At 71.5% G+C, this 112,426-nt stretch carries 102 protein-coding genes and 1 pseudogene (2 of these 103 cut by a window edge); 57 read left to right on the top strand and 46 right to left on the bottom strand.

What is annotated here, in order from left to right; translation table 11 throughout:
- Window positions 1-499, top strand: partial view of a fibro-slime domain-containing protein gene (locus NAEX_RS26015; protein ID WP_245913801.1) — the final stretch only. 587 nt of this gene lie to the left of the window's left edge; the window shows 499 of its 1,086 coding nt (coding positions 588-1,086); its start codon lies beyond the left edge, outside the window; it ends in the stop codon at window positions 497-499.
- Window positions 500-574: 75 nt separating this feature from the next.
- Here NAEX_RS26015 and NAEX_RS26010 read toward each other — a convergent pair whose 3' ends face one another.
- Window positions 575-1,810, bottom strand: a complete 1,236-nt coding sequence (locus tag NAEX_RS26010; RefSeq protein ID WP_143140295.1) for an MYXO-CTERM sorting domain-containing protein — start codon at window positions 1,808-1,810, stop codon at window positions 575-577.
- 381 nt (window positions 1,811-2,191) lie between these two features.
- Between NAEX_RS26010 and NAEX_RS26000 the strand changes: the two genes are divergently transcribed.
- Window positions 2,192-2,965, top strand: coding sequence for a DUF72 domain-containing protein (locus tag NAEX_RS26000; RefSeq protein ID WP_096330175.1), 774 nt, complete (start codon window positions 2,192-2,194; stop codon window positions 2,963-2,965).
- A 145-nt stretch (window positions 2,966-3,110) separates the two neighbouring features.
- Window positions 3,111-3,707 carry an alpha-ketoglutarate-dependent dioxygenase AlkB family protein gene (locus NAEX_RS25995; RefSeq protein WP_170136011.1) on the top strand — a complete coding sequence of 199 codons (597 nt, stop codon included), beginning with the start codon at window positions 3,111-3,113 and terminating at the stop codon, window positions 3,705-3,707.
- Between the two features lie 245 nt (window positions 3,708-3,952).
- On the opposite strand, the gene NAEX_RS25990 is transcribed toward NAEX_RS25995, so the two are convergent.
- The 4 genes from NAEX_RS25990 to NAEX_RS50695 all read right to left on the bottom strand — a co-directional run bounded on the left by NAEX_RS25990 (window position 3,953) and on the right by NAEX_RS50695 (window position 6,561).
- Window positions 3,953-5,014, bottom strand: coding sequence for a TIGR04500 family putative peptide maturation system protein (locus NAEX_RS25990; RefSeq protein WP_096330173.1), 1,062 nt, complete (start codon window positions 5,012-5,014; stop codon window positions 3,953-3,955).
- A 17-nt stretch (window positions 5,015-5,031) separates the two neighbouring features.
- Window positions 5,032-6,009, bottom strand: a complete 978-nt coding sequence (locus NAEX_RS25985; RefSeq protein ID WP_096330172.1) for an MvdC/MvdD family ATP grasp protein — start codon at window positions 6,007-6,009, stop codon at window positions 5,032-5,034.
- Window positions 6,010-6,194: 185 nt separating this feature from the next.
- Window positions 6,195-6,350 (bottom strand): hypothetical protein, encoded by a 156-nt coding sequence (locus NAEX_RS50700; RefSeq protein ID WP_170136010.1) that lies wholly within the window; start codon window positions 6,348-6,350, stop codon window positions 6,195-6,197.
- 64 nt (window positions 6,351-6,414) lie between these two features.
- Window positions 6,415-6,561: a hypothetical protein gene (locus NAEX_RS50695; protein ID WP_170136009.1), complete on the bottom strand. Its 147-nt coding sequence runs from the start codon at window positions 6,559-6,561 to the stop codon at window positions 6,415-6,417.
- 438 nt (window positions 6,562-6,999) lie between these two features.
- Here NAEX_RS50695 and NAEX_RS25980 point away from each other — a divergent pair, with 438 nt between their 5' ends.
- Window positions 7,000-8,385, top strand: a complete 1,386-nt coding sequence (locus tag NAEX_RS25980; RefSeq protein WP_096330171.1) for a Ca2+-dependent phosphoinositide-specific phospholipase C — start codon at window positions 7,000-7,002, stop codon at window positions 8,383-8,385.
- Window positions 8,386-8,409: 24 nt separating this feature from the next.
- Here NAEX_RS25980 and NAEX_RS25975 read toward each other — a convergent pair whose 3' ends face one another.
- Window positions 8,410-8,967 (bottom strand): DUF7822 domain-containing protein, encoded by a 558-nt coding sequence (locus tag NAEX_RS25975; protein ID WP_143140294.1) that lies wholly within the window; start codon window positions 8,965-8,967, stop codon window positions 8,410-8,412.
- Window positions 8,968-9,123: 156 nt separating this feature from the next.
- Between NAEX_RS25975 and NAEX_RS54630 the strand changes: the two are divergent.
- The 5 genes and pseudogenes from NAEX_RS54630 to NAEX_RS25940 all read left to right on the top strand — a co-directional run.
- Window positions 9,124-9,243, top strand: a pseudogene (locus NAEX_RS54630) (VOC family protein); the annotation flags it as partial.
- Entirely contained in the window at window positions 9,230-9,922 is a 693-nt protein-coding gene (locus NAEX_RS25960) for a YdeI/OmpD-associated family protein (protein WP_096330169.1), read from the top strand. The pseudogene NAEX_RS54630 and the gene NAEX_RS25960, both read left to right, overlap by 14 nt.
- A gap of 401 nt (window positions 9,923-10,323) precedes the next feature.
- A complete protein-coding gene (locus NAEX_RS25955) occupies window positions 10,324-10,671 on the top strand; it encodes an ArsR/SmtB family transcription factor (RefSeq protein ID WP_096330168.1) in 348 nt (115 codons plus the stop codon).
- Window positions 10,655-11,542, top strand: coding sequence for an SRPBCC domain-containing protein (locus NAEX_RS52235; protein WP_211302477.1), 888 nt, complete (start codon window positions 10,655-10,657; stop codon window positions 11,540-11,542). Before NAEX_RS25955 ends, NAEX_RS52235 begins: the two co-directional genes overlap by 17 nt.
- A gap of 281 nt (window positions 11,543-11,823) precedes the next feature.
- Window positions 11,824-12,210: a hypothetical protein gene (locus tag NAEX_RS25940; protein ID WP_096330166.1), complete on the top strand. Its 387-nt coding sequence runs from the start codon at window positions 11,824-11,826 to the stop codon at window positions 12,208-12,210.
- A gap of 105 nt (window positions 12,211-12,315) precedes the next feature.
- Here NAEX_RS25940 and NAEX_RS25935 read toward each other — a convergent pair whose 3' ends face one another.
- From NAEX_RS25935 to NAEX_RS25920, 4 genes are all read right to left on the bottom strand, one after another.
- Window positions 12,316-12,831 carry a hypothetical protein gene (locus tag NAEX_RS25935; RefSeq protein WP_143140293.1) on the bottom strand — a complete coding sequence of 172 codons (516 nt, stop codon included), beginning with the start codon at window positions 12,829-12,831 and terminating at the stop codon, window positions 12,316-12,318.
- A gap of 146 nt (window positions 12,832-12,977) precedes the next feature.
- Window positions 12,978-13,706: a dihydrolipoyllysine-residue succinyltransferase component of 2-oxoglutarate dehydrogenase complex gene (locus NAEX_RS25930; protein WP_143140292.1), complete on the bottom strand. Its 729-nt coding sequence runs from the start codon at window positions 13,704-13,706 to the stop codon at window positions 12,978-12,980.
- A gap of 16 nt (window positions 13,707-13,722) precedes the next feature.
- Window positions 13,723-16,293, bottom strand: a complete 2,571-nt coding sequence (locus NAEX_RS25925) for a tetratricopeptide repeat protein (RefSeq protein WP_143825620.1) — start codon at window positions 16,291-16,293, stop codon at window positions 13,723-13,725.
- Window positions 16,294-16,744: 451 nt separating this feature from the next.
- A complete protein-coding gene (locus NAEX_RS25920) occupies window positions 16,745-17,890 on the bottom strand; it encodes a PQQ-dependent sugar dehydrogenase (protein WP_211302476.1) in 1,146 nt (381 codons plus the stop codon).
- A 495-nt stretch (window positions 17,891-18,385) separates the two neighbouring features.
- Here NAEX_RS25920 and NAEX_RS25915 point away from each other — a divergent pair, with 495 nt between their 5' ends.
- Complete coding sequence (locus NAEX_RS25915; RefSeq protein ID WP_245913799.1) at window positions 18,386-19,543, top strand: DUF4215 domain-containing protein; 1,158 nt, start codon at window positions 18,386-18,388, stop codon at window positions 19,541-19,543.
- Between the two features lie 46 nt (window positions 19,544-19,589).
- Here NAEX_RS25915 and NAEX_RS25910 read toward each other — a convergent pair whose 3' ends face one another.
- Window positions 19,590-20,276: a hypothetical protein gene (locus NAEX_RS25910; protein WP_143140291.1), complete on the bottom strand. Its 687-nt coding sequence runs from the start codon at window positions 20,274-20,276 to the stop codon at window positions 19,590-19,592.
- A gap of 199 nt (window positions 20,277-20,475) precedes the next feature.
- Here NAEX_RS25910 and NAEX_RS25905 point away from each other — a divergent pair, with 199 nt between their 5' ends.
- The gene (locus NAEX_RS25905) at window positions 20,476-20,937 is read left to right on the top strand and encodes a DUF1877 family protein (RefSeq protein WP_170136008.1); all 462 of its coding nucleotides are present in this window, start codon (window positions 20,476-20,478) and stop codon (window positions 20,935-20,937) included.
- On the opposite strand, the gene NAEX_RS25900 is transcribed toward NAEX_RS25905, so the two are convergent.
- Window positions 20,850-21,317 (bottom strand): hypothetical protein, encoded by a 468-nt coding sequence (locus NAEX_RS25900; protein ID WP_096330159.1) that lies wholly within the window; start codon window positions 21,315-21,317, stop codon window positions 20,850-20,852. The two genes, NAEX_RS25905 and NAEX_RS25900, sit on opposite strands and share 88 nt — an antisense overlap.
- 585 nt (window positions 21,318-21,902) lie before the next feature.
- On the opposite strand from NAEX_RS25900, the gene NAEX_RS25895 reads away from it, so the two are divergent.
- On the top strand, window positions 21,903-23,564 hold the full coding sequence (locus tag NAEX_RS25895; protein WP_096330158.1) for a golvesin C-terminal-like domain-containing protein: 1,662 nt from the start codon (window positions 21,903-21,905) through the stop codon (window positions 23,562-23,564).
- Window positions 23,565-23,620: 56 nt separating this feature from the next.
- On the opposite strand, the gene NAEX_RS25890 is transcribed toward NAEX_RS25895, so the two are convergent.
- The 5 genes from NAEX_RS25890 to NAEX_RS25870 form a co-directional block, all read right to left on the bottom strand.
- Window positions 23,621-23,866, bottom strand: coding sequence for a hypothetical protein (locus NAEX_RS25890; RefSeq protein WP_096330157.1), 246 nt, complete (start codon window positions 23,864-23,866; stop codon window positions 23,621-23,623).
- A 335-nt stretch (window positions 23,867-24,201) separates the two neighbouring features.
- Window positions 24,202-25,032, bottom strand: coding sequence for a hypothetical protein (locus NAEX_RS25885; RefSeq protein ID WP_096330156.1), 831 nt, complete (start codon window positions 25,030-25,032; stop codon window positions 24,202-24,204).
- A gap of 130 nt (window positions 25,033-25,162) precedes the next feature.
- Complete coding sequence (locus NAEX_RS25880) at window positions 25,163-25,885, bottom strand: hypothetical protein (RefSeq protein WP_143140290.1); 723 nt, start codon at window positions 25,883-25,885, stop codon at window positions 25,163-25,165.
- A gap of 82 nt (window positions 25,886-25,967) precedes the next feature.
- A complete protein-coding gene (locus tag NAEX_RS25875; protein WP_096330154.1) occupies window positions 25,968-27,035 on the bottom strand; it encodes a coiled-coil domain-containing protein in 1,068 nt (355 codons plus the stop codon).
- 8 nt (window positions 27,036-27,043) lie between these two features.
- Window positions 27,044-28,030, bottom strand: a complete 987-nt coding sequence (locus NAEX_RS25870) for a coiled-coil domain-containing protein (protein WP_143140289.1) — start codon at window positions 28,028-28,030, stop codon at window positions 27,044-27,046.
- A 556-nt stretch (window positions 28,031-28,586) separates the two neighbouring features.
- Between NAEX_RS25870 and NAEX_RS25865 the strand changes: the two genes are divergently transcribed.
- From NAEX_RS25865 to NAEX_RS25830, 8 genes are all read left to right on the top strand, one after another.
- A complete protein-coding gene (locus NAEX_RS25865) occupies window positions 28,587-30,203 on the top strand; it encodes an NAD(P)H-dependent oxidoreductase subunit E (RefSeq protein WP_096330152.1) in 1,617 nt (538 codons plus the stop codon).
- Window positions 30,200-31,729: a molybdopterin molybdotransferase MoeA gene (locus NAEX_RS25860; RefSeq protein ID WP_245913798.1), complete on the top strand. Its 1,530-nt coding sequence runs from the start codon at window positions 30,200-30,202 to the stop codon at window positions 31,727-31,729. The genes NAEX_RS25865 and NAEX_RS25860 overlap by 4 nt, the downstream gene beginning before the upstream one ends.
- 162 nt (window positions 31,730-31,891) lie before the next feature.
- Complete coding sequence (locus NAEX_RS25855) at window positions 31,892-33,901, top strand: molybdopterin biosynthesis protein (RefSeq protein WP_096330150.1); 2,010 nt, start codon at window positions 31,892-31,894, stop codon at window positions 33,899-33,901.
- Window positions 33,902-33,932: 31 nt separating this feature from the next.
- On the top strand, window positions 33,933-34,820 hold the full coding sequence (locus NAEX_RS25850) for a DUF6910 family protein (RefSeq protein WP_143140288.1): 888 nt from the start codon (window positions 33,933-33,935) through the stop codon (window positions 34,818-34,820).
- A gap of 140 nt (window positions 34,821-34,960) precedes the next feature.
- Window positions 34,961-36,055, top strand: coding sequence for an NTP transferase domain-containing protein (gene mobA, locus NAEX_RS54250; RefSeq protein ID WP_143140287.1), 1,095 nt, complete (start codon window positions 34,961-34,963; stop codon window positions 36,053-36,055).
- A gap of 182 nt (window positions 36,056-36,237) precedes the next feature.
- Complete coding sequence (locus NAEX_RS25840; RefSeq protein ID WP_211302475.1) at window positions 36,238-36,864, top strand: YqaA family protein; 627 nt, start codon at window positions 36,238-36,240, stop codon at window positions 36,862-36,864.
- A 67-nt stretch (window positions 36,865-36,931) separates the two neighbouring features.
- On the top strand, window positions 36,932-37,597 hold the full coding sequence (locus NAEX_RS25835) for an NAD(P)H-binding protein (RefSeq protein ID WP_096330147.1): 666 nt from the start codon (window positions 36,932-36,934) through the stop codon (window positions 37,595-37,597).
- A 304-nt stretch (window positions 37,598-37,901) separates the two neighbouring features.
- The gene (locus NAEX_RS25830) at window positions 37,902-38,351 is read left to right on the top strand and encodes an RICIN domain-containing protein (RefSeq protein ID WP_096330146.1); all 450 of its coding nucleotides are present in this window, start codon (window positions 37,902-37,904) and stop codon (window positions 38,349-38,351) included.
- A gap of 68 nt (window positions 38,352-38,419) precedes the next feature.
- Here NAEX_RS25830 and NAEX_RS25825 read toward each other — a convergent pair whose 3' ends face one another.
- Together NAEX_RS25825 and NAEX_RS25820 are read right to left on the bottom strand one after the other, a co-directional pair.
- A complete protein-coding gene (locus NAEX_RS25825; protein ID WP_096330145.1) occupies window positions 38,420-39,553 on the bottom strand; it encodes an amidohydrolase family protein in 1,134 nt (377 codons plus the stop codon).
- Window positions 39,554-39,718: 165 nt separating this feature from the next.
- Complete coding sequence (locus NAEX_RS25820; protein ID WP_096330144.1) at window positions 39,719-40,441, bottom strand: enoyl-CoA hydratase/isomerase family protein; 723 nt, start codon at window positions 40,439-40,441, stop codon at window positions 39,719-39,721.
- Between the two features lie 209 nt (window positions 40,442-40,650).
- Between NAEX_RS25820 and NAEX_RS25815 the strand changes: the two genes are divergently transcribed.
- Complete coding sequence (locus NAEX_RS25815) at window positions 40,651-41,799, top strand: TolB family protein (RefSeq protein ID WP_096330143.1); 1,149 nt, start codon at window positions 40,651-40,653, stop codon at window positions 41,797-41,799.
- Window positions 41,800-42,135: 336 nt separating this feature from the next.
- Here NAEX_RS25815 and NAEX_RS25810 read toward each other — a convergent pair whose 3' ends face one another.
- Window positions 42,136-42,801: a glutathione S-transferase family protein gene (locus NAEX_RS25810; protein ID WP_170136007.1), complete on the bottom strand. Its 666-nt coding sequence runs from the start codon at window positions 42,799-42,801 to the stop codon at window positions 42,136-42,138.
- A 139-nt stretch (window positions 42,802-42,940) separates the two neighbouring features.
- Between NAEX_RS25810 and NAEX_RS25805 the strand changes: the two genes are divergently transcribed.
- On the top strand, window positions 42,941-44,296 hold the full coding sequence (locus NAEX_RS25805; RefSeq protein WP_096330141.1) for an NAD(P)/FAD-dependent oxidoreductase: 1,356 nt from the start codon (window positions 42,941-42,943) through the stop codon (window positions 44,294-44,296).
- Between the two features lie 154 nt (window positions 44,297-44,450).
- Complete coding sequence (locus NAEX_RS25800) at window positions 44,451-45,191, top strand: fatty acid desaturase CarF family protein (protein ID WP_096330140.1); 741 nt, start codon at window positions 44,451-44,453, stop codon at window positions 45,189-45,191.
- 78 nt (window positions 45,192-45,269) lie between these two features.
- Here the strand turns inward: NAEX_RS25800 and NAEX_RS48275 are convergent, their stop codons facing one another.
- Complete coding sequence (locus tag NAEX_RS48275) at window positions 45,270-45,470, bottom strand: hypothetical protein (protein WP_143140286.1); 201 nt, start codon at window positions 45,468-45,470, stop codon at window positions 45,270-45,272.
- 7 nt (window positions 45,471-45,477) lie between these two features.
- Window positions 45,478-45,990, bottom strand: coding sequence for a hypothetical protein (locus NAEX_RS25795; protein ID WP_096330139.1), 513 nt, complete (start codon window positions 45,988-45,990; stop codon window positions 45,478-45,480).
- Window positions 45,991-46,088: 98 nt separating this feature from the next.
- On the opposite strand from NAEX_RS25795, the gene NAEX_RS25790 reads away from it, so the two are divergent.
- The 5 genes from NAEX_RS25790 to NAEX_RS50685 all read left to right on the top strand — a co-directional run bounded on the left by NAEX_RS25790 (window position 46,089) and on the right by NAEX_RS50685 (window position 52,268).
- On the top strand, window positions 46,089-47,009 hold the full coding sequence (locus tag NAEX_RS25790) for a DUF4349 domain-containing protein (protein WP_096330138.1): 921 nt from the start codon (window positions 46,089-46,091) through the stop codon (window positions 47,007-47,009).
- 5 nt (window positions 47,010-47,014) lie between these two features.
- On the top strand, window positions 47,015-47,638 hold the full coding sequence (locus NAEX_RS25785) for a hypothetical protein (protein ID WP_096330137.1): 624 nt from the start codon (window positions 47,015-47,017) through the stop codon (window positions 47,636-47,638).
- Between the two features lie 355 nt (window positions 47,639-47,993).
- Window positions 47,994-49,829 carry a DUF2079 domain-containing protein gene (locus NAEX_RS25775; RefSeq protein WP_096330135.1) on the top strand — a complete coding sequence of 612 codons (1,836 nt, stop codon included), beginning with the start codon at window positions 47,994-47,996 and terminating at the stop codon, window positions 49,827-49,829.
- A gap of 230 nt (window positions 49,830-50,059) precedes the next feature.
- A complete protein-coding gene (locus tag NAEX_RS25770) occupies window positions 50,060-51,463 on the top strand; it encodes a thioredoxin domain-containing protein (RefSeq protein WP_096330134.1) in 1,404 nt (467 codons plus the stop codon).
- 115 nt (window positions 51,464-51,578) lie between these two features.
- Window positions 51,579-52,268 carry a hypothetical protein gene (locus NAEX_RS50685; protein WP_096330133.1) on the top strand — a complete coding sequence of 230 codons (690 nt, stop codon included), beginning with the start codon at window positions 51,579-51,581 and terminating at the stop codon, window positions 52,266-52,268.
- A gap of 328 nt (window positions 52,269-52,596) precedes the next feature.
- Here the strand turns inward: NAEX_RS50685 and NAEX_RS25760 are convergent, their stop codons facing one another.
- The 5 genes from NAEX_RS25760 to NAEX_RS25740 all read right to left on the bottom strand — a co-directional run bounded on the left by NAEX_RS25760 (window position 52,597) and on the right by NAEX_RS25740 (window position 58,606).
- Window positions 52,597-53,244, bottom strand: coding sequence for a peptide chain release factor-like protein (locus NAEX_RS25760; RefSeq protein WP_143140285.1), 648 nt, complete (start codon window positions 53,242-53,244; stop codon window positions 52,597-52,599).
- Complete coding sequence (locus tag NAEX_RS25755; RefSeq protein ID WP_245913797.1) at window positions 53,241-54,368, bottom strand: RNA ligase RtcB family protein; 1,128 nt, start codon at window positions 54,366-54,368, stop codon at window positions 53,241-53,243. Before NAEX_RS25755 ends, NAEX_RS25760 begins: the two co-directional genes overlap by 4 nt.
- A 56-nt stretch (window positions 54,369-54,424) precedes the next feature.
- Window positions 54,425-55,138, bottom strand: coding sequence for a hypothetical protein (locus NAEX_RS25750; RefSeq protein ID WP_143140284.1), 714 nt, complete (start codon window positions 55,136-55,138; stop codon window positions 54,425-54,427).
- Between the two features lie 604 nt (window positions 55,139-55,742).
- Window positions 55,743-57,218: a serine/threonine-protein kinase gene (locus NAEX_RS25745; protein ID WP_096330129.1), complete on the bottom strand. Its 1,476-nt coding sequence runs from the start codon at window positions 57,216-57,218 to the stop codon at window positions 55,743-55,745.
- 26 nt (window positions 57,219-57,244) lie between these two features.
- Window positions 57,245-58,606: an Ig domain-containing protein gene (locus NAEX_RS25740; RefSeq protein WP_143140283.1), complete on the bottom strand. Its 1,362-nt coding sequence runs from the start codon at window positions 58,604-58,606 to the stop codon at window positions 57,245-57,247.
- A gap of 190 nt (window positions 58,607-58,796) precedes the next feature.
- Between NAEX_RS25740 and NAEX_RS25735 the strand changes: the two genes are divergently transcribed.
- The gene (locus tag NAEX_RS25735; RefSeq protein ID WP_096330127.1) at window positions 58,797-59,315 is read left to right on the top strand and encodes a hypothetical protein; all 519 of its coding nucleotides are present in this window, start codon (window positions 58,797-58,799) and stop codon (window positions 59,313-59,315) included.
- 881 nt (window positions 59,316-60,196) lie between these two features.
- Here NAEX_RS25735 and NAEX_RS25730 read toward each other — a convergent pair.
- Window positions 60,197-60,640: an RNA-binding S4 domain-containing protein gene (locus NAEX_RS25730; RefSeq protein ID WP_096330126.1), complete on the bottom strand. Its 444-nt coding sequence runs from the start codon at window positions 60,638-60,640 to the stop codon at window positions 60,197-60,199.
- A 221-nt stretch (window positions 60,641-60,861) separates the two neighbouring features.
- Between NAEX_RS25730 and NAEX_RS25725 the strand changes: the two genes are divergently transcribed.
- The 7 genes from NAEX_RS25725 to NAEX_RS25690 all read left to right on the top strand — a co-directional run bounded on the left by NAEX_RS25725 (window position 60,862) and on the right by NAEX_RS25690 (window position 67,102).
- Window positions 60,862-62,112: a sigma factor gene (locus NAEX_RS25725; protein ID WP_096330125.1), complete on the top strand. Its 1,251-nt coding sequence runs from the start codon at window positions 60,862-60,864 to the stop codon at window positions 62,110-62,112.
- Between the two features lie 37 nt (window positions 62,113-62,149).
- A complete protein-coding gene (locus tag NAEX_RS25720) occupies window positions 62,150-62,461 on the top strand; it encodes a DUF493 family protein (RefSeq protein WP_096330124.1) in 312 nt (103 codons plus the stop codon).
- Between the two features lie 96 nt (window positions 62,462-62,557).
- On the top strand, window positions 62,558-63,181 hold the full coding sequence (locus tag NAEX_RS25715) for a penicillin-binding protein activator LpoB (protein WP_170136006.1): 624 nt from the start codon (window positions 62,558-62,560) through the stop codon (window positions 63,179-63,181).
- A 7-nt stretch (window positions 63,182-63,188) separates the two neighbouring features.
- On the top strand, window positions 63,189-64,580 hold the full coding sequence (locus tag NAEX_RS50680; RefSeq protein ID WP_096330122.1) for a COG3014 family protein: 1,392 nt from the start codon (window positions 63,189-63,191) through the stop codon (window positions 64,578-64,580).
- Window positions 64,581-64,649: 69 nt separating this feature from the next.
- Window positions 64,650-65,264: a hypothetical protein gene (locus tag NAEX_RS25705; RefSeq protein WP_143140282.1), complete on the top strand. Its 615-nt coding sequence runs from the start codon at window positions 64,650-64,652 to the stop codon at window positions 65,262-65,264.
- Window positions 65,265-65,696: 432 nt separating this feature from the next.
- Entirely contained in the window at window positions 65,697-66,431 is a 735-nt protein-coding gene (locus tag NAEX_RS25695; RefSeq protein WP_096330120.1) for a YoaK family protein, read from the top strand.
- Window positions 66,431-67,102 (top strand): carbonic anhydrase, encoded by a 672-nt coding sequence (locus tag NAEX_RS25690; RefSeq protein ID WP_096330119.1) that lies wholly within the window; start codon window positions 66,431-66,433, stop codon window positions 67,100-67,102. The genes NAEX_RS25695 and NAEX_RS25690 overlap by 1 nt, the downstream gene beginning before the upstream one ends.
- Window positions 67,103-67,951: 849 nt before the next feature.
- Here the strand turns inward: NAEX_RS25690 and NAEX_RS25685 are convergent.
- Entirely contained in the window at window positions 67,952-68,842 is an 891-nt protein-coding gene (locus NAEX_RS25685) for an SDR family NAD(P)-dependent oxidoreductase (RefSeq protein WP_096330118.1), read from the bottom strand.
- A gap of 57 nt (window positions 68,843-68,899) precedes the next feature.
- On the opposite strand from NAEX_RS25685, the gene NAEX_RS25680 reads away from it, so the two are divergent.
- The 3 genes from NAEX_RS25680 to NAEX_RS25670 all read left to right on the top strand — a co-directional run bounded on the left by NAEX_RS25680 (window position 68,900) and on the right by NAEX_RS25670 (window position 70,851).
- The gene (locus tag NAEX_RS25680; RefSeq protein WP_096330117.1) at window positions 68,900-69,574 is read left to right on the top strand and encodes a TetR/AcrR family transcriptional regulator; all 675 of its coding nucleotides are present in this window, start codon (window positions 68,900-68,902) and stop codon (window positions 69,572-69,574) included.
- Between the two features lie 147 nt (window positions 69,575-69,721).
- A complete protein-coding gene (locus tag NAEX_RS25675; RefSeq protein WP_096330116.1) occupies window positions 69,722-70,429 on the top strand; it encodes a TetR/AcrR family transcriptional regulator in 708 nt (235 codons plus the stop codon).
- The gene (locus NAEX_RS25670) at window positions 70,426-70,851 is read left to right on the top strand and encodes a VOC family protein (protein ID WP_096330115.1); all 426 of its coding nucleotides are present in this window, start codon (window positions 70,426-70,428) and stop codon (window positions 70,849-70,851) included. Before NAEX_RS25675 ends, NAEX_RS25670 begins: the two co-directional genes overlap by 4 nt.
- Window positions 70,852-70,923: 72 nt before the next feature.
- Here the strand turns inward: NAEX_RS25670 and NAEX_RS25665 are convergent, their stop codons facing one another.
- Window positions 70,924-71,880, bottom strand: coding sequence for an AraC family transcriptional regulator (locus tag NAEX_RS25665; protein ID WP_096330114.1), 957 nt, complete (start codon window positions 71,878-71,880; stop codon window positions 70,924-70,926).
- Between the two features lie 138 nt (window positions 71,881-72,018).
- Between NAEX_RS25665 and NAEX_RS25660 the strand changes: the two genes are divergently transcribed.
- Window positions 72,019-72,777 carry an oxidoreductase gene (locus NAEX_RS25660; protein ID WP_096330113.1) on the top strand — a complete coding sequence of 253 codons (759 nt, stop codon included), beginning with the start codon at window positions 72,019-72,021 and terminating at the stop codon, window positions 72,775-72,777.
- A gap of 120 nt (window positions 72,778-72,897) precedes the next feature.
- Here the strand turns inward: NAEX_RS25660 and NAEX_RS25655 are convergent, their stop codons facing one another.
- Window positions 72,898-73,152: a hypothetical protein gene (locus NAEX_RS25655; RefSeq protein ID WP_143140281.1), complete on the bottom strand. Its 255-nt coding sequence runs from the start codon at window positions 73,150-73,152 to the stop codon at window positions 72,898-72,900.
- Between the two features lie 336 nt (window positions 73,153-73,488).
- Between NAEX_RS25655 and NAEX_RS25650 the strand changes: the two genes are divergently transcribed.
- From NAEX_RS25650 to NAEX_RS25630, 5 genes are all read left to right on the top strand, one after another.
- On the top strand, window positions 73,489-76,647 hold the full coding sequence (locus NAEX_RS25650) for a serine/threonine-protein kinase (protein WP_096330111.1): 3,159 nt from the start codon (window positions 73,489-73,491) through the stop codon (window positions 76,645-76,647).
- A gap of 190 nt (window positions 76,648-76,837) precedes the next feature.
- Complete coding sequence (locus tag NAEX_RS53105; RefSeq protein WP_096330110.1) at window positions 76,838-77,533, top strand: cytochrome c; 696 nt, start codon at window positions 76,838-76,840, stop codon at window positions 77,531-77,533.
- Window positions 77,534-77,739: 206 nt separating this feature from the next.
- The gene (locus NAEX_RS54245; RefSeq protein ID WP_338042617.1) at window positions 77,740-78,276 is read left to right on the top strand and encodes a monooxygenase; all 537 of its coding nucleotides are present in this window, start codon (window positions 77,740-77,742) and stop codon (window positions 78,274-78,276) included.
- 125 nt (window positions 78,277-78,401) lie between these two features.
- Window positions 78,402-79,016 (top strand): TetR/AcrR family transcriptional regulator, encoded by a 615-nt coding sequence (locus NAEX_RS25635; RefSeq protein WP_096330108.1) that lies wholly within the window; start codon window positions 78,402-78,404, stop codon window positions 79,014-79,016.
- 209 nt (window positions 79,017-79,225) lie between these two features.
- Complete coding sequence (locus NAEX_RS25630) at window positions 79,226-80,950, top strand: DUF6119 family protein (RefSeq protein WP_096330107.1); 1,725 nt, start codon at window positions 79,226-79,228, stop codon at window positions 80,948-80,950.
- Between the two features lie 48 nt (window positions 80,951-80,998).
- Here NAEX_RS25630 and NAEX_RS25625 read toward each other — a convergent pair whose 3' ends face one another.
- Both NAEX_RS25625 and NAEX_RS25620 read right to left on the bottom strand, forming a co-directional pair.
- Window positions 80,999-83,182, bottom strand: a complete 2,184-nt coding sequence (locus NAEX_RS25625; protein WP_096333734.1) for a 3-hydroxyacyl-CoA dehydrogenase NAD-binding domain-containing protein — start codon at window positions 83,180-83,182, stop codon at window positions 80,999-81,001.
- Window positions 83,183-83,205: 23 nt separating this feature from the next.
- Entirely contained in the window at window positions 83,206-84,417 is a 1,212-nt protein-coding gene (locus tag NAEX_RS25620; RefSeq protein WP_096330106.1) for an acetyl-CoA C-acetyltransferase, read from the bottom strand.
- 132 nt (window positions 84,418-84,549) lie between these two features.
- Between NAEX_RS25620 and NAEX_RS25615 the strand changes: the two genes are divergently transcribed.
- The 3 genes from NAEX_RS25615 to NAEX_RS25605 all read left to right on the top strand — a co-directional run bounded on the left by NAEX_RS25615 (window position 84,550) and on the right by NAEX_RS25605 (window position 87,197).
- The gene (locus tag NAEX_RS25615) at window positions 84,550-85,755 is read left to right on the top strand and encodes an acyl-CoA dehydrogenase family protein (RefSeq protein ID WP_096330105.1); all 1,206 of its coding nucleotides are present in this window, start codon (window positions 84,550-84,552) and stop codon (window positions 85,753-85,755) included.
- Complete coding sequence (locus NAEX_RS25610; protein ID WP_096330104.1) at window positions 85,752-86,765, top strand: phosphotransferase family protein; 1,014 nt, start codon at window positions 85,752-85,754, stop codon at window positions 86,763-86,765. The genes NAEX_RS25615 and NAEX_RS25610 overlap by 4 nt, the downstream gene beginning before the upstream one ends.
- Window positions 86,766-86,846: 81 nt before the next feature.
- The gene (locus NAEX_RS25605) at window positions 86,847-87,197 is read left to right on the top strand and encodes a hypothetical protein (protein WP_096330103.1); all 351 of its coding nucleotides are present in this window, start codon (window positions 86,847-86,849) and stop codon (window positions 87,195-87,197) included.
- A gap of 3 nt (window positions 87,198-87,200) precedes the next feature.
- Here NAEX_RS25605 and NAEX_RS25600 read toward each other — a convergent pair whose 3' ends face one another.
- The 8 genes from NAEX_RS25600 to roxA form a co-directional block, all read right to left on the bottom strand.
- On the bottom strand, window positions 87,201-88,655 hold the full coding sequence (locus NAEX_RS25600) for a coniferyl aldehyde dehydrogenase (protein ID WP_096330102.1): 1,455 nt from the start codon (window positions 88,653-88,655) through the stop codon (window positions 87,201-87,203).
- A gap of 179 nt (window positions 88,656-88,834) precedes the next feature.
- On the bottom strand, window positions 88,835-90,391 hold the full coding sequence (locus NAEX_RS25595) for a long-chain-fatty-acid--CoA ligase (protein ID WP_096330101.1): 1,557 nt from the start codon (window positions 90,389-90,391) through the stop codon (window positions 88,835-88,837).
- A 12-nt stretch (window positions 90,392-90,403) separates the two neighbouring features.
- Window positions 90,404-90,874 carry a DUF4334 domain-containing protein gene (locus tag NAEX_RS25590; protein ID WP_096330100.1) on the bottom strand — a complete coding sequence of 157 codons (471 nt, stop codon included), beginning with the start codon at window positions 90,872-90,874 and terminating at the stop codon, window positions 90,404-90,406.
- On the bottom strand, window positions 90,871-91,965 hold the full coding sequence (locus tag NAEX_RS25585) for an NAD(P)-dependent alcohol dehydrogenase (RefSeq protein ID WP_096330099.1): 1,095 nt from the start codon (window positions 91,963-91,965) through the stop codon (window positions 90,871-90,873). Before NAEX_RS25585 ends, NAEX_RS25590 begins: the two co-directional genes overlap by 4 nt.
- Window positions 91,962-93,113, bottom strand: a complete 1,152-nt coding sequence (locus tag NAEX_RS25580) for an acyl-CoA dehydrogenase family protein (protein ID WP_096330098.1) — start codon at window positions 93,111-93,113, stop codon at window positions 91,962-91,964. Before NAEX_RS25580 ends, NAEX_RS25585 begins: the two co-directional genes overlap by 4 nt.
- Before the next feature lie 12 nt (window positions 93,114-93,125).
- Window positions 93,126-94,364: an acyl-CoA dehydrogenase family protein gene (locus NAEX_RS25575; RefSeq protein WP_096330097.1), complete on the bottom strand. Its 1,239-nt coding sequence runs from the start codon at window positions 94,362-94,364 to the stop codon at window positions 93,126-93,128.
- Window positions 94,361-95,524: an acyl-CoA dehydrogenase family protein gene (locus tag NAEX_RS25570; protein WP_096330096.1), complete on the bottom strand. Its 1,164-nt coding sequence runs from the start codon at window positions 95,522-95,524 to the stop codon at window positions 94,361-94,363. The genes NAEX_RS25575 and NAEX_RS25570 overlap by 4 nt, the downstream gene beginning before the upstream one ends.
- A 10-nt stretch (window positions 95,525-95,534) precedes the next feature.
- Window positions 95,535-97,559: a rubber dioxygenase RoxA gene (gene roxA, locus NAEX_RS25565; RefSeq protein WP_476703774.1), complete on the bottom strand. Its 2,025-nt coding sequence runs from the start codon at window positions 97,557-97,559 to the stop codon at window positions 95,535-95,537.
- Window positions 97,560-97,940: 381 nt separating this feature from the next.
- Here roxA and NAEX_RS25560 point away from each other — a divergent pair, with 381 nt between their 5' ends.
- Window positions 97,941-99,620 (top strand): DUF3556 domain-containing protein, encoded by a 1,680-nt coding sequence (locus tag NAEX_RS25560; protein WP_096330095.1) that lies wholly within the window; start codon window positions 97,941-97,943, stop codon window positions 99,618-99,620.
- Between the two features lie 22 nt (window positions 99,621-99,642).
- Window positions 99,643-99,996, top strand: a complete 354-nt coding sequence (locus tag NAEX_RS25555; RefSeq protein ID WP_096330094.1) for a hypothetical protein — start codon at window positions 99,643-99,645, stop codon at window positions 99,994-99,996.
- A 137-nt stretch (window positions 99,997-100,133) separates the two neighbouring features.
- Here NAEX_RS25555 and NAEX_RS25550 read toward each other — a convergent pair whose 3' ends face one another.
- Window positions 100,134-101,690, bottom strand: coding sequence for a c-type cytochrome (locus NAEX_RS25550; protein ID WP_096330093.1), 1,557 nt, complete (start codon window positions 101,688-101,690; stop codon window positions 100,134-100,136).
- A gap of 355 nt (window positions 101,691-102,045) precedes the next feature.
- Entirely contained in the window at window positions 102,046-102,624 is a 579-nt protein-coding gene (locus tag NAEX_RS25545) for a TetR/AcrR family transcriptional regulator (RefSeq protein WP_245913795.1), read from the bottom strand.
- Between the two features lie 639 nt (window positions 102,625-103,263).
- On the opposite strand from NAEX_RS25545, the gene NAEX_RS25540 reads away from it, so the two are divergent.
- The 3 genes from NAEX_RS25540 to NAEX_RS25530 are packed head-to-tail and all read left to right on the top strand — an operon-like array spanning window position 103,264 to window position 105,933.
- Window positions 103,264-103,836 carry a superoxide dismutase family protein gene (locus NAEX_RS25540; RefSeq protein WP_096330092.1) on the top strand — a complete coding sequence of 191 codons (573 nt, stop codon included), beginning with the start codon at window positions 103,264-103,266 and terminating at the stop codon, window positions 103,834-103,836.
- 32 nt (window positions 103,837-103,868) lie between these two features.
- The gene (locus NAEX_RS25535; protein ID WP_096330091.1) at window positions 103,869-104,339 is read left to right on the top strand and encodes a hemerythrin domain-containing protein; all 471 of its coding nucleotides are present in this window, start codon (window positions 103,869-103,871) and stop codon (window positions 104,337-104,339) included.
- A gap of 55 nt (window positions 104,340-104,394) precedes the next feature.
- Complete coding sequence (locus NAEX_RS25530) at window positions 104,395-105,933, top strand: FAD-dependent oxidoreductase (protein ID WP_096330090.1); 1,539 nt, start codon at window positions 104,395-104,397, stop codon at window positions 105,931-105,933.
- A 100-nt stretch (window positions 105,934-106,033) separates the two neighbouring features.
- Here the strand turns inward: NAEX_RS25530 and NAEX_RS25525 are convergent, their stop codons facing one another.
- A complete protein-coding gene (locus NAEX_RS25525) occupies window positions 106,034-108,073 on the bottom strand; it encodes an FUSC family protein (RefSeq protein WP_096330089.1) in 2,040 nt (679 codons plus the stop codon).
- A gap of 220 nt (window positions 108,074-108,293) precedes the next feature.
- Window positions 108,294-108,860 (bottom strand): prolyl hydroxylase family protein, encoded by a 567-nt coding sequence (locus NAEX_RS25520; protein ID WP_096330088.1) that lies wholly within the window; start codon window positions 108,858-108,860, stop codon window positions 108,294-108,296.
- A gap of 78 nt (window positions 108,861-108,938) precedes the next feature.
- On the opposite strand from NAEX_RS25520, the gene NAEX_RS25515 reads away from it, so the two are divergent.
- A complete protein-coding gene (locus NAEX_RS25515) occupies window positions 108,939-110,141 on the top strand; it encodes a hypothetical protein (protein WP_096330087.1) in 1,203 nt (400 codons plus the stop codon).
- The gene (locus NAEX_RS25510) at window positions 110,138-110,644 is read left to right on the top strand and encodes a hypothetical protein (RefSeq protein WP_143140279.1); all 507 of its coding nucleotides are present in this window, start codon (window positions 110,138-110,140) and stop codon (window positions 110,642-110,644) included. The genes NAEX_RS25515 and NAEX_RS25510 overlap by 4 nt, the downstream gene beginning before the upstream one ends.
- A gap of 15 nt (window positions 110,645-110,659) precedes the next feature.
- Here the strand turns inward: NAEX_RS25510 and NAEX_RS25505 are convergent, their stop codons facing one another.
- Window positions 110,660-111,460 carry a hypothetical protein gene (locus tag NAEX_RS25505; RefSeq protein ID WP_096330085.1) on the bottom strand — a complete coding sequence of 267 codons (801 nt, stop codon included), beginning with the start codon at window positions 111,458-111,460 and terminating at the stop codon, window positions 110,660-110,662.
- Window positions 111,461-111,712: 252 nt separating this feature from the next.
- On the opposite strand from NAEX_RS25505, the gene NAEX_RS25500 reads away from it, so the two are divergent.
- Both NAEX_RS25500 and NAEX_RS25495 read left to right on the top strand, forming a co-directional pair.
- Window positions 111,713-112,342 (top strand): cytochrome c3 family protein, encoded by a 630-nt coding sequence (locus tag NAEX_RS25500; RefSeq protein WP_096330084.1) that lies wholly within the window; start codon window positions 111,713-111,715, stop codon window positions 112,340-112,342.
- On the top strand, window positions 112,339-112,426 hold the 5' end (the start) of the coding sequence (locus tag NAEX_RS25495; protein ID WP_211302474.1) for a 4Fe-4S dicluster domain-containing protein. It continues 2,708 nt past the right edge of the window; 88 of the gene's 2,796 nt are visible here — the first part of the coding sequence; its start codon is at window positions 112,339-112,341; the stop codon falls past the right edge of the window. Before NAEX_RS25500 ends, NAEX_RS25495 begins: the two co-directional genes overlap by 4 nt.

Here is a 112,426-nt window from a genome sequence, read left to right as displayed (position 1 = left end):
GAAGCCGGTCTACGCCCACCCGGGCCCGACGCCGCAGACCAGCGGGCCGGACGCGTTCGCCCAGTGGTACAACGACGTGCCGGGCGTCAATCACACCTTCCAGATCGATCTGCCGCTGACCGAGGTCCAACCCGGCCTCTATCAGTTCGCCGACAACACCTTTTTCCCGGTCGACGGCCTCGGGTTCGGCAACGAGGGCCAGCCCAACAATTTCGCCTTCACCACCGAGATCCACACGACCTTCTTCTACAACGGCGGCGAGGTGTTCACCTTCATCGGCGACGACGACGTCTGGGTGTTCATCAACGGCAAGCTGGCCCTCGACCTCGGCGGCCTCCACCCGCAGCTGATGGACTCGGTCGACCTCGACGACAGCGCCAACGCCCTCGGCATCACCCCGGGTATGTCCTACTCGCTCGACGTCTTCCACGCCGAGCGCCACACCAACCAGTCGAACTTCCGCATCGACACCACGATCGCCTGCTTCGTGCCGATGTGACGGCCTGGCGACCCTGGAGGTGCTCGAACGGACATGTCTCTGAAAACATGTCCGTTCGAGCGCGCCCAGCTCGCGTCACCCGCGACGGCGCCGCCGGCCCAGCCACGGCAGCAGCAGCGCCAGCACGCCCCAGCCGCCCGCGCGCGAGTCCGCCGCGCAGGCGCAGCCGTCCTTGAGGATGTCCATCCCGGCGGTCGCCGAGTCGCTGGCGCCCTCGGAGTCGCCGGCGGTCTCGCTCGCGTCGGTGGTCGCCGGCTCGCCGGACGACTCGGAGTCGCTGCTCTCACCGGTCTCGGCGCCCGTGGTCGGCGCCGTGCCCTCGGGCCACGGCGTGCAGGCGGCAGGGTCCCACGCCCGCGGCACCAGGTCGCTGGTGACGAGGCAGGTGTACGGCTGCTCCGCGCAGCCGGCCAGCGCCGGCGCCGGGTCGACGGCCTGCTCGCCCAGCATGTCCGCCAGCTCCTCGCCGACGCACACCTCCGGCCCGAGCAGCTCCTCGCCGGTGGCCAGCTGGATCGCCTTCACCTGGCCGCACATCGTCGCGAAGGTCTGCACCGCCACGTGCGCCTCGCCGGGCGGGAACGCGAACACGCCGCCGCTCGACTCGTACACGTAGCCGACCTGGCCGGAGGCCATCCCCACCGCGACCGGGTCGAGCGACAGCGTGGCGTCGAGCCGTCCGACCCCTTCGCGCCAGGCGCAGGTCCCCTGCGCCCACTCGATGCCGATCCCGCAGTTGTCGATGAACGTCTCGGTCGGGAACGCGCCGTCGCAGCACACCAGCGTGTCGAAGTCGATCTGCGGGTTCACGGTCACGACCGCCTCGCCCGTCAGCTCCGGCACCGCCAGCGGCGCGGTCGTCTCGGCGCTGCTCCCCACCGTGAATTTCTGCTCGAGCGGCTTCGGCACGTCCGAGGTGCACGACAGCGCCCCGTTGTCGATCGTCACCGTGACCTCGAACAGCGCGTCGGCCGGCAGCGGCGCCGCCGGTCGCCACACGATCGCCCGCAGCGACTCGACGGCCACCACTGTCCCCGGCACCTCGGGCCCGCCCCCCATCGGCGTCACCACCACCGTCGTCGCCGCCTCGATTGACAGCGCCGAAAAGGAAGTCGACGGCGCGTCGGCGTACACCGGCCGCCACACCAGGGCGCCGTCGATCGGCATGGCCTCGACGGTCACCAGCTCGAGGTCGGCCAGGCACTCGTCGGCGCTGATGTCACACGCCTCGGCGGTCGTCGGGGTCAGCACCCCCGCGAGCGCGACCAGCCCGAGGCAACTTCCGCGGATGAACAATTTCGTAAGCGACATGCCGCCGAGCTTCGCACGAAGCGGCGCCCCCGCGCCGACCGAATCTCGCCCCTCTCGCTCGTTCGCGCGCCCGCTCACGGCTGGTACTGCGGCGCGAACGAGGCCGCGAATTCGGCGAACGCGTGCTCCCGGGTCACCATCGTCAGCGCCCGCCCGACCGCCGTACACAGGTCGGTCTCGCCGCGGTACTCGACGATCGCACCGCCGGCTCGCGCTCGCGCGAGACCAGCGCGAGCACGGCGAACGAGCGCGAGAGACCACGCGACATCACGATGGGTGCATCGCAAACCGCCCCCCTGCGACAACCGAGGCCGACCGCCGCGCTACGCGCAATCCATTCAGGGTTGCCCGCCGGCGAGGCCGTGATAAAGGCCCGGACGCGTGTTGTGGATCGGCACCTCCGGCTGGCAATACCGCGACTGGCGCGGCCGCTTCTACCCCGATGCGTTGCCGCAGCACCGCTGGCTGTCGCACTACGCGGCCGCCTTCCGCACCGTCGAGCTCAACAACAGCTTCTACCGCCTGCCCGACGGCGACACCTTCGCCGCCTGGCGCAGCGAGACCCCCGCCGACTTCGTGATCGCGACCAAGGCCAGCCGCTTCCTGTCGCACATGAAGCGGCTCAAAGATCCGGAGGAGCCGATCGCTCGCCTGCTCGCGCGCGCACGCCGGCTCGGCGACAAGCTGGGCCCGGTGCTGGTCCAGCTGCCGGCGCGGATGGCCCGCGACCCCGAGCGCCTCGAACATTTTTTGAACGTGTGGCCCCAGGCTCAGCGCCTGGCGATCGAGTTCCGGCACCCGTCGTGGTTCACCGCCGACACCTTCGCCGCGCTGCGCCGCCGCGAGGTCGCGCTGTGCCTCACCGATGTCGACGGCCGCCCACAGGGCCCGCTCGAGCGGACCGCCGACTGGGGCTACGTCCGCCTGCACCGCGGCACCGCCGCCCCGCGCCCGTGCTACGGCGTCACCGCGCTGGCCTCCTGGCTCGCGCGGATCTCCCGGCTCTACGCCGATCGCCGCGACGTCTTCGTCTATTTCAACAATGACCCGCGGGCGTGCGCGGTCGCCAACGCGGCCCGCTTCGGTCGCCTCGCCGACGCCGCCGGCCGCCAGCGCACCCGCACCCCGGATTGCCGCGACGTCGAGCTCGGTTGAAAGATCGGCCCGAGAAACGGCGCCTGCCGGCAGCGGCGCGGGCATGCGCGATCTTTGGTTCACGTCTCACGTCTCGCCCCTCGGTGTACGATGTCGGCCTCGCCGTCCGGCGCGCCTCTCCACCCTGTTCTCCAGGACATGTGACATGAGCCAGGTATCCATCATCGACGACGCCGACGGCGCGATCGTCGACTACGACCCCGAGTTCCTCGACGCGGGCGAGCGGACGGCGCTGCTCGCCGAGCTCGCGCAGGTCCGGGATCGCTTCGACCGCGACCGCGTGGTCATGTACGGCAAGACGATCGACTCGCCGCGGCTGGTGTGCGCCTTCGGCGACGACGGCCTGCACTACCGCTACGCCGGGGTCGACCGCACCACGCACCCGTGGCCCCCGCGGCTCCGGGCCGCCCGCGACCGGATCGCCGCCGTCTGCGGCCATTCTCTAAATTATGCCCTCGTCAACCTCTACCGCACCGGCGACGACTACATCGGCTGGCACGCCGACAAGGTCAGCGACCTCGTCCCCGGCTCTGCCATCGCCAGCCTCAGCCTCGGCGCCGCGCGACCGTTCCAGCTGCGGCACAAGGCCACCGGCGCCGACCACGAGGTCCTGCTCGCTTCGGGCAGCTTGCTCATCATGCGCGGCACCTGTCAGCAATTTTACAAGCACGCGCTGCCGCGCCGGCGCGGCGTGACCGAGCCCCGCTTCAACGTCACCTTCCGCCACGTGCGTGCGGTGTGAGGCATCATCGCATGACTCACGGGACATGTCGAAAGAACCTGCCCGGCGTGAGGCGCTCGCCCACCGCGGCGGCTCGCACCAGTGACATGTCCCGGAGGACATGTCGCGGTGCGCCGCGGCGCCGCGAGGGCGCCGACCCGGTCGAACACCGCCCGGTCGAGCGTCTTCACGGCCTTCTCCTTGCGCACCACCGGCACGGTGCGCTGGGCGTCGCGCATCCGCACCACCATCGTCGCGTTGTTGTCTCAGGGCTGCTGACCCCAGATCCACGCGATCTTCGAGGCGCCGCGCCGCTCCGCGAGCCACGCCTCGAACAGGCGATCGCGGACCGCCCGGCGCGTCGCGGCGTCGAAGGTCGCGGGCTCGATCGCCCGTACGACGAGGACCTCGTGGCCCGCCGGCGTATCCCACGGATCGAGCACGGTGCCGGGCGCGGCGCCGAAGATCGCCGCGGCACGCTCCTCCGGCAGCGCGCCGCGCCGGACGCGGGCGAGCAGCGGGGGCGGCTGCTGCCAGGGCAGATCGGTCCGCTGCGGGGCCCGCAGCGCCTTCGTGGCCGCCTCGAGCAGATCGACCTCGCCCGCGCGGAGGCTCGCGCACAGGGACAGCGCGCGCTCGCGGCTGGGCACGACGATCCGGGCGATCACGGCCTCGTCGAACTCGGCCCGGTGCTCGGCGAAGTACGCCTCCTCTCGCCCCGCGGTCACGCTGTCCCGCAGCTTGGTCGCGCGCGCGAAGCCGTCGACGAGCTGCTCCAGGCTCTGCACCGTGGTCCCGTGCTGCTCCAACCACCGCATCGTCGCCTCGGCCGTGAACAGCCCGCGCCGCTTGCGGAAGCCGTCCACCGCCGCCTGCAGCTCCTCGCGCGTCGGCTCGAACGCCGCCGGATCGCGCTCCAGCGCCTCGGCGACCAGCGCCGTCTCGACCAGCCGGTCGGTGAGGTACGGCGTGTCCCACAGGAAGTCGAGGAGCGCGACCACGTCGGGGATCGTCATGCGCTTCTCGTTGACGCGGAGCATCTCGCTCTCGCTCCAGCGGAACGCCCCCCGCAGCGCGAACGGGACGCCGCGGTCGGGGCAGTAGCCCACGGACACGGTGCCCTGACCGGGCACGCGGAGGAGCGCGTCGTAGTGGACCGCGCCGTTCATCGCCTCCTGCTCCCAGAGCACGTCCAGCTGGACGTCCCGGTGCTCGCGCGCGACCTGCCGCAGCCGCCGCTCGCCCGCTTGCGGCGAGAGCCGCTCGCCGGCGAGGCGGATCATCTCGTCCAGGATCTCGATCGTCGTCTTGCTGATCTCGCTGTCCACGTCGTCCTCCTGCGCGCTCAGGCCGCCTCGCGCTCCATGAGCAGGTCGCAAATCGCGTCGCTGATCGGCAGCCCGGTGATCATCTCGATCCACAGGTACTGGCCGTTGGGGTTGATCTCGAGGAACACGTACCTCCCGTCGGGCGTGAGCACCATGTCGATGGCGCCGTAACGGAGGCCGAGTCGCCGCACGAGCTCGAGGCAGCCGCGCCGGACGTCGTCCGGCAGCGTGTGCGGGTAATGCGGGGTGTGGGTCATGTCATAACGCCGCCAATCCACCCGCGTGCGGTTCGCCTTCTGCGAGTGGATCTCGGCGGCGAATACCTGCTCTCCGACCACGGTGATGCGCAGCTCCACGCGCTTCGGCACGTAGGCCTGGAAGATCATCGGCGCGTAACGGATCGTGTCCGCGTACCCGACGTCCCGCCGCGTGACCCGCTGCGTGAAGCGGGCGAGCTGCTGGTCCTTCAGCGCCTTCGTCATCGCCGTGCCGAGCAGCTTGCTCACCAGATCTCCGTCGTGCTCGCGGTAGAAGTCGAGGAACGCCTGCGGATCGCTGGTGATCAGCGTCGGCGGCAGCTCGAGCCCGAGCTCGCCCGCGAGCTTGAGCTGCAGCGGCTTGAGATCGGCGCGGCGGAGCACCGAGGTCGGCGCGGGCAGCCACCGGCACGGCAGCGAGTGCCACACGGCGCCCAGCATGGCCTCGCACTCGAGCTCCACGTACTTCCGCCACGCGGGGTCCTCGACCGCGGGAGGCGCCTCCGGAGGCGCCGGCCGGCGCCGCCAGATCGTCGAGACGCGCTCGAGATCGACGGTGCGATCCTGCGTGCGGAGAACGGTCGAGCTGCGGCCGTCCGGCGAGCAGCCGAACGACAGGCTCGCCCGGGCCGGATAATCGGCTTCGTCGAAGCGGAGGTACTCGGCGCCCCTCCGCGCGAGCCGCTCGATGACGGCGTCGGCGTGGGGATCGTTCGGCCCGGTGAGGATGATGATCATGACGAAAGACCTCGGAGGAAACGGAGAGGAGGAGCAGCCGCGAGCGCCGCTCCCCCTCTCCTCGCCCGGGCGTTCACGCGTGGCGCTCCCCGGGACGCATGGACCGCTTCACGTCGTCATCGACGGCGCAGGTGCTGGGGGGGATTCAGCGGTCATCCTGCCGTGCGCGGGCAGGCCGCTGCGCGTCAGTGGTCGTCCGTCTCGCCGCTCGCGGAGCTGTCGCGCGAGGTGTTGGGCGCGGTGTTGTAGATGCCGCCCGTGACGAGCTCGAGCTCGCTGTCGGCCAGCTCGCGCGCGTCCTCGGTCTCGGCGATGTCCTTGATCTCGATCGTCTTGCTCATCGGTGTTACCTCGTTCAGGGGTTGATTCACGGCCCGCGTGCGCGGGCGGCTCCGGCGGGCGCGCTCACGCGTAATCGTCGGTGTCGCCGTTGCCCTCATTGGTCTTGGTCGCGGGCGCCTGGCCGCCCACGACGAGCTCGAGCGCCTCGTCGCTCAGCTCGCGCTTGTCATCGTTGTCGCGGAGATCCTCGATCTTGATCGTCTTGTTCATGGTTAATGACCTCACTCCGGGCCGACCACGCCCGATTGCGCGGACATGGCCTCGGCCGGCTCTCGTCTGGGCGCCCCAAGCAAAAGAAGCACGATCACCCGCCCGGGCGCAGGGGTGGAAGACCGTCCGATAACAGTGACCTCGTGGGCGACGAACGCAACGAAGAGAGGTTGTTCGTCGGCGCCACTTGCTTTCGAAATCACGCCGCCGCGCGCGTTGCGAGGCTCACTCGCGCCTCGCCGCCGTTCACGACATTCGAGAAACCCGGCATGATCCGCGGCGGTCCGAACGGACGCTCACCTCCGGGCGAGGTGCCTCGGTCGCATCGCTGCCCCCGCCGTCGTCGCTCGGGGCGGCCGAGACCGCGCATGCAGCCATCGGCTGCGCCCGTACGGCCGCTCCTCTCGCCATTGACCCTCCGACCACTAAAGGTATTCCATGCGTACGAAGCTCGTCCCGCTCACCTTGATCAGCGCCTTCCTCGCCCTCACCGTCGGCCCCGGCAGCGCCCGCGCGGACGCGCCCAGCGCGTGGATCTACTGGTGGAGCGACCCCTACAACGACGTGTACTTCGCCCGTCCGCACAACACCTACGAGCGGACGGCCCAGTTCCCCAGCCTCGATTATGCGCTGTGGGACGGCTTTTACGCGATCGAGCTCGACGTCCACGAGTTCAAGTTGTTCGAGGACGTCCGACAATTCGCGGTGAAGCACGACTTCTGGGCCAGCGACACCGGGAACAACTGTCGCTGGGGTCAAGGCGGCTACTTGCGCGATTGCTTGCACGACATCCGCAACTGGAGCGACTACAACCCGGGCCACCTGCCGATCACGGTGCAGATCGATCTCAAGACGATCAACCCCTACGGCTGGGGCGACGGGCAGTACGACGAGCTGCACGCGCAGGTCGGCGAGGTGCTCGGCAGCAAGCTGTACCGACCCGACGACCTCCGCATGTTCACCGGCTACGACAGCATCCGCCAGGGCGTGGCCCAGTACGGCTGGCCGTCGCTCAGCGCGCTGCAGGGCAAGATCATCGTCCTCATCATGGGCGGGCCGATCGGCGACAAGAACGACATGATGGAGAACTACGTCCGCCGCCACGGCGCCGGCGCCAACTTCTTCGTCTGTCCCAACGCCGGCAGCGCCGAGGACTTCGACTCGTGGGGCAACGCCAACGACTTCGACGAGTATCACACCAACAAGTGGGTCATCTGCGGCAACGTCGGCTCGCCGAAGTACTGGCCGGAGATCACCCGCAACGCCGACGACAACAACCAGCTCGTGAACCTGTGGAGCGGCGACTACGAGCACGACGAGTTCTACCGCATGTACCTGGCGGTCGGCTGGGGCGCGACGATGATCAGCCGCGGCAACGGCGACACCTTCGGCGGCAAGATCCCGCTCGTCGGCCTGCGCAGCTCGGTGCCGGTGCAGTTCGAGATCGTCAACGACAACAGCGGCAAGTGCCTCGACGTGCGCAACGCCGACTACGACAACGGCACCGACATCATCCAGTGGACCTGCGACGGCGGCGCCAACCAGCGGTGGATCTACAGCGACGAGACGCAGCTCCGCGTGCTGGGCGACACGTCCTATTGCTACGACATCGACGGGGGCGACGGCGGACAGGGCGACCGGCACCACATCTGGGACTGCGACGGCGGCGACAGCGAGAAGTGGCGCCTGCAGCCGAACGGCTCGTTCGTCGGCATGAACGGCCGCTGCATGGACGTGCCGAACAGCAGCACCGCCGACGGCGTGCAGCTCTGGCACTACGACTGCAACGGGACGAACGCGCAGCGCTTCCACCTGACGTGGTGACGCCCCGCGCGGCAAACGGCGTGGCTACGTCGATTCGGCCGCGCCCTCGGGCGGCTCGAAGCTGTAATACAGCACCTCGCTCCACCAGCCGGGGCGCGCCGCCTTCTGCCCGTTGGCGCGGAGCTGGGCGAGCCAGGGCTCCTCGACCCCGGCGATCGCCCGCTCGACCCGCGGCGCGAGGTCGACGATCTCGCCGACGAGCTGACGCGCGCGCAGGGCCAGATCTCCGCCCATCGCGCTGAAGATCTCGCCCGCCTCGAGCAGCAGGTATTTGGTCGGCGGCGTCGCGTCGAGGAAGGCCCGCATCTTCGCCGCCTCGGCGTCGAAGCGGTCGCGCTCCGCCAGCTCGCCCTCGCCGAGCCGGGAGAAGAACGCGAGCGTGCGCTCGAACGCCCCCGGGCGCTCGGCGACGATACCGATGTCGCGGGCCCAGATCGCCGAGCGGACCACGCGCGGCGCGTTCGCCATCATCACCTTGTGGACGAGCGGGATCTCCCGGTTGCATTCGCTGAGGCCGCGGGCGTAAAAGCCGTCCTTCGGCGGGATGTCGTCGCAGGTGTAGAGATGGGAGCGGTTCGCCATCGGCGCGGACGATACCTGGGGGGCCGCGCGGGTGTCCCCCGTGCGGACCGGCATCTACAGCTTCTGCCGTAGCCCGGCCACGGTCGACAGCAGCAGCGGGGACCGCAGCCGCTCGGCGATGGCCAGCGAGAGCAGCAGGTCGAGCAGCTCCTCGCCGTCGAGCGCGGCCCCGGGTTCGTCACGGCGTCGGTCGTCGGCCCGTTCGGCAACGTGCTCGGCGTGATGTACAACCGCCACTACCTCGATGTGCTCGGGAGGCGCGATGCGCAGCGGTGACCGCCCCGCCGCGTCATCCAGGGGCGTCGGCGAAGCCGCGGTCGTCGCCTTCCGCAGCGCCGCCGAGTTCGCGACCTGGCTCGACGAGCACGCCGGGCTGCGCGCCGGCGTGTGGCTGAAGCTGGCCAAACAGGGGTCCGGCGTGCCGTCGATGACCAGCGACGAGGCCGTCGACGTGGGCCTCTGCTTCGGGTGGATCTGCGGCCCGCGGAAGCCCCTCGACGAGGTCCATTACCTGCAGAAGTACGTGCCTCGCCGGCGCCGCAGTCGGTGGTCGCAGATCAACGTGGCGAAGGTGGAGGCGCTGCTCGCCGCCGGGCGGATGCGACCGTCGGGTATGGCCGAGGTCGAGGCCGCGAGGGCCGACGGGCGCTGGGCCGCGGCCGATGCGTCGCAGCGCGACGCGACGGTGCCTCCCGACCTCGCGGCCGCCCTCGCGGCCAGCCCGAGGGCGGGGCAGACGTTCGCGGGGCTCGGCAAGACGCGACGGTACGCGGTGATCCACCGCCTCGTCACGGCTCGCACCGCGCAGGCCCGCCAGCTGCAGCTCCGCCGAGCGATGGCCGCGCTCGAGCAGTCGCCTGGCCCTGCGACGGTCGGCGCTCCGGAGCTTCGCGGACCTGTTTTGGGGGACATGCGGGGCGCTTGCGATCGCCGCGGCGCCCGGGCTCCGGCGTGAGCCCCCGAGGCGGGACGCGATTGGCCGTCGCGTTGAAACTGAAGAGAGGTCGCGCGCGGCGAACTGCAGGGCTCGCCCGTCACGCCCTCGGGCGCGTCCTGCACCTCCAGCGCGATCCCGGGGGCGCGTGAGCAGCACCGTCATCGTGCGGTTGTAGAGCCTGGTCGAGCGCGCTCGCGCGACCTGCGGGGGCCAGGATCAGGCTGACTGAAAGGACAGCTTCCCAGGAGCACGCCCGAGGCGCACGAGTCTCCGGCGAACTCGTCGTGCGGACCCTGGCCCCCTACGCTTTTCCCTTTCGCCGGCGGACGCGGCCGCTCGCCAGCGCCCCGTCGCCTTGACATACTCGAGTATCTCGCTTACAGAACCAACAAGTTCTGGAACCATTTGGTTCTCGACTTATGCCGCGAGATCCGCTCAGCACCATTTTCGCCGCCCTCGCCGACCCGACGCGGCGGGCGATCCTCGAGCGTTTGCGGGCCGGCGAGGCCTCGGTCGTCGAGCTCGCCGAGCCGTTTGCTCTGTCGGTGCGGGCCATTTCGAAACATATCGGCGTGCTCGAGGCCGCCGGGCTCGTCACCCGCGAGCGCGACGGCCAGCGACGGCCGAGCCGGATCCGCGCCGAGCCGCTGGCCCACGTCGACCGCTGGCTCGAGGGCTACAGGCAACTGTGGAACCGCCGCTTCGACCGCCTGGACGAGCGGCTCAAGCGGCAGCAGAAAGGCAAGCACCATGACCCGACCGGATGATTCACAGGACCGTGAGATCGAGATCGTGCGCGTGTTCGACGCCCCGCGCGAGCGGGTGTTCGACAGCTGGATCCGCGCCGAGCACGTACGCGAGTGGTTCGCGCCCGAGGGGTACATCACCACCGATTGCGAGGTCGACGCGCGCCCCGAAGGCAGCCTGCGCGTCGAGTACCGGTCCGAGCGCGGCGCCCGGTTCAGCGAGCGCGGCCGCTTCATCGAGGTCTCGCGCCCCGAGCGACTGTCGTTCACGCTCACCCAGGTCAGCGAGAGCAGCGCGGGCCCCGAGACGGTCGTGACCGTCACGTTCACCGCGGTCGGCGACGCCACCGAGGTGCGCTTTCACCAGACCGGCTTCGAGTCGACGCAGCGGCGCGACGGCAACGCCGAGGGCTGGAACGAGTGCTTCGCCAAGCTCGGGCGTCACCTCGCGACCAGCGGCGCCGCCGAGGCCGAGCTGCGCGCGCTGTACCGGGCGTGGTCGTTGGCCACCGCCACCCGCGACCTCGACGCCTCGATGGCGCCGGTCGCTCGCGACATCGTCTCGTACGAGCACGAGGCCCCGCTGCAGGTCGTCGGCGTCGAGGCGGTGCGCGAGGTCTGCCGACGCGGCTTCGAGGCGGCGCAGGGCGACATCGGCTGGGACGTCCCGGACCTGCGGGTGATGGTCTGCGGCGACCTGGCGGTCACTTGGGGCCTCAATCGCATGCAGGCGCAGCAGCCGGGGCAGCCGCCGGTCGAGAGGTGGTCGCGCGGCACCCGGGTGTTCCGCAAGGTCGGCGGCGCGTGGCAGATGGTCCATCAGCACGTCTCGTTCCCCTACGATCCGCAGACCTCGCAGGCCAGGCTCGACCTCCGGCCGGACGATCGCTGACGTCGCGCCGAATCGCCGCCGACGTCGACGGCACGCACGCCGCGTGGTTGGAGGCCGTGACGCTGCAGGTCACGCTGTGGAGCGAGCCCTACGTCGCCGCAGCGGTGATCCGAGCGGGCCTGCACGGGACCTCGCCTTTCACACTCGTCCGGGCTGCAGGTACGCCTACCATCGAGGACGCTCTGCAGCGCGAGGTCGCGCGCGCCATACGAACGTCGATTTCGACGAGCACGGGGTGATCATCGGGCGGCCGCGCCTGCACGTAAGGGCAGGAGCGAATCATGAAGACCGAACTCATCTGCCTGGCAATCTCCACCCTCGTGTTCACCGCCTGCGACGTCGACTCGACGCACTTCGAGCCGGAGGACGGCATCGTCGCGCAGGATCCTAACCCCGAGTTCGTCATCGAGGACGAGTTCTCGGAGGATCCCTCGCTCGCGCCTCCGAAGGGCCCCTTCGACTTCACCAACCCCGAGCCGGAGCCCACGTCCGTCGCGTGCACCGGCTGGCCCAACGGCGACTGGTGTCTGGCGCGCTGCAGCAACGGCGGCTGGTACGCCGTCGGCCACTGGACCTCGATCCCGTACGGCAACTGCACCGGCTCCGGCCAGTCGTTCTGCGGCTACTACGGGATGGGCCACACCGGCGCCTGCTGGGGCCACCCGTAACTCACGGTCGAGCCGAGGAAGGCGTGGAGCACGAGCGACGAGGCTGCTCGTACTCCCGCCCTCACCGACTCGCCGTGGCGCCGAGCCCGGCCCGGCCGCGGACGATCAGCGGCCTCGTGCCTTGAAGACGGCCCAACCGCCCGTCAAAGCGCGGTCGCGGGTGAACGTCGGCCACTGCCGCTTATCCAATCGGCACGTGGCGTGCTCCTCTGCGACCTCGCTCTGGACTATGCATTGCCCCAGCGGCTCGAACCCAGTGACGATTTGGTTGATCGGGTCCGCGAAGGGGTCGCCCTGAATCTCGTACCGATCGCCCTCCTTTACGCCGTCACCCGCCCCGATATCGAGGTGGAGGTCGACCAAGGCGCGCGACGAATCCCAGCCGCCACGGGGGAGCTCGTAAATGGCGAAACATTTGCCGACGCGCAGGCGCTTGTCCTCGACGTGCGGGACAGCCGGCAGCCCGCCGGCGGCGAGCGCATCTCGCTGGCGGGAGGGGATTCGGCACAGCTCGACGACTTCCAGGCTGGTTTCATGCATCTGAACCCCACGGACCGCCCCAACCTGGACGCGATCCGTAGTGCCTGGAATCACATCACGGCTGAGGATCAGATAGACCATACCTCGCTTCGTACCGAGCGGCACCTGCCCGATGTAGAGCTTCCCCTCCACCGCGATGAGCCGTGGTTCTGCCGGCTCGCTCGGAGGCGTCGCCCCTGTCGGACGACAACCGGCGAGGACACACGCCACGATCCGCACCGAGCAGCTTAGAGTTCGCCACGACAACGCTGCCACCGCATCTCTCCTGTCAATCGTGCCTCCGACAGGTCACACTCGACCGTCGAGGCGGGGTATAGGAGCTCCCCGTGGATGATGCACCGTTTCATCTCGGCTCCTGCCGCGGGGACGACGCAGAATTCCTCGCTGTGGTGAAACTGCCCGCTGTCGGCGCTCAGGCGACACGACCACCCGCGGCAATCGGCCCGGCCGGATGCCGGCTCGCGCGTCTCGTCGTGCTCGGGGCTCGCAGTCGGGACGGGCGCGGACTTGGGCTCGGGCGCCACCGCTTCTTTTCGCCGCGTCCGCGGGGAGCGAGCCGTCGAGACGGGAACCGCCGCGGGCCTGGGCTCGGGTCCGGCGACCGGGCTCGTCGGCGGTGGCTCGACATGCATGGGCGCGGCCGCCTCGACGCTCGTCTGGCTGTCCGATGGGGCCGCCGGCACCGCCCTGCCCGCCATGAACACCGCCCCCGCGCCCACGAGCACGAGGACCCCGACCAAGGCGGCTCGCAAGCCGGCCGCGGGGCGCTTCCGCGAGGCGATGAGGATCTCGAGATCCGGCACGTATCCGCGGCTTTTGGCGGCCCGCACGAGCGCGAAGGCGACATCCCTGAAGGATGCCCCCGGGCCGGGCAGGTCGGCGAGCAACTCCGGCAACTCTCGGTACACGGCCGCTCGCAGCTCGGCTTCCGAGAACCGCCGGAGGATCTGCGCCATCAATGGGGCCTCCGGGCTAATGCTGCGCATCCTGTCCGTCATCCGCCGCGGCGCGGTTCGTTCGAAGCTCGGGGCAAATAAACAACTGGTCGTGACGCCCCATCGCGGCGTACAAGTCGCGAGCCAGATGGTACTCGTGTCTGGCAAGAGGATGCGTGCGAGCGTCGCGATGCACGCAAGCGATGAGCATCTGCGCCTCTGCTCGCAACACGGCAAATTCGCTGCGCTTGGCCTGGTCTCGCAGCCCCTTGAGCTTGCGCAGCGTCCTGGCATGGTCGCGCGAGGCCGCGAAGGCGGCCCACTCGAACTGCAGCTCGGCGCGCAGATGTTCACGCGGCTGCCCCTTCCTCTTATAAAATGTCATGATGGATTGGAGATGGTCTCGCAGCCCACCGTCCGCCCGTCCTTTTTCAGTGGCGAACAAGCCCAACCTTGCGAGGCGCCTCCCTTCCTCGTCATTTAGCCACTCGTACTTGCGGTCGGCGGCCTCGTAATGCCTCCGTGACGCATCCAGGTTGCCGAGCTCGCGGTGGACGTCGCCGAGGAGGAGCTTGCCGGCCGCGATGCCGGCCTCATCATCGAGGCTGTCATACCCGTGAATCGCCCGCTGGGCCTGCTCTTTCGCCAGCTTGCTGTCGCCCTCCTGGAGCGCGAACCTCCCCCCCAATAGACACGCGTGCGCCTGCTCCGGCTCGCGTCGGAGGTCGGAGGCCCGCCGTGTATACTGATCAAGCGCCTTTTGGCCCTGTTGCATCTGCCCGGCGATCAGGGCCTGCTCGACCTGCAGCCCGAGGATCTGGAGCTCCTCCTCGGCGAATTGACTCTTGCGAGCGACGCTCAGGAGCTTCACGAGCTGCTTGCGCGCGCGCGCTATCTTGCCGGCGTGGAGGTCGAGCGAGGCTTCCCCGATCTGCAGGCCGAGCTCCGACCGTCGCCACGCCGGACCCTTCACGGTCCGCCGCTCCGCCACAAGGCGCTTGCGCGCCTGCTCGACGCCGTCGCGCGACCGCCACAACCCCACGAGCAGGGGCATGCACTCGGCCAGACCGGCGTCGTTTCGCGTCTCCTTGTAAAGCGCCACTGCCCTTTTCAGGTGCTCCAGGGCCCCGTCGAGGTCACCCGAGCGGCTGCCCTTCCTCGCCAGCCTGAGGCTCTGGTTCGCCCGGGCCTGTGGTTCGCCCGTCGCGATAACTTCCTCGTACTCGGCTGCGGTCTCCTTCTGGCCGTCGTCGAGCCTGCCGGGATGGTCGGCCAGCTCGGCCTCCCGCGCCGCCAGTCGCTTCAGGGCGTCCTGATCGCCGAGCTCCCCGGCGAGAACCCGGGCTTCCGAAAGCAAGTCGAGGGCCGTCGCCCGATTCTTTCTCCGCTGATTGATCTCGATCGCGCATTCGCTCGCTTCGAGCTGGGCCCTTTTGAGGTCGGGGCGCCGTCGGCCCTCCTCGCGTAAATCATCGAGCTCCCACAGATTCTCGTTCGAGCAGGCGATGCGGACCCTGGCGTGGTAGTACGAGGGCGGTTTGGCAGCGCGGTCGTACTTGCGCCCGAACTCCTGCAGCCAGATCAGGGCCCGGCCGAACTGGCCCAGTTGAACCTCGGCGTCGACGAGCTGCAAGAGCGCTTCACTCGAGAAGCCACCGTGCGGGCTGCCTGCCCACGCGCGCAGGCGGTAGCTCGCTTCCTCGTAGGCCTTGCCGGCGTACGCGATCTGCCCGAGCAACGCCGATTGGTCGTCGGCAGCGTCTCCGCCCATCGCCGAAGGCACCAGCAGCGGCTTGGGGACCAGGGGCTCCTTCGGGTCTTTCGGCACGTCGGCGTAATAGATCGACGGGCACGGCTCGGTCGCGCAAACGCCCCCGGTCCAGACGACCTGGCTCGCTTTCCTGGCCCGAGCGCCGTCCGCCAGGCGCTGGAGAAGGGTCTCCGGGTCGCCGCTCGGCGTCGACGGAAACTCGTCGACCTCCAGTTTGCCGTCAGGAGCCGCTTGCCGGGCGCGCAGCTTTCCTGCGAGCCCTTCCCGCTTGTCTCGCTTCGTGGCCTCGGGGCTCGGAGGTACGGCGCCCTCTCTCGGGACGGCCGCGACGGCGACCTTGATGGACGGCAGCGTCGTCCTCGTTCGAAGCACGAACTCGTGCCGCTCCGTGCCGAAATCCTCGACCTCCTCCTCGACGCTCGCCTCTGCGCTCATCTCATGGACCCGGATCACCCGGACGAGCCCGAGCGGATAGTCCGGCTCACTCTGCTTCCGAGCTTCATAATAATCACCCACGACGACGCCGTCGTACTTGCCGATATTCAGGGTGACGCGGTCCCCCTTCCGGGACTCCATGTGTGCGTAATAGTTCTCGAAGCGGAGGCGTTTGCTGCCGTCGTACAAGGTGGCGGCCCCCCCTTCGACGGTCTGGCCCTTGCGCTGGAAGATGACGTTGATCTTCGCCGCTGTCTCGAAGTTGTCGACTACCCACGCGACGGCGACGGTCTGCGCTCCGACCCACTGCTTCTCCTGGCTGATGACGACGCGGGAACCTCGGCGCCAACCGTGATTCGGCGGTAGTCCGAGGACGAAGATCGCGTCGTCGGTATGGCACACCGTGGGTTGCCGGGCTGTGGCGTACGCCCTGTTGAAGCAAGATACGCTGCCCGTCTTCCTCCGCGCCCCCTTGTCCTGCGGCTCCTCCGGGCCCCCGAACACCCCGACACAGGAGGTCAGCAGAACCCATGCAAACAGACTGTGAACGTCCCAGCCCCGCTTCACGCCGGCACGATGCCATGGGACCCCGTTCTCTCGAAATTTACGACGGATGCTGCCAGAGCACCGAACTGATTTGAACGTAGTTCACATCACCTAAAAAACATTCAATACTCGAACGATTTTCTCGCCTGCCCTTGCCGAGTCTGCTCGCCGGACCATCCATCCCGGCGTCAACCGCTCCATCTCACCGGCCCATAAGTCATGTCCTCACGGACAGCCGCTCCTGAAGTCCGCGTACCCGTGTTCGCCGACATGGCTCTCCGGTCAGGTTCGGAAGAGCCTTCTCGCCTCACTCGTCCGCCGGCGAGAGCCGCAGGATCTTCGCGTTCTCCTTGTCGGTGAGCACATAGACCAGCCCGTCGGGGCCTTGGGCGACGTCGCGGATGCGCTGGCCCAGGTCGCCGAGGAGGCGCTCCTCGCCGACCACGCGGCCGTCTTCGAGGTCGAGGCGGGCCAGGTGCTCCTCGACCAGCGCCCCGACGAACAGGTCGCCCTGCCAGGCCGGGAACGCGTCGCCGGTGTAGAACATCGCCCCGCTCGGCGCGATCGACGGCACCCAGTAATACAGCGGCTCGACGAAGCCCGGCCCGCTCGACTTGCCGTCGCCGACCGGCGTCCCGTCGTAGTCGACCCCGTAGCTGACGCGCGGCCACCCGTAGTTCTTGCCCGGCTCGGGCAGGTTGACCTCGTCGCCGCCCTTCGGCCCGTGCTCGACGACCCACAGCTGTCGCGTCTCCGGGTGGATCGCCGCCGACTGGATGTTGCGGTGGCCGATCGACCAGATCTCCGGCAACGCCCCCGGCTCGTCGATGAACGGGTTGTCGCCCGGGATCGCGCCGTCGCCGTGGATCCGCACCACCTTGCCGAGGTGGTTGTCGAGCGTCTGGGACTTCTCGCGGGTCTCGTCGGTGAAGCGCTCGCCGAGGCCGACGAACAGCGAGCCGTCGTCGGCCACCGCGATCCGCGAGCCGAAGTGCTTGCCGTTGTCGAACGTCGGCTGCTGGCGGAAGATCACCGTCACGTCCTCGAGCCGCGGCGTCCCGTCGAGGCGCAGCGTCGCCGCCGCCACGCTCGTGCCGGAGCCGCCCTCGCGCGGCTCCGCGTAGCTGAAGTAGATCCGGCTCGACGTGGCGAAGTCGTGCGCCAGGGCCACGTCGAGCAGCCCGCCCTGGTCCTCGGCCATCACCGCCGGCACGTTCTCCAGCGGCTCGGACACGGCCCCGTCGGTCCCGACGAGCCGCATGCGACCTGGCCTTTCGGTCAGCAGGATGCGCCCGTCCGGCAGGAACTCGAGCGCCCACGGCCGGTCGAGGCCGACCGCGAACTCCTCGACGCGGAACTCCGCGGTCTCCGCCGGCGACGGCGCGTCGGTGCGGTCGCTGCGCGAAGTGGTACAGGCGACGAGCAGCGTGAGGACGGCGATCGAACTCCGCATGAGGTGCATCGGCGTTGCGAGCATTGGTGATGCCGGCGCGCCGGCAAGCGCGACCGCGCCGCGCACTGCAGGCGGGCCGTCCGGGCGCCTTCTCGACGTACCAGCCTCGGCTGCGGGACATGCGCCAACGCCCGGGGGCGAACTCGTCCCCCGCGCTCGCAGCCTTCGAAGGATCGCCGGCATCCCGAGCCGCTGGCGCGTCATGTTTTGAGTCACGCGCCGGCGCCCAGGTCCGCCACCGCGAGCGCCGCCGCGAGCTCGAAGTCGTCGCGCCTCGCGACGTCCCCCTCGCAGCCGTGCAGACGAGCGGGGCGCCACCGCTGCGGCGGCCCCCGGTCTGCGTCGGACGAGCCCTCGCGCGTGCGCGAGCAACCTGTCTCTCGGGACATCCGCGGTCGGCTTCGCGCTCGCGCTCGACTTCAAGCAGCGCCGCGGCGTTGACCTCGCCCTCGCTCCCTCCTACCGTCGTTCGTCGTGATGCGAGCCATTCGCCCCGTGAACCTGGTTCTGTGCGTCTTCGGGGCGACCGCCTGCGCCGTCGGCGAGGACCCGGAGGCGACCGCCTTCACCGGTGCGCCGATGTCGTCGAACCCGATGTCGATGAGCTCGCCGATGACCGCGCCGACCGACGGCATGGGCTCGACCTCTGCGCCGGCGACCGACACCGACGGCGTCGACAGCACCACCGGCACGAGCACCACCGGCAGCGACACCGACGCGCCGGCGACCGACACCACCGCGGTCGCCACCACCGAGCCGGGGACCAGCGCCGCCACCGAGGGCTGCCCCGACGGCGGCCTGTTCTGCGCCTGCTACGGCAACGGGACCTGCAACGACGGCCTCCTCTGCGAGAACGACGTGTGCGTGCCCGAGTCGGAGCCGGTGTGCGGCGACGGCATGCTCGCGGGCATGGAGGAGTGCGACAACGGGGCGGCCAACGCCGACACCGCCACCTGCAAGAGCGACTGCACCCTGCAGAAGTGCGGCGACGGCTTCCTCGGCCCCGGCGAGGCGTGCGACGACGGCAACGCAATCGACAACGACGCCTGCTCCAACGCCTGCGTGGCCGCCAGCTGCGGCGACCTCGTGGTGCAGATGGGCGAGGCGTGCGACGACGGCAACGCCGTCAGCACCGACGCCTGCATCAATTGCCAGGCGGCCGTGTGCGGCGACACCTTCGTGCACGCCGGCGTCGAGCAATGCGACGACGGCAACGCCGCCGGCGGCGACGGCTGCAGCGCCTCGTGCCAGATCGAGGTGCCGCAGTGCGGCGGCAACTTCACCACCGGCTGGTGCCTGCAGAACGGCACCAACCAGCAGTACACCCGCTGCGAGAGCGTGTCCAACAACAACAAGACCTGCAACAACCCGTTCGTCAAGTACGGCTCGGTCGAGAACGGGGTGCCGGCGCAGCACGGCAACAACGACTTCAACGCCTGGTGCATCCAGCTCGGGTTCGCCGGCTGGAGCGGCCAGGTCGGCTACGGCAGCCGCCCGTGCGACGCGCCGCAGGGCAAGCTGTTCGGCTGCGCCGGCTACGACGAGAACGTGTGGCACTGGTGCGACTGGCAGGACGGCTTCTGGCTCAACCAGCAGCTGAATTTCTGGCAGTGCAACGACGGCGCCGAGATCACCTCGATCACCTGCCTGTAAGTGCACTGTCCATGGAACATGTTCTGATAGACATGTTTCATGGACCTCAGATCGGCGGGCACACCGGGTCGGGCTCCGCCTCGCAGCTCTCGAACCACGCCGACCACAGCATGCACTCGGCGTGCGAGGGGTCGTCGGGCGCGACGGCGAGGCAGTCGGCGAAGAATTGGGCCGGCTTGAGGACGCAGCGCTCGACCGGGCCGACGGGGGCCTCTTCGAGCGTGCCCGGGTCCTCGAGCCAGTTCTGCCGCAGGGCCCCGCCCTCGCCGTCGAACACGAGGTCGTACCACTCTTCCTCGCCGTTGAACCCGTTGAGGTCGTAGCGCAGCGGGAACCCCTCGCCGGCCGCCAGCTTCTCGAGCGCGCACTGGGTCTCGGCCGAGTACGGCTCGGTGCATTGCTCGCTCCACCCGTCGTTGCCGCACCGCAGCACGACGTCGTCGCACGGCCGCGTGAACCCGCAGCCCATCGCCAGCTCGTCGGGGAAGCCGCCGCCGGTCGTGTCGTCCGTGGTCGTCGCGTCCGTCGTCGTCGTCGTCTCGCCCGTCGTCGGCGCTCCGGTGGTCCCGGGCTCCGTGGCCGTCGTTTCTCCGGTGTCCGTCTCGGAGCTCGTGGTCGTGCCCGGTTCGGTGGTCGCGTCGCTGGTCTCGCTCTCGGTGCTTTCGCCCTTGTCGGAGCCGCAGGCGGGGCCCATCCCGAGGAGGGCGAGGAGTAAGAGTCGGTCGAATCGCATGGCGGCAGAATAGAGCCTCATGGGCGATCGTACCAGCGGGCGGTGGTTGCGGATCGGCACGACAAACGTGTCGCTCGCGCGGGCCCGCACCGCGACCTCGCATGTCCCAAAGGACATGGCCATGGCGTTCGGCTCGCCGCGCCCGGCGGCAGCGAGAGCCCTGGACGCGGGCCGCGAGCCGGCCGATGATGCGTCGGTCATGGGCGTCACCGCAAGCCTCACCGAATTGACCGCGGAAGAGATCCAGGCCTGCCAGGAGGATCCGGCCGCACTCGCCGCCATCCTCGCCGATCGTTCGCGCCCGCGCTGCGAGCTCGACAAGGCGTGGGCCGGGCTGTACTTCCTGTTCGTCGAGGGCGACTATCGGCTCGAAGCGGCCATGCTCGACGAGGAGCTCACGCGGAAGCTCGGCCCCTATCACGTCAACTTCGTCCGCCCCTACGAGATGCACAAGATCGCCGACGACTTCGACAGGGAGGGCCGGGCCGGCCACCTGGCGCAGTACTACGACCCGGAGCGGATGAAGGGCGTCTACCCCGACATCTGGGCCCGCGACGGCAAGGAGGCGCTGGATTACCTGCTGTCCTTCATCCCCGCGCTGCGCGAGTTCACCGGCGCGGCGGCCAACCGCAAGGCCGGCGCCGTGGTGGTGATCGGCTGACCCGGGCCGCCGCGGACACGAGCCGCACGTCTGTCGCGGCCGTCCTCGCAGCCATGCGCGGCGATGAATGCGTCGATCACGGCTTGCTCGATCTGCATCGTCCTCACCCGTCCTTCAAGACAGGTTCTTCCGCCCTCGCCGCTCGTGCAGCCGCACCCGCCGCCGAGCGCGACGCTCTCCGGCGGCCCTCGATCGTTGTTCTGCGTCGACCGCACGGTGCGGGTGCCGTCGCGCACCAGCGCCACCAGCGTCGCGTCGTCGTACAGCTTCGCGTCGCCGCCGCTGACGTAGAACCCGCAGAACGCCTCGGCCCGGGCCGGAGCCAGCACGACTGTGCACGCCAGCGCGAGCGCCGAGATCGCCGAAGGCCGCTGCAGCATCGCCGCCAGCGCACCCGACCCGCGCCAGCCGCGCCGCCGCCGAGTTCCCCGGCCTGAACCACGTTCCCCGCGGTCTGCCGCCCCCGGGGGCGCGGCCCCGCACCGGCCTGCGTCAGGCGACGGCCCGCCCGCGTGGGCTACACCTGTCCCTCGGGACAGCCACGCGACGACGGCGGCGAGCTGTCTTCAAAGACAGCTCCATCGCCGAGACGCGAGCCCTGTCTCCTGCGTCGGGGACGCGGCTGCGGCGGCGCGGTGCGCACGTCCGAGCCCGTGCGTAGAAGGAGTAACGACCCCGCGGGTTTCGATCACCGGATTTTGTCGGGCGCGCCGTGAGGTCGTCGCGACGGCCCCCCGAATTGCGCGAGGATCACCGCCGGCGCCGCTCTACGCCCGGTTTGAGCGCAGGGCCGTGCGGCGCCCCTCTTGCGCCCGCGAGCGAGCCGGCGTAAGGACGATGGTGTCATTGTGACGGCCGTCTTGCCGGCCGCCCGGAGCTGCGACGTGTCGGTCGCGGCTCTGCGCGTGAGGACATGTCTCCTCGCGCGCGCAGGCAACTTATCGCCGCACCTCGAAGGTTCTGCCATGACGATCCGCCCGCTCCGCATCCTGACCAGTCTCGCCCTCCTCGTCCCCGCCTGTTACGGCGACGACCAGCCCGCCGACAGTGACGCCGACGTCGGCGCCGACGAGTCCACCCCCGACCCCGAGGGCGACGGCGCCGACGAGCCGGAGGTCGACCCGGCCGCGCAGGTCGGCGGGCTCGACGACGAGTTCCGCGAGGCGGCCGAGGAGTTCGGCGTGCCGATGCAGATCCTCCAGGCCGTCAGCTACGCCGAGACGCAGTGGCAGATGATCGCGGGCGAGGCCGAGTTCGACGGCCAGGAGCCGGCGTACGGCATCATGGCGCTGCGCGGCGAGCACCTCGGCCTCGGCGCCGGGCTCATCGACGCCAGCCTCGACGACGTCAAGAACGACCGTCGCACCAACATCCGCGCCGCCGCGGCGGTGCTGCGCAGCTACGCCGACGACCTCGAGTTCGACCGCGACGACCTCGGCGCGTGGGCCCCGGCGATCGCCTCGATGAGCGACATCGCCGTCGAGGACGCGCTCGTCAGCTACATCCACCACGACGTCTACGGCGCGATCCAGGGCGGCATCGCCGTGCGCGACCTGGCCGGCGCACCCGTGGCCCAGCTCCAGCCCGAGGCCAGCGTGGTGCCCGACTTCACCGCCCCGAGCGACCCGACGCTCGCGCCCGGCCCCGACTACGCCGGCTCGATCTGGCGCGCCTCGCCGAACTACAGCGCGCGGCCCGCGGGCACCGCCGGCCAGGTGAAGATGGTCATCATCCACACCTGCGAGGGCAACTACTCCGGCTGCTGGGGCTGGCTGGTCAACTCGCAGGCGGGCGTCAGCGCCCACTACGTGGTCAAGGAGGACGGCTCGGAGATCTCCCAGCTCGTCCGCGAGTCGAACAAGGCCTGGCACATCGGCGCCACCTACGACTGCGACCTCAACGCCAAGAAGGAGTGCGGGCTCGAGGGCTACAACTGCAACAACTTCACCGTCGGCATCGAGCACGCCGGGTTCGCCAGCCAGAAGACCTGGAACTCGAACCTGATCAACCAGTCGGCCAAGCTGACGTGCGACATCACCAAGGCCCACGCCGTCCCGCGCGACAAGTACCACATCGTCGCGCACGCCCAGCTGCAGCCGTACAACCGCACCGACCCGGGCGCGGCCTGGCCGTGGACGACCTACCTCAACAAGGTCAACGAGTACTGCGGCGCCCAGCCGCCGGCGCCGAACCCGATCCCGTCGGGTGAGATCGTCGTCGACAGCAACGCGTCGAACAACGACCCGGCCAAGGCGAAGATCACCGTGTCCGCCAACTGGACCTCGACGGCCGCCACCCCCGGCTTCTACGGCAGCGGCTACTGGTTCGCCAACACCGCGCCGGTGTCCGACGGCGCCGAGTTCTCGTTCTACCTGCCCGCCGCCGCGACCAAGACGATCGACGCCTGGTGGACCGCCGGCACCAACCGCTCGGCCGCGGCCCCGTTCGTGATGTTCGACAGCGCCGGCGTCAAGCTCGGCACCGTCAACGCCAACCAGCAGATCAACGGCGGCAAGTGGGTCCAGCTCGGCACCTTCAACTTCAAGGCCGGCTGGAACAAGGTCGTCGTGTCGCGCTGGGCCGCCGAGGGCTACGTCGTGATCGCCGACGCCATCCGCGTCCGCTGACCTTCAGGACATGTGCGAAAGGCCGGGCGCTCCGCGGGGCGCCTGGCCTTCGTCGTTCAGCGCCGCAGGTGATGGTCGATCGCCGCGGCGTAGCGGGCCGTCGCCTCGCCCTCGCGCAGCAGGAGCCGCGGGATCACCAGCTCGCACTCGAGCACCCGCAGCTCCCCGTGCGCGTCGGCGGTCGCGTCGACCCGCCCGAACGCCAGCGGGCCGTCGTGGGCGACCAGGCCGTCGTACACCCGGCGAGCCCAGGCCAGCTCGTCCACGCCGACGGCGACGGCCGCCGCCGCCCCGCCGAGCAAGCTCGTGAGCCCACCAGCCGCCGTCGCCGGCGACCGTCTTGCGCACCGCGTGGCAGAACTCGCCGTCCAGGAACACGAACGACAGCTCGCCGGTGCCGAGGATCTGCGGCAGGAACGGCTGGACGAGCACGTCGCCGTCGGCCAGCAGCGCGGCGAAGCGCCGCTCGTACTCAGGTGCCTCTTCGGACATGTCCAACGAATAGGTGTCGTTGCGGGTGAACGGACGCGGCCACGCGGAAGGTCCGCGATCGCCGGCGCTCTGCACGGATATCCCCCAGGACATGTTCATGAGGACATCTTATTGTCGATCACTCGGCCGGCCGCGCGCGTGCCCTTCACGCCAGCCGCTCCGGCCGCCCGAGCCGGGCCCGCAGCGCCGGCTCCTGCATCACCACGTGGCTCGCGCCCATGGTCGCGAACACCCGCTCGCCGCGCCGCATTCGGTCCGCGAGCAGCTCGACCACCCAGGCGTCGCGGACCTGGCTGACCCGGCGATTGGCCGCGTTGGTGAACGCCGCCGGCCGCGTGAACACCGGGTCGAACCACGCGGCCGGCGCCTCGGACCAGTGACGGAGCGGCGGCAACAGCCGCGCGGACGCCGAGGCCAGCTCGTCCGCGGTCGCCGGCGCGGAGATCCCGGTGGCGGCGTGGAAGTGCCGCAGCACCTCGACGAGCCGCGCCTCGTCCATCGGCACGCCGGCCCGCGCGCGGTGCTGCGGCACCTGGCGCAGGACGAAGAACACCAGGATCTGCTCGTCGCTGAACCCGGAAGTCCGCAGCGCTTCCACCTGCGCGCGCATCGACGGTTCGATGCTCGCGGCCGGCACCCCGTCCCGTCGCGCCAGGAATCGCACCAACCCGGACTCGCCGAAGCGGGCCGCCGCCGTCACCAGCGACGCCTCGACCGGCGGATCGCCGCCCTCGTTGAACGCCAGCGTCGGGCGAAACTCGGCCCACAGCGCGGCGATCCGTGCCACCTGCGCGTCGCCGGCGTCGTCGATGTGCTTCGCGCCGAAGAAGAGCAGCGCACCGTCCTCGCGGGCGAACCGCAGCACGTAGGGCATGTCGTGCTCGATGTCCGCGTACTCCTCGTGCGAGAGGATCCGCCCGCGGCGGCAAGCGGCGAGACCGGCGAGGAGCGACAGGGCGGCGCGACGGTGGAGCATGCGCGGTCCCAGCAATGGGCGTGCCCGGGAATTGCTCAGGCCCTCCGGCGGACGACGGCCCCCGGTCGATGACGAAATGTCCGCGCCCCCGGCAGGACAGGTCGAGACGGACAATCGCCGCCGAGCGGCCTCATTCACAGTTCACCGGCACCCAGTCGGGCAGCGGCCCGCAGTAGGCGGCGTCGAACGCCCCGCTCAGGTCCCACTCGCCGTCCTGCGAGTGCAGCGCGAACTCGCCGACGATCCGCGGGGTGCCGACGGGCGACACGGTCTCGGCGACGCTCACGCTGAGCGACAGCGTGACCTCGCCGCCGGCGAGGGTCCCGTGCTCGAAGCTGCCGCCTTCCATCTCGAACACCCACGGCTCGGACTCGCCGGTGAAGGCCGTGAAGTCCCAGCCCATGCGGGGGACCGCGATCACCAGGGCGCGGTCGATCGCCTGCTCGTCGGCGATCGCGTCGGCGATCTCGGCCGGGTCCTCGAACACGTAGATCGCCGGGAACTGGACGTTGCAGGCCGCCCAGCCGAACCAGGCCCGCGCGCCGGTGAACGGGCCGGACGGCGTCGTGCCGGCGACCGTCGCCGGCGCCGGCCAGTCGATCGGGCAGAATTCGGGGTCGCCGATCGGCTCCGACGACGCGCCCGTCGTCGTCGACGCCTCGGACATCGACGTCTCGTCCGCGCCCGTCGTCGTCACGCCGGTGGTCGACGACTGGCCCATGCCCGTCGTCGGCGCGGTCGAGGAGGCGCCGCTCGCCTCGCTCGCCTCGCTCGTCGAGCTGCCCGCCGACTCGCCGGACTTGCCGGGGCCGCAGGCGATCAGGAGCACGACGGTGACCACGAGAGGTCTCAAGCGCGCCGATCGTAGCACTTCGCGCGCGCGACGACGGCGGCGCCCGTGAAGAACCGCCGTCCCGAGCAGCCGCTGCTGATTCCTATTTGAACTTCTGCGACGTCTTGGCCTGCTCGAGCGCGATCTCCTTGACCGCGGCGAACGACGTCGAGTTGGACGCGCCGTCGATCGCCTTGATGGCGAGGTCCTGGGCCTGCTTGAGCGCCGTGGCGAGCTGCTTCGACAGCTCGAGGATCTGCTCGTCCTGCTTCTTGCTGGCGGCCTCGAGCTCGTGGATCTTGAGCTCCTGGACCTTCTTTTTGCCCTCGAAGTCCTTGAGGGCCAGGTCGGCCGCGATCTTCGACTGCCGGCGGGCGATCGCCATGCCCTCGGCCTCGGCCTTGTTGATGGCCGCCTCGAGCTCCTTCGGGTAGGCCGCGGCCTTGGCCTTGAGGTCGGCGTACTCCTGCTCGCGGGCCGCGATCGCCTGCTCGCGCTCGTTCCACTGGACCGTCTTGACCTCCTGCAGCGCGTCGAGCTCGGCCTGCAGGCGCTTCTTCTCCTGCGCCAGCGCGTCGGCGTCGGCCGTGCGCGCGCGCGTGGTCGCGTAGCCGTACTCCTCGGCCTCGCGGGTGCGGGCCAGCTTGCCGGCGGCCTCGGCCTCGGTGACCGCGCGGGCGCGCTCCTCCTGCTGCTTGCGCCAGCCGGCCTTGCGCGCCTCGAGCTCCTCCTCGACCTTGCGCTTGCGGGCCGCGAACGCCTCGTCGGCGCTGCGCTGGGTGTCGAGGTAGCGGCGGACCAGCTCGCGCGTGGTGTCGTCGCCGACCTCGATCGCGTGCAGCACCTTGAGGTGCTCGGTGTAGCCGGCGATCTCGCTGCGCAGGCTCTCGAGCCGGCCCGACTCGCGGAGGAGCTGCTGCTGCAGCGTCGACGAGGCGTCGCCGAAGCGGGTGCGGATGCTGTCGAGGTCGCGGGTCAGGTCGTCGAAGTTCACGGGGGCGTTCTCCTGGGCGGCGGGGGCGGACGGGGCGGCCTGGGCGGCCTCGGGCGCGGCGGCGCGGGTCGGCGCGGCGGCGGGGCCCCTGTCCTTGAGGTTCTTCAGCTCCTGGGCCAGCTCGTGGTAGGCCTCGAGGATCTCCTGCTTCGTGCTCTTGCTGGTGAACGTCTTCATCGCGAGCCTCACTTCCTGGCCGAGGTGCCCTCGATGGCCTTCTGCGCCAGGCCCTGGGTCTGGGCCAGCGCGGCGGTCAGCTGCGCGTTGAGCTCGGCGATCTGGACCCGCTGCTTCTCGATGCGGTCCTCGAGCGCCTTGATCTTCAGCTCGCCGACCTCGAGGTTGGCCGCGTTGTCGCGCGAGGCCAGCTCGGCGTCGACCTTGGCGTCGGCGCTGATCTTGACGATCACCTTCTCGCGCGCCGACTTGCCGGCGTCCTCGATCTCCTTGGCGTACGCGGCCGTCTTGGTCCGCAGCGCCTCGATCTCGGCCGCCGCGGCGGCCAGCACCTTCTCGCGCCCGTCCCAGTTCTTGTCGCGCTGCGCCTGCGTCTCCGCCAGCTGCCGCTCGAGCAGGCGCCGCTTCTCCGCGAACTCGTCGGCCACCAGCCGGCGCTGGCGCTCGATCTCGTAGGCGTACTTCTCCTCGTCGGCCTTGCGCTCCTTGGCCCGGGCCGCGTCGGCCTCGGCCTGCGCCGTCGCCTTCTCCGCGTCCTCCTTGGCCCACGCCTCTTGCTGGCGCGCGATCTTCTCCTCGAGCTCGCGGACCTCGGCCGTGAACTTGTCCTCGAGCGCCTGCAGCCGCTTGGCGTCGTCCTGATGCAGGATCTCGAGCGCCTCGGCGGCGATCCGCACGTGCTTCAGGTCTTCCACGCGCGCCGCCTCGGCCGCGATCGCCTTGCGCAGCTCGTCGAGCCGGGCCGCCTCCGACGCCAGGCGATCGGCCAGGGCCTCGACCGCCGCGCCGAAGCTGACCTGCAGCTCCGCGAGCCCCTTGATGATGGTCTCGCTGGTGTATTGCGCGGCGCGTTCGACCGCCTCGCGCAGCTTGGCCCGCTCGGCCGCCTCGGCCTTGGTGGCCGGTTGGGCGGCCTGCTGCAGGTGCTTCTGCAGCAGCGGCGAGAAGCTCTTCAACACTTCATCTCGGGACTTCGGGACGATCACACTCGACACGTTCGACTCCTAGACTGCGAACCCCACCAGGGCAGCGATGCGTGGACCTTACCAGAGCCGCATCGCCTGGCGGAGATCACGCGAACGCGGCCGCGTTCCGGTCCGGCGTTGCAGATGCACCGGTGCGCGCCGCCGCGCCGCGCCCGCGCGGTTCTGCACAAAACCATTGTTCCGTCGCTGCCGCGAATCGACCGGTGCTCCTGCCAGTCGCTGGGCCTGTCGACCTCGTCATCCGTGGCGACGGCCGTCGACGTCTGCTCCGTCGATTGTCGAGTCCCTCGCGCTCCCGATGGAAGCACTCGCGACGACAGCGGTCGCTCGGACCTCCCGGCCGTCCGTGTTGGTCGGCCAGAGATGGACCCCTCGGCGCCGTCACCGTCGCGCCGACGTCGCCCGCTCGCGGCCTCGACCGGCGGCCTGCCGCGATCGTCACGCCCGACGAAGACGTCGCGGCGACGGCGAGCTCACGCAGTACCCGTGCGCCCCGCGCCAGCGGCAGAAAAAACCCGACCGCCGGCTTCGCAGGCGGCCAAGGTGCGCTACCCTGTCGCCGACGATGCGGTACCGGCCGCCGAGCATCATTCAGCGCCTCAACGCCCTGCAAGCCGAGCACGGCTGGCTGCGGCCCGACGACCTCGTGCTCGCGGCCAGGGACCTCGGCGTACCGCTGCACCGCATCGAGGGCGTCGCCTCGTTCTACCCGCATTACCGGCGCACCCCGCCCGCGGCGCATCGCCTCGACGTCTGCCGCGACCTCGCCTGCGCGATGCGAGGCGGCGCCGACTGCCTCGCCGAGCTGCGGGCCGGCGCGGCCGCGCACGAGGCCGCCACAGGCGAGCGCGTCGAGGTCTGCGAGGTCTCGTGCCTCGGGCGCTGCGACAGCGCGCCGGCGGTGCTCGTCGGCCACGACCCGCACACCGGCGCCGCGGCCGCTCTGGCGGCCCTCCGGGCCGGGCACGAGCGCGAGCACCTCGACGTAGCGACGAAGTCCTACCGCGTCGACCCCTACGCGCGCCCCGGCGAGCGCTACGCGACCGTGCGCGCGCTCGCGGCCGGCGGTGCCGCGGCCGCCGAGGCGCTGCTCGGCGAGCTCAAGGAGGCCGGCCTCCGCGGCATGGGCGGAGCCGGCTTCCCCACCGCGCTCAAGTGGCGCACCGTCCGCGACGCCGTCTCCGACGAGAAGTTCGTCGTCTGCAACGCCGACGAGAGCGAGCCCGGCACCTTCAAGGACCGCGAGCTGCTGGCCAGCCTGCCGCACCTGGTGTGGGAGGGCATGCTGCTCGGCGCGGTGGTCGTCGGCGCCCGGCGGGCGATCGTCTACCTGCGCCACGAGTACGAGCTCGAGCGCCGCGCCCTCGCGCGCGAGCAGGAGGTCGCGGCGCGGGTCGCCGGCGAACTCGGCGTCGAGCTCGAGATCTTCGTCTCGCCCGGCGGCTACATCATGGGCGAGGAGACCGCGCTGCTCGAGGCGCTCGAGGACCGGCGCGGCGAGCCGCGCAACAAGCCGCCGTTCCCCGGGATCGCCGGCCTGTTCGGCCGGCCCACGCTGATCAACAACGTCGAGACCCTGACCATGGCCACGGCGATCGCCGCCCGCGGCGCGGCCTGGTGGAAGGCCCAGGGCCTGCGCGGCTGCGCCGGCCTCAAGTTCGTGTCGATCAGCGGCGACGTGGCGAGCCCCGGGGTCTACGAGATCGCCACCGGCACCACGATCGCCGAGCTCGTCGCCCTCGCCGGCGGCGTGCCGGACGGGGCCGCGGTGCAGGCGGTGATGCCCGGCGGCGCGTCGACGGCGTTCCTCACCGCCGACGCCCTCGACACGCCGCTGGACTTCGATCATCTGCGGCGCGCCGGCTCGTCGCTCGGCTCGGGCGCCGTGATCGTCGTCGCCGCCGGCCGCGACATGCTCGAGCTCGGGGCCAACGTCACCCGCTTCTTCCGCAACGAGTCGTGCGGCAAGTGCGTGCCGTGCCGCGTCGGCACCGAGAAGGCCGTCGTCCTCCTCGACCGCTGGCTCGCGGGCGAGGCCGCCGAGGACACCCCCGAGCTGCTGCGCCAGCTCGACCGCACCCTCGGCCAGACCAGCATCTGCGGCCTCGGCCAGGTCGCCCTCCTGCCGGTCGTGTCGATCCTCGACCGCCTGCCGCCCACGCGCCCGACCCGGAGGTCATGAGCGGTCCGACCAAGCCCGACGCCCGGGGCGCGACCCACGCCGGCGGGCGCGCGCCTGGTCCCTCGGGACATGTCCCCGCGGACAGCGACGGCCCCGACACGCGCGGCCCGACCGCGCCCGCGGGCCCGCGGGCGTCCAGTCTTTCGGGACATGTCCCAAAGGACAGTGGCGACCCGGGCATGAGCCGCGCCACCAGGCCCGGCGACTCGGGCGCGCGACCCGCCGGTGCGAATTCGGCAGATCTCTCAGGACATGTCCCACAGGACAGCGGCGACCCGCGTATGCGGGGCTTTCAGGCCCGCGCCGACCTCGCCGACGCGCTGGCCCTGCTACGCGAACGGGCGGTCCGTCTGCCCGGCGAAGAGGTCCCGCTGGCGGCGGCGTATGGCCGGGTCCTCGCCGCCGACGTCCTCGCGCCGATCGACGTCCCCGGCTACGTGCGCGCGGCGGTCGACGGCTACGCCCTGCGCGGCGAGGACAGCTTCGGCGCCACCGTCGACGCGCCGCTGGTCCTGCCTGTCCGCGGGGACAGCTTGCCCGGGCGCCCCTATCCGGCCGCCCTGGGCCCCGGCGAGGCGGTGCGGATCGCCACCGGCGCGCCGCTGCCCGCCGGGGCCGACGCCGTGCTGCAGGCCGAGCTCGCGCGCGAGGTCGTGCGCGGCGGGCGGGTCCTGGTCGAGCTGCTGGGGTCGGTCCCGCCGCTGCGTCACACCGGGCAGGTCGGAGAGGACATGTCCCGGGGGACATGTGTGCTCACCGCCGGGCGCCGCCTGCGGCCGCAGGACGTCGGCGCCCTCGCCTCGCTCGGCCTGGCCGGCGTCGCCGTGGTCCGCCGCCCGCGCCTCGGCCTTCTGGTCACCGGCGACGAGTTGGTCCCGCCCGGCACCGCCCCCGGCCCGCACCAGATCGTCGACAGCAACTCGCTCGTGCTCGCCGGCCTGGCCGCGCGCGACGGCGCCGCGTGGCTGGCCCCGCTGCGCGCCCGCGACGGCGTCGCGGCCCTGCGCGCGGGCCTCGAGGCGCTGCTGGCCGGCCCGGCCGACGTCCTGCTGATCTCCGGCGCGACCAGCGTGGGCCCCGAGGACCTGATGCCGCAGATCTTCCGCGAGCGCGGGCGCCTCGACCTGCACGGCCTGGCGGTCCGCCCGGCCAGCCCGACGGCGCTCGGCCGGGCCCACGACGGCCGCCCGGTGTTCCTGCTCCCGGGCAACCCGGTCTCGTGCCTGTGCGCCTACGAGCTGGTGGTCGGCCCGCTGGTGCGCGCCCTCGGCGGCCGGCCCGACCCGTGGGCCTTCCCGCACCGCAGCGTCGAGCTCGTGCTGGCCCGCAAGCTGACCAGCAAGGTCGGCCGCACCGACTTCGTCCGCGTGCGTCGCCTCGGCGCGCACGAGGTCGAGCCCGTGGCCACCAGCGGCGCCAGCAACCTGTCGTCCACCGTGGTCGCCGACGGCTTCGTACTCGTCGACGCCGACAGCGAGGGCGCCGCCGCCGGCGAGCCCGTCCGCGTGTATCTGTTCGACCCCTGAGCTTCCGCTTCGCCCAGTCCGCACGCTTCGAAGCCTCGTCGACTTCGCCGCGCCACCCGTCGACGCTCCCGTCCGCCGCCTCACCGCAACGCTTCGAGCGCTCGCCCCCCTCGCCCCTCCCTTCCCTCTCCTCGTCCGCGCCCTCGCCCCTTTACCCTCCCCGTGACCGAGCAGCGTCAATTCCTTCAGGTCGCCGACCCCGAGGTCGCGGTCGCCCGCTGGTGGGCGGCCGCGCGACCTGTCCCGTTGGCCAGCGAGGACGTCCCGCTGGCGGGGCTGTGCGGGCGGGTGCTCGCCGAGGCCGTGGCCAGCCCGCGCGACGTCCCCGGCTTCGACCGCAGCAACGTCGACGGCTACGCCGTGCGCGCGGCCGACACCTACGGCGCCAGCGAGCGCGCGCCCGCGCGGCTGCGCCTGCGCCCGGAGGTCGTCGTTCCGGGTGTCCCTCCGGACATGACCCTCGGACCAGGCGAGGCCGTCTCGATCGCCACCGGCGGCGCCCTCGTCCGCGGCGCCGACGCGGTCGTCATGGTCGAGGACACCGACGAGGAGCGCGGCGAGCTGCTGGTGCGCCGCCCGGTCGTGCCGGGGGCGATGATCGCCGTCGTCGGCGGCGACATCACCCGCGGCGAGGTCGTGCTGCGCCCGGGCGCCCGCCTCGGCCCGCGCGAGACCGCCGTGCTCGCGGCCGTCGGGCGCGCGTCGGCCCGCGTGGTCCGCCGCCCGCGGGTCGCCATCCTCTCGACCGGCGACGAGCTGGTCGCGCCCGGCGGCCCGCTGCTGCCGGGGCAGATCCACGACTGCAACCAGACCTTCCTCGCCGACAGCTGCCGCGAGCTCGGCGCCGAGCCGCTGGCCCTCGGGATCGTCGGCGACGACCCGGCCGGCCTCGACCTGGCGCTGCGGACAGCCCTGCACGAGCACCGCTGCGACGTCGTGCTGCTCAGCGGCGGCACCAGCAAGGGCGCCGGCGACCTCAGCGCCGCCGCCGTGGCCCGCCTGCCCGGGCCCGAGCCCGGCGCCCCTGCCGTGTGCGTCCACGGCGTCGCCCTCAAGCCCGGCAAGCCGCTGTGCCTCGCCGTCACCGCCGTCGGCGAGCGCCGGGTCCCGCTGGCCGTCCTGCCCGGCTTCCCCACCTCGGCGCTGTTCACCTTCCACGAGTTCGTCGCCCCGCTGCTGCGCGCCCTCGCCGGCCTGCGCGCGGCCGCGGCCCCGCCGCTGATCGCCCGCCTGCCGCACGACCTCGCCAGCGAGCGCGGCCGCCGCGAGTACGCCCTGGTCCAGCTCCTCGCCGGACCCGAGGAACATGCCCCCGCGGACATGTCGATCCAGACAGGTTCTTCGCTACATGCCCCCGGCGCCAGCCTTCCGCTGGCCCTGCCGATCGGCAAGGGCTCGGGCTCGGTCACCGCGTTCTGCCGGGCCGACGGCTTCATCGCCGTGCCGCGCCAGACCGAGCGCCTGCTCGCCGGCGCGACGGTCGATGTCCACCCGATCGACCGCGACGCGGCCGCGCCCGACCTCGTGATCGTCGGCAGCCACTGCACCGGCCTCGAGCGCCTGGTCGACCGCCTGCACGCCCGCGGCCTGGCGGTGCGCCTGCTGGCCCAGGGCAGCCAGGGCGGGCTCGCCGCGGCCGCGCGCGGGCTGTGCGACGTCGCCCCGATCCATCTGCTCGACCCCGACACCGACGCATACAACCGCGCCTTCGTGCCCGACGACTGCGACCTCGTGCCCGGCTACGGCCGCATGCAGGGCCTGGTCAGCCGCGCCGATGACCCGCGCTTCGCGGCCTGCCCGCAGCCGTTCGCGCTGCCGGCGTGCGTGCGCGACCCGGAGGTCTTCCTCGTCAACCGCAACCGCGGCAGCGGCACGCGGATCTTGCTCGACGCGCTGCTCGGCCCGGGGCCGCGGCCGTCCGGCTATTCGCACGAGGCCCGCTCGCACAGCGGCGTCGCCGCCTGCGTCGCCTCCGGCCGGGCCGACTGGGGCGTGGCGATCTCCACCGTCGCCCGCGACGCCGGCCTGCGCTTCTGCCCGATCCGCCTCGAGCACTACGACTTCGTCATCCCCCGCGCCCGCCGCTCCCGCCCGGCCGTCCAGACCTTCTTGCAAATTTTGGCCGATCCGGAGCTCCGCGCGGAGCTGCGAGCGGCCGGCTTCGACGCCTGATGGCTGTCCTTTCCAGCATGTCCCGATGAACATGTCCCCTGCGCCCCTTCGACTCCACCACCTGCGCGACCTCGAGCTGTCGGCCGCGAGCGGCCTGGTGCGCCGCGGCGGCTGGTCGTTCGTGGTCGCCGACGACGAGCTCGAGCTGCACGCCTACCCCGAGGTCGGCCCGCCGCGCCGCTACCCGCTGCGCGCGGGGGTGCTGCCGCGCGAGCCGGCCGCGCGCAAGCGCGAGAAGCCCGACTTCGAGGCCCTGTGCCCGTGGGACGGCGGCGCCCTGCTGGCGCTCGGCTCGGGCTCGCGGCCCAATCGCCAGGCCGGCGTCGTCATCCATGTCGCGGAGGACATGTCCTCCGCGACATGCTCCGAGTTTTCGCTGGCCCCGCTGCACGCCGCGCTCGCCGGCCAGGTGCCGGAGCTCAACCTCGAGGGCGCGGCCGTGTGGGGCGACCACCTCGTGCTGCTGCAGCGCGGCAACGGGGTCGGCAACCGCAACGCGCTGGTCCGCCTCGACCGCGCCGGCGTGGCCGCGGCGGTGACTGCCCGCGCGGCCTGGACGGCCGCCCTGATCCGCGACCTCGCGTTCGTCGACCTCGGCGACGTCGCGGGCGTGCCCTACACCGTCACCGACGCGGCCGCGCTGCCCGACGGCGGCCTCCTGCTCACGGCCGCCGCCGAGGACTCGCGCGACACCTACGCCGACGGCGCCTGCCTCGGCTCGGCGCTCGTCCGCCTCGACCCGCCGCACCAGGTGACGTGGCGGCTCGCGTTGCCGGGTCGTCACAAGTTCGAGGGCGTGTGGGCCGAGCCCGACGGCGACCTCGTCCGCGTCCACCTCGTCGCCGACGCCGACGACCCTTCCGTCCGCGCGCCGCTGCACGTCACGACCCTCGATCCCCGCACCGGCCTGCCGCGCTGAGCGAAGCTCCGGCCGACTGCGCGAGCATGCATCGTCCACGCTCACGGGCCCGCGCTCGATCGCGCGGCCCATCGGGCAACTGTTGTGAAGAGGACTGAACCGCTCGCCTCGAGCGGCGCCGGCTCGTCGTCGTGATTCCGATGGAGCGAGCCCCACGCTCCGCGTATCGCTCCTCGCCCGCGCTGCACAAAACTCCCGTGAGGTCCGCGCCACGACCTCGGCGCTCTCATGGTCCCCGTCACTCCGCGGCCCATCCGCGGGCACATGGCGGATCTGGATCCACGCCGCCTCATCGCGCGCCCGAGGCTCGCGAGCGCTTCGTCCCTGCGCGACGACTCGCGCCGCCAGTGACTCGCGCGGCCGTCGAGCGGCCCGTCGCGCTGCAGGTCTCGGCCGCGAACGCTTCGCCTCGTGCCGCGCCGGCGCGCCGTCTGCATCCTGGCGTGGCGCGCCCCCGCGATCCTCCGCGAGCGCCGCCGACAGCGCGGGAGGCAAACGGGGGCACGCGGCTCTCTTGCCAACGCAGGCTGCCTTTGTCACGCTCGCCCTCGGCCGCCATGTCCGACGCCTCCATCCAGTCCTGCGGCGCCGTCGTCCTCGCGGGCGGACGCTCTTCTCGCATGGGCGCGCCCAAGGCCCTGTTGCCGTGGCGCGGGCAGCCGCTCTTGTGCCACGTCGTCGACGTCCTGCGCGAGGTGTGCGACCGACCGATCGTCGTCGTCGCCCAGACCGGCCAGCCGTTGCCGCCGCTGCCGCCCGAGGTCGTGCTGGCCTACGACCCACCCGAGTTCGGCCACGGCGGCCCGCTCGTCGGCCTGTTCGCCGGCCTCGGCGTGCTCGTCGCCCACCGCGCCGAGTTCGCCTACCTCGGCGCCTGCGACAGCCCGTTCCTCAGCGCCGACTACGTGCGCCTGCTGGTCCGCCGGCTCGTCGACGAACCTGGCCTCGGGGGCATCTTGCCGTTCGACGCCCCGGCCTCGGGCGACCCGGCCGACCGCCACTTCCCGCACCCGCTGGCCAGCGCCGTGCGCGTCGCCGCCGCTCACGCCGCGGCGGCCGAGGTGCTGGCCAAGAGCGGCAGCCGCCCGCTCTTCATGTTCGACCGCCTGGGCGCGCGCTGGCTCGACGCCGCCGAGCTGCCCGACCGCCGCGTCCTCCGCACCTGCAACACGCCGCAGGAGTACGACGAGGCGCTCGCGCTCGACCGCCAGGACCGCGGGACCGCCGACGCGTGAGCGCCTCGCCCGGGCCGCCGCGCCAGCGCCCCGCGGTACGCTGCTCCGGCGCGAATGCGCGGCGCGATCGCTCGCTCGTCGGCTGTCCCTTGCGCCAGGTTCTCCTCGCGTCCGCGCGCAGGTGAGTCACGCCACGCGTTCGCGGCCGCCGCACCCGGCTCACGCGTGGTAGCGTCACGCCGGTGAACGATCCCGCGTCCGTGCCCGCGCCCGCCGCCTCGCGCAACCCGCTCCGGCGGATCTACCAGTGGGTGCTGAGCTGGGCCGACACCCCGTACGGCGTCCCGGCGCTGGTGGCGATCGCGTTCGTCGAGTCGAGCGTGTTCCCGATCCCGCCGGACGTGCTGCTGATCGCGCTGGCGCTGTCGGCACCGACGCGGGCGTTCCGCTTCGCGCTGTGGTGCACCCTCGGCTCGGTGCTCGGCGGCCTGTTCGGCTACTTCATCGGCTACGCGCTGTGGTCGACCTTCGAGCCTTACATCATCGGCCCGGTGTTCTCGCGCGAGAGCTTCGAGCTCGTCACCGGCGAGTACCAGAAGCACGGCGAGCTGGCCGTGTTCATCGCCGCCTTCACGCCGATCCCCTACAAGGTCTTCACCGTCGCCGCCGGCGTCGCCCAGATCAACATCGTCGGCTTCACCCTCGCCAGCATCCTCGGCCGCGGCGGCCGCTTCTTCCTCGTCGCCGCCGTCATCAGGCTGGCCGGCCCGCGCGCCAAGCAGCTCATCGACAAGTACTTCGACGTCGTCACCATCGTCACCGGCCTCCTGCTGGTGCTCGGCGTCGTGCTCTACCAGCTGCTGCGCTAGCGCTCATGGCCGGAGCAGCCGCTCGACGGGTCGTCGCGCCGCGAATCGGGCTACCCAGCGAGCAGCCATGACTGAAACCACTCGAACGGCCCTCCTCGTCGGCGCGACCGGTCTCGTCGGCCGCGAGCTCCTCCGCCAATTGCTCGCCGATCCGCGCTACGCGGCGGTCACCGTCCTGGCCCGGCGCTCGGCCGGCGTGCAGCACGACAAGCTGACCGAGCACCTCGTCGACTTCGACCGCCCCGACGACTGGCGCGCCGTGGCGAAAGGTGACCACCTGTTTAGCGCCCTCGGCACCACGCTCAAGGCGGCCGGCTCGCGCGAGGCCCAATACAGGGTCGACTACACCTACCAGCTCGAGGTCGCCCGCGCGGCGCGACACCACGGCACCGACGCCTACGTGCTGGTCTCGAGCACCGGCGCCTCGGCGAATTCGGCCATCTTCTACTCGCGGATGAAGGGCGAGCTCGAGCGCGACGCCGCCGCGCTCGGGTTCCCGCGCGCGCGCTTCCTCCAGCCCGGCCCGCTCGACGGCGACCGCCAGGAGCACCGCACCGGCGAGCGCTGGGCCCTGCGCGTGCTCCGGCCGCTGGCGCCGATCTTGCCCGCCGCCGCGCGCCCGATCGACGCCGCCATCGTCGCCCGCGCCGGCATCGCCGCTGCCTTCGATCCCAGGCCCGGCGCGCTCCGCCTCGGCGCCGCCGACCTGTTCCGCCTCGGCGCCCCGACCTGACGGCGCTGCGCCGCCACCTGTCTCGAAGGCCAGTTTTAAAATTGCGCGAGCGGTCGAGGCTCTCGTCGCGCTGCCACATGTCCTGAACGACATGTTCGCCGAGCGCCTCGCTCCGTCCTCACGGCACGATTCACGCTCGAGCGCCTCTGCGCATTGCCGACAGCGAGCCTTCATTGCAGCGACCGCCGCGAGCGCCGGGCCGATGGCCCTCGCTGCCACCAAGAGCACTTTTCGTACGTTGCCCAACCCCGCCGCGGTGCTACCTCCCTGTCCTGAAGAATATCGGCGAATCGGAGGTGGCGAGATGTCCGCGATCGAGCACGGGCAATATTATTATGCGAGGCACCAATTCTCCGGCAAATACGTCTGCTCGGGGCATACGGAGAACGGCGGCGAGCTATGGCTCTGGGGGCCGATCCCCGAGGGCCACGAGGTCCGCTACAAGTTCGAGCTGCTGGACGCGGGAGGCGGGTATTACTACCTCCGGCACCAGTTCTCCGGCAAGTTCGTCTGTTCGGGCGAGACCGAGAACGGCGGCAAACGATGGCTGTGGGGCCCGATCCCGGACGGCCACGAGCCGCGGTACAAGTTCGAGGTCATCGCCGGCGAGGAGGGGCACTACTACCTCCGGCATCAGTTCTCCGGCAAATACGTCTGCTCGGGCGAGACCGAGGACGGCGGCAAGCTGTGGCTGTGGGGGCCGATCCCCGAGGAGCACCGGATCCGCGACCGCTTCGACCTCCAGCGCGCGTGAGGCCGCCGCAGCGACGAGCGACCTGCAATCGCCCGTGCCCGGCCGAGACCGAGGCGACGACGCGAGCCTCAGCGCCGCGCGCCGGCGATGAACACCGCCTCCGGCTCCGCCAGCGTCGCCGGCGTCACCCGCGGGTCGGCGGTCACGATCGAGAAGCTAGCGACCCCGCCCACCACCAGCACCCCCGGTCCCGGCGGCGTCTGCCGGTCGAGCCCCCAGTACTGCGCCGGCGCGGTCGTCATCGCCGTCACGATCGCCTGTCCGTCGAGACCTGCTTCGCGGAGCAGATCGACCTCCTCGCCGGAGATCCCCGCGAGCTGCGTGTTGCCGAAGTCGGTCCCGTACAGCACCGTCACCCCCGCCGCGCGCAGTGTTGTTAAATTTTCGCCCGCGGCCCCGCCGAACGCCGACAGCGTCGAGATCACCGCGCGTCCCGACCACGCCGCGACCGTGCCCGCCTGCAGCGGCTCCACCGGCGCGTGCGCCAGCAGGTCGACCCCGGCCTCCGCGGCCGTGCGCGCGTGGCGGTCCAGCAGCGCGTGGGCGGCCACCTTCAGCCCGCGCGCGTGCGCGGCCGTCACGATCGCGCGCAGCGTCGCCGGCGGGAGCGTCGGCGCGTCGGTCACCGGCACCTTGATCAGCTTCGCCCCCGCGTCGGCCAGCGTCTCGACCGCCCGGGCCGCCGCGGCCGCGCCGTCGACCTCGAGCCCATAGCCGTCGCTCCCCCAGTCGCGGGTCGGGTAGCCGCCGCGCGCCGTGATCATCGGCCCGCTGGGCAGCACCAGCAGCTCGGGCGGCGCCTCGCCCCCGCGCAGGGCCGTCAGCGGCGCCGCCAGGTCGACCGCCGCCGCCACCCCGCCGTCGAGCATGCGGCGCCCGCCGGGCAGGTAGCTGAGATGCACGTGGCTGTCGACCGCGGCCGGCACGATCCACCGCCCCGGGCGCTGCAGCTCGGGCGGTCCCGCGGCGACCGTCCCGATCGCCGCGATCCGCCCGTCCTTCACCTCGACGTCCGCCACGCCGACGCCGACGACCTCCGCCCCGCGGATCACGAAGTGCCCGGCGCGCGGCTCGACCGCGATCGCGCTCGCTTCTCGCGGCTCCGGGCGCCCCGCCTCCGCGACCGGTCGCGTCGCCTCGGGCGCCCGCCCCGGCGCGCAGGCCAGGACGAGCCCGAGCAGCCCTCCCGCCCGCCCTCTCATCGCCGCCTCGCGCGTCGGCTCACCGCACCTGTCCGAACAGCCATGCTCTCCGGCCCTGCCCGAGCAGACGAGTCCGCCCCTTCATCATCTGGCCTTCAGGACAGGTATCATCCAACATGCTTTTTTGCACATGTCTTCCCAAACCTGCCCCATCGGACCTGTCCCTCACGCCTTCTTCGCCTGCGCCTTCGCGGCCAGGAACGCGCCGATGCGGCTGCGCAGGGCCGGGTCGGTCCAGTGGGGCAGGAGCGCCTCGCGTTCGAGGCGGCGCTGGGCCGGGTCGATGTCGAGGACCCCGCCCCGGATCGCCCGCTTGGCCGCGCTGTAGGCGTCGGCGGGGTGGCTGGCGAGCTCGGTGAGGCGCTGGCGGGCCACCGCCTCGGCGGCGACGGCGACCTCGTCGATCAGGCCGACGCGGAGCGCGTCCTCGGGCCCGTAGAGGCGGGCGCCGAGGATCACCTCGTCGAGCGACTGCGGGTTCACCCGCCTGCGCGCCAGCGCCAGCGCCGTGCCGGGGAAGTGCAAACCGAGCGCGACCTCGTTGAGGCCGATCTTCAGCCGCGGGTCGGCCGCGCACACGCGGTGGTCGCAGCACATCGCCACCAGGCAGCCGCCGGCGATCGCGTGGCCGCCGACCAGCGCGACCGTCGGCCCGGGGTAGTTGTAGAGCTCGTGCAGCAGGTCCTCGAGGACCGCCAGGAACTCGTCGAGCCCGGCGGCGTCGAGCGTGGCCAGCTCGAAGAAATTGAGCCCGGCGGAGAACGCATCACCCTCGCCGCGGACCAGCACCGGCTGGCCCTCGGCGCGCGCCAGCTGGCCGCGCAGCGACTGCATCAGCGCCGAGCTCAGCGCGTTCTTCCCCGGACCCGACAGGACGACATCGATCATCGGCCTGATGTTACCGCGTCGGGCCGGCGCGGCTCAGCGGGACAGCGACAGGATCTTGTCCCACCAGCTGCGGGCGCCGGCGGCCTTGGCCGCGGTCCCGTCGTCGTCCGCCGTCGGGCCGCCCCCGGCCGCCGGTCCGCTCGCGGCGTCGTCGCCGTCCGCGCCGCAAAGCCGGCGAAACCGCGCGGTCTCCTGTTATTCTCCCGTCCATGCGTCCCTTCCTCGCCCGCCTCGCGGCCTCGCTGACCGTCCTCGCCCTCGCCGCGTGCCAGGGCGAAGGCAAGCCCGCCGCCGACAAGCCCGCCGACAAGCCCGCCGACAAGCCGGCGACCGACAAGCCCGCGACCGACAAGCCCGCCGAGGCGCCGGCGACGAAGCCCGATCCGAGCGTCCCGCTGGCCGGCGAGCGCCACTTCAAGTCGCTGCAGCAGCTGACCTTCGGGGGCGAGAACGCGGAGGCCTACTTCTCCGGGGACGAGAAGCGGTTGGTGTTCCAGAGCACCCGCGACGGGGCCGGGTGCGACCAGATCTTCACGCTCGACCTGGCCGACAAGGCAGCCAAGCGCGTCAGCTCGGGCAAGGGCCGCACGACCTGCGCCTACTTCCTCCCGGGCGACCAGCGGATCCTCTACGCCTCGACCCACGCGGCCGCCGACGACTGCCTGCCCAACCCCGACCGCAGCCGCGGCTACGTGTGGAAGCTCTACCCCGAGTTCGACATCTACACCGCCGCCGCCGACGGCAGCGACATCCAGCCGCTCGTCACCGGGCCCGGCTACGACGCCGAGGCCACCGTCTCGCCGACGGGCGACGCGATCGTGTTCACCTCGACGCGCGACGGCGACCCCGAGCTCTACAAGATCAACGTCGACGGCACCGGCCTGCAGCGCCTCACCAACACCCGCGGCTACGACGGCGGCGCCTTCTTCTCGCCCGACGGCAAGCGGATCGTCTACCGCGCCAACCACCCCGAGGGCGAGGCCGAGCTCAAGGCCTACGACGACATCATCAAGGAGCACCTGGTCCGCCCGACCCGCCTCGAGATCTTCGTCATGAACGCCGACGGCAGCGAGCAGCGCCAGGTCACCAGGAACGGCAAGGCCAACTTCGCCCCGTTCTTTCACCCCGACGGCAAGCGCATCATCTTCAGCTCCAACCAGGGCGACCCCAAGGGCCGCAACTTCGACCTCTACCTGATCGGCGACGACGGCCAGAACCAGGAGCAGGTCACCTTCAGCGACACCTTCGACGGCTTCCCGATGTTCACCCGCGACGGCAAGCACCTGGTGTTCGCCTCCAACCGCGGCGCCAAGACCCACGGCGACACCGACGTGTTCCTCGCCGAGTGGGTCGACTGAGCGGCTGTCCCGAAGGACCTGTCCTCGGGAGCCTGTCTCGCGCGACCTGGCTCTCGAACCTCGCCGGAGCGCCGCTCGCGCTGCTCGCGCTGCTCGCGCCTGGCCGCGAACATCAGCTCGAGCCCGACGAAGTAGGCCACCAGGTCGAGCGCCACGAACACCGCGACGCCGGCGGCGATCGCCAGCTTGCGCCCGCGCCCGCGCCGGCGCACCGCCCGGCCGGCGAACACCGCCGCCGTGACGAAGTTCGGCAGCACCAGGAGGCCGGCCCAGCCGAGGTGCACCGCATCGAGCACGAGCGTCGGCGGAGGGGCCACGTCGCCAGCAGCGGCGCGCTCACGACTCGGGCTCGGTCAGGTACGAGTACGGCGTCTGCTTCCACACCGACGGCCAGGTGGCGATCACGCTGGGCCGCTCCTTCATGCGCTGGCAGAAGGCGTGGAGGTTGGGGTAGCGCTGCTCGAGCTCGAGGCCGAGGTGGGCCGCGGTGGCGACGTAGGCGAACACCGCGAGGTCGGCCAGGCTGATGGCCGAGCCGGCCGCCCAGTGGCCGATCCCATAATAATACTCCCAGAAGAACAGCTCGTCGTGGAGGAACGACGCCAGGTGGTCGACCTCGGCCGGGTCGAGGTCGATCGCCTTGGTGTTCATCAGGTACGAGAACAGCGCCATCCCGACCTGCTTGAGGTTGTTGGCCTCGTGCAGCCGCGTCAGCGCCAGCCCGCGCAGCGCGTTGGTGTTGGGCAGCAGCGCCGGCTGCGGGTAGGCGTATTCGAGGTAGTCGAAGATCGCCAGCGTCTCGTAGACGACGATGTTGCCGTCCATGAGCACCGGCACGGTCCCGCGCGGGTTCTTGGCCAGCATCTCCGGGCTCTTGTGCTCGCCGGCCGTGAACGAGAGCAGCTTGCACTCGTGGTCGAGCCCCTTCTCTTCGAGCGCGAGCCGCACCATCCAGCACGGCGGCGAGCACTCGACCGCGCGGATCGTGCTGGGGTCCGGCATGTACAGCCTGATCTCCTCAGACGATTCGGACGAGGACATGAGTGCGTCTTGTTAACAGATCCGTCCGCCGCGCGTCAAGCGCACACCTGCCCGCCCGGTTAAAGGGCCCCTCGCAGGTCTTCGAGTACACTTTCGCCACATGAACGCCGGGAAAGCCAAAAAGCGCGTAATCATCGTCGGCGGGGGTTTCGGCGGCCTGCGCGTGGCTCGCGGCCTCGCCGGCGCCGACGACCTCGAGATCACCCTGCTCGACCGGCGCAATCACCACCTGTTCCAGCCGCTCCTGTATCAGGTCGCCATGGCCGGCCTCAGCCCGGCCGAGATCGCCGTCCCGATCCGCACGGTCTTCAGCCGCCAGAGCAACTGCCGCGTCATCCTCGAGTCCGCGACCGGCATCGACTTCGCCAACAAGAAGCTCAAGACGGCCGGCCTCGGCGACCTCGACTACGACTGGCTGGTCCTCGCCTGTGGCTCGCGTCACAGCTATTTCGGCCACGGCGAGTGGGAAGACTTCGCGCCCGGCCTCAAGTCGCTCGAGGAGGCGACCGAGATCCGCCGCCGCGTCCTCACGGCGTTCGAGCTGGCCGAGAAGGAGACCGACCCGGCCAAACAGCGGCGCCTGCTGACGTTCATCGTCATCGGGGGCGGCCCGACAGGGGTCGAGCTCGCCGGCGCTCTCGGCGAGATCAGCCGCTTCACCCTGTCCCGCGACTTCCGCCGCATCGACCCCGAGCGGGCGCGCGTGATCCTCATCGAGGCGGGTCCGCGGATCCTCCCGAGCTTCGCCGAGAAGCTGTCCGACCGGGCCACCCGCGACCTCGAGACGCTCGGCGTCACCGTGTGGACCAACACGATGGTCACCAACGTCACCGCCGAGGGCGTCGTCCTCGGCAACGAGTCGGTCCAGTCCGCGACCGTGCTGTGGGCCGCCGGCGTCGCCCCGCCCGAGCTGAACCGCAGCCTCGGGGTCGAGCTCGACCGCCAGGGCCGCGTCATCGTCGACAAGGACTGCAGCATCCCCGGTCACCGCGACGTGTTCGTCATCGGCGACCAGGCCCACCTCGAGGAAGAGCCCGGCAAGCCGCCGCTGCCGGGCCTGGCCCCGGTGGCGATCCAGCAGGGCCGCCACGTCGCCCGCAACATCCTGCTCGAGCTCAGGGGCAAGCCGCGCGAGCCGTTCCGCTACCTCGACAAGGGCCAGATGGCGACCATCGGCCGCCGCCGCGCGATCGCCCAGTTCGCCGGCCTGGAGATCGCCGGCTTCATCGCCTGGCTCGCCTGGCTGCTCGTCCACGTCTACTACCTGATCGGCTTCAAGAACCGCCTCCAGGTCATGTGGGAGTGGACCTGGTCGTACATCCGGTTCCGCCGCGGCGCCCGGCTGATCGTCAACAAGGAGTGGCAAGCCTCGCTGTCGGCGCCCGCCAAGCCGGCCGAGCCGCCGGCCGTGCTCGAGCCGCGTCCGCCGCCGCCGGCCACCCAGGCCCACGCGTGAGCCGGCCGGCGCGGGCTTAAAATTCCCGCCGGACGCCGACCTGCCGCCGGCCGCCCGCGCGGATTCGCCAAGCGCGCCGGCGCGTGCGCACCCTCTCGTCGCGGAAGTCCTTTGCAAAAGCCACCGGACTGCCGCGATCATCGTACCGCCCGCGATGTCCGCCACCCCCAACGACATCCCTCACGACTACGACATGAGCGGCTCGCTGTGGATGCGTCTCGTCGACGCCTCCAGCATGTCGGTGTTCTTCTTCTTCGAGTACCTGCTGGCGCGCGACGTGTACTTGCACCTCGACGCCGCCCCGTCGGGGCTGGCGACCTGGCTGCTGCCGCTGGCGCTGGTGCTCGGCTACATCACCGCCGACTTCGTCTCGGGCTTCGTGCACTTCTTGGCCGACAACATCGGCTCGACGCGCACGCCCTTCTTCGGCCCGGTGTTCATCCGCCCGTTCCGCGAGCACCACATCGACCCGCTGGCGATCACCCGCCACGACTTCCTCGAGGTCAACGGCGCCAACTGCCTGATCAGCCTGCCGGTCCTGATCGGCACCTGGTACTTCGTGCCGATCCACGGCACCGGCTCGCTGTTCTTCGCCGCGTACATCGGCCTGTTCCTGTTCGGCATCTTCCTCACCAACCAGTTCCACAGCTGGGCCCACCACCCGAACCCGCCGGGGTGGATCCGACGAATCCAGCGCACCGGCCTGATCCTCGGCCCCGAGCACCACGCGCGCCACCACACGCCGCCGTTCAACACCTACTACTGCATCACGTCCGGCTGGCTCAACCCGCTCCTCGCCAGGACCCGCCTGTTCGAGCGCCTCAAGGAGCCGCTCCGCCGCGTGCTCGAGCCGATCGCCGGCAAGGCCGACGAGGTCGGCGGCGTGCAAGAATAGCTGTCCCGCGGGACAGGCCGCCGGACGACCTGTCCGCGCCGTCTGCCCCGCACCGGGTTCGCCTGTCTCTCGGGCCGGCTACGCCGGCCGCGTCCACAGCGGCGGCCAGTCGTCGAAGCGCAGCACCTCGACGCCGTCGATCGCCAGCGCGTAGAGCGATTCGTCGGGGAAGTCGCCGAGGCGGATCGTCCAGCGCTCGCCGTCGACCTCGGCCACGTACATGGCCGAAGGGCCCTGTCCCTTCGACCATTCGACCACCCGCCGCAGCCGCCCGTCCATCTTTCTTTTAAAACCCCAGGCTTTGGTTGACGGCCGCGTCGGTCTTCTGGGCGCTCTCGACGATCGCCAGGAACGACGCGTCGCCCGCGAGACCCTTGGCCTTGTTGCGCTCGAGCAACCAGTCGAACGTCGGCCCGTCGGGGTTGCCGTATTTGGCGCGATCGCGCTCTTGCAGGGCCGCCAGCTCGGCCGGGTCGGCCATCATCGCGCGCGCGGTCATGCGGGCGTCGTGGCGGAGCTGATAAGCGCGGCGCGCCTGCTCCTCGGCGGGGATCTGCTCGGCCTGCCAGCGCTCGACCTCGCCGGCGATCGCCGCCACGCGCTCGAGATAGAGCTGACGCGCCTGGCGATTGGTCCAGCGCGTGCCGGCCTGCTCGAGCTTCTCGGCCTCGGCGGCGTCCTTCGGGCGCGGCAGCCCCTCGGGCCAGGCCTCGACCGCCGCCTCCTCGCGCGAACAACCAGCGAGCGCCGGGCCGGCGAGGCACAGCGCGACGAGGGCGAACCGGAGCCAGCGGCGCACGTGGCCATGATGCCACAACCTGCCGCGCCTGTAAGTCGCGCCCGGGGCCCGACGTTCGCCGGGTATCATCGGCACCCTCGCCGCCTCGTGAGCCCGTGATGCATCGACTCCGACACCTCCTGGCCGCCGCGTTCATCCTCACTTCGTTCGGTTGCGCCCGGTCGGCCAGGGAGACGGCCGCGCCCGCGCCCCCGATGGAGGAGTCTTGGGGCGGCGGCGGCGCGGGGGCCGGCGGCGACGCGGATGCGCTCGAGATACCGTATCCGACGGTCGCCAGCAGCGATGGGAGGCGCGAGGAGTACGAGCGCGACGACATCGCCGAGGGCGCCCCCATGCCGGTCCCCGCGCCGCCCGCCACCTCGCTGGGCGCCCCGGCCCCGGCCAAGAAGGCTGCCGAACCGCCGCGCCCGGAGCCCAGGCCGGCGGACACGCCGAGCGCCACCGGCGGCCAGGGCGACGACAAGGGCAAGGAGCCGCAGAAGGAGTTCGCCCGCCAGATCATCTACACCGCCGACATGGCGATCTCTTGCTTCAAGCTCGACGACGCCATGCAGCGGGCCGAGGCGCTGACGCTCGAGGCCGGCGGCTACGTGCAGACCATGTCGCAAGGCTACCTGGTGCTGCGGATCCCCGCCGCCCAGCTGCGGCGCGTCATGGAGGAGCTCGGCAAGCTCGGCGTGGTCGAGTCGCGCAACCTGCAGGCCCAGGACGTGACCCGGGAGTACGTCGACCTGACCACGCGGATCCGCGTGCTGCGCGAGACCCAGAGCCAGCTCATCACCCTGCTCAAGCAGGCGCGCAACGTCCAGGAGGCGCTCGACGTCCGCCGCTCGCTCGACGCCATCACCATGGAGCTCGAGCAGGCGCTGGGCCGCCTGCGCTTCCTCGAGAACCAGATCGGCTTCTCCACGCTCACCGTGCGGATGAGCGAGCGCGGGCCCCAGAACGCGGTCCCGTCGAGCAACGATCCCTTCCCGTGGGTCGACACCCTCGGCGTCGAGGCCACCGAGTGGAACTGAAGGCCATGTTCAAAAATACCTGTTCTTTCGCACTCGTCATCGCCGCGGCCGGGCTGCTGGCCGGCTGCAAGAAGTACGCGATCGAGCCGCCGGTCGGCTTCGTCGAGGTCAGCAGCCACTCCTACGAGACGCGCATGAAGGCCCAGGACAACGTCGGCCTGCGCGTCCACCGGTTCGCCAACGTCCGCGGCGGCACTCTCGGCTACTGGGCCGCCGACCTCGTCAACAAGCTGGGCAAGCGCGGCTACGTCCTCACGGGCCAGCAGCCGGCGCGCAGCAAGAACGGCCGCGAGGGCACCCGCTTCGACTTCGACTACACGATCCCCGGCAGCGACGAGCCGAAGTTCTACACCGTCGTCCTGTTCGTCACCGACGAGTACAAGTTCACGCTCGAGCTGGCCGGCGACCGCGAGCACGCCGGCGCCTACCGGGCGCGCGTCGCCGAGATCACCGGCGAGCTCAAGGTCCGCGGCTGCAAGGTGGCCTCGAAGATCTGCGGCGGGCCCCAGCCGCCCAAGCTGAGCTCCCCGCCGCCCGATCCGATCCCCGGCCTGCCCGAGCCGCCCGAGCCGGCGACGCCCTCCGCCCCGACGCCGACGCCCGCCGCGGCGGCGAGCTCCAGCCCTTGATCCGATCGACGACGAATCGCGCCAGAGTGCGGCTCTCCTGACGCTGGCGGGTCCCCGGCCGCTCATGGCCGCCACGCAGCACGTGGCGCGTGAGGCCTCGGCCTGTCTGAAAGGACATATCAGGCGTCGCCCGCCGCGGAGGGCCTCACTCGACCCGCTCGCCCTCCCTGGTCACACCGTCTGCGAAGCACCGGGTGACCTCGCCGAGCGAGCGACGGCGCTCGACGGTCGCGGCCCACCGGCCGTCCGCGAGACGGCGCCATGACGCTCCTGTCGTGCGCGACGGCTCGCGTCGCCGGCTCGCCGCGGTCCGGGCCTTGACGTCCTCCCCGGCGACGGGCCACCAATACGACTCGTGCCGCTCGTCGCCGTCGCCACCGCCGGACTCGCCCACGCGCGGCGGTGGGGCCTGCTCGCGGCGCTGCTCGGCTTCGCGGCCGGCTGGACCGCCTGGGCCCTGTCGCACGACCCCTCCTGGTTCGTCGGCGACGACCTCGACCACGCGCAGCGCCTCGCCGCCGTGCGGGCCGGCCTCGCCGGCCTCGTCCTCGTCCTCGGCGGCTACTTCCTGGCCGCGCGCCGCCTCGGCCGGCCGCTCGCCGACTTCGCCGCCGCCTGGAACCGTCGCCTCCTCCTCCTCGCCGGCGCGCCCGCCGGCATCCTCCTCGCCGTGCCCGGCCTCGCCGAGCGCCGCGGCTTCGTCCCGCTGGCCGTGAGCCTCGGCCTCGGCCTCCTGGCCGCCGCGACCGCCGCCGGCTGGCGCGACGTCCTCGGCGAGCGGCCCGCGCGCCCGCGCCTCACCGCCGCGGTGTTGCTCGTGCTCGGCCTCGGCGTCGCCGCGGCGCTCGTCCACCTCGGCGTCGTCCGCCATCACGCGCTCGTCAGCAACATCCACGATCTCGGCATCTTCGAGAACGTCCTGTGGCGCTCGCTGCACGGCGATCTGCTCGCCACCAGTTTGTTTGCCGGCGACACTTTCAATCATCAACACTTCGCCCCGCTGCTGCTCGCGCTCGTCCCGTTCTACGCCATCAGCCCGCGCGCCGAGACCCTGATCGTCGTGCAGGTCCTGTGGCTGTGCTCGGCCGCCGTCCCGCTGTACTTGTTCTCGCTCCGGCGCAGCCGCAGCCTCGCGCTCGCGTTCGCCGTCACCTTCGCCTTCCTCGTCTCGCCGCTGGTCCACGCCGCCGCGCTGTGGGACTTCCACGACCTCACCCTCGCCGTCCCGCTGGTGCTGTGGGCGCTGTGGGCCCACGACGGCGATCGCCGCCTCGGCCTCGCGCTCGCCGCCTGCGCCCTCCTGCTCGTGCGCGAGGAGATGGGCCTCGTGGTCGCCGCCTTCGGCCTGTTCGCCGTCCTCGACGCCCGCCCGCGCCGCGGCCTCCTCCTGCTCGCGCTCGGGCTCGCGTGGTTCGTCCTCGTCGCCCGCGTGTTCGCCCCCGGCACCGGCGTGGGCGCGCACGCCGATGGCCTGCGCGGCAACCTGGTCGAGGCGACGAGCTACGGCGACCTCGCGCTCGCGCTGCTCGCCAACCCGCTGCGCCTCCCGCTCGAGCTGCTGCGGCCCGACAAGTTCGGCTACTTGCTGTGCCTCGGCGCCCCGCTGCTGCTCTTGCCCGCGTGCGCCGGCCGCCTGCTCCTCCTGCTGCTCCCGGGCGCCGCGATCTTCGTGCTCAGCGGCAACCAGTACGTCGCCGATCCGTACTTTCACTACTCGGCCTTCTTCTTGCCCGCCGTGTTCGCCGCGGCCCCCGTCGGCGCGATGTCCCTGCAGCAGCGGTTCGCGCGCCCGCGGACGCTCGAGCTGGCCGCCGGCATCGTCGTCGCCGCGCTCGCGTTCGGCTGGTCCTTCGGCCTGCCCGGCGGCAGCTTCCGCGCCGGCTTCCACCCGGTCCCCACCTCGCTCACCGAGACCGAGCGCGAGCGCCACGCCTGGCTCGCCGAGCTGGCCCGCAGCCTGCCCGCCGACGCCTGCGTCGCCGCCACCGGCGACGTCGGCGCCCACCTGGCCGCCCGCCGCTGCTTCGCCTGGTTCCCCGCCCGCCTCGACGTCGACTACCTCGTCCTCCACCGCGAGGACATCAACGCCAAGCACATGCCCCTGCTCCGCAACCTCCGCGCCGAACAGCGCTTCCGCACCGTCGACGAGCAGCACAAGATCCTCGTGCTCCAGCGCAACCCGGAGAACTGATCTTTAAAAGGACATGTTCATGAAAACATGTTTTGAGGGACATAAACTTCAAGACATGTCCTCATCGACCAGCGCAACGAGCGGTCACCTCGCGCCGGCACGAGCGTCCCGGACCCAGGGACCTCACCACCGGGCCGGCGGGCGTGTCGCTCGAGACCGACCGTCACCTTTTACACAGGCTTGACCGTCGCCCACCTCGCCCTCCGCTACACCGGACGTCGGAGGCAACGATGCAGATCCGCGGCTTGCTCTGGCGCACCCTGGCCCTTTCCTTCGCTCTCGGCGCGCCCGCGCGCGCGGCCGCGAGCGACCTACCACCTGTCCTCGCGGACAGCATCGGCCGCGAACGCGGCCTCGCCGAGCTCGCGCGGCTGGCCGTCGAGGACGACGACGCCACCGCCCAGGCCGCCCGTCAGCGCCTGCGCGCCGCGGGCCCCGCGGGCCTCGCCGCCTTCGAGCGCGCCCACGCGGCCGCCCTGACCGCCGCCTCCGACGCCTACCTCGCGGCCGCCGACGCCCCCGTCGACCGCCGCGATCCGGCGGACCTCGCCGATCCGGCCCGCGCCCGCCTGCTCGGCGCCCTCGACGCCGTGTGCGGCCAGCGCGACTGCGTGCTGTCCCGCCTCTACTGGCACACCGACCTCGACGAAGCTGTCCGAACGGCCAGGCGCGAGGGCAAGCCGGTCCTCTCGCTGCGCCTCCTCGGCGACCTGCGTGACGAGCTGAGCTGCGCCAACAGCCGCTTCTTCCGCGCCATCCTCTACCCCGACCCGGCCGTGCGCGCCGTCCTGCGCGATCGCTTCGTGCTCCACTGGGCCAGCGAACGGCCCGCGCCGAAGATCACCGTCGACCTCGGCGACGGCCGCCAGATCGTCACCACCATCACCGGCAACAGCGCCCACTTCGTCCTCGACCCCGGCGGCCGCCCGGTCGACGTCGTCCCCGGCCTCTACGCGCCCGCCGACTTCGTCGCCGCCCTGCAGCGCGCCGAGGCCCTCGCGCGCCGCACCGCCGTCCTCACCGGCGAGGCCCTGCGCGAGGCCCTCGCCGACCACCACGAGGCCCGCGTGCGCGCCCTCGACGAAAAGTTCAAGAGCCTGGCCAGGGCCGCGGGTCAACGCGTCCGCCCGCTGCCCCGCGCGCCTCGCCCCGGCGCCGGCGATCTTCGCGCCGGGCAGGCCGCCCCGCTGGCGATCAGCAAGATGGCCGTCGAGGCCCCGCTGCTCGGAGCCACCGGCGAGCCCGTCGATCGCCTCGCCGAGCGGTGGGAGCGGATCGCCGACGTCACGACCCCCGCGGTCGAGCTCTCGCGCGCGAGCCTCGGCCTGATGCGCACGCAGCAGTGGCGCAGCGGCGATCCGACCCGCGACGCCGGCGACAGGGCCGCGGCGATCGTCGCACTGCGCCGCACCCTCGCGCTCGACACGCTGCGCAACGAGCAGGAGATCCACCGGGAGATCCACCGCTGGTGGGCGCGCGGGGCCACCGCGCCCCGGGACCTGCAGTCACTCGTCCGCCGCGTGTACGACGAGTTGTTCATGACGCCGGCCCGCGACCCGTGGCTCGGACTCGCCGACCCGTCGCTCTACGGCGGCCTCGTCGGCGGCGGACGGCGGACGCAGGCGCACCTGTGAGCGCGCGCGGGCTCGCCCTCTCGCACTCGTGCCGACAATTCCTGCCCCGAAGCACAGCCGACTGTGTAACTCTCAAGCCCGGAGGCCGGGGGCCAGGACCTTCGGGCTCGTGCGCATGAGTGAGTTCCTCGTCGAAGCCGCCCGCAGCAGCCCCGCGATCGCCGCGAGCCTGAGCAAGCTACGGCAACGCGCCGAGGCAGCGATCCGCGACGCCGCGATCGCTGACACCGTCCTCGACGCCCGCGACTCGGCCCCGCACCCGACCGTCCCGCGCGGCTCCGACAGCGCCACCGTCATCCCGCGCGAGCACGCGCAGTCGGCCGCCCACGACTTCTCCGGCTCGCGCGAGGTCAAGAGCTGGAGCGCCGACCTGCTGCGCGACGTCGCCGCGCCCGACGTGTTCGCCAGCAACCCGCTCGGCGAGCTCGAGCTGCTGGCGCTGCGCAGCGCCCAGGCCCTGCGGACCCAGGGCTCGCGCCTGCGGCAGGTCACGATCGTCGTCGCCGGCCTCGCCGCGGCCATCGTCGGCGCCGGCCTCTACGCCGCCGTCCAGGGCGAGTACGGCCTCGCCGGCGGCCTCGTCGCCGGCGGCCTCGTCGTGCTCGCGCTGGTCATCGGCAAGTGGAACCCGTTCCGCCGGGCCGCCCGCTCGGCCGAGCTCGCCGAGCTCGCCGACGCCACCGCCACCACCCTCCGCCTGCGCATGCGCGCCCTCGCCGAGCTCGGCGACAGCAAGACCCGCGCGCTCGAGCAATGGAAGGTGGTCATCGAGATGACCGAGTCGGTCCGCCGCCGCCGCCCGTGACGAAGCTCCGGACAGGTCGAAAAGGACATGTCGGAAACAGCATGTCCAATGCGACATGCCCTGAGAGCCATCCTATTTAGCTACGCAGCGGTACCCCCAGGCAGTGCGTCGACGCCACCAACGCCTCCGCCAGGCTTATGCGCGCGACCCGAGCCTCGCGTGGTCGCGGCCGCCTGCCTCGCTGCCCGCGCGCCGGCCCGAGCTTCGCGTGGTCGCGGCCGCCTCCCGCACTGCCCGCGGGCGCCGGCCCGAGCCTCGCGTGGTCGCGGCCGCGGAGCCGTCGCCGACGCGGAGGCCGGCCAGGTCGTCGCGGTCCCCCGGCGCGGCTTCACGCCTGCACTTGTTCAAACTCCGGGCCGCGGAACACCTGCCTGGCGTTGCCGCGCTCGATCGCGTTGTGCTCGTCCCAGCGGGCCCGCTCGGCCTCGCTGCGCCGGGCGGCCGCCCCGGCCAGCAGCAGGGCGGCCAGCCGCTCGCGGGCGATCCTGCGGTTCTGCGCCTGCGAGCGCTCCTCGCGGGCCACCACCTCGAGGCCGGTCGGCTTGTGGCGCAGGCGGACCGCCGTGCTGCGCTTGTTGACGTTCTGGCCGCCGGACCCGCCGCTGCGGACCGCCGACTCCTCGAGGTCCGCCTCGCGCAGCGCCGTGCTCGCCTCGGCCTCGACCGGCAGGCGGGTCAGCTTGACGAACCAGTTGCGCCGGCGGTGCGTCGGCCGCAGCGGGCTGCGACCGATCCACTGCGCCGTCCCCTCCCACTGCGACAGCAGCGCCGCCATGGCTTCCCCACCGGACATGTCCTCGAGTTCATACACGAGCGACCACGCCGTCTCCGCCGCCGGCCCCGGCGCGCGCAGCAGCTCGTGGCAGCGGAGGCCCGCCGCTGCGGCCGCCGCCGCGAACGCCGGCCCGAGGCGGTGGACCACCCACGCCAGCTCCGGCGGCCCGTGGCCGCCGGAGATCAGCACCCACGCCATCATCGTCGACTCCGGGTCTTGTAGGTCAGCACCGGCCGTAGCGTCGCCACCACGGTGCAGAGGCCGGCCGCGACCAGGTCGCCGACGACCGCGTCGATCTTTTTGTAGGCCTCCGGCGCCTCCTCGTAGAGCAGCTCGCGGTCCTCGCAGATCACCCGCCCGCCGAGCGGCGTGCGCACCAGGTCGTCGGGGCGGTAGCGGCCCTGCAGGCGCTCCTTGACGTCGCCGCGGCGCCACTTGCGACCTGCCCCATGGGCCAGGGACCAGCCGGCCTCCGCGCGGCTCGGGTCGGGCTTCACCACGTAGCTCAGCGTCCCGCGCGAGCCGGGGATCACCACGATCCCCGCCGTCGACGGCGCCGCGCCCTTGCGGTGCAGCCACCGCTGCGGCGCGCCGTCCGGGCACGGCACCACCGCGTTGTGGCAGACGTCGAGCACCGGGTCGATCGCCGCCCCGAGCGCCTCGGCGAAGCGGCGGGCGATCAGCGCCCGGTTCGCCTGCGCCCACGCGACCGCCCCGTCGTGCGCGCGCAGGTACGCGCGCGCGTCCTCGCCGGCGCTGTCGAGCCCGGCCGCCGCGAAGCGGTCGACGTGCGCGCGCAGGATCGCCTCGCCGAGCCCGCGCGAGCCGCTGTGGACCAGCAGCACCAGCGAACCGCCGGCGATCCCGAGCGACGCCCACGCCTCCGGGTCCTCGATCGTGTCGACCTGCTGCAGCTCGGCGAAGTGGTTGCCGCCGCCGATCGTCCCGAGCGACGCGTCGTGGTCGGTCGGCGCGACGGTCCTTTCGGCCAGGAACTCGCGCGCGTCGCCGTCCCACGGCCCGTCGAGGTCGCCGAGGCGGTCGGCCCAGCGCTCGAGCTTCTGCTTGCGCTGGGGCAGGTCGGTCGACCACAGCGCCATCCCGCAGCCGATGTCGTTGCCGACCAGGTGCGGGTAGATCCGCCCCTCGCTGACGAACGCCGCCCCGATCGGCGAGCCCTTGCCCGGGTGGAGGTCGGGCATCCCGACCGCCGCGATCATCCCCGGCAGCGTCGCCGTCCGCTCGAGCTGCTGCACCGCCTCGCCCTCGATCCACGTCTTCGGCGACGCCACGATCCGCACCGCCGCCCTGTCTTGCGCTTCCAACACCGCACCTCCTCGCAGGGACTGCCGCTGCTCCGCGTCTCTGTCGCTCGCTCCCATCACCCCACCTCCGGCGGCAGGCGCCGCAGCTCTTTCTTGCCGATCTGCCGCTTCTCGGTCGCGTAGCGGTCGGTCCGGCCGTAGTGCTCGCGCAGCAGCGACGCCATCTGCCAGGTCGTCCCCAGGCTGCGCAGGGGACCGAGCAGCACGTCGTGCTGCTCGAGCCAGCTCGGGTCGGCCGGGATCGGCGCCAGCGTGATCCGGTACCACTGCCCGCCGATCTTGCGGTACTGGGCCCCGCTGTCGATCGGCACCACGTCGCGCGCGACGGGCGGCTTGTAGCGCGCCGGCCGGCGCGGCACCTTCTTCAGCAGCCCGGTCTCCGGGCACACGTACACCGGCGCCCAGCGGCGGCCGTCGATCTCCCGCACGCCCCACGAGCCGCGCTCGTACAGGCGGTCGCCGGCCTTCATGACGTGGGTGTAGACCATGTCGCGCAGGTGGTCGAGGACGTGCTTCTGCACCGCGCTCGTCACCCGCAGGGTCGCGGCGATCTCCGCGTGGACCGCGTCCCACGGGCGGCCGACCCGGCTCAGGAGGAAGCGGCGCAGCGGCGCCAGGTTCTCGTTCAGGTGCTTCGAGCCGCGGCCGCGGCTGATCGGCTCGGCGTACGGCGCGGTCTCCGGGTCGGCGCGGCGGCGCATCTCCGCCCGCCGGCCCTTGCCGCCCCACCCGCCGCCGGTGCGCGGCCGCTCGATGATCACTTCATACATGTCCCAACGCAATCAACACCTCGCCTCTCCGCCCGTCGGGGCGATGGAGTGGGTCTCCCAGGAATCACAGCAGTTCGAATTGCCCATGGCAGGTATCTCGACACAATGGCAATGCCCGGGGCAGCCGCGGCGACGCTGCCCCCATTCGCCGCCACCGGCGAATGCACGATGCGAGGCCTCCGCCGCCGCGTCAGGCCGGCCCGCGGGCGCGGGCGGGGCCGCGACGCGCGAAGACGTCGCGACCCGACCCGCGCCGCGCGGGCCCTCGCTGCCGGCGCTCACGGGCGCCCAGGAACGGCCCCAAACGGCCTCCTGGGCCCCGAGAGCGGCGTCCTGCGCCTCGCGGCCGTCAGCGCGCCGTCACACGGACGGCGCGAGCGGCGGGGCCGTCGTCACGAAGACGACACCACACCGGAGACGGCGGGGAGACCCTTCAGCCGGGTGTCCGAATGTGGACATCGGCGAAGGCGAACGGACGCGGCGAGCGGGCCTGCGTTCGAGCGGATGTGGCTCAGTGGCGAGACATGACCGAACCGCCTGGTGAGAGGCGATGCGCACTCTATACAATGCGACCCGGGCCGCGTCAAGCGGCGAAGCCTCGCAATTACTTCGACCGATCGTTAGGCCGGGACGGCAGGAACCAGCCGAGGCCCGCGCCGAGGCCCGCGAACGCGAGGCAGACGAACAACGTGTCGACGCCGTGGGTGTGGGACGCACCGGCGAAGCGGAGCGCCTGGATCGCGAAGCCGAGGATCAGCCCGAGCGCGGCGCCGAGCACGATCACGGCCGGGCGGGCGGCCGGTCGGTTGTCGCGGAGGATCAGGCGCTTGAGCGTCGGCGGGCGCTCGTCGAGGGCCTTGCGGAACGGGACCAGGCGCGAGTCGGAGCGCTGGGGCGGGGGCTCGACGGTCGGCATCTGGCCGGTGTCGCCGGACGCGAGGTAGAGCGCGGTGTTGCGGACCTTGCCCGCCAGCCGGCGCGACAGCTTGCGCAGCGCCTCGCGCATCTCCTCGGCCGACTGGAACCGCTTGTTCGGGTCCATCGCCAGCGCGCGCTGGAAGAACTCGCGGAACGGCCGGGTGATGTTGGGGACGTGGTGCTCGATCGGCGTCGCCGCGTCGGTGGCGATGCTGTAGACCAGCGAGTGGACGTCGTCGGCCTGGTGCGGCAGCTTGCCGGAGATCAGCTCGTAAAGCACGACCGCCGTGCTGTAGAGGTCGGTGCGCTGGTCGAGCTGCAGGCTCGCGGCCTGCTCGGGCGACATGTAATAAGGTGTGCCGAGCAGGCCGTCGGGCGCGCTGGTCTCGGCGCTGGTGGCCAGCAGCAGCGACGCGCCGAAGTCGAGCACCTTGACCCCGAGCTCGAAGGTGTCGGTCTCGAAGTTGCGGATGTTGGCCAGCATCAAGTTGTCGGGCTTGATGTCGCGGTGGACGATGCCCCGCTTGTGCGCGGCCAGCAGCGCCGACAGCACGCCGTCCATCAGCTCGACCGCCTCGTCGGTCGGCAGCTTGCCGCCGCTGCGCTTGAGGTGGTCGCGCAGGCTGCCCTGGGTCAGCAGCTCCATCGTGATGTACTGCAGCTCGGCCGACGCCGGCGAGATGTCGAGCACCCGCACGATGTTCGGGTGGCCCATCTCGCCCATCAGCTTGGCCTCTTGCCAGAAGCGCTCGATGATCTGCGGCTTGTGGCGGAAGCGGTCGGCCAGGAACTTGATCGCCACGCTGCCGTGCAAGTGCGAGTGCTCGGCGCGCCACACGATGCCCATGCCGCCGCGCCCGAGCATCGCCTCGAGCCGGTACTTGCCGTCGATCTCGGTGCCCGGCTGCAGCGCCGCCGCCCGCACGTCGCTCGGCACGCGCCGCCGCGGCTGCACCATGCCCGTGTGCGCGCCCGAGCGGTCGAGCGTGCTGGCGAGCGTCGTCCGCATGCCCGGGATGCTCTGCGTCGGCGCCTTCGACCCGGGGTCGGTCGTCGTCGGCCCCGACGGCGTGGCCATGTCGGACGGCAGGTGGGCCTGCGACGTCGACGCGCTTGCCAGCGTCGCCTCGGGGGCGGGCGACGGATCCTCGGGCTGCTTCATCGGGCGGGCTTGCGCCCCATGATGCCTCACTGAGGCCGGAAGATCACGGGGAACTCGAAGCTCGAGTTGTCACCGTTGGCCAGGATCGCGTCCTTGCCCTGACAATCCGGGGCCGCGTTCGACAGGCAGTAGTCGATGCTCCACTGGACCACGAACGGGCGCGTCTTGAACTCCTCCGGGGGAACATCCCCTTTCGCCCACATTTCGTGCGCAAAACCGGTCTTCGGCGTGCCCATCAGGGGCAGGAGCGAGCACTGAATCGCCTTGTCGCCGTCGGGCTCGTTGGCGTCGGCGACCAGCGGGCACAGCCCGAAGCAGCCGTCCTTGTCGTCCTTGCACGCGCCGGTGCCGAACGGCGACATCGACACACGGTAGAGGAAGCCGAAGAAGCACGAATCGCCGCAGGTGCCCTTCTTCACCTCGAAGCGCGGGTCGGCGTCGCCGTCGAGGCGCAGCGGCTGGTCGGGGTCGAAGTCGACCACCATCGGCTCGAGCGCGTTGTCCATCTGCCCGCTGTGGTTGCCGACGATCGCGTAGGCCTTCGGCGCCTGCTGAGCCTGCTGGGCGCAGTACGGCGCGTACACCTTCACGCCCGACTGCTCGGCGGCGACGATCCAGGCCCAATTGCCGTAGCGCGATTCGCCGATCGTCCCGGTGATCGCGCAGCTCTGCCCGTCGACGCCGAGGCCCATCGGCACCTTGCCGTCGCCCGTGCCGGCCGGCGTGCTGCAGGTGATCGGCGAGCCGTCGCCGCCGGTGATGTAGTCGAGGATCGTCTTGTCCCCGCCGGCGGCCACGCACGGGCCGTCGGCCGCGAGCGCGTCGTAGTCGACCTTGAGCTGGTCGCCGACGGTCAGCGCCGGACAGCTCGCCATCGCCACGTTGTCCTCGAGGTCGGTGACGGTGAGCTCGACGGTGTACTCGCCCGGGGTGGTGGGGATGCCGGAGATCTCGCCGCTGTTGGGGTTGATCGTGAGGCCGTCCGGCAGGCCGGTGGCTGACCAGGCGTACTTCGGCACGCCGCCCGACGCGGTCGGCTGGTGCTCGTACTCGGCCCCCTGCGCGCCCTTCGGCAGCATCCCGCAGTCGACCATCAGCGCCGGCGGCGGCTCGTCGGTGGTCGAGGTCGTCGTGGTCGGCTCGTCGGTGGTCGCGGTGCCGGTCGGCGCCGTCGAGTCGGTCGACGAGGTCGTCGGGTCGACCTCGGTCGTCGTCGCCGGCGGCTCGGTGGTCTGCGTCGCCGAGCCGACGTAGCTCCCGCCTCCCGCGGCGTCGTCGTCGCTGCACGCCGTCTGCAGCGCCGACGTGCCGAGCACGAACATCCACGTCCATCCGGGCCCGGAGAGTCGCCCTCTCCGATCGCGGCCTTCGCTGGCGAACCGCTTCATCGTCCGATCTCCTTTAGTTCAAGAGCCCCGCCAATCGGGCGGGCGGAGCATAGCACCTCGCCGCCGCGACCCCCCCGGAATTTCTTCCGTACGCTGTCCGCGGCGGCGTCTGCCACGGCCGGGAGGCCGCGGAAAATCCGGTCCGCGGCCGGCTCCCGCCCGGTCACGCGCGCTACTCTACGGCGCACCCGTGAGCTTGTGGCAGCACCTCTGGCCCCCGCGCCCGCGTCGCCTCGAACGACTGTCCGACATCCTCGGGGCCGGGCGTGACGAGCTCGTCACCTTCGCCGGCAGCGTCGAGCCGCTCGAGGCGATCCACGATCCCGTCAGCGGCGAGCTCGCGGTCGCCGTCGACTACCGCGCCGCGCCGCCGCACAGCGTCGTCGGCGTCGCCGGCGCTCTCAGCGTCATCTCGCGGACCTTCCACGTCGCGCGCCAGCAGGCCATCGACTTCCTCGTGGCCGAGGGCCCGCACCGCGTCCTCGTCTGCGTCGACCACGGCACCGACCTCGACGCCTTCCACCGCGACCTGCTCACGCGCCACGGCGTCGGCCTCCGCACCGAGCGGGCGCTGGTGCGCCCCGGCGACCGCGTGTGCGTGATCGGCCGGCGGCTCGGGGCACGCCTGACATCGCCGCTGCGCGACGAACCATACCTCGCAGTCGTCCGGGCGCAGCGGTTCTGGCCGCTCGAACCACCGCCGGCATAGCCGCTCGCCGCAGGTTCCGCCGGCCTCGATCGAGGCGACGTCTCACGGGTTCGTCGCGAGGACGTCGACCGGCTCGCGCCGCCGTCCCGTCGCCTGCTCGGTCGACGCGTCGCAACACCACGACGCGCCGGCTTCACGCCCGCGCCGTCCACACGCCGACGATCCGCGCCGGAGCTCCGCGCTCTCACCGGCCATCCTCACTCCAAGGCCCGGCCCGCGCTCCACCTCTCGCATCTCGCACATCCCCGGTTCGCACCGTCCTCGCTCCACCGCCGGCTCGCGCTTCATCTCCTGGACCCTCACTCGCCTCCCTCACCCCACGACCTGGCCCGTGCTCGAGCCCACGGCGCTCACTCGCCTCCTCACGTGCAACCTGCCCCACCCTCGAGCTCCAGAACCCGACTTCACGCACGACGGGTCCGCGCTCGAGCGCTCGCCTTCCTCACGCTCACGCACGACCTGCCCCGCGCCCGGGCTCCAGAACTCGACCTCACGCACGACGGGTCCGCGCTCGAGCGCTCGCCTTCCTCACGCTCACGCACGACCTGCCCCGCGCCCGGGCTCCAGAATTATCACTCGCCTTCCTCTCACGACCTGGCCGCTCGAGCGCCGGCGCCCTCACTCGCCCCTCCTCTCACGACCCACGCTCGAGCGGGTCGCTCCGCGCGCGCGAGCTTCGACTCGCTCGCGGTCTTCGCACCGAAAGTCCGCGGCCGACCTGACCTCGCAGTCCCGCCGAGCGCCCGACGCCAACCTCACCCATGTGCTGACGGCCGCGCTCGCTCTGCGTGACGTCACGACTTTTCTCTCACCGCCCGCCGTCGCCGGCGCCGGTGTCGCCATCCTGCGCTTTTGCACCGGCGGCGGATCGAGCCGCGCGGTCAGTAGCCGCGGAGGCGGCGGATGTCACGGCGCTCTTGCTTGGTCGGCCGGCCGAGGCCGCGATCGCGCGTGACCATCCCCGGCACCTCCGTGGAGGGCGGGCGCGGCGGCGACCGATCGTTGTAGAGCGTGCGGGCCACGGCGGCCGGGCCGCGGCGCTCGCTGAGCCCCAGCACCTCCAGGATCCGCAGCCCGTCGCCCGTCTTGATCGTGACCTCCTCGCCGCGTTTGAGCGACCGGGCGGCCTTCGCCGTGACGCCGCCGACCTTCACGTGACCGGCCGCGCACGCCTCGCTCGCCAGCCCGCGGGTCTTGAAGCAGCGGGCGGCCCACAACCACTTGTCGAGGCGCACCGATTGCAGAGCGGGGTCACCGGCAGGGCCGGCGGTGGTCGGACCGGCCTCGGCCTCGGCCTCGTCATCGTCGTCGTCGTCGGCGTGCATCCAGGGGCTCTCAGCATGCCCGGGCCGCGACGCGTTCGCCAGCGCCGGCGACGCCTCGCGCGCGCTCGCCCGGCCTTGCGCGATCGTCGCTCGACGCGCCCCGGCGACGGCGGCGACAGCGAGCCGGAGCGTACGTCCCGGCCGCGACGACATGCCCCAAGAGACATCCCCGCGGCCGCGCGCTTGACAAGCGAACCCGGCCGCGAAACCCTCATGAACGCATGCAAGGCGCCCCCCCGATCAACTTCGCGGTGCCCGGAGACGTCGGGGCCGCGCAGCGAATGGCCGCCGCCGCTCGCGGCGACGCCGTCGCCTTCATCGAGCTGTGCGAGAGCTACGCCCCGGCCCTGCTCGGCGCGACCCTGCGGATCCTCGGCGACCGCGTGGCCGCCGAGAGCGCGGTCTACGGCGTCCTCCTCGACGCCTGGCGCGGCGCCAAGCAGTTCGACCCGCGCCAGTCGAGCGTGCGCGTGTGGTGGACCATCGGCGCCCGCACGGCGGCGCTGCGCGCCCTGCCCGAGCACCGCGCCGCCCGCATGGCGGCCGTCCACGACACCCAGATCACCACCCTCGACGACAAGACCGAGGCGGCCGACGTCGGCCCGCTGCGCCAGGCCGTGCAGACGGCGATGCTCGACCTCGACGACGAGCCGCGCAGCGCCCTGCAGCTCGCCTACTTCGAGGGCCTCGGCGCCGGCGAGATCGCCGACCGCGCCCGCACCTCGCCCGAGGTCGTGCGCGCCCAGGTCGCCGACGGTCTGCGCCGGCTGTCGGCGGCGCTGGCCGGCACCACCCCGAACACCTACGTCCCGCGCCCGCACGACCGCCTCGCCGCCGCCTACCTGCTCGACGAGCTGTCGCCCGAGGACCGGGCCCGCTTCGAGCGCGGCGAGGCGATCGGCGAGCTGCAGGCCAGCGAGGTCGCGGCCCAGCGCGACAACGTCCACGGCCTCGCGCTCTACACCTTCCCCGCCGCCCTGCTGCCGCAGACGCGCGCGCGCCTGGTCGCCGCGATCGCCGGCCCCGAGCGCCTCAGCCCCTTCACCGACGATCTCGCCGCTTTGCTGCGCCTGCCGCACCACGACGCCCGCGAGATCCTCGCCCGCGTCGACGCCCCCCGCGGCTGGCGCGACGACGCCGGCCTGCGGATCCTGCCCCTCGAGACCGGCTCCGAAGTCCGTGTCCCTGAGAGCATGTCCGAAGAGCCAGACGCCGTCGGCGGCAACGACGTCACCGTGGTCCAGCGCGCGGCGTGGCCGCGGCGGCTGATCGTCCGCGTCGCGCCGGGCGCGGTCATTCCGTCTCGCTACCCGCACAGCGAGGCGCGCGTGCTGGTGCTCCAGGGTGGCCTCAGCCACGAGGAGGCCGGCGCGGCGCGCCCCGGCGATCTGGTGCCGTGGCCTTCGGGGACCACGCTGGGGGTGGCGGAGCCGGGCGGGCCGGAGCTGATCCTCGCGGTCCTCAACCAATGAGGTGCCGCGCGCGCCGTGGCGTGCTAACCACGGCCCCATGTCCGGATCTACCCACCGGCCCGACGAGACGCGCCGGGCCCCCGCGCGCGAGGCGATCCTCGCCGCCCACAACTTCCCCGGGGAGTACACGATCAAGGCCTTCGGCCCGGCGGACGACGAGTTCCGGGTTGCCGCGGTCGACCTCGCGCACGGCGTGGTCGGGCCCGCGCGGCTGGTCGTGAGCGAACGACGGACGCGCTCGGGCGACCGCCTCTGCCTCACGCTCACGCTGCACGCCGAGCAGGTCGAGGAGGTCGAGGAGGTGTACGCCCGGCTGTACAGCCTCCCCGCCGTCCTCTTAATCTTTTGAGCGTCGGGTCGTCGCTCATTCCCTGCACGATCCTGAATGTCCCCGCGGGGCCGCGGGTCTCAAGGCGCGGCTCCCGTCAACCAAACCGCTTCAGCCATGCCTGCACGTCCACTCCAGCTCCTCGCCCTCGGCGTCGCGCTCACCTCCGGCCTCGGCGCCAACCTCGGCTGCAAGCCGAAGGCGGTGCGCGGCGGGCCCGGCACCGAGAACCCCAACCTCGACCAGGGCGCGATGAGCACCACGCTCGACCGCAAGGACCTGCAAGACCTGCTGCAGGTCTCGCTCGAGAAGCTGCACGCCTCGCCGTTCTGGGCCCAGGTGTCGAGCTTCCCGGCCCCGGTGGTGGTGGCGATCTGGCCGTTCAAGAACGAGACCTCGGAGCACATCGACGACCAGCTCAACACGCTGCTCGGCGACCTCGAGACCGAGCTCGTCAACAGCGGCGTGGTGCAGGTGGTCAGCCGCGAGCGGCAGGCCGAGATGGCGAGCGAGGCCGCGGTGCAGCAGAACCGCTCGGTCTACGACCCCAACTTCGCGGCCGAGATCTCGCGCCAGATCGGCGCCAAGTACTTCTTCACCGGCAAGGTCGGCAGCGTCGACGAGTTCCTCAACAAGGAGCGCCGGGTCCAGTACACCCTGTTCATCCAGGTGATCGAGGTCGAGACCAGCCTGGTGCGCTTCCAGTACAAGGCCGAGCGCAGCAAGGCGATCGTCCGCTAGAGGGCCCATGCTCGCCCCGTCCGCGCGCCCGCGAGCCGGCTTCGCCGCGCTCTCGCTCGGCCTGGTCCTTGCGACAGGTTGTGCGACCTACTCGGACCGCACCCGCGAGGCCCGCGGCGCGGCCCAGCGGGGCGACCTGCCCGGCGCGGAGAAGCAGGTCAACAAGCTGCTCGGCACCCGCAGCAGCAAGGACATGCCGACCAAGTGGAAGAAGGACACCGCGCTCGCCCTGCTCGAGCGCGGCATGATCCTCCACGCCAGCGGCGCCTACAAGCTCAGCGCCCGCGACCTCTCGGTCGCCGAGAAGCAGCTCGAGCTCCTCGACATCGCCCGCGACGGCGCCGGCCAGCTCGGCAAGTACGTGTTTTCCGACAGCGCCACCAAGTACAAGGCCCCGCCGTCGGAGAAGCTGGTCCTCAACGCCTACAACCTCCTCAACTACCTCCTGCAGGGCGACCTCTCGGGCGCGCGCGTCGAGGCCAAGCGCTTCACCGTGATGCACGAGTACCTCACCGACTACGACCAGCGGGGCCGCCCGCGCGCCGAGGGCGGCGAGGGCGTCGTCTACCCGCACGGCGCGTTCGGCAGCTGGCTGGCCGGCTTCGTGTTCGAGCGCCTCGGCGAGTACGAGTCGGCGATGCGCTACTACGACGAGGCCCTGCAGGCGCGCCCGTTCGCCAGCCTGGTCGGCCCGGTGCAGCGGCTGTCGGCGCTGGCCGGCTACCGCTCGCCGCGCATCGATGCTGTCCTGGGGGGCATGTCCTATGAGGCAGGCCCTGCGCCGAGCGAGGTCGTCGTGGTCGTCAGCGTCGGCCGGGTCCCGCTGAAGGAGGCGCGGCACATGCCGATCGGCGCCGCCGTCGGCCTGGCCCACGCCTACATCACCGGCGACAGCCGCGTGCTCGAGCGCAGCGCGCTCAAGATGGTCGTTTACCCCGAGCTGGTGCCGTCGGGCAGCGCGTTCGAGACCGCCGAGCTGCGCGTCGACGGCCAGCCGGTCGGGCTCGAGATCGCCAGCGACATCCAGACCGAGGTGATCGACGAGTACGAGCAGATGAAGCCGAAGATCATCGGCGCCGCGATCTCGCGCCTCATCGTCCGCGCCGCGGTGGCCGAGGCCGCGCGCGCGGCCGGCAACACCTCCGAGAAGGGCGGCGCGATCATCGGCCTGTTCGCCGCGCTCGCGGCCGAGGGCGCCCTCCTCGCGGCCGACCGGCCGGACACCCGCTCCTGGACCCTGCTCCCGGGCCTCGTCCTGGTCGCGCGCGTCCCCGTCCAGCCGGGCCCCCACGCCGTCACCGTGGTCGCGTCCGGCCGCGGGGGCAGCGAGACCCGCAACTACTCGGTCGACGTCGCCGCCGGCGGCTATGTTGTGCTCGACGTCACCACCCTGCGCTGACCCTCGCTTACGCTGATCGTCACCCGCCTCGCGCTTCGTCTCTCCTCCGCTCCCCCTTCGAGGTGCCCCATGATGCGTCGTCGCCTTCGTCTCCGCGCCCTGCACTCCTTCCTCATGGTCGTCGGCACGTACCTCGGGATCTGCAGCTTCGCGCCGGTCGCCGAGGCCAGCGTGCTCGGCCGTCGCGGCATCGAGATCGAGGGCCCCCAGGACCGCCGCGGCTTCTACATCGGCCCCGGCATCGGCTTCGGCGCCACCTACTTCGACAGCCCGCTGTTCGCCCGCACTTTCAACGAGGCGACCGCCTTCATCCCCGGCGGCCGCATCGAGCTGGCCCTCGGCGGCGGCGTCGGCAAGCGCCTCACGCTCGGCGCCAACCTCTACCTCGGCACGTACATGTCGAGCCGCTTCGGGCCCAAGGTGTTCTTCGGCGGCGACGTCGAGGCCAACATCTTCATCGTCCGCGGCTTCTTCATCCGCACCGGCCTCGGCATCGCCGGCGTCCCCCAGGGCGACGGCCGCCGCGTCCGCATGGGCGCCGGCGGCGTCGCCGGCCTCGGCTACGAGTTCTGGCTCAACGCCAGCGCGGCCCTCGGCGTCGCCCTCCTCTACGACATCCGCGCCGTCCCCGGCGACGGCCTGCGGCACACGCCGTACGTGGGGCTCCGCTTCGCCTGGTACTGACTCCCAGCCTGCACCGCTGCCGTAGCTCAAGGACGGCGGTCCATCGCCCGGTCACGATCCGGGAACTCGGCGACCGTCTTCTCCCAGCCGGAAACTCCCTCGATTCGCTTCCGGAGGCGTTGGCTGAGCAGATAGCCTTCGTGCCGCGACGTGCGGCCGTCGATCGCGGAGCCGCCGCCGATCCTGGCTGCCGCGAGATCCGCCCGACACGCTGAGCCTGGTGCCTGTCTCATCAATACGCCGGCCGCCGTCGGCACCGGCGAGCTCGACAATGTCGGGAGTGCAAAGCGCGGGTGGAAGGACTTGCCCCCGCGACCGCCGGGATCAAAGTAGCGCGAGCCGTCGCCGAGCGCGACGGGCCGGCGCCCGTGCTGCGCCAGCGGCCAAATTTTTTGGTCCGCCCCCTCGTCATTCGCCGGGAGATCTGCCGCGATGCTGGCGCTTCATCCCCCCGACTCCGTGTTCAGCCTGCGCCACGTCCCGAGCTGGCTGATGCTGGCCTTCGCGGCCGGCTGCGTGAACGCCACCGCCGCGCTCGCGTGCGGTCGCTACGTCACGCACGTCACCGGCACGGTCACGCGGATCGGCATGGAGTGGAACAGCCTGTGGCTCGCCCTCGATCTGGTCCTCGTGCTCGTCTGCTTCCTCGTCGGCGCGATGACTTCGGGCCTTGTGATCAATGGGCGAGCGCACCGCGGGCGGCGTCCGCTGTATTCGCTGCCGTTGATCGGCGTCGCGGTCGCCGACTTCGCGATCGCCGCGGCCGGCGACGCGGGCTGGTTCGGCGCCTTCGGCGGCGAGATCGATCAGACCAGCGACTTCGTGTTCCTATCGCTGCTCAGCTTCGCCATGGGGCTACAGAACGGCGCGGTGGCGACGAGCACGGGCCTCCTGGTGCGAACGACCCACCTGACGGGCCCCGCGACCGACCTCGGCATCCACCTCGCCGAGCTCTTCTTCGTCGAGGGCAAGGCGCGCGAGACCGCCCGGCAACACGCGCTGCTGCGGGCGGGCAAGATCGCCACGTTCGCCAGCGGCGCGGCCGCAGCGGTCCAGCTCGCCCCACGCTTCGAGTACCTCGTCTTGGTCGTGCCCGCCGTCATGACCCTGCTCGCTACCTGGCTCAGTTTCCTGCGGGCGCGCCCCGCTCGTCACGGAGGTGTGTGATGCAGAAGCTCGTCGAAGGGATCCATCACTTCCAGGATCGAATCTTTCGTCCCTACCAGGAGTTCTTCGCGCGCCTGGCGACCGGCCAGTCGCCCGAGGCGCTGTTCATCACCTGCTCGGACTCCCGCATCGATCCCAACTTGCTGACCCAGACGGCGCCCGGCGAGCTGTTCATCGCCCGCAACGCCGGCAACATCGTCCCGCCGTACGGCGCCGTGCACGGCGGCGAGGCGGCGACCATCGAATACGCGGTCGCGGTGCTCAAGGTCCGCGACCTCATCGTATGTGGCCACTCGGATTGCGGTGCCATGAAAGCGCTCGTCGACCCCCACGGCTGCAGCGGCCTGCCCGCCGTGGCGAAGTGGCTGGAACACGCCGAGGCGACCCGCCGGATCCTGGCGACGAGCTATCCGGAGCTGAAGCGGCCGGAGGAGCTGCTCGAAGCCGCCGTCCAGGAGAACGTGTTGGTCCAGCTCGAGCACCTGCGGACCCACCCGTCCGTCGCGGCCGCGCTCGCTCGCGGCGAGCTGCACCTGCACGCGTGGATCTATCAGATCGACGCGGGCGCCGTGTTTGCGTACGACCCCGCCCGCGAGCAGTTCGAGCCGCTCGGGACGACGCGCGGGCTCGTCCGACCGCCCGCGCGGGGGACGAAGCGGCTCGTGTCGTGAACCACGCGGGGTGCTCATGGTTCCTCGGGCGAGCGCCGCGGTGCTCGTGACGACAAGGGGCCGCGGGCTCCGGTCGATCGGAGGCTCGGGAGTCGCCCTGCATGTCGATCACGAGCAGGGCGGCGGCGCGCGGTCGGAACGGTCGGGCGCGGGTCGAGCAGAGACGTGCAGCTCCACCCGGCGAGGGTAGCGGGGCCGGAGCCCGCGGTCGAGGACAGAGCGGTTGGATCGGACCGGTCGATGCCTCTGCCGGGTCGGTGTTGCCGGAATTGAGTCACAGCGACGTGCAGGACATCGCCACGGCCTCGTCGATCCTGCCGGTTTTCTTTAGCGCCTCTGGCTGTGGTCGGCGTCGTCGCTCGGTCCATGGAGCGCGACGTCGATCCTGAACGTCTCCAGGGCCTCGGTCGTATGGCTCTGCGCGAGGAACGAGCAGCCGAGGTTCTCGCCTGCGGCTCGCGCTTATCGACGAGCCGAAGTGCGTGCGGGCGAGGTTCGACCGCGCTGATCGCCTGCGGATCGGAGCTCGGCGAGAGCGCCCGAGCGGGCCATCTCCCACTTGCTCGTCTATATCCTGTGGCTCCTCTGCCGGTGGGGTCAGAACGTGTAGCGCCACCAGGGCGCCTCGGCATTGCGGGTGCTTCTTCCGCTCGGGGCGGCCGAGACCACGGCGTGGGCCGCGGGGTTCTGCAACGCCGCCGGCGGTCGGGAACGCGATGGCGATTTCTTGCGCCCGCGAGCGGATCGCGCGGGCCGATCCACCCGCCGACCTTCGACGCTGAAACCATGCCGCGACGGCGCGGCGCGGTCGTAGCGAACGCCATGCGAGGTGCTGTCCCCGAGGACATGTCACCCCGGGTCCGGCGCCTCCGGCAGCACGAGCCCGCGCGAGCGCGCCAGCCGGTCGGACAGCTCCCACGTGCGCTGCGCCAGCGCGTCGTCGAGGGCCAGCGGCGTCGCCTCGAAGCGCCCCGGGTCGAACAAGATCGCCCCGTTCATGCCGCGGACATCGGCCGCGGTGAGCAGCCGGACCACGTTGGCCGCCGAGCGCTCGGTCGACGTGCCGAACAGGCGGTAGAGCCCGCGGATGTACCACGGCCACTCGCGCACGGTGTCGGTCCGGGTCATGCCGACGCAGGCGATGCTCGTGGTGACCGGTAGATCGCGCCAGCGCTGCGCCGCCGCTTGCACGTGCAGGTAGCCCAGCACCTGCGACGACATCAACGCCGGCAGCAGCGACCAGCGACGGCGCTCGAACTGCAGGTCGTCGAGGTCGGGCACCAGGCCCGCCGGCGCCTTCGCCCCCACGTGGACGATCCGCCCGTCGCCCGAGCGCGCCAGCGCCGTCAGCAGCCCGCGATTGAGCGCGTAGCGGGCCAGGTACTGCAGCCCGAACGCGCGCTCGAACCCGTCGGCCGTGTCGACCCGCCGCATCGACGCCGTCATCGCCGTGTGGACCAGCCCGTGCAGCGCCGGACGCCACGCGCCGATCGCCTCGATCGCTCGCCCCACTCCCGCCATCGTCGTCAGGTCGGCCGCGCGGAACTCCGCCTCGGCCGCCCCCGCCGCACGCACCGTGGCGACCGCCCGTTCTCCGCGCTCGCGGTCCCGCCCGAGCAGCAAGAGGGCCGCCCCGCGGCGCGCCAGCGCCGTCGCTGCCGTCAGGCCGATGCCCGCGGTCCCGCCGCTGAATACGAAGTTGAGGCCGCGGAGCGGCCGCTCGTCGTGCATCACGTCCATTCATTCAAAATATAACTGAACACTTGCGTCGTCAGCTTGTGTTCGCGACCATCTTGCGTGGCCCCCAAGCGTCGCATCGAGCCCCGTCGCCGCCCCGTTCAAGCTCGCTCGCAGGCCACGGTCGACGCCGTTTTGCAAGCTGCAGCTTACATTTTAGTCCGCGACGGCTACGCCCGCCTCACGACCAACCGGATCGCCGAGCGCGCCGGGGTCAACATCGCCTCGCTCTATCAATTCTTCCCCAACAAGGAGGCGATCGTCGTCGAGCTCGAGCGGCGGCACGGCGAGCGCACCGACGCGGCGATGATGGCCGCGCTGGCGCGCCCGCGCGGGGGCGACCTCGAGTCGACGCTGCGCGCGCTGGTCGAGGCCTACGTGGCCGCGCAGACGATCGCGCCGGCGCTGCAGCGCGTCTTCACCGAGGAGGTCCCGCGCCTCCGCGGCCGCCGCTCGGTCACCGCGGGCGAGCGCTGCACGGCCGGCGTGGCCGGGTTCCTGGCCGCCTCCGGCGTCCAGTCGCCGCGGCTCGAGCTGGCCGGCTGGATGCTGGCGACGATCTGCCGGTCCGTCGTCTACCACGCCGTGCTCGAGCGCCCGGACGACACCTGCTCGGGCGCCCTCGTCGACGAGATGGTCGGCATGCTGGCCCGCTGGCTGCGCGGTGATCCGCCCCGCGCGACCTCCGACGATCGACCGGGGTCGGCGGATGCGGATCGAACAATTCCCGGCTGAAAAGCCTGGAGCGCCGGAAAACGATACCGCAGAGTTTCGGAACTTGACGGTTTCGAAACTTAACGGTATCGCTTCCCTGCTGCGCCTCGACCGGCGGAAGGGTTCCTCACCCAGCGTTGACGGCGCACGCAGCTCGCGAGCACAGACATGCACGACAAGACCGAGCAACCGGACGAGGCCGGGGCGATGAAGCGAGGGCGCAAGAGAGACGCTTCGCTCGATGCCAGGCTCCTCGACGCCACGCTCGACGTCCTCGCCGAAGTGGGCGCCGCAGGCTTGACGATGGACCTGGTGGCCGCACGGGCCGGGGTGGGCAAGGCGACCATCTACCGCCGGTGGACGGCGAAGTCCGAGCTGATCATCGATGCCGTCGCGCAGATGAAGCGCAACCAGGTCGATCTCGAGCACCTCCCCGACACGGGCACGCTTCGCGGTGACTTGCTCGGCCTGTTCAAACCCCAGTCGAACGAAGAGCGCGAGCGTCGGCTCAAGATCATGACGGCGCTCGCCTCGCTGCTCTCGCAGGACCCGGCGCTCGCCGGGGCGGCGAACGGCGCGGTCGTCGAGCCGTGGGCGGCGGCCCACCGCGCCTTGATGGAGCGAGCCGTGGCGCGCGGCGAGATCTCGGCAGCCGCCGACATCGCCACGCTGTCGCAGGTCATCCCGTCGATGGCCGCGTACCGGAGCTTGGTCCAGCGCAAGTCGTTCGACTTCACCTTTCTCGTCTCGATGGTGGACGGCGTCATCCTGCCGGCCCTCGGGATCGAGCCCTCACCGGACCACGAATCCTCGTCGCCTCGACGAGCCGCGCGTCGAACCCGCCCAAGAACCGAACCAGCAAGGAGAAAATCATGACCGTCGCCGTGACCAATCATCTCAACTTCCGGGGCGAGGCTCGAGCGGCCCTCGAGTTCTACAAGTCCGTATTCGGCGGTGACCTCGCCATCGTCACCTATCGAGACGCCCACAACGTCCAGGCTCCGGCCGAGGCCGATCAGGTGATGTGGGGCCAGGTCACGGCCAAGAACGGCTTCCGCGTGATGGCGTACGACGTGCCCTCGAAGCTGCCGTGGGAGCCTGGCGCGAACGCGTTCTTCGTGTCGGTGCGCGGCGACTCGGCCGACGAGATCGCTGCGCTTTGGGAGAAGCTCGCCTCGGGTGCGATGATCGTGCAGCCCCTCGCAAAGTCGGGATGGTCGCCGCTCTACGGGATGCTCAAGGACCGATTCGGCGTCACGTGGGTCCTCGACGTCGCGGTGCAGTATGACGCGCAGTGACGCGGCGCGCGTCCGTGGACCCTCGGCGACTCCGGTGCTGGACCTGACGAGGAAATTGCGGCTTGCGCTTCTTCAAGCGTTCGCGCTCGGGTCGCTCGCCTCGAGGCGCCGCCGCCACGCGCCGGGGGCCACGCCGGCCCACTTCCGGAACGCGTGGCTGAACGATGCCTCGGACGAGTAGCCGGTGAGCTGCGAGACCTTCGCCAGCGGCGCGCCCGCGCGGAGGAGGACCGCAGCCTTCTGCATGCGGAGCCGCGTGAGATAGGCGAGCGGCGGCTCGCCGACCAGCTCGGTGAAGCGCGCCGCGAAGACCGAGCGCGAGAGCCCCGCTTCCTCAGCGAGCGAGGCCACCGTCCACGGCTCCTCGGCGCGCCGGTGCATCGCGACGAGCGCCGCGGCGGTGCTCGGATCGCGGAGCGCCCCGAGGAAGCCGCCGCCGTCCGCGGGCAAGCGCGCGAGGTGGGCGCGGAGGATCTGGATGAACATGACGTCCGCCATCCGGAGCAGGACGATCTCGGACCCGGGCCGGTTCGTCTCGATCTCGCGGGTGATGAACTGGATGTTCTCGAAGAACGACGGCACCGCCTGCTCCGCGTCGGGAGTCATCCGGATGAGCGGTGGCAGGGTCGCGAGGATCGGTGTCGCGAGCGGGTCGTCGAGCACGAAGGCGCCCGTGATGAAGGTCGTCTCGGGGCCTTTCGCGCCGAGGTCGATATGGATGACGCCATGGGTCGGGTGGAGGGTGCATCGCGCCACCTCCGTGAAGCTGCGGAGGGCGCTCCGCGGATGGTCGCGCAGCGCATGGGCGTGGCCGAGCGGAAGTACCGCGAGATCGCCACCGGAGAGCGCGACGCGCGGCTCGTCCGTCTTGTCGACGCTGAGCCAGGCGCTGCCGCGGACCACGTAGTGGAACCGGATGCAGCTCTTGACCACCGGCAGGGCGACGCCCCACGGCGCGCGCCCGACGGTGGAGACCCAACGCGTCCGCTGCAGACGAACCGGGGAAAGGACCGCGCTCAGGGCATCCATCGCTCGACAGCGTAATGAGGGCGAGCCGCCCTGTCCAAGCCGTGCGGACGATTTCGAAAAATTTCCGGACGACTTCGCATGGCTCGTGCGGATCGCGGACCTTAAGAAGGACGCGTCGTTCTCGACGAAAGGAACATCATGTCCAGCAAGCTCGATCTCTCGAAGGAGTTTATCGGTCGCCGTGCCCTCGTCACCGGAGGCTCGCGCGGCATCGGCGCGGCGATCGCTCAGCGCCTTCTCGATGCTGGCGCCGAGGTCGTGGTCGCCGCGCGCTCGCGCAGCGACGACACACCTGCGGCGGCGACGTTCATCTCCGGCGACGTCCGCACGAGCGAAGGGGTGAAGGCGATCGCCGCAGAGGCGCTCGCGGCCCTCGGCGGCCTCGACATCCTCGTGAACAACGCGGGCGGGTCGCGCGTGTTCCCCGGAGGCTCCGCGACGATCCCGGACGAGGAGTGGCAAGACACCCTCGCGCTCAACCTCTTCGCAGCGCTCCGCCTCACCAACGCGGTCCTGCCGGCGCTCCGCGCGTCGAAGGCCGCCGCGGTCGTGAACATCTCGTCGACGGCAGCGACGATGCCGTTCGGCCCGGTCGCGCATTACGGCGCCGCGAAGGCGGCGCTCGACGCCTACTCGCGCACGCTCGCCGTGGAGCTCGCGTCGAGCGGCATCCGCGTGAACGTCGTGACGCCGGGGCCGGTGGCGACCCCGAGCGCCGACGAGCTGAGGAAGACGTTCCCCGGCATTCCGGCCGAAGCGTGGCCCGAGCAGGTGCCGCTCAAACGCCTCGGCACCCCCGACGACGTCGCGGAGGTCGTCGCGCTCCTCGTGTCGGATCGCGGGAGGTGGCTGACCGGCGGGAACTACCGCGTCGACGGCGGAATGACGGCGCGCTGACGGTCCGGCCTTCCGAGGGCTGCCGACCTCGTCGGCCGCACCCACCACCGCCGGGCTGGCCTCGGAGATCGCCGCGTCGTTGCGTCGTGTCATGATATGTCCTTCCAGACATATGATTATTCACGGGGAATGGCCTGACCCTTCCGCCCGGCGCCTCGGCGCCTCGGCGCTCGTGCGCGCTCCGAGCCGCCTCGCCCGCACTGCCCGGTGCTCGAGCAGCCGGCCGCCAGCGCTCGCGCGGCCGCGCTCGAGCGCGTAGCGGGCCAGGTACTGCAGCCCGAACGCGCGCTCGAACCCGTCGGCCGTGTCGACCCGCCGCATCGACGCCGTCATCGCCGGACGCCACGCGCCGATCGCCTCGATCGCTCGCCCCACTCCCGCCATCGTCGGCAGTCGGTTGCGCAGAACACCGCCTCGGCGGCCCCGCTGCGCGCACCGTGGCGACCGCCCGTTCCCGGCGCCGACGCCGACGCTACCTGCGAGACGACGTACTCCGAGGCTCGCCGTGACCGAGCGCGCGAGCAGCACCGGCTCGACGTCCTCACCGCGAGAAATTCGGCGGCGAGCCCGCGAATCACGCAGCGACAGGAGCCTCCGCCGTTACCTGGCCTTCGACACCCCCGCCGACGTCTCCACGCGGCGCGATCGCGCCCGTGCCGCCGATTGCGCCGCTGCTCCGGGCCGGCCGGCGTGCGATGGTTGCCGCGCCGCATGCGGGAACAGGACCTCGAGGCCACGGCAGCGGCCACGAACACGCGGATCGCCGACACCCTGGCGGCCAGCGGTGACACCTACCCCGCGATCGACAGCGAAGGCGAGCTCGCGCCGGGCGACACGGTCGGCCGCTACATGATCGTCGACAAGCTCGGCGCCGGCGGCATGGGCATCGTCTACGCCGCCTACGACCCGGAGCTCGACCGCCGCGTCGCGCTCAAGTTGCTGCGCCCCGAGCTCGACGGCTCGACGCTGCGCACCGGCGGCGACGCGCGCACTCGCCTGCTGCGCGAGGCCCAGGCGCTGGCCAAGCTCAGCCACCCCAACGTGGTGGCGGTCCACGACGTCGGCGCCGTCGACGAGCGCGTGTGGCTGGCGATGGAGTTCGTCGAGGGCCGCACGCTCGGCGCCTGGTGCGAGCGCCGGCGCAGCGTCGACGAGGTGCTCGCGGTGATGCTGCAGGCCGGCCTCGGCCTCGAGGCGGCACACAAGGCGGGCCTCATCCACCGCGACTTCAAGCCCGACAACGTCATGGTCGCCGCCGACGGCCGCGTGCGCGTGATGGACCTCGGCCTCGCGCGCCGCCCCGCCGCGGCTGCGACCGGCGCCGTCGCGCCCGTCGGCACCTCCGCGCTCGCGGTCGAGGTGACGCAGGCCGGCGCGGTCCTCGGCACGCCGGCGTACATGGCCCCGGAGCAGTTCCAGGGCGCCGAGGTCGGACCCGCGGCCGACGTGTTCGCCTACTGCGTCACCTTCTGGGAGGCGCTCCACGGCGAGCGCCCGTTCGCCGGCGCGACGATGGTCGCGCTGGTCGCTAACGTGATCGCCGGCAAGCGCCGCCCGCCGCCGCCGGGCCGTCGCGTGCCGAAGTGGCTGCAGCGCGCGCTCGAGCGCGGCCTCGCCGTCGAGCCAGGTCAGCGCTGGCCGAGCATGACCGCCCTGCTGGCGGCGCTGACCCGCGGGCGCGCGCGAGCCCGCCTGCGCACGACGGCCGCCGCGCTCGTCGGCATCGCTGCGATCATCGCCTCCGCGTGGGCCTGGCAGCGGGCCGACGTGCGCGCCCGCGAGGCCGCCTGCGAGGCGGCAGGCGCCGGCATCGAGGCGATCTGGCACGACGACGCGCGCGCCCGCGTGCGCCGGTCGCTGATCGACTCGGGCCTCGCCTACGCCGAGGCGACGGCCGACAAGGTGATGCCGTGGATCGATCAGCAGACGTCGGCCTGGCGCACAGCCCGGACCGAGGCCTGCCTCGACGCGCGCGTGCGCGGCGCGTGGGACGGCGAGCTGCTGGCGCGCGCCTCGTGGTGCCTCGACGAGCGCCGGCTCGAGCTCGCGTCGCTGATCGACGAACTTTCGCGCAGCGACGCCCGCGTGGTCCAGAAGGCCGTCGCCGCGGTGTCGGAGCTCGAGCCGATCGCGCCCTGCCGCGACGCCCATCAATTGTCGCGCCTGCCGATGCCGCCCGCCGACCAGCGCGCCGCCGTCCGCGACGTCCGCGAGCACCTCGCTGACGCCCGCAACCTGCAGGCCGCCGGCAAGTACGACGAGGGCCTGCAGGCCGCGCGCACCGCCCTCGCCCGCGCCAAGCAGCTCGCGTGGCCGCCGCTGATCGCCTCCGCGCGCGCCCGGGTCGCCTCGCTGCTGCAGCGCCACGGCCGCTACGCCGCCGCCGAGGCGACCGCCGAGGACGCCTACTTCGAGGCCACCACCGCCGGCGCCGCCGGGCTGGCGTCGGAGATCGCCATGTCGCTGTCACACCTGGTCGGCTTTCAGCGCGCGCGCCACGACGACGGCCGCCGCTGGTCGCGTCACGCCGCCGCGTGGCTGCACGCGCTGGCGCAGGAGGACGGCCTCCCCGGCGCGGTCCGCCTGGCCAAGCTCGGCGACGTCGAGTACGCCGCCGGCGAATACGCCGCCGCGCAACAGTTGTACGAGCAAGCGCTGGCGATCGACGAGCGCCTGCTCGGCCCGACCCATCCTCGCGTCGCCGAGCTGCTCGAGGCGCTCGGTCAGGTCCACGTCGCCGTCGGCCGCTACGCCGAGGCCCAGCCCCTGCACGAGCGCGTGCTGCCGATCCTCGAGCAGGCCTTCGGCCCCGAGCACCCGAGCCTCGCCCTCAGCCTGCTCTCCCTCGCCGGGGTCCACCACGCGCTCGGCAACTACGCGGAGGCGCGGGCGCTGTACGAGCGCGCCCTCGCCATCCAGCGCCGCGCGCTCGGACCGGACCACCCCGACATCGGCGGCACGCTCAACAACCTCGCCAACCTCTTCATGATCACCGGCGCGTCCGAGGAGGCGATGCCGCTGTTCGAGCAAGCAGCGGCGATCCGCGAGAAGGCGCTGGGCGCCGACCACCCGAGCTTCGCCATCAGCCTCGTCAACCTCGGCAACGCCCGCACCGCCGTCGGCGACCACGCCGAGGCGCAGCGGCTGTACGAGCGCGCGCTGGCGATCCAGACCCGATCGTTCGGCCCCGATCACCCCGAGGTCGCGGCCACGCTCAACAACCTGGCGATCGTCCAGCAGACGCTCGGCCAGCGCACCGCCGCGGCAGCCAACTTCCGCCGCGCGCTCACCATCTACGAGCAGGCCTTCGGCCCCGACAACCGCGACGTGGCGATGGCGCTGGCCAACCTGGCCGAGTTCGTCGAGCCCGCCGAGGCGCGGCGCCTGGCCGAGCGGGCCCTGGCGATCCAGGAGAAGTCGCTCCCCGCCGATCACGTCGACCTGGTGCCGAGCCTGTTCCACCTCGGCATGCTCGACCTCGCCGACGGCGCGGTCGCCCTGGCCCACACCCGACTTTCGCGCGTGCTCGCCATCAGCGAACAGGCCGTCGGCCCCGAGGACCCGAGCCTCATCGAGCCGCTGCAGGGCCTCGCCGAGGTCGCGCTCGCCGACGGCCGCCCGCAGGAGGCGCTGGAGCTGGCCACGCGCGCCCGCAAGCTCGACGCCCCCGGCCTGCCGCCGCAACTGCTCGCCGCGTCGAATTTCCTGCTGGCCCGCGCCCTGTGGGACGCCCCGGCCGACCAGGGCCGCGACCGCCCCCGCGCGCTCGCGCTGGCCCGCGAGGCGGCGGTCATGTACCGCGATATCCCAGCCGTCGAGCGCGAACAGGCGGCGATCGCCGCCTGGCTGAAGCAGCACCGCAGGCCGTGAACGGGGCATCGGCCGGCACGGCAATGCACGCGTCACCCACGAACGACGACCGCCGCGCGCGAAAGGACACGCCCGCCCTCGTTCCCGCCTCCGCTCGCGCCCCTGCGCGACCTGAGCCTCGCGCCGGCCACGGGCCCCGCGTCTCTCGCCCCATCGACCCGCCTGGCCCGCGCGCGATATCCTGGCTGCGATGTCTCGCGCGCGCTCGTTCGTGTTCACGCTGGTCGCCCTCACCGCTTGCAACGACTCGTCGAACACGCCGACGACCGGCGCCGACGCCAGCACCAGCGCGGCCACCGACCCCGGCACCGCGGCCACCGACGCCAGCACCGACGGCCCCGCGACCACCTCGACGACCACGGGCGACGACCCGACCACGACCTCGCCGACGAGCACCACCGGCGACCCCGTCGGTCCGACGTATTACCGCGACATCAAGGCGATCCTCGACGCCAAGTGCGCGACCTGCCACCGCCCCGGCGACATCGCCCCGTTCTCGCTGACGAACTACGACGAGGCCGGCATGTTCGCCAAGATCCTCGCCCCCGCGATCGAGAACCGCACCATGCCGCCGTGGCCGCCGGGCGCCGACTGCAATCAGTTCGCCCACGACCGCGGCCTCACCGACGCCGAGCGCGAGCTCGTGCTCGCGTGGATCGCCGCCGACGCGCCCGCGGGCGACCCGGACGACGCCCCCCGCCGCCGGACGACGACGCGCCGCCGATCGCCTACGACGTGCAGCTCGGGATCCCCGAGCCGTTCACGCCGGCCGAGGGGGTCGCCGACGACTACCGCTGTTTCTTGCTCGACTGGCCCAAAGACCAGGAGACCTACGCGACGGCCTTCACGATCGAGCCCGGGGCGCGGGAGATCGTGCATCACGTGATCGCCTTCATCATCCCGCCCGACGAGCTCGCGGACTTCGAGGCGCTCGACGCCGCCGACCCCGGGCCGGGCTACCCGTGCTACGGCGGCCCCGGCGGCGAGGCCAGCCCGCGCGCGCAGTGGCTCGGCGCGTGGGTCCCGGGCGCCAGCTCGGGCGCGCTGCCGGAGGGCACCGGCATCCGCGTCAAGCCGGGCTCGAAGATCGCCATGCAGATGCACTACCACCCGAACGGCGCGCCGATCGCCGACCAGTCGACGATCCTGGTCCGCACCGCCGAGACCGTCGCGCGCCCGGCCCTGCTGCTGCCGATCGCCCACCCCGGCTGGATGGTCGACGCGCCGCCGATGACGATCCCCGCCGGCGAGGCCGACGTCACCCACTCCTTCACCATCGACCTCGGCTCGGTCATCCAGTACCTCTACAAGGACGAGGCCATCGGCGTCGGCAAGCCGCTGCTCGCCCACATGGCCGGCGTCCACATGCACACCCGCGGCGCCCGGGCCAGCCTCGTCGTCCAGAGCGGCGGCAACCCCGAGGCCTGCCTCATCGACGTGCCCCGCTGGGACTTCAACTGGCAGGGCATCTACGAGTTCGCCGCGCCGATCACCATCGAGCCGACCGACAGCGTCCGCCTCGAGTGCCATTTCGATAACTCCGCCGGCGACGCCCCGCTCAAGTGGGGCGAGGGCACCGAGGACGAGATGTGCCTCGGCATGGTCTACGTCAGCACCGACTCGCCATAAACTGTCCGCCCACACATGTTTGAAAAGGCATGTGCGATCGGACAGACTCCGCGCCCCCCGCGCGCCGACGCACGAGCCCGCCGGCTGCGACGGCCGGCGCGAGCGGTTATACTCGGGCCTGAGGCATGGCGAGCGAAGACACCAAGTCGGCCCGGACGCGCGAGCGGATCCTCGACGCCGCCGCGCACGTGCTCAGCCGCAAGGGCTACGCCGGCACGCGCCTGGCGGACGTGGCCGAGGCCGCCGAGGTCCAGGCGCCGGCGATTTATTATTACTTCGAGTCGCGCGACGCGCTGATCGAGGAGGTCATGTGGGTCGGGGCCCACCGCGTGCGCACGCACGTCGAGGAGGTGCTGGCCGCGCTGCCGGCGGGCACGAGCCCCTTCGAGAAGATCCTCGAGGCGGTGGCCGCCCACCTCCGCTACGAGCTGCACATCTCCGATTACACGACCGCGTCGATCCGCAACGCCAACCAGGTCCCCGAACAGCTGCGGGTCCGCCCGGCCGCCGAGGAGGCCACCTACAGCCGGCTGTGGCGCGACCTGTTCGCCCAGGCCCAGGCCGCAGGCCAGCTCCGCCCCGGCCTCGACATCAACGTCTCGCGCCTGCTCCTCCTCGGCTCGATGAACTGGGCCGCCGAGTGGTGGAACCCGCGCATGCGCTCGCTCGCCGACCTGGTCAAGGCGACGCAAGACTTCGTTCGATACGGCATGGGGCACCCGGCGCTGTTCGCCGGGTGAGCCACCCGACCTCTCGCCGCCGGCTCCCGCGCGACATGCCCGGCTTCGTGAGGAGCCGACGCCGCGGGGCCGAGGTCTCGCGGCAGCGCTCGCAGCGGCAGCGCGGCTGACGGGGCGGCCGGACGAGCGGGTCGGCGTGCGGGGAGGTGATCACTGCGCCTCGGCCTCGGCACTACTGTCCGGGCGCCGTTCTTCGCCGCCTCACGGCCATGCCTCTGACCCCGCTTACCATCTATCGTCTCGCCTCCAAGGTGCCGCTGAAGAAGCTCCTGGCGGAGGGTGCAGACGTCACGTTCTGCAAACCCCTCGCACGAGACATCTCGAGCTTCTCGTCCTCCGAGGTCCTCTTCGCGTACGGCCGCTCAGAGCCGGAGCCGATCCCGTGGCTGTCTCTCCTTCAACAGCACTTCGCCGACGTCCCGACGATCAAGGCCCAGTCGACAAGGGGCGTCCTGCTGCTCCGCTCGTCCGGCTCGACCTACGCGCTGCCGTTCGGGGCGGGTGGAGGCTTCCTTATCGACTCGACCCAGATCTTTCGCGGCTGGGGGCGGAGGATTGCGCTCAACCTGCTGTATGACGGCTCGGGACAGCTCATCGACAACGGCAAGGCCCTGCGGCGGGGCCGACGCTCCCAGCTGGGTCAGGGCCTGGTCACCGACGTGCAGGCTTCGAAGGAAGTTCCACTCGACGTCCTGGGCTTCGACTCGGCGCAGGAGATCCTCAAGTCCGTCACCGTCGCTCGACCCCCCAGGACGGGCTGGGGGCGTTACGTCGAGGGCGCAGACGCATTTCGCCTGCGCTGGGGGGGCCTCCTCGCCAACTTGCCCGCTCTCTGCGCCGAGCTCGATCGATTGTATGCCCTCCGGCACTACGAGAAACACTTCGACTTCATCGACGATCTCCACAAGGTGGACGACCACAAGACCCTGCAGGACGTGTGGGCCGAGGCCGCCCGCTTGATCAAGACTCATAAGCTGGACGGCCTGGGGCTGTCTCCGCCGCGTCCGGTGGACCTCGTCACGGCTCAGTTCGCCCTCCTCGGCGTGACCGGCCACGGACAAAAAGGCGGTCATCCGCTGGATGAGTTCAGCGTCGAGAATTACAAGGATATCCTGAAAGCGCTCTCCGCCCTCGCATCACTCGACGCCAACGAGCTCAGGAAGCATCGGTTGCGCTTTACTCCAGAGGACGGTGACTCGTTCGAGGAACCAGTCAAGAATCTCCTCGAGGGAGTGGTCGCCCTCGGAGACGCGACCTACGCCCTGCACGGTGGCGACGTGTACGCTGTGAGAAACACCTTCATCGGCGAGCTCGATGACTTCGTCGACGCGATCGATGCCGACGCAGCAGCCGCGCTCTCGCTCCCGACCTTCAAGTCGGTGCCGATGCGGCAGAAGAAGCAACGGAGCGGCGGAACCATCCCGGCGCGGGATGAGCTCGCCTACAACCAGACGATCGCGGCCGTCCAGAAGGGTCTGTGCATGGACGGCAAGAACGTGATCACGCTGCCCAAGCGGACCACCCCCGTGGAGCTCTGCGATGTCCTGCTCGCGGGACGGGAACTTGTGCATTCCAAGCACGGGACCGGCTCGGGCACTTTGAGCCATCTCTTCGCGCAAGCCTCGAATTCAGCCGAACTGCTGCTCGACAGCGAGGATTTCCGAGCTGCGGCTCGCAAACGAATCCGCGACGTTGCCCGTGGCGCGAGCACTGCTCACGGGCCATTCGAAGCGGCCATTCCGGCCAAGCTGTTGAACGGCAGCGAACACGTCATCACTCTGGTGATCATCACCAACTCGTGGGGCGCAGCCTCCCAGGCTCCCAGGCCGGTCTCCGAGGTGCTGCCGTTCTTCAGCAAGATCAACCTGCGCTCGGCCGTGAAGCGGCTGCGGCAGCGCTCCTTCACCGTGCGCATCGCCCGGGTCCCGCACTGAGCGGTTCGAGGCCGCCCGGCGACCTCGAACCACTCGACCCCCCGCGCATCACTCGTAGCGTTCGCCGCGCTCGGCCTTGGCGACCAGCGAGGCCGGCGGCTCGAAGTGCGGCCCGTACGCCGCCGCCAGCTCGCGCGCCCGCTGCACGAAGCCGCGGAGGCCGCCCTTGTATTGATTGATGTACTGCAGCACCCCGCCGGTCCACGCCGGGAAGCCGATGCCGTAGATCGAGCCGATGTTGGCGTCGGCGGCGGACGTCAGCACCCCGTCGTCGACGCAGCGGACGGTGTCGATCGCCTCGGCGAACAGCATCCGCTCCTGCATGTCGATGAACGGGATCTCCTTGCTGCCCGAATTGAACGCCGCGCGCAGGCCCGGCCAGATGCCGATGCGCTTGCCCGACTCGTCGTACTCGTAAAAGCCGCCGCCGGTCGAGCGGCCCTTGCGGCCGAGCTCCTCGATCATGCGGTCGACCACCGCCTCGGCGCCGTGGGGCACCCACGTCTTGCCCTGGGCCTCCTCGGCCTTGCGGGTCTCCTGGCGGATCTTCTGCGTCAGCGTGATCGTCAGCTCGTCGAGTAGCTGCAGCGCGCCGGCCGGGTAGCCGGCCTGCAGCGCCGCCTGCTCGATCGTCGCCGGCTCGATGCCCTCGCCGACGGCCGCGACCGCCTCGTTGATGAACTTGCCGATCACCCGCGAGGTGAAGAACCCGCGCGCGTCGTTGACGACGATCGGGGTCTTGCGGATCTGCAGCACGAAGTCGAACACCTTGGCCAGCACCGCGTCCGACGTGTTCTTGCCGCGGACGATCTCGACCAGCTGCATCTTGTCGACCGGCGAGAAGAAGTGGATGCCGATGAAGTCGGCCGGGCGCTGCACCCCCTCGGCCAGCAGCGCGATCGGCAAGGTGGAAGTATTCGACCCGAGCACCGCCGCCTCATCGACGAACGGCTCGATCTCTTTAAAAACCTTGTGCTTGAGCTCGACGCTCTCGAACACCGCCTCGATCACGAAGTCGACCCCGGCGAAGTCCTTCGGGTCCTCGGTCGGGTGGATCCGGGCCAGCAGCGCGTCGGACTTGTCCTGCGTCGTCTTGCCGCGCTCGAGCGCCTTCTGCTCGAGCTTGACCGAGTAGTTCTTGCCCTTCTGCGCCGCCGCCAGCGTCACGTCCTTGAGCACGACCTCGATCCCGACCTTGGCCGCGACGTAGGCGATCGCCGCGCCCATCATGCCGGCCCCGATCACGCCGACCTTCCTGGCCTGGAACTTGGGGAACCCCGCCGGCCTGCTCGCGCCGGCGTTGATCTTCTGCAGGTCGAAGAAGAACGCGCCGATCATGTTCTTCGCCACCTGGCCCGTCGTGAGGCTGACGAGGTAGCGGGTCTCGATCAGCGACGCGGTGTCGAAGTCGACCAGCGAGCCCTCGACCGCCGCGGCGAGGGCGGCTCGCGGCGCCGGCATCGGCGCGCCCTTGACCTGCTTGCGCAGGTTGGCGGCCATCGCCGGGAGGACGCTCGAGATCGCCGGGCTCGACGCGCTGCCGCCGGGGATCTCGAAGCCCTTCTTGTCCCACGGCTTGGCGGCGTTCGGGTTGGCGGCGATCCACGCCTTGGCCCGCGGGACCAGCTCGTCGACCGACGCGACCACCTCGTCGACCAGCCCGAGCTCGAGCGCCTCGCGCGGGCTGAACTTGGTGCCGGGCAGGATCACCTGCGTCAGCGCCTTCTGCAGGCCGATCATCCGCACGATGCGGGTGATGCCGCCGCCGCCCGGCAGGAGGCCGAGCGTGACCTCGGGCTGGCCGATCTGGCAGCCCGGCACGTCGGCGACGATGCGGCGGTGCGCGGCCAGGGCGACCTCGAGGCCGCCGCCGAGCGCGGTGCCGCCCATCGCCGCGACCACCGGCCGGCCGAGCTTCTCGAGCCGGCGCAGGTGGTCCTTGACGCGCTCGATGTGGGCGGTCTGCTCGGCCGCCCGCGAGGCGTCGTAGGTGCGCAGGCGATGGAGGTCGCCGCCGGCGAAGAAGCTCTTCTTCGCGCTGGTGACGATCACGCCGGTGATCGACTCGCGCTCCGCCTCGAGCCGCTCGACGCTGGCCGCCATCGACTCGGTGTAGGCGTCGTTCATCGTGTTGACGCTCGAGCTCGGGTCGTCGATCGTGAGGATCACGACCCCGTCGTCGTCGCGCTTCCAGTGGATCGCAGAGGCCTTGGTGTTCGACTCGCTGGTCATCTCGGTGCCCTCGGAGTACGCGCTCACACGCGCTCGATGATGGTGGCGATGCCCATGCCGGCGCCGACGCACAGCGTCGCCAGGCCGTAGCGCAGGTCGCGGCGCTCGAGCTCGTCGAGCAGCGTGCCCAGGATGATGCAGCCGGTCGCGCCGAGCGGGTGGCCCATGGCGATCGCGCCGCCGTTGACGTTGACCTTCTCGGGCGGGACCTCGAGGTCGCGCTGCCACTTGAGCACCACCGACGCGAACGCCTCGTTGAGCTCGAACAGGTCGATGTCGCCGATCTTCAGGCCCGCGCGCGCGAGCGCTTTTTTGGTCGCCGGCGTCGGCCCGGTCAGCATGATCGTCGGCTCGCTGCCGGTCACCGCCATCGACACGATCCGGCCGCGCGGCTTCAGCCCGAGCTGCTTGCCGGCCGCCTCGCTGCCGAGCAGCATCAGCGCCGCGCCGTCGACGATCCCCGACGAGTTGGCCGCCGTGTGGACGTGGTGGATCTTCTCGACCCGGTGGTACTTCTGCAGCGCCACCGCGTCGAAGCCGCCGATCTCGCCGAGCTTGGCGAACGAGGCCGGCAGCGCCGCCAGCGACTGCACCGTCGAGTCGGGCCGGCGGTGCTCGTCGTGGTCGAGCACGAGCACGCCGTTCATGTCCTTGACCGGCACGACCGAGCGCTTGAAGTAGCCGTTTTGCCACGCGTGCTCGGCCTTGCGCTGCGAGCCGACGGCGAACGCGTCGACGTCCTCGCGGCTGAAGCCCTCGAGCGTGGCGATGAGATCGGCGCCGATGCCCTGCGGCACGAAGTAGGCGTCGTACGCGGTGGTCGGATCTTGATGATAGGCCCCGCCGTCGGCGCCGATCGGCACGCGCGACATCGACTCGACCCCGCCGGCCAGCACGAGGTCGTCCGACCCCGACGCCACCTTGGCCGCCGCCGTGTTGACCGCCTCGAGGCCCGAGGCGCAAAAGCGGTTGAGCTGCACGCCGGCGACCGTCTCCGGCAGCCCCGCCACCAGCGCCGCGGTGCGGGCGATGCACCCGCCCTGCTCGCCCACCGGCGACACCACCCCGAGGACGATGTCGTCGATGCGGTCGAGCCGGAGCCCGGGGTTGCGCGGCACCAGCTCGTGAATCAGCCCGACGACCAGGTCGACCGGCTTGATGCCGTGCAGCGCCCCGCCCTTCAGCTTGCCCCGCGGGGTCCGCATCGCGTCGTAGATGAACGCGCTCGTTACCATGGTCGGCAAGCTAGACGACCGGAGAAAATTTTACAACGAATTAAAAAAATCCGGCCGCAGACTTGACTCACGGGGCGCTTGGAGGCAACCCTCGAGTTCGGGCCTGCACCTCCCAGGGCCCGCAGGTGACGCATGGCCATCCGCTTCGACCTCGAGCCGGAGCTCGCCGCGCTGGTCCAGCGCACCCGCGAGTTCATCCGCGACGTCGTCATCCCCGTCGAGCTGGCGTGCAAGGGCTCGCTGCACGACGCGCCCGACGCCGAGGACATCCGCCGACGACTGCAAGCCGAGGCGCGCGCCGCGGGGCTGCTCGCGCCGCACGTCGGGGAGCGCTGGGGCGGCCGCGGGCTCGACGTGCGCGGGCAAGCGAGCGTGTTCGAGGAGGCCGGCTATTCGCTGCTCGGGCCGCTCGCGCTGAACATCTCGGCGCCCGACGAGGGCAACATGCACCTGCTCGAGCGCGTGGCCACGCCGGCGCAACAACAGCAGTACCTGGCGCCGCTCGCGGCCGGCCAGGTCCGCAGCTGCTTCGCCATGACCGAGCCGCCGCCCGGCGCCGGCTCCGACCCGCGCGCGCTGACGACGGCCGCCGCCCGCGTCGCCGGCGGCTGGCGCATCGACGGCCGCAAGTGGTTCATCACCGGCGCGCGCGGGGCCGCGTTCGCCATCGTCATGGCCCGCACCTCCGGCGCGCCGGGCGACCGCGGCGGCGCGACGATGTTCCTGGTCGCGGGCGACAACCCGGGCATGCAGATCGTCCGCGACCTCGACACCCTCGACCACGCCCTGTTCGCCGGCCACAGCGAGGTCCGCTTCGACCATTGCGTCGTCGCCGACGACGCGATCCTCGGCGAGGTCGACCGCGGCTTCGAATACGCCCAGGTCCGCCTGGCCCCGGCGCGCCTCACTCATTGCATGCGCTGGCTGGGCCTCGCGCGCCGCGCCCACGACCTCGCGCTCGCGCACGTGACCACGCGCGAGGCCTTCGGCAGCCGCCTCGCCGAGCTCGGCATGGTCCAGCAGCAGATCGCCGACAACGAGATCGATCTCGCCGCCAGCCGCTCGCTGATTCTGCACACCGCGTGGGTGCTCGACACCGGCGGCGACGCCGGCACGGCCTCGTCGATCGCCAAGACCTTCGTGTCGGAGGCGGTCGGGCGGATCGTCGACCGGGCGATGCAGATGACCGGCGCCGTCGGCACCTCGGGCGACCTGCTGCTGTCGCGCTACTGGCGTGAGGTGCGGCCGTTCCGGATCTACGACGGCCCGAGCGAGACGCACCGCTGGTCGATCGCCAAGCGGAGCGTGTCGTCGTTCAAGAAGCGAGGCCACGCGTGAACCCGCCCGGGCTCGACCTCGCGGCGCTGCACCGCTTCTTCGGCCAGCGCGTCCCCGACTACGGCGGCCGGCTCGACGCGCAACGGATCGCCGGCGGCAAGTCGAACCTCACCTATCGCCTGCGCGACGGGGTGCATGACTGGGTGCTGCGCCGGCCGCCGCTCGGCACGCTCACGCCCAGCGCGCACGACATGGCCCGCGAGTACCGGGTGGTGGCCGCGCTCGGACCGACGCGCGTGCCGGTGGCCCCGGCCGTGCTGCTGTGCGAGGACACCTCGGTGCTCGGCGTGCCGTTCGCCGTCACCGCGTTCGTACACGGTCGCGTGATTCAGAGCGCCGAGGACGCCGCGCGCCTCGGCCCCGACGAGCAGCGACAGTGCGGCTTCGAGCTGATCGATCGCCTGTGCCAGTTGCACGCGATCGATCCGTCGAGCGTCGGCCTCGACAACTTCGGCCGCGCCGAGGGGTACCTCGAGCGGCAGATCCGCCGGTGGCTGGAGCAGTGGGAGCGCGTCCACACGCGCGACCTCCCCGAGCCGGTCGAGCTGGCCGGCCGCCTGCGCCTGGCCCTGCCCGCCCGCTCCGCTCGCAGCATCGTCCACGGCGACTACCGCCTCGACAACGTGATCCTCGCGCCCGACACGATCGAGGTCGCCGCGATCGTCGACTGGGAGATGTGCACCCTCGGCGACCCGCTGGCCGACCTCGGCCTCGCGCTGGTCTACTGGGACCCGCTCACCGAGCCCGTCCTCGGGGTGAAGCACATTCGCCGCGGCGAGAATTCATTCCCCGCGGCAGAGGACCTCGTCGCGCGCTATTCACGACAGTCCGGCCGCGAGCTCGCCGACCTCGACTTCTACGTCGCGCTCGGCTTTTTTAAACTGGCAGTGATCGCCGAGGGCATCCACCAGCGCTACCGTGCCGGCCTGACGGTCGGGGACGGCTTCGCCACCACCGGGGACGCGGTGCTGCCACTGCTGCACGCGGGGCTCGCTCGCCTGTCGACCTGACCGCTCGACCCTCCGCGCCGCGGCGCGGGTTATGATGATCGTGGAGGCTCGCATGTCCGAACCCTCGATCTCGCCCGGTCGATGGATCTTCGCCTGAATCGCCGGGGCCTGTTGCTGGTCCTCGGCTGGTTCGTCGGCGTGATCGACTGGTGGCGGCCGGCGCGCATGTCTTTCGACGAAGTCTCGCCGGCGTTGACGGCCTCGGTGGTGCTGAGCGCCGCGATCTGCCTCGCCGCCGGCGGCCTGCGTCGTTTCGCCGCGTTCCAGGCCGCCGCCTACGGCCTGCTGCTGCTGCTCAAGCCGCTGCTGCGCCCGCGTGCTCCGGCGATCTTCGCCGAAGATCACATGTGGTTCATCCTGTCCGGCCTCGGCCTGCTCGTGCTCGCCGCGGTCATGCTGCGCGCGCTCTCGCGGGATCGAGCATCCGCGTAGCGCTCACCCGCCCATCTCGCGCTTGAGCGTCTTGCGGGTCTTCTCGTTGTAAGGCGGCTTCAGCCCCGCGAGGCCGGCGATGTCGAGCTTCGGCTGCTTGTAGATGGCCTTGGCGTGGCTGAACGTCTTGAAGCCGTCGAAGCCGTGGTAGCTGCCCATGCCGGACGGGCCGATGCCGCCGAACGGCAGGTCTTCCGGGACGCCGTGGAAGACGACGTCGTTGAGCGTCACGCCGCCGGACACCGTGCGCTCGACCACGCGACGCTCCTCGTCGGCGTCGTCGCCGAAGTAGTAGAGGGCCAGCGGGCGCTCGCCGGCGTTGACGTACGCGATCGCCTCCTCCGTGCGGTCGTACGGCACGATCGGCAGGATGGGCCCGAAGATCTCCTCGCGGGTCACCCGCATCTCCGGCGTCGTCTTGCGGACGAGGTGCAGCGGCATCTTGTTGCTGCCCGCGCTTGCGAAGTCCTCGTTGCCCGGGTTGATGGCGATCACCTCGGCGCCCTTGGCCTTCGCGTCGTCGAGCAGGCCTTGCAAGCGCTGGCGGTGGCGGCCGTCGACGATCGACGTGTAGTCGTCGTTGGCGAGCATCGTCGGGTACAGGCGAGCGACCGCCGCCTGCAGCGCGGCGACGATCTGCGCCTCTTTGGCCCGCGGCACCAGCATGTAATCGGGCGCGAGGCACACCTGGCCGGCGTTGAGCAGCTTGCCGGCGACCACGCGCTCGGTCGCGCGGGCGACGTCGGCGCTCTCGCCGACGATCACGGGCGACTTCCCGCCGAGCTCGAGCGTGGTCGGCACCAGGTTGTCGGCGGCGGCGTGGAGGATGTGACGGGCGATGCCGGTGCCGCCGGTGAAGATCAGGTGGTCGAACGGCAGGCCGGCGAACGCCTTGCCGACGTCGGCGCCGCCGAGGATGAACGCGAGCTCGTGCTCGGGGAAGAACTTCGCCGCCAGCTCGCGCATCAGCTCCGCGGTGCGCGGCGTGTGCTCGGACGGCTTGACCATCGCCCGGTTGCCGGCGGCGAAGATCTGCGCGAGCGGATCGAAGGTCAGGTAGACCGGGAAGTTCCACGGCGAGATGACGCCGACGACGCCCTTCGGCTGGTGCTGGACGTGGGCCCGCGCGCCCAGCAGGGCCAGCGGGAAGTCGAGCTTGCGCTTCTCGGGCCGCATCCAGCGGTCGACGTGGGCGAGCGCGTGCTTCAGCGCCTTCACCGACGACATGATGTCGGTGATCGTCGACTGCGTGGTTGAGCGGTGGCCGAAGTCGGCCGACAGCGCCTGGGTCAACTGGCCCTGGTGATTGAACACGAGCTCGAGCGCCCGCCGCAGCCGGTCCTTGCGGATCGCCGCGCCGACCGGCAGCTCGGCGGTGAACGCCTCGCGCTGGCGTCGCAGGACGTCGCGCATGTGCGCCAGGGTCGCTTCATCGCTCGCTGCCTGCTGATTCTCCATGGTGTCTCCTCGCTGCTGCTTCAACAGATGTTGCCGATACACGCGGTCGAGCTCGCCGCGGAGGTCATGATCTCCCGCGCGCGGGACGACTTCAACAACATGTCGTTACCGACTCGCTCGCGCGTGATCGCGGGCTGCGGCCCCCTGCTCGGCTCGCTGCGCCCGCGTCGCCGCGCGCGTCAGCTGACCGCCCGCTCGCGACCTTGCCAGAACGGCGCCCGCAGCTCGCGCTTGAGCAGCTTGCCGGTCGGCGTCCGCGGCAGCGCAGCGACCACCGACGCGCCGACGGGGACCTTGAACTTGGCGAGGTGCTGGCGGGCGAACGCCTGCAGCTCCTGGGCGTCGACGGTGGCGCCGGGTTTGGCGACGACCACGGCGAACGGCGACTCGCCCCACACGTCGGAGGGGATCCCGATGACCGCGACGTCGGCGACGCTGGGGTGCTTCATGAGGATGTTCTCGACCTCGGCGGGGTAGATGTTCTCTCCGCCGGAGATGATCATGTCCTTCACGCGGTCGTGGATGTAGAGGTAGCCGTCGTCGTCGAAGTAGCCGATGTCGCCGGTCTTGAGCCAGCCGTCGACCGTGACCGACGCCGCGGTGCCCTCGGCGTTACGCCAGTAGCCGATCATGTTCTGGCGCGACCGGGTCCAGATCTCCCCTGGCACCCCGACCGGCAACTCGGCCCCCGTGTCGGGCGCGACGATCTTCAGCTCGACCCCCTCGTGCGGCTTGCCGGCCGCGCGCAGGCGGTGGCGATGCGGCCCCTGCGGGTCGTGATCCTCCGGCGGCAACGTGACGATCGCCCCGGTGGTCTCGGTGAGGCCATAGGCCTGCGCGAACTTGCAGCCCATCAGCCGCACCGCGCCCGCCAGCACCGGCTCGCTGATCGGCGAGGCGCCGTAGACGACGAGCTCGAGGCTCGAGAAGTCGCCGGTGGCCGCCGCCGGCACCTGCTGCATGAAGTGCAGCAGCACCGGGACGAGGAAGGCGTGGGTGACCCGGTGCTGGCCGATCAACTCGATCAGGCCGGTCGGGTCGACGTCGCGGACCACCACCGACTTGCAGCCGTGGAACATGCCGACCATCGCCCAGCCGCCGCCGCCGACGTGGAACAGCGGCAGCGCGACCAGGTTGACCGAGTCGCCGGTCACGCCCCACATCTTCGCCGACGTCGGCAACAGGCCGAACACGTTGTCGTGGCTGAGCAGCACGCCCTTCGGGTGGCCGGTGGTGCCCGAGGAGTAGAACTGGAACGCGACGTCGCTGCCCGACGTCACCATCCCCGGGTCGACGTCGGCGCCCGCGTCGCGCCAGGCGGCGTACGACTGCTGGGACTCGCCGCCGCCGATCACCACCAGCGTCTCGACCGCCTCGAGCGCGCCGGCGAGCTCCGCCACCAGCGGCATGAACTCCGCCCCGACCACGAACACCCTGGCCTCGGCGTCGTTGACGATGAACGCCACCTCGCGCGCGGTCAGGCGGAAGTTGACCGCGACCAGCACCGCGCCGAGCTTGGCCGTGGCGAACAGCAGCTCGAAGTACTCGTTGCCGTTCTTGTCGAGGAACGCGACGCGGTCGCCGAAGCCGACCCCGGCCTTTTGCAGCGCGTCGGCGACCCGGTTCGAGCGCGCGTGCAGCTCGGCCCAGGTGAGGCTCTGGTCGCCGCACACGAGCGCGACCCCGTCGGGGCGATCGGCGGCGTGGGTACGGATCACGGACGAGATCGTGGTCATGTCGAACCTCCTCTACGGTGATTGCAGCCGGCGCAGGTAAAAGAACAGCGGCGCGGGGTCGCCCTTGCGGTCCATGACGCCGAGCACCGCGTCGTCGTCGATCTTGCGGAAGTGATCGAAGATCGGGTGCTTGTCGTAGACCATCGTCGCGGTCGCGGCCCCGCGGTAATGCACGAGCCGCAGCGAGGCCTTGCCGAGGATCGGGTTTGCGACGCGGCGGCCGTGCTCGTCGCGGGTGACGATCGGGTCGACGTCGTTGTCGTGGTGGAACGACTTGCCGACCCACCCGATCGCCGTCAGCTGCTGCTCGCCCGGGTGGCCGGTGTGGAACACCCCGCCCTCCCACTCGCCGCGCATGAACGCGGTGTCGATCGGCGGCAGCGCGTCGTACAGGGCGTGCAGCGCGTCGACGTCGGTCTGGGCGCCGCTTGCGATCAGCTCGCGCAGCGCGGTCGTGGCATTCAAGGCAGTCTCTCTCGTCATGTCGACATCCTCAGCACCGGCTTGATGACTCGCCCGGCCAGCATGTCGGCCGCGGCCTCGTTGATCTGCTCGAAGGGATAGGTGGTGACGATCCGCTCGAGCGGCAGCTCGCCGCGCCGGTACCAGTCGACGAGCCGCGGGATGAAGGCGCGCGGGTCGGCGTCGCCCTCGATCGTGCCGCGCAGGCTGCGTCCGCTCGCCATCAAGCGGTTGAGGTCGAGCGTCAGGCTGGCCCCGCGCGCGCTCAGCCCGGCGAGCACGATCCGCCCGCGCGGGTGCAGCGCGTTGTAGGCGGCCTCGATCACCTCCGGCCGCCCGGTGTTGTCGAACGCGAGCGTCAACCCGCCGAGCCGCTTGAGCGCGGCGGCGAGGTCGGTCTGCGCGCTGTCGACGACCTCGGTGGCTCCGAGCGCGCGCGCCGTCTCGAGCCGCCCGGCCCGGACGTCGACGGCGACGATCCGCGCGCAGCCGGCGACCCTGGCCGCCATGATCGCGGCGAGTCCGACGGTGCCGCAGCCGAACACGCCGATCGCGTCGTGCGGCTCGGCCTGCAGGACGTTGACCACCGCGCCGGCGCCGGTCTGTACGCCGCAGGCGAGCGAGGTCATGAGCGGGGCCGGCAGGTCGTCGCCGAGGCGCACGAGGTTGTGCGCCGCCGCGATCGCGTGGCTGGCGAACGCCGATTGCCCGAAGAAGTGCCCGGTCAGCGAACGGCCTGCCTGCGAGATCGGCGACGAGCCGTCGAGGCGGCGCGCGAACAGGTTGAAGTCGCGGGCGTGGCGGCAATACGCCGGCAGCTCGGCCGCGCAGCTCGGGCAGCGTCCGCACGCGCCGAAGCTCATCACCACCCGCTCGCCGACGGCGAAGCGCGTGACGCCCTCGCCGAGCGCGACGATCCGGCCGACGCCCTCGTGCCCGAGCACGGCCGGCAGCGGGGTGCCGTAGTCGTGGTCCTTGGCCGAAAGATCGGTGTGGCAGATCCCGCACGCCTCGACCTCGACCAGCACTTCGTCGGCGCGCGGCCCGTCGAGCTCGACCTCTTCGATGCGGAACGGCTCGCGCGCGCGCGCGACGGCGGCGCGGATCTTCACGCGGTCTCCCCGATCCGCCCGATCAGCCGGTCGGCCAGCCTGGCCCGCTGATGGGCCCCATCGCCGTACAGCACCTCGTTGTGCTTCTGCCGCTTGAACCACAGATGAATGAAGCACTCCCAGGTGAAGCCGATCCCGCCGTGCAGCTGCACCGATCGGCCGGAGCAATACGAGGCCGCGTCGCTGGCCGCCGCTTTGGCCATGCGGGCGCACACCTCCGCCGCCTCGGGTTCGTGGTCGAAGGCACAGGCCGCGTCGTAGACCAGCGAGCGGGCCCCGTCGATCTGCACCATCATGTCGACGAGCGGGTGCTTGACCGCCTGGAAGAACCCGATCGGCCGCTCGAACTGCACCCGCGTGCGCGCGTACTCGGCGGTGGTCTGCAGCTGCCACTCGGCGGCGCCGACCATGTCGGCGGCGACGATCGTCAAGATGGCCGGCTCGGCGGCGACGAGCGCCCGCGCGCCGTCGCCGGGCTCCGCGAGCACTTGCACGTCCGCGACGCCGCGCAGCTCGACGTGGGCCTGGTCGCGCGTGAGGTCGAGGATCGCGTCCGGCACGATCGTCAGGCCCGCAGCGTCGACCTCGACGAGGTAGAGCCCGACCCCGCGCGGCGACTTCGCCTTGACGATCAGCGCCCCGACCTTGCGCGCGTCCTGCACGAACCACGCGGTCCCCCGGAGCGCGCCGGCCTCGTCGACGGCGACGTCGGTGTCCTCGGGCGCCCACGAGCCGCGCCGGTCGGTCGTCGCCAGGCTGACCGAAAGGCCAGCCGCGATCCGCCGCAGCAATCGCCGCGCCGCCTCGGAGTCACAGGCGGCCGCGACGTAAGTCGCACACAACGTCGCGACCAGCGGCGACGGCACCGCCGCGCGCCCGAGCTCCTCCGCGAGGCCGGCGATCGCCACCAGCCCCATCCCGAACCCCCCGTATCGCTCGGGCACCGCGACGGCCGTCCAGCCGAGGTCGATCATCTTGCGCCACAGCGCCTCGTCCCACACGCACTCGGTCGCGCGCGCCGGCTCGGAGCTGGCGGCGGCCAGCCGGTGCAGGGCCTCGGGCGCGCAGTGGTCCTGCAGCAGGCGGCGCGCGGTGTCCTTCAAGATCTGCGCAGTATCGTCGAAGCCGAAGTCGTGCGGTCGAGTCATGCGTCGCTCCGTTCACTTCGACTTGGCGAGGCCGAGCACGCGCTCGCCGAGGATGTTGCGCTGGACCTCGTTGGATCCGGCAGCGATCGTGAAGCCGTACGAGTTCATGTAGGCGTGCGGCCAGCGGCCGCCGGCGGGCGCGTTCGGGTCGGTCTGGTGCAGCGACGCGGCCATGCCCTCGATCTCGCAGGCCAGCCGCGCGGTGTCTTGCAGCAATTCCGACAGCGTCAGCTTGTGCTGCAGCGGCAGGCGCAGCGGGTGGTCGACCAGCGCCGGCACGGCCGCGCGCCGCTCATTCTGCGCGAACGCTCGCTGGCGGATCAGCAGCTGCACGATCGCGTCGCGCAGCCGCGGGTCGTCGCTCGCCGGCCTGCCGTTGCGATACGAGCGCCTCGCCAGCTCGACCAGCCCCGCGGCCCCCAGCGTCGTCTCGCCGTCGTCACCGACGCCGCCGCCCGACGACGGCGTCACCAGCGGGCCGGCGCCGCGCTCGTGCAGCAACGTCGTCATCGCCACCGACCAGCCGCGCCCGACCTCGTCGAGGCGCAGGTCGTCGGCGATCGAGTAATCTTCGAAAAACACCTCGTTGAAGCCGAGCTCGCCGGTCATCTTGACGAGCGGGCGGATCGCCACGCCGCGGCCGATGCCGTCGCGGATCGGCGCGACGAAGTAGGTCATGCCCTCGTACTTGCGGGCGCGGTCGGTGCGGCACAGGAGGATCATCCACGTGGCGAAGTGCGCCAGGGTGGTCCACACCTTGTGGCCGTTGACGATCCACCGCTCGCCGTCGCGCTCGGCGTACGCCTGCACGTTCGCCAGGTCGGAGCCCGCGCCCGGCTCGCTGAAGCCCTGACACCAGATCTCCTCGGCGCTGAACAGCGGAGGCAGCAGCCGCCGCTTCTGCGCCTCGGTGCCGTGGTGGAAGATCGTCGGCGCCGCCATGCCGAGCCCGACGATGTTGGGGAAGAACGGCGCGCCGGCGGCCTTGAGTTCGTGGTTGGCGATCCACTGGCAGTCGCGCAGGCCGCCGCCGCCGTGCTCGCGCGGGTAGTCGCAGCCGACCAGCCCGGCCGCGTGCGCGGCCCGCTGCCAATTGCACAAATACTCGAGCTGCTCGACCGTGGCGATCTCGAGCGGCCCGAGCGGCAGGCGGAAGCGCGGGCGCGGCGGCAGGTTGCCGGCCAGCCACGCCTTGCAGTGGGCGCGGAAGGCCGCTTGTTCGGAGCTCTCGCTGGGCGAAGGTGTCGTCATCGGGTCAGCCTGCGTTCGTCGAGTCCCAATCGCCGGCCGATGATCTCGGCCATGATCTCGCTGGTCCCGCCGAAGATGCGGGTGACCCGCGCGTCGCGGTACATGCGACTGATGCGGTATTCTTCCATGTAGCCGGCGCCGCCGTGCAACTGCAAGCAGTCGTCGATCACCCGGCCCTCGAGCTCGGTGGCCAGCATCTTGGCGCCGCTTGCGACCTCGGCCGACAGCGCGCCGGCGCTGGCCAGCATCACGCAGTGGTCGATGTGGCTCTGCATGGCGTCGAGCTCGGCGCGCATGCGGGCCATGCGGAAGCGCGGGTCCTGGAAGGTGCCGATCGGCCGCCCGAAGGCGGTCCGCTGCTTGACGAACTCGAGCGTGACGTCGAACGCGACCTGGGCGTGGGCCACCGCGCCGATGGCGATCTGCAGCCGCTCGACCGCGAGCGCGCGCGTCAGGTAGCGGAAGCCCTGGGTCGGGTCGCCGAGCACGTTCTGCTTCGGCACGACGACGCCGTCGAAGAACATCTCGGCGGTGTCCTGCGCGTCGAGGCCCAGCTTGTCGAGCTTGCGACCGCGCCTGAAGCCCGCCATCCCTTCTTCTACCACGAACAGGCCGATCGCGCGGTCAGCCCCGCGCCCGGTCCTGGCGGCGACGACCACGAGGTCGGCGAGCAGCCCGTTCGAGATGTAGGTCTTCGAGCCGCTGAGGACCCAGTGGTCGTCATGTTCCTCGGCGCGCGCCTGCATGCCGCCGAGGTCGGAGCCGGCGGCCGGCTCCGACATCGCCACCGCGAGGATCTTCTCGCCGCGCACCGCCGCCGGCAGCCAGCGCTGCTTCTGCGCCTCGGTGCCGTGCTCACCGATGTACGGCGCCACCACGCGCGAGTGCAGCGTGAGGCACAGCCCCGGGTCGCCGTGGCGGAAGTTCTCCTCCTGGACGATCTGCTCGTAGCGCATGTCGTCGATCCCGAGGCCGCCGTACTGCTCGGGCGCCCACATCAACAGGTACCCGTGTTCGCCGGCCTTGCGGAAGATCTCGCGGTCCACCGACCCCTGGCGTCGCCAGCGATCGACGTGAGGGGTCACCTCCGCGCGGAAGAACTTGCGGACCGCCGCGCGGAAGATCTCGTGATCGGGTTCGAAGATCGTTCTTGGGGTCATCGCACCGCACTCACAGCGTCTTCATGTACTCGAGCAGCGCCCAGCGCTCGTCGTCGGTCAGCGACTGCGTGAACTCGTGGCCGTAGTTGCCCATGCCGTAGAGGTGGCTGTTGAAGATCATGCGCGAGCGGATCTGCTTCTGCGTGATCGGCGGGGGCGACTGGTAGGCGAGCGAGTTGTGCTGCGCGACCGTGTTGGCGATATTGGCGAACAGGACGTCGATGGTCGCCATCTCCTCCGAGCACGGCAGGAACGTGCTGTTGCCCGGCTTGTCCTCGCACTCCAGCTCGGTGTACTTCCAGCCGAGCTTGTCGAAGTCGTAGGCGGCGAAGCTGGCGTCGTAGCCGGCGTTGGTGCCGAGGATGTTGGCGGCGGTGTACTGGCGCTTCCACACCGCCGGGCGCGCGTCGGGGTCGAGCACGCCCCACAGGTCGGGCACGCTGCCGTTGTGGAAGTACGGCGCGTTGCCCCACGTGCCGTACAGCGGCGGCGCCATGTAGCCGAACGGCTCGATCCACTCGTTGGGGCCGATCGGCGAGAAGACCGGGCCCTGGCCGTTGTCGTAGGCGGCCCGCGGGACCCGGCGCAGGGCGCTGGTGATCGGGTCGTCGAAGAAGCCGGGGTGGTCGGGGCTCATGTCGTTGTAGGCCAGGAACGAGGTGTTCCAGGCCCGCCGCTTGCGCTCGTCGGCCATCAATTCGAAGCGCGCCGGGTCGGTGTCGATGATCTCGATCGGGGTGATCACGCCGGCGATGCCCTTGAGCCGCGGGTCGGGCAAATAGGCCGGGTCGGCGGCGTACAGCGGCGAATAGACGCCGTGGCAGCTGGCGCACGAGCCGTTGCCCTCGGGCACGGGGATGTCGGGGTTGGCCCCGTCGGCCCAAAGGTCGCGCTCGTGGAACAGCACGGCGCCCCACTCGGCCAGCTCCTCGTCGATCTCGTACGGGTACGGCGGCGGCGACAGCGAGAGGAAGAAGTTGTCGTTGTCCTCGAACTCGGCGGTCAGCTTCCGCCGCTCGGGCGCGCTGCGCAGCAGGTTGGCGACGCCGAACGCCATCTCCGAGCGGACGTTGTCGGAGGTCAGGGCGCCGTCCCAGAACTGGCGGGTCTTGAACGCGCGGTACCACCAATTGGGGGCGCGCGACATGCCGCCGGCGTGGCTCGGGAAGAACTCGAGCAGGCTCGGCACCATCGCCAGGGAGTCCATGTCGAACAGCGCGGGCAGGAGGTCGACGATGCCGATCGCGTCGGTCGAGCCGCGGCCGACGCTCCACGGGATCGGCGCCAGCAGCAGCACGTTGAGCAGCTTGTTGGCCTGGAAGAAGTCGGCCTGCAAGAGGCCGGCGTCGTTGGCGTCGTTCGAGCGGCCCCACACGAACGGCGCCTCCGCCGGGGTGCCGAGCCGCGAGTCGTGGCAGCCCGAGCACGACGACGAGATGAGCCCGGTCCACTTGCCGTTGTCGTCCTTGGCCTGCACGAGGCCGAGCGGCAATTGCCCGCTGCCGCCGTTGGTGAGGTTCGGGTTCTCCCACGGGTACGGGTACGGGTTGTGGAACGGCGCCTTGGCCATACCGTAGCGCTTGATCACCTGCTCGTCGAAGTCGGCCGGGCGGAACAGGTAGCCCCATTGCTTGTAGATCTCGTAGTAGTTCTTGGCCGTCGAGAACGACTGGAAGTAGGCCCGCTCGGTGACGTTCTTGCGCCCGCGCTCGACGCTGGCCCGGAACTCGCCGCAGGTCGTCGGATTCGGCGCCAGCGTGGTCTGAAACGGCGCCGGCGGGTCGTGCAGGTCGACCCACCAGGCGTTGAACTGCACCGCCGCCCCCGGCGTGTTGATGCCCGGGACCACCAGCGTCCGCGGGTCGAGCGGCAGCGGCGTATCGTCGGGCTTGCCCGCGCAGCCGGCCGCCAGCGGCGAGCGGATGGTGGCGGTGTCCAGGAGCGGCGGACTCGCCATTGCGAGGTCCGCCGTACACAGCATTGTCGTGACCGTCAGCGCGCTCGCGCCGACCATTCGTGTCGTCCCCGTCCTCATGGTGCCCCTCCCTGCTGCTGTCGTCGCATCACCCCTGCCGCGAAAGTCGCTCCCCCCGCGCCCGGGATCCGACGAACTGTGTTTCCGGTGTTCCAGCAAGACAGGGTGCAGCAACGGACCTGACCTAAGCGCCCATGGCCATGAAATCACTGGGAATTTCATCCGGAGGCCACTTTACTTGCTGGTGACTAGCAAGTATACAGATCGTGTTCTAGACCGTCAAGCAGCCCTGAGAGCGCGTTTTCGCCCCCCGAGGACGCTCGCGACCGGCCCCTCTGTCGAGCTCGTCCGGGTGGCGAAGGCGCCGCGTCGGCGCGCCCGCGAATGCGGTGAATCGCCGGCTTCCAATCGCCCGGGGCGCGGCTATGATCGCCGGTCTCGATGGGCTTGCTCGACCCGATCCCGCCGCCGTACGACCCCCTCGAGTGGGCCACGAAGCCCTTGCCGGACAAGAGCCGCATGGTGTGTCGCTCGTGGGCCCTCCAGGGTTACGGGACCCCGGTCGCGGTCTACTTCGTCTATCTGCTGAAGGTCGCCCTCTTCGTCGGCGGGTGGATCTTCTTCTGCGGGTTTTCGCCGGGCCTCGGCTCGCCGGCCGCGATCGGGCAATGGTGGCTCGAGCCGGTCGCGTTCCAGAAGGCGATCGTGTGGAGCCTGCTGTTCGAGGTGCTCGGCCTCGGCTGCGGCAGCGGGCCGCTGACCGGGCGCTACTTCCCGCCGATCGGCGGGTTCCTCCACTTCCTCCGCCCCGGCACCACCAAGCTCCCGCTGCTGCGCGGCCTGCCGCTGGTCGGCGGCGCCACCCGCAACGCGATCGACGTCGCGCTCTACGCGATCCTGCTGATCAGCCTGGTGCGCGCGCTGGTGGCCCCGCAGCTCGACGCGGCGCTGCTGTTGCCCCTGGTCGTGCTGGTGCCGCTGTGCGGCCTGCTCGACAAGACCGTGTTCCTGGCCGCGCGCGCCGAGCACTACTGGGTGACGATCGTGGTGTTCGCGTTCGCCAGCCCGTGGCTCGCCGGGGCCAAGGCGGTGCAGGCGGCGCTGTGGTTCTGGGCCGGCGTGTCGAAGCTGAACCACCACTTCCCGGCGGTGGTGTGCGTGATGACCAGCAATTCGCCGGTCACCCGCTTCGAGTGGATCCGCCGCCTCGTCTACCGCAGCTACCCCGACGACCTGCGGCCCTCGACTCTGGCGACGGTGATGGCCCACGTCGGCACGCTGCTCGAGCTGTCGGTGCCGATCGTCCTGCTCCTCGGCGACGGCGGCGTGGTCACCACGGTCGGCCTGGCGATGATGCTGATGCTGCACGGCTTCATCCTCAGCACGGTGCCGATGGGGGTGCCGATCGAGTGGAACGTGGTCGTGCTGTACGGCGGGTTCTTCCTGTTCGGCGCGCACGCCGAGGTGAGCCTCGCGGGGCTGCTCGACACGCCGGTGCTGGCGGCGTTCGTGGCCCTGTTCGCGGTGGTGCTGCCGCTGTGGGGCAACCTGGCGCCGCACCGCCTGTCGTTCCTGCTGTCGATGCGCTACTACGCCGGCAACTGGCCCTATTCCGTGTGGCTGTTCCGCGGCGACAGCCATCAAAAGCTCGAGCGCCTGCGCAAGTCGTCAAAATGGCTGTACGACCAGCTCGACGTGTTCTACGCGCGCAAGGTGTCGGTCGGCCTGGTCGGCAAGGTGATCGCGTTCCGCCTGATGCACCTGGCCGGCCGCGCGCTGTGCCGACTCTTGCCGCGCGCGGTCGACGATCCGACGAAGTACGAATGGGTCGACGGCGAGCTGGTCGCCGGCCTCGCGCTCGGCTGGAACTTCGGCGATGGGCACCTGCACGACGAACAATTGATCGCGGCGGTGCAGGCCCAGTGCGGCTTCGAACCCGGCGAGCTGCGCATCATCATGGTCGAGTCGCAGCCGCTGCACCGGCAGATCATGCTGTGGCGGATCCACGACGCCGCCACCGGCGAGCTCGGACGCGGCGAGATCGCCATCGCCGACCTGCGCAAATTGCAGCCGTGGTCGTTCGACCTGCCGGGCGGGGCGGCGCTCCGCGAAGGGGCGTGAGCGCGAGTGAACAGGAGGCGACATGCTCCCAAGGACATGGCTAGCCATAACGGCGCTGGTGACCCTCTGTTGTGGTGAAGAACCCCCGGACCTCGCCGACATCAGCCGCGACTACTGCGCCATTCTGATGACCTGCAAGCGGCCGGGCGTAGCGGTCGGCTACACAGACGAGGCGGAGTGCGAGGCGCACAGGACCGAGCGCTATCAGGAGGCGGCAGAAGTCGAGAAACCCGCCTGTCGGCGAGCCCAAGCCGCTTACGAGACGTGTGTGGGCGGGCTCGAATGGTGCGAGGGGTTCGATGATTACTGGTCGGGGCTCGCATGCGGCGCCGAGACGGACGCATGGTATTTGGAATGCTTGGGCGTGACTCCTTGACGCGAGCGTCGCTCGCGATCTCCAAGCGAGATGCGAGGGCCATCGGCGGCGAGGTGCTTGTGCGAGTCACCGCGGGAGCGCCGGCGTCCGGCACTGCGGGCGCCGAAGGGTGACGCCGGCGCCCGCACCGGACGCCGTCACAGCGTCTTGAGGTACTCGAGCACCGCGCGGCGCTCCTGGTCGTCGAGGTGATCGCCGAACGGGTGGCCGGTGTTCCAGTGGCCGGTGATCGTCGTGTCGTAGACGTGCTTGCGCTCGTCGTCGGGCGCGCCGTCCTGACCGTACGGCAATTCGACCCACGGCCAGCCGACGGCCTCCTCGTCGTAGTTGGTGCTGTCGTAGTCGACGCGGCGCCACCACATCGGGCGGGCCTTGCTGTTGAGCACCAATTCGATGGTCGGCACCGAGGCGTTGTGAAAATAGGGCGCGCTGGCCCAGATGCCGTCGAGCGGCGGGGCGACGTAGCCGACGAACGGGTCGCCGGTGGTGAGCTTGCCGATGTCGCCGTACCACGAAGAGTTGAACCAGTCGGCGAACGGGCGCGCGTCGGCCTCGAAGGCCAGGAGCGGATCGGTGCCGATCGTGTCGAGCGGCAGGAGCATGTTCGGGTAGGTCTCGAGCGCCGGGTCGTCGGCGTAGGTGCCGTGGCAGCACGAGCAGTCGCGGGCGAAGATCTCCTGGCCCTGCGCCGCCAGCTCGTCGTCGATCGAAAACGGGTACTTCGGCGCCTCGACCGACTCGATGAACGCGCGGATGTTGTTGAAGTACGAGAAGATGTCCTCCGCCTCCTCGACCGAATCGGTGCACAGCGCGCTGGCGTAGATCATGGTCGCCCGGTGGTCGCCGCGCGACATGCCGTTCCAGAACAGGCCGTGCTTCTTCTTGGTGTGCCACCACGGCGGCGTGTCGACCGGCAAGATGACGTCGGGCACCACCGTGTTCGGCTCGTCGAGCCACTCGAGCGTCTCGGCGTCGTGGCGCGTCGACAGCACCGCGGCCAGCGAGTCGGCGGGGTTGGTGCCGACGACGAGCATGCGCGTGTAATCGCCGACCGCCTGGTACCGCTGGGCCATCCGCGTCATCTCCTCGAGCCCGGGGATCGGGATGCCGGGGATCGGGATCTCCGCCAAGAACCCGCCGATCTGCTCGGTGTAATCGGCGTCGGCCTTGCCTAGGCCGATGACGAGCTCGCCGTTGAAGTGGCCGGCGTGGCACTCGAGACAGTTGAGCGAGACGATCTCGGCGCCGCTGCTCTTCGAGGTGTGGACGGTCCAGTTGTAGGGCACCTCGGCGTTCTTGCCGGTGCGGCCGGGGAGCGGCTCGCCCTCGCCGAAGGAGCCGAGGAGGGGGGCGGCGATCGGGAACAAGGCGAAGGGGATCCCGCACGACACGTACCCCTCGTTGAGCAAGGCGTGATAGCCGGCCTCGGCGTCGCCCTGGACCTGCTCGGTGCCCGGGATCGGGTAGCCCATGGCGCAGGCGGCGGGCGGCGGCTCGCCGTCGGTCGTCGAATCGCCGTGCGAGGAGCCGGTCGTCGGCGAGTCCACCCCCGAATCGTTGGCCTCGGTCGTGGTCGGGGCGCCGGGCTCCGTGGTGGTGCCGGGGCCGCCGGCGCCGGTGCTGTCGCTGCCGTCGCCGTCGCTGCCCTGGGCCGGCGCCCCCTCGCCGCAGGCGCCCAGGACCAGACATGCCACTGTTATCAATGTTCTCTGCGTCATCGATCCCATCGCGTCACTCCTCCTCCCGGACCGTCGCGCCCCCTGTCGGAGCGACGACGGGCGAATCGCCACACCTCCGCCGCGGCTCCGCTCTTGACGACCTCGGCCCGGACCTCTGCGCGACCCGCCGCGACCGCGGCAGGCCAGCCGCCTCCCCCGAATCCACGCGCCGCCACGCGAGGCCAGGGCGGCGCGCCCTGACGCGATGGCAGCGGGTTCATGGTGAGGCTGAACATTGTAAGACTACCGCCATTCCGACGAACCGGAATGATCATGGGGGGTTCGGACCCCGGGCGAGCGACGATTCGCAGACGAGGACGACGATGAAATTTCAGGCCTGGGCCGCCCGCAGCGCGCGGGCGATGTGCGCCCGCATCAGCCCGTGCAGCTCCTTGACGGGGATGTCGGGGTTGACCAGCCAGCGATAAAGGAGGCCGTCGACGACGCTGGCGAACAGCTCGGCGGCGAGCCCTGGGTCGACGCCGGCCGCGATCTCGCCGTGCGCCTGACCCTCTTCGATCCACCGCGTGAGCGCGCGGACGTGGGCCCGGTTCAGCTTGGCGACGTTGGCCCGGTACTCGGCGCTCGGATCGATGCTCGCGTAGCGCAGCAGGTACATCGCCCGCAGCCCCTTCGGCTCGTCGACGATGAATTGGTAGAGCGCGTCGGTGACCCGCTGCAGCGCCGCCACCCCGGTGGCGCGACCGACGACCGCCTGCACCCGCCGCAACCACTCGGCGGCGATGCTGTCGTGGACGTGGGCCAACAGCCCCGCCTTGGAGCCGAAGCGGTGCGTGACCAGGCCGCGCGAATAGCCGGAGCGCTCGCCGATGCCCGCGAGCGTGGTGCCGGCGATCCCTCGCTCCACCAGCAAGCTCACGGCCGCCTCGGTCATCAACTGCTCCGACATCGCCGTTCGCTCCTCCTGGGTCCGCCGTCTTGCCTCGGAAATCATCGAGCGTTTTTTTTCTTGTCAAAGCTCGGAGTTGTCAAAGCCCTCGAAGGTCATGACGCCTTACTTGCTGGTGACTAGCAAGTTATAAAAAGGCGCGGCCCGCGTCAAGGCCTCTGGCCAGCGTTCTGCGGGCATTGGGGTGCGACAAGGTGCGCCTGGCCGTGGCGGCCGCCGGTGGGCGCGCCGACAGGACGGCGATCGCAGAGGCGGGCGGCCGAGGGGCGAAATCGCGGCGAGACCCGCCAATCTCAGGGGTCATGACTGGCAGCAATGGCTGAGCCCGCCGTGAAATGCTGCGAGGCAGCGGGTCCTCGCATTCGGCGATGAGCCCGCTCGGGTCCGGCGGCCGCCGCGGCGACGCGAGTTGCGCAACGGCCGACGAGGCCGGCGGAATCGCGGCACCTCGGGCGAGGGCCCACTTTCCGCTCCCGGCCGGCGAACCGCCGGGAAACGGGGCGTCGGTGCCTCGGGTCGGTAGGGCGCCGCGAGCCGGGGCCGGGCGCGTGATCATAGTTGCCGGCGTCACTCGCCGTCCCGGGGCCGTCCGGCCTCGACGGTGCATCGATTCCCCCTTGCCTCGGCCTCAGGTGAATCATGTCTCACGATTTCGCGAGAGCCTCGCTCCTCTCCATCGTCTCGCTCGTCCTCGCCGGCCCGACGGGCTGCGGCTCGTCGAAGTCCGACGAGGTCGTGGCCGTCGCCGAGCTCGCTCCGCTCGGCGCGAGCGCCGTCGACGGGACCGTCACCTTCACCAAGAAGAACGGCGAAGTCCACGTCGAGGCGCGGGTCAACGGCCTCCAGACCGGCGACCACGGGTTCCACATCCACGAGTTCGGCGACTGCTCGGCGCCCGACGGCATGTCGGCCGGCGAGCACTTCAACCCGGACAAGACCGACCACGGCGCGCCGAAGGCCCCGCGCCACCACGCCGGCGACCTCGGCAACCTGGCCGGCGCCGGCAGCGGCAAGCAGACCACGCTCGACATGAAGCTCGAGGGCTTCACCCTCGACACCGGTCCGCGGGGGATCCTCGGCCGCTCGGTGCTGGTCCACGCGGCCCCCGACGACTACACCTCGCAGCCGGCCGGCAACTCGGGGGCGCGGATCGCCTGCGGCGTGATTCGCCTCCGCGGCGGCGACACCCAGCCGGTCACCGCGCCGAAGTGAGCGCGAAGCGAAGATCAGCGGAGGAGCGCACCATGCATCGGCCCGAGATCTACGAGCTCCTGGCGCGTGAACACGAGGAGATCGACGAGCTGTTCCACGAGCTCCTGGCGGCGAAGGGCAAGCTCGCCGCCGAGCTGCTGGCGCGGGTGCGGCTCAAGCTCGTGCCGCACTCGCGCGCCGAGGAGGCCGTGTTCTACCTGCGCCTGCAGGAGGACGAGCGCACGGCCGAGAAGGTCCGCGTCAGCCTGGAGGAGCACAAGCAGGTCGAGAACCTGCTGGGCGAGCTGGTCGCGATGTCGCCGCGCGACGACAACTGGGCCGCGCGGGCGCGCGTGCTGGCCGACATGGTCGGGCACCACGTCGACGAGGAAGAGGGCGAGCTGTTCCCGCTGGCCAGGCGCGTCCTCGATCCGCACGAGGCCCAGCGGCTCGGCGCCGCCTTCGAGACCGAGCGCGACCGCGTATGGGAGTACATCCTCGGCCAGCAGCGCGGCGCCGCGTGATGATCGTGCGGCGGATCGTCCTTGACCTTCGCGCGCGTTCGCCAACATATTCGGCATGGCGCTCGAACATCCCGTAGAAGCTACGACCTCGGTGTGGCAGGCCACCTGCGACACGCCGAGCTTCGGCCCGCTGACGCAAGACATGGAGACCGACGTGTGCATCGTCGGCGCGGGCCTCGTCGGCCTGACGGCGGCGCTGCGGCTGGTCCGCGCGGGCCGGCGCGTCGTCGTGCTCGACAGTCAGCAGCCGGGCCGCGGCAACACCGGCCGGACCACCGCGCACCTGGCCAGCGCGATCGACGACCGCTTCAGCGAGCTCGCCCGGGTGCACGGCCTCGACGCCGCGCGCCTGGCGTGGGAGAGCCACGCGACCGCCATCGATTGCATCGAGGCGATCGCCCGCGACGAAAACATCGACTGCGACTTCCAGCGCTGCGACGGCTACCTGTGGCTGGCCCCCGACCAGGACCCGGACATCCTCCGCGAGGAGCTCGAGACGGTCCACGCGTTCGGCTGGCACGGGGTGCAGGCGATGGACGAGGACCCGGTGTTCCGCCGGCCCTGCCTGCGCTTCCCCGACCAGGCCCAGTTCCACCCGCTGAAGTACCTCGCCGGCCTGTGCGCCGCGCTGAAGCGCAGCGGCGCCGCGATCTTCGGCGACACCCGCGTCGAGGACGTCGCCGGCGGCGACGTGGTCGTGACGACCACCGAACGCGGCCGTCGCGTGCGCAGCAAGGCCGCCATCGTCGCCACCTGCTCGCCGATCTGCGACCGCTTCGCCATCCACAGCAAGCAGGCGCCCTACACCACCTACGCGATCGGCCTGCGGATCCCCGCCGGCGTCGTGCCCACGGGGCTCTACTGGGACACCATCGACCCCTATCATTACGTCCGCCTGCAGCCGGGCAGCGACGGCAAGGGCGACGTTTTGATCGTCGGCGGCGAGGATCACAAGACCGGCCAGGCCGACGACGGTGAGCGCCGCTTCGAGGCCCTGGAGGCGTGGACCCGCGCGCGCGTGCCGGCGGCGCAGGAGCGGCTGTACCGCTGGTCGGGCCAGGTGTTCGAGACGCTCGACGGCCTGGCGCACATCGGCCCCGATCCGGCCGGCGCCGCCAATGTCTACATCGCCACCGGTGACTCCGGCATGGGCATGACGCACAGCACGATCGCGGCGATGATGCTGTGCTCGCAGATCTGCGACGGCGAGAGCGAGTGGTCGCACCTCTACGACCCGCGGCGGAAGCCGCTGAAGGCCGGCGGCGAGTTCCTGCGCGAGAACGCCAACGTCGCCGCGCAGTACGCCGATTGGCTGCGGCCCGGCGAAATCCGCTCGATCGACGAGGTCGCCCCCGGCACCGGCGCGATCCTCCGCTCGGGCCTGTCGCGGGTCGCCGTCTACCGCGACGAGAGCGGCGAGATCCACGCCTGCTCCGCCGCCTGCACGCACCTTTTGGGCTCCGTGTCGTGGAACCACCTGGAGAAGACGTGGGACTGCCCGTGCCACGGCTCGCGCTTCGACCGCCTGGGCGAGGTGATCGCCGGCCCGGCCCGCTCCGGCCTGCGCGTGCTCGACCCGCGGACGCTGCGCTGAAGCCGAGCGCCGCCGGCGCGAGCTCGAAAATGCCGGCGCGGCGGCTCGCGTCGCCGTGAGCTCGGCGCGTGATCGTCGTGACTCCTGAAATGGACGCACCTCAACCCGGCCGCACGTGGCCGGGCCGCGGCGCGCGCGTCTCGCGAGCCACCCGCGCGAACGTCGACAGCGCGCGGTCGAGGCGGGCCAGCCCGCGCAGGGCGGGGTCCGACGAATCGGCGCGCTCGACCACCCGCGGCGAGCACGGTGGTCTGCCGGCGGCGAGCGCCTCGGCGAGCTCGCGGGCGCGGTCGGCCAGGCGGAGGGCGACCGCGTGGGCGCGCTGCACGGCCGCCTCCTCGAGCGCGCGCGGGTCGAACATCAGCAGCGGGCGCGCGTGGAAGCACACCGCCGCGAACGCGAAGAACAGCCGCCGCGTCTCGCGGGTGGAAGGCAGCGGCACCCCGCCGGCGGCCCCCTGGACCTCGCTCCGCACGTCTCGCAGCTTGCGGTCGAGCGCCCGCGCGGCCGCGCGTCGGTCGGCGCGTTCGGGGCCCGGCAGCGTGTACGTGACCGCGAGGTCGTCGGCGAGCAGGCGCAGCGCGTCGGTCATGTGGGCGCGGATCGTCCCGCGCGTCGACACCGGGAACACCAGCATCGCCACGCCCGCGCCGACCAGCACGCCGACCAGCGTCTCGACCACGCGCAGGTACAGCAGCTCGTCCGAGAACATCCCGAGCAAATTGTAGAGCACCGCGAGCAGCGTCGTGAACGCCGCCACCATCCACGCGTAGGAGAACTGCAGCGTGTAATAGGCGATGAACATGCATGTGAACAGCACCACCAGTTCGAGCGCGACGAGGCCCTGGATCGCGTGGGCCACCAGCAGGCCGACGAGCACGCCGACGAGGGTGCCGATCATCCGCTGCCAGGCGCGCGCCAGCATCGCGCCGCGGGTGTTGGCGCGGTTGAACACCATGAACGCGGCCATCACCGCCCAGTAGGCGCGCGAGCTGGCGACCGCGTGGCCGGCCACCAGCGCGAGCGCGGTCGCCAGCGTCGCCTGGGCGGCCAGGCGCAGCGACCAGCGCCACGTCGGCGTGGTGCCGGTCGCGGCCGGCTCCGGCTCGCGCGCGCCGGCGCGGGCCGTCGGCAGCTGCGCGTCGAGCCGCAGCGCGCAGAGCAGCGAGCGCAGCGCTCGCTCGAGCACGCAGGCGCCGCGGGTCGCCTTCGTCAGCGCCGCGATCGCCTCGCGCGCGGCCGCCTGCTCGCCGGAGCGCACGGCGCTGCGGGCCGCCAGCAGCGCCGCCGCGATCGCCTGGCGCGCCGGGGGAGCCAGCGCGATCGTCGGCATCGCCGCCGCCGCCACCTCCTGCAGCGCCAGCTCGAGCGCGAACACCTGCTCGCGCAGCGCCGCCGCCGTCGCGCTCGCCGGATCGACGCGATCGATCTGCTCGTCGATCGCCAGCGCCGACTCGTTGATCGTCCCCAGCGTGCGGCGCAGCGCCAGCACCCGGCGCGGCGTCTCGCGGCCCTCGGCGACGATCGCCGCCAGCTGGTGCAGCGCCACCGCCACCGTCCGCCGCAGCGCCGCCAGCCGCAGCCGCAGCCGCGTCTCCGGCCGCTCGCGCACGACCCAGAAGCGGGCCACGTAGGCCAGCGTCGTGGCGATGCACACGCTCGTCAGCATCAGCGGCAGGCGGGTCAGGTCGGCGCGGAAGAACAGGGCGAAGAAGTAGGCGAGGAACCCGATCATCCCCAGCGCCAGCCCGCGCGGGCCGAACCGGCGCACCAGCACCGCGACGAACGCGATCGCCAGGAACAGCCCGTCGCGCAGCCACGGCAGGCCGTGGACCAGCGTGCCGAGCAGCAGCGCCGCGCAGGCCACCGGCGGCACCAGGGCCGTGGTGATCCGCTGGGCCCGCGGCGTCGGGTCGTTGACGATCGCCACCCCCATCATCGCCACGTTGATGCCGACCAGCGCCACGCTGGTCGGCTGGCCGACCGCCCCGGCGAGCCGGTGCAGCAGCGCGGCGGCGACGATCGCGGTGAGGGTCACGCGCGCCGCCTGCCGCAGCCGCACGAGCTCGGCGTCGGCGATGACCGCGACGTCCGCGAGGTGGGCCGCATCGAACCCGCGCCCGCTGTTCGCCTGCGCCATGGCCGGGCCGATCTATGGCCCGAAGCGAGCGCCGCGCAACCTCGTCCCGAGGCGCGGAGGCGGGACCCGGCGAGGCGCGGCCGCCCGGCTCGGCCCGCGGCGCGGCGCCGGCCGCGACATCTTCATGTCCGTTCAGACATATTTTCAAGAACATGCTCGAAAGGGCATGACCTTAAGAACATGCCCTTCACGCCGCATGCGCTTCCTGTTTAAAAGTATCTCAGTCCGCCGGGCGGTACAGCACGTCGGTGCGGAGCACGAACTTCTCGCCGCGGGTGACCTCGCAGGCTCGGTGCATCACGCGGTGCTGGAACAGCAGCGCGCGGCCGACCCGGGGCGTCACGCAGGCGCCGAGCTCGACGAAGTCGGTCGCGCCGCCCTCGAAGCCGTCGTTGAGATAAAACACCAGCGTCAGCAGGCTCCGCACCCCGTCGGCCAGCTCGACGATCGTGTCCCAGTGGGCTCCGTGGCGCTCGCCCGGGCCGTAGCGGTAGAGCCGCAAGCGAGGGTTCGCGCCGGCCAGCACCTGCCCCGACAGCCGCGCCGGCACGTGGTCGCGCACCCGCTCGAGCAAGCCGTTCGCCTCGTCGGCGTCGTCCCACATCACCCGCGTGTTGTTGCGCGTCTCCGGCTCGATCACCGGCCCGCCGCCGGGGCCGACGATCGGCGCCACCTCGGCCTGGCCGGCGCGCATCCTCGCCACGTACGCCGCGCACTCGTCCGCCGACAGCGCCCCGTCGACGGTCCAGTGGAGCGGGCAGGTCAGGTCGAGGAAGCCGGCGTACATCGCCCGCGATCCTAGCAGTCACCGCGGCGAGCGTGACAGGCCCGTTCGCGTGCCTGCGGCGTGTTAACCTCGCGCCCGATGTCGCCCGTGTTCTCGATCCGCGCCCTCGTCGTCGAGGGTCAGCTCGCCGGAGTGCGCGCCGGCGACGACCGCGACAGCATCCGCGCGCGCCTCGGCTTGCCCGACGGGCAGCGCGTGGACGCGCTCGACGACCTCAAGGTCTGGCGCTACGGCAGCTTCGAGATCTTCTTCAACGGCGACGTGGCCGACACCCTCGCTCTCGACAGCCTCGGTGACCTCGAGGCCGGCCCGGGGCGCGAGCTCGAGGCCTGGGTCCTCGGCGGCCCGGGGGCCCCCGATCGGGACGAGGTCGTCGACCGCCTCGTCGCCGAGCAGGTGCCGTTCGTCGCCGGCCGCGACCGGCAGAACCGCCGCGTGCTGCAGGTGAGAGGCGGGGCCCGCCTGCTGTTCGAGCGCGACGAGGACACCGGAATCGAGTCATGGCGCGCGATCAAGGTTTTCGACCCCGCGTACGCCCCCGGCTTCACGCCCGACCTCGCGCCGCCGACCGGTCCGACCCTCGACAGGTTCTTGTTGGTGCGCCGGATCTCCGCCTACACCGCAGCCCACGTGCTCCTCGGCGTCTTCTCCACGGCCTCGCTCGCCGACGCCGCAAGGGCGGCCTACCTCGAGCGCTACGCCGCCGACCCGGCCAGCGACCCATGGCGCGAGCAGGCCTACAAGGATGACGGCCTGGTCGAGGACGACCTCGTCGTCACCTGTCTCTCCGGTCCCGCCGAAGCAGTCGAGGTCTTCGTCGTCAGCGACGATTCGGAGGGCTTCGGGCAGATCATTCGCACGTTCGACTCTCTGCACGACTCGGAGGTCGCGGCCGACGCACGGATCGCGGTGCTCGACGACGTCGAGTCGATGTTCCCGCACTACGCGCTGCGGCAACGCGCCCGCCTCGACGTGCTGCTCTCAAACGCCGAGGAGGCTCAGCCGGGCTTCTACGACGATTCCGAGCCGAAGAGTCCGAAGAGTCCGAGCGGTAGCGAACGGACGCGCCCGCTGGACGGCGCCCCCGTCGTACGGCCGAGGCCGATGCACATAGCGAGCCCGACCGTGAATGCGAGCAGCGCGGACCGCGAGGGCTTCACCGTCGAGCTCGCCGCAAAGCCTCGATCCGGCCCGCAGTGCCGGCTCCGCGCGTCGAGTTCGCCCGCGCCGCCGATTTGCTGCATACAGTGTTCACACTCCCACGAAAGGTCGGCGCAATGACCCCCATAGGCATGAAGACGGTGATCGCGCTGTTCGATACGGCAGCCGACGCCAAGTACGCGGTCGACGCTCTACTCCTGCGCAAGTACGACCGCAGCGACATCAGCGTGGTCGCCAACGATCTCGCCACCCTGCACGAGGCCCCGGCGCACGTCGGCCAGATCGCCGCCGGTGCGCTCAGTACGCTGGTCGGCCTGGCCGCGTTCGCCGTGCCCTACGCCGGCCCCGTGCTCGCGGCCGGCCCGATCCTCGGCGCCCTCGGCACGGTCGGCGCCGAGGACATCGACCAGCCCGACTGGCTCGGGCCGGCGCTGGTGAAGATCGGCATCCCCGAGGCCGAGGCGCGCAAGTATTCCGAGGCGTTCAACCGCGGCGGCGCGGTCGTCACCGTGCGCACGCGGGAGATCGACGCCGACAACGTGGCCCGCCTGCTGTCCGCCTGCGGCGCGGTCGACGTCGACGAGCGCGTGCGCCCCGAGTCGCGTCGGCGCTCGACTGGTTGATCCGATCACCGCAGCTCAGGGCCGCGGCTCGCGGTGCCGGCGATCGTACGGCAAGCGATCGCCGTGCGGCTTGGCGCAGCGGACGAAGCAGCGGTGCCGCACCAGCTCGAGCCACTCGTCCGGCGTCAGGTCGTCCTCCTCGTCGGGCGGCCCGGACGTCGCGTCGACGTTGTAAAAAAATTCGCCGGCGATCGCGTAGTCGCGGCGGAACCGGGTGCGCCACTGCGAATTGCCGCCCCAGCCGTGCGACAGATCTTCCGCCGGGCGATTGTCGCGCGCGTACGCCCAGTACAGCGTCGACCCCTCGGCGAATTCTTTCACGAGATGCCGGCGGCCCGCCGCCACGCGGACCCCGGCGCGCGCGAACAGCAGCGATCCGAGCGTGTGCCCCGGCCACTGCGCTGCGAGGAGTCGCGGCGGCGCGTCGTCGTCGGCGTCCTGATCGACGAGCACGATCTCGTGGAAGAACGGGTGAAAGCGCGGCTCGGCGATCGGCTGGAACTCGAACGCGGCCATGAATTCTTCGTAGGCCGCCGGCGGCACCGCGATCGTCCAGCGGGCCTCGTACCCCGGCCGGCGCGCGAAGCCCAGGCGCAACAGGTCGCAGATCCGCGACATCGCGTAGAGTCGCCAGCAGTCCTCGATCGGCATCGCCGGCACCGCAGGGGTCCGCGCCGTCGCCAGCGCGGCGAACCACCGCCGCTCTTCCTCGTGCGCCCGCGCCCACGGCAGCACCACGTCCTCGGCCAGGCCCGATCCGTCGTACTCGAGGATCGCCTGGTACAGCTCGCGGTACGGCGCCTGGTCGCGGTGCATGCCCGCCGAGGGTACGGCTTTTCGCCGCTCGCCCGCAGCAGCGATCGGCCGAGCGACGCGGGCGGCGGGTGCCCCGCGGGTCGTCTCGCCGCGGTGACGTGGGTCATGCCATTGGCGGCCCTCACCGGCGAGATCGACCGCCCCGGCGGGCGTCGGCCCCCCGCGCCCCGCGATCGCTTGCGGCGCGGGCGATCGCCGGCATAGCAGACACCGCTCGCAAACGAGCGTGACCGTCGCAGCGCCGGGAGCACCGTGGCCCAGCTCTTTCGCCCATCCGCGGACCGCCGCGTCCGCCTGGTCCTGTGGGGCCTTTTGGTCGGCCTCACGCTGGCGGGCGTCGTCGGCTACGCCCTGTCGCGCTCCGACTGGAGCACCGGCGTCGGCGAACCGCTCGCGCAGCCGGTCCCGTTCAGCCACGACCACCACGTCGGCGGCCTCGGCCTCGACTGCCGCTATTGCCACGAGACCGTCGAGCGGGCCGCCTTCGCCGGCGTCCCCGCGACCGAGACCTGCATGCATTGCCACGCGCACCTGTTCGCCGACGCCCCGCTGCTCGCGCCCGTGCGCGACAGCTGGGCCGAGGACCGACCGATCCGCTGGCGGCGCGTCCACGACCTGCCCGACTTCGTCTACTTCGATCACGGCATTCACGTCCACGCCGGCGTCGGCTGCGAGACCTGCCACGGCCGCGTCGACCGGATGCCGCGAGTCCGGCGATTCGCCGACCTGTCGATGAAGTGGTGCCTCGATTGCCACCGCGACCCGGCCCCGCACCTCCGGCCGGCCGAGGCCGTGTTCGTCATGGGCTGGCGGCCCGATTCGTCGGCTCCGCCGGCTCCCGACGTCGATGCCCACGTCAGCTGCTCGGAGTGCCATCGATGAGCGACCCCGACGTCCTCGGTCGCCGCGCCTTCTTGCAGCGCATGAGCGCCGGCCTGGCCGCCGCCGGCCTCGGCGGCTGCCTCG

Origin of the sequence: Nannocystis exedens, assembly GCF_002343915.1 — a bacterium.
In the GTDB taxonomy this organism is placed as follows: Bacteria; Myxococcota_A; Polyangia; order Nannocystales; family Nannocystaceae; genus Nannocystis; species Nannocystis exedens.
The sequence above is the reverse complement of the archived record's forward strand: the minus strand, read 5'-3'. Positions and strand labels throughout refer to the sequence as shown.

Bases quoted from the DNA above. Each gene is read 5' to 3' on its own strand.
- NAEX_RS25605 (WP_096330103.1), top strand. From the start codon at position 86,847: ATGGATCTTCGCCTGAATCGCCGGGGCCTGTTGCTGGTCCTCGGCTGG.
- NAEX_RS25815 (WP_096330143.1), top strand. From the start codon at position 40,651: ATGCGTCCCTTCCTCGCCCGCCTCGCGGCCTCGCTGACCGTCCTCGCC.
- NAEX_RS25745 (WP_096330129.1), bottom strand. From the start codon at position 57,218: ATGAAGCAGCCCGAGGATCCGTCGCCCGCCCCCGAGGCGACGCTGGCA.
- NAEX_RS25770 (WP_096330134.1), top strand. From the start codon at position 50,060: ATGCAGATCCGCGGCTTGCTCTGGCGCACCCTGGCCCTTTCCTTCGCT.
- NAEX_RS25850 (WP_143140288.1), top strand. From the start codon at position 33,933: ATGTCCCCTGCGCCCCTTCGACTCCACCACCTGCGCGACCTCGAGCTG.
- NAEX_RS25955 (WP_096330168.1), top strand. From the start codon at position 10,324: ATGCCGCGAGATCCGCTCAGCACCATTTTCGCCGCCCTCGCCGACCCG.
- NAEX_RS25860 (WP_245913798.1), top strand. From the start codon at position 30,200: ATGAGCGGTCCGACCAAGCCCGACGCCCGGGGCGCGACCCACGCCGGC.
- NAEX_RS25885 (WP_096330156.1), bottom strand. From the start codon at position 25,032: ATGCTCCACCGTCGCGCCGCCCTGTCGCTCCTCGCCGGTCTCGCCGCT.
- NAEX_RS25760 (WP_143140285.1), bottom strand. From the start codon at position 53,244: ATGATGGCGTGGGTGCTGATCTCCGGCGGCCACGGGCCGCCGGAGCTG.
- NAEX_RS25620 (WP_096330106.1), bottom strand. From the start codon at position 84,417: ATGGTAACGAGCGCGTTCATCTACGACGCGATGCGGACCCCGCGGGGC.
- NAEX_RS25650 (WP_096330111.1), top strand. From the start codon at position 73,489: ATGCGGGAACAGGACCTCGAGGCCACGGCAGCGGCCACGAACACGCGG.
- NAEX_RS25555 (WP_096330094.1), top strand. From the start codon at position 99,643: ATGCTCCCAAGGACATGGCTAGCCATAACGGCGCTGGTGACCCTCTGT.
- NAEX_RS25630 (WP_096330107.1), top strand. From the start codon at position 79,226: ATGCCTCTGACCCCGCTTACCATCTATCGTCTCGCCTCCAAGGTGCCG.
- NAEX_RS25580 (WP_096330098.1), bottom strand. From the start codon at position 93,113: ATGACTCGACCGCACGACTTCGGCTTCGACGATACTGCGCAGATCTTG.
- NAEX_RS25615 (WP_096330105.1), top strand. From the start codon at position 84,550: ATGGCCATCCGCTTCGACCTCGAGCCGGAGCTCGCCGCGCTGGTCCAG.
- NAEX_RS25675 (WP_096330116.1), top strand. From the start codon at position 69,722: ATGCACGACAAGACCGAGCAACCGGACGAGGCCGGGGCGATGAAGCGA.
- NAEX_RS25575 (WP_096330097.1), bottom strand. From the start codon at position 94,364: ATGACGACACCTTCGCCCAGCGAGAGCTCCGAACAAGCGGCCTTCCGC.
- NAEX_RS25540 (WP_096330092.1), top strand. From the start codon at position 103,264: ATGTCTCACGATTTCGCGAGAGCCTCGCTCCTCTCCATCGTCTCGCTC.
- NAEX_RS25805 (WP_096330141.1), top strand. From the start codon at position 42,941: ATGAACGCCGGGAAAGCCAAAAAGCGCGTAATCATCGTCGGCGGGGGT.
- NAEX_RS25670 (WP_096330115.1), top strand. From the start codon at position 70,426: ATGACCGTCGCCGTGACCAATCATCTCAACTTCCGGGGCGAGGCTCGA.
- NAEX_RS25905 (WP_170136008.1), top strand. From the start codon at position 20,476: ATGGGCGTCACCGCAAGCCTCACCGAATTGACCGCGGAAGAGATCCAG.
- NAEX_RS25800 (WP_096330140.1), top strand. From the start codon at position 44,451: ATGTCCGCCACCCCCAACGACATCCCTCACGACTACGACATGAGCGGC.
- NAEX_RS25875 (WP_096330154.1), bottom strand. From the start codon at position 27,035: ATGAAGACGTTCACCAGCAAGAGCACGAAGCAGGAGATCCTCGAGGCC.
- NAEX_RS25920 (WP_211302476.1), bottom strand. From the start codon at position 17,890: ATGCGGAGTTCGATCGCCGTCCTCACGCTGCTCGTCGCCTGTACCACT.
- NAEX_RS25545 (WP_245913795.1), bottom strand. From the start codon at position 102,624: ATGTCGGAGCAGTTGATGACCGAGGCGGCCGTGAGCTTGCTGGTGGAG.
- NAEX_RS25590 (WP_096330100.1), bottom strand. From the start codon at position 90,874: ATGACGAGAGAGACTGCCTTGAATGCCACGACCGCGCTGCGCGAGCTG.
- NAEX_RS25520 (WP_096330088.1), bottom strand. From the start codon at position 108,860: ATGTACGCCGGCTTCCTCGACCTGACCTGCCCGCTCCACTGGACCGTC.
- NAEX_RS25895 (WP_096330158.1), top strand. From the start codon at position 21,903: ATGACGATCCGCCCGCTCCGCATCCTGACCAGTCTCGCCCTCCTCGTC.
- NAEX_RS26010 (WP_143140295.1), bottom strand. From the start codon at position 1,810: ATGTCGCTTACGAAATTGTTCATCCGCGGAAGTTGCCTCGGGCTGGTC.
- NAEX_RS25665 (WP_096330114.1), bottom strand. From the start codon at position 71,880: ATGGATGCCCTGAGCGCGGTCCTTTCCCCGGTTCGTCTGCAGCGGACG.
- NAEX_RS50695 (WP_170136009.1), bottom strand. From the start codon at position 6,561: ATGAACAAGACGATCAAGATCGAGGATCTCCGCGACAACGATGACAAG.
- NAEX_RS25835 (WP_096330147.1), top strand. From the start codon at position 36,932: ATGACTGAAACCACTCGAACGGCCCTCCTCGTCGGCGCGACCGGTCTC.
- NAEX_RS53105 (WP_096330110.1), top strand. From the start codon at position 76,838: ATGTCTCGCGCGCGCTCGTTCGTGTTCACGCTGGTCGCCCTCACCGCT.
- NAEX_RS25910 (WP_143140291.1), bottom strand. From the start codon at position 20,276: ATGCGATTCGACCGACTCTTACTCCTCGCCCTCCTCGGGATGGGCCCC.
- NAEX_RS25820 (WP_096330144.1), bottom strand. From the start codon at position 40,441: ATGATCGATGTCGTCCTGTCGGGTCCGGGGAAGAACGCGCTGAGCTCG.
- NAEX_RS25750 (WP_143140284.1), bottom strand. From the start codon at position 55,138: ATGTATGAAGTGATCATCGAGCGGCCGCGCACCGGCGGCGGGTGGGGC.
- NAEX_RS25975 (WP_143140294.1), bottom strand. From the start codon at position 8,967: ATGGCGAACCGCTCCCATCTCTACACCTGCGACGACATCCCGCCGAAG.
- NAEX_RS25690 (WP_096330119.1), top strand. From the start codon at position 66,431: ATGCAGAAGCTCGTCGAAGGGATCCATCACTTCCAGGATCGAATCTTT.
- NAEX_RS25935 (WP_143140293.1), bottom strand. From the start codon at position 12,831: ATGGTCTATCTGATCCTCAGCCGTGATGTGATTCCAGGCACTACGGAT.
- NAEX_RS50680 (WP_096330122.1), top strand. From the start codon at position 63,189: ATGCTCGCCCCGTCCGCGCGCCCGCGAGCCGGCTTCGCCGCGCTCTCG.
- NAEX_RS25810 (WP_170136007.1), bottom strand. From the start codon at position 42,801: ATGCCGGACCCCAGCACGATCCGCGCGGTCGAGTGCTCGCCGCCGTGC.
- NAEX_RS25560 (WP_096330095.1), top strand. From the start codon at position 97,941: ATGGGCTTGCTCGACCCGATCCCGCCGCCGTACGACCCCCTCGAGTGG.
- NAEX_RS25825 (WP_096330145.1), bottom strand. From the start codon at position 39,553: ATGAGAGGGCGGGCGGGAGGGCTGCTCGGGCTCGTCCTGGCCTGCGCG.
- NAEX_RS25625 (WP_096333734.1), bottom strand. From the start codon at position 83,182: ATGACCAGCGAGTCGAACACCAAGGCCTCTGCGATCCACTGGAAGCGC.
- NAEX_RS25660 (WP_096330113.1), top strand. From the start codon at position 72,019: ATGTCCAGCAAGCTCGATCTCTCGAAGGAGTTTATCGGTCGCCGTGCC.
- NAEX_RS25930 (WP_143140292.1), bottom strand. From the start codon at position 13,706: ATGGCGCAGATCCTCCGGCGGTTCTCGGAAGCCGAGCTGCGAGCGGCC.
- NAEX_RS25525 (WP_096330089.1), bottom strand. From the start codon at position 108,073: ATGGCGCAGGCGAACAGCGGGCGCGGGTTCGATGCGGCCCACCTCGCG.
- NAEX_RS25865 (WP_096330152.1), top strand. From the start codon at position 28,587: ATGCGGTACCGGCCGCCGAGCATCATTCAGCGCCTCAACGCCCTGCAA.
- NAEX_RS25985 (WP_096330172.1), bottom strand. From the start codon at position 6,009: ATGATCATCATCCTCACCGGGCCGAACGATCCCCACGCCGACGCCGTC.
- NAEX_RS25725 (WP_096330125.1), top strand. From the start codon at position 60,862: ATGCAAGGCGCCCCCCCGATCAACTTCGCGGTGCCCGGAGACGTCGGG.
- NAEX_RS25715 (WP_170136006.1), top strand. From the start codon at position 62,558: ATGCCTGCACGTCCACTCCAGCTCCTCGCCCTCGGCGTCGCGCTCACC.
- NAEX_RS25600 (WP_096330102.1), bottom strand. From the start codon at position 88,655: ATGGAGAATCAGCAGGCAGCGAGCGATGAAGCGACCCTGGCGCACATG.
- NAEX_RS25530 (WP_096330090.1), top strand. From the start codon at position 104,395: ATGGCGCTCGAACATCCCGTAGAAGCTACGACCTCGGTGTGGCAGGCC.
- NAEX_RS25635 (WP_096330108.1), top strand. From the start codon at position 78,402: ATGGCGAGCGAAGACACCAAGTCGGCCCGGACGCGCGAGCGGATCCTC.
- NAEX_RS25980 (WP_096330171.1), top strand. From the start codon at position 7,000: ATGCGTACGAAGCTCGTCCCGCTCACCTTGATCAGCGCCTTCCTCGCC.
- NAEX_RS25570 (WP_096330096.1), bottom strand. From the start codon at position 95,524: ATGACCCCAAGAACGATCTTCGAACCCGATCACGAGATCTTCCGCGCG.
- NAEX_RS25510 (WP_143140279.1), top strand. From the start codon at position 110,138: ATGACCCCCATAGGCATGAAGACGGTGATCGCGCTGTTCGATACGGCA.
- NAEX_RS25720 (WP_096330124.1), top strand. From the start codon at position 62,150: ATGTCCGGATCTACCCACCGGCCCGACGAGACGCGCCGGGCCCCCGCG.
- NAEX_RS25740 (WP_143140283.1), bottom strand. From the start codon at position 58,606: ATGAAGCGGTTCGCCAGCGAAGGCCGCGATCGGAGAGGGCGACTCTCC.
- NAEX_RS54245 (WP_338042617.1), top strand. From the start codon at position 77,740: ATGCAGATGCACTACCACCCGAACGGCGCGCCGATCGCCGACCAGTCG.
- NAEX_RS25595 (WP_096330101.1), bottom strand. From the start codon at position 90,391: ATGACCACGATCTCGTCCGTGATCCGTACCCACGCCGCCGATCGCCCC.
- NAEX_RS25790 (WP_096330138.1), top strand. From the start codon at position 46,089: ATGCATCGACTCCGACACCTCCTGGCCGCCGCGTTCATCCTCACTTCG.
- NAEX_RS25705 (WP_143140282.1), top strand. From the start codon at position 64,650: ATGATGCGTCGTCGCCTTCGTCTCCGCGCCCTGCACTCCTTCCTCATG.
- NAEX_RS25830 (WP_096330146.1), top strand. From the start codon at position 37,902: ATGTCCGCGATCGAGCACGGGCAATATTATTATGCGAGGCACCAATTC.
- NAEX_RS25685 (WP_096330118.1), bottom strand. From the start codon at position 68,842: ATGGACGTGATGCACGACGAGCGGCCGCTCCGCGGCCTCAACTTCGTA.
- NAEX_RS52235 (WP_211302477.1), top strand. From the start codon at position 10,655: ATGACCCGACCGGATGATTCACAGGACCGTGAGATCGAGATCGTGCGC.
- NAEX_RS25730 (WP_096330126.1), bottom strand. From the start codon at position 60,640: ATGCACGCCGACGACGACGACGATGACGAGGCCGAGGCCGAGGCCGGT.
- NAEX_RS25535 (WP_096330091.1), top strand. From the start codon at position 103,869: ATGCATCGGCCCGAGATCTACGAGCTCCTGGCGCGTGAACACGAGGAG.
- roxA (WP_476703774.1), bottom strand. From the start codon at position 97,559: ATGAGGACGGGGACGACACGAATGGTCGGCGCGAGCGCGCTGACGGTC.
- NAEX_RS25505 (WP_096330085.1), bottom strand. From the start codon at position 111,460: ATGCACCGCGACCAGGCGCCGTACCGCGAGCTGTACCAGGCGATCCTC.
- NAEX_RS50700 (WP_170136010.1), bottom strand. From the start codon at position 6,350: ATGAGCAAGACGATCGAGATCAAGGACATCGCCGAGACCGAGGACGCG.
- NAEX_RS25995 (WP_170136011.1), top strand. From the start codon at position 3,111: ATGAGCCAGGTATCCATCATCGACGACGCCGACGGCGCGATCGTCGAC.
- NAEX_RS25785 (WP_096330137.1), top strand. From the start codon at position 47,015: ATGTTCAAAAATACCTGTTCTTTCGCACTCGTCATCGCCGCGGCCGGG.
- NAEX_RS25695 (WP_096330120.1), top strand. From the start codon at position 65,697: ATGCTGGCGCTTCATCCCCCCGACTCCGTGTTCAGCCTGCGCCACGTC.
- NAEX_RS48275 (WP_143140286.1), bottom strand. From the start codon at position 45,470: ATGGACGGGCGGCTGCGGCGGGTGGTCGAATGGTCGAAGGGACAGGGC.
- mobA (WP_143140287.1), top strand. From the start codon at position 34,961: ATGGAGCGAGCCCCACGCTCCGCGTATCGCTCCTCGCCCGCGCTGCAC.
- NAEX_RS25960 (WP_096330169.1), top strand. From the start codon at position 9,230: ATGCGCAGCGGTGACCGCCCCGCCGCGTCATCCAGGGGCGTCGGCGAA.
- NAEX_RS25900 (WP_096330159.1), bottom strand. From the start codon at position 21,317: ATGCTGCAGCGGCCTTCGGCGATCTCGGCGCTCGCGCTGGCGTGCACA.
- NAEX_RS50685 (WP_096330133.1), top strand. From the start codon at position 51,579: ATGAGTGAGTTCCTCGTCGAAGCCGCCCGCAGCAGCCCCGCGATCGCC.
- NAEX_RS25940 (WP_096330166.1), top strand. From the start codon at position 11,824: ATGAAGACCGAACTCATCTGCCTGGCAATCTCCACCCTCGTGTTCACC.
- NAEX_RS25515 (WP_096330087.1), top strand. From the start codon at position 108,939: ATGTCGCCCGTGTTCTCGATCCGCGCCCTCGTCGTCGAGGGTCAGCTC.